This is a genomic window from Billgrantia sp. C5P2, assembly GCF_051062895.2.
In genome coordinates, this window is the sequence record NZ_CM128542.1 from 3,068,973 (window position 1) to 3,183,459 (window position 114,487).

99 protein-coding genes and 2 tRNA genes (1 of these 101 running past the window's edge) are annotated in these 114,487 nt (G+C 64.6%); 38 read left to right on the plus strand and 63 right to left on the minus strand.

The features are described 5' to 3' along the window. Nucleotides 1-76 precede the first annotated feature (76 nt). Nucleotides 77-295, plus strand: a complete 219-nt coding sequence (gene infA / locus ACRWQA_RS14155; RefSeq protein ID WP_010627817.1) for a translation initiation factor IF-1 — start codon at nt 77-79, stop codon at nt 293-295. Between the two features lie 100 nt (nt 296-395). Here infA and clpA read toward each other — a convergent pair whose 3' ends face one another. The 3 genes from clpA to icd form a co-directional block, all read right to left on the minus strand. Then, nucleotides 396-2,672 carry an ATP-dependent Clp protease ATP-binding subunit ClpA gene (gene clpA, locus ACRWQA_RS14160; protein ID WP_263583278.1) on the minus strand — a complete coding sequence of 759 codons (2,277 nt, stop codon included), beginning with the start codon at nt 2,670-2,672 and terminating at the stop codon, nt 396-398. A gap of 139 nt (nt 2,673-2,811) precedes the next feature. Then, nucleotides 2,812-3,195, minus strand: coding sequence for an ATP-dependent Clp protease adapter ClpS (gene clpS / locus ACRWQA_RS14165; protein ID WP_434229505.1), 384 nt, complete (start codon nt 3,193-3,195; stop codon nt 2,812-2,814). Nucleotides 3,196-3,334: 139 nt separating this feature from the next. Continuing rightward, the gene (icd, locus tag ACRWQA_RS14170; protein ID WP_263583277.1) at nt 3,335-4,591 is read right to left on the minus strand and encodes an NADP-dependent isocitrate dehydrogenase; all 1,257 of its coding nucleotides are present in this window, start codon (nt 4,589-4,591) and stop codon (nt 3,335-3,337) included. A 118-nt stretch (nt 4,592-4,709) separates the two neighbouring features. Here icd and ACRWQA_RS14175 point away from each other — a divergent pair, with 118 nt between their 5' ends. Both ACRWQA_RS14175 and ACRWQA_RS14180 read left to right on the plus strand, forming a co-directional pair. Continuing rightward, entirely contained in the window at nt 4,710-5,318 is a 609-nt protein-coding gene (locus ACRWQA_RS14175; protein ID WP_434229503.1) for a pseudouridine synthase, read from the plus strand. Then, nucleotides 5,315-5,767: an NUDIX domain-containing protein gene (locus ACRWQA_RS14180; protein ID WP_263583275.1), complete on the plus strand. Its 453-nt coding sequence runs from the start codon at nt 5,315-5,317 to the stop codon at nt 5,765-5,767. The genes ACRWQA_RS14175 and ACRWQA_RS14180 overlap by 4 nt, the downstream gene beginning before the upstream one ends. Nucleotides 5,768-5,796: 29 nt before the next feature. Here the strand turns inward: ACRWQA_RS14180 and ACRWQA_RS14185 are convergent, their stop codons facing one another. Genes ACRWQA_RS14185 through ACRWQA_RS14195 form a run of 3 tightly spaced genes read right to left on the minus strand, consistent with a single transcriptional unit; the run spans nt 5,797 to nt 10,531 of the window. Further along, nucleotides 5,797-8,799 (minus strand): efflux RND transporter permease subunit, encoded by a 3,003-nt coding sequence (locus tag ACRWQA_RS14185; protein ID WP_434229501.1) that lies wholly within the window; start codon nt 8,797-8,799, stop codon nt 5,797-5,799. Then, nucleotides 8,796-9,869 (minus strand): efflux RND transporter periplasmic adaptor subunit, encoded by a 1,074-nt coding sequence (locus tag ACRWQA_RS14190; RefSeq protein ID WP_434229499.1) that lies wholly within the window; start codon nt 9,867-9,869, stop codon nt 8,796-8,798. The genes ACRWQA_RS14185 and ACRWQA_RS14190 overlap by 4 nt, the downstream gene beginning before the upstream one ends. A 56-nt stretch (nt 9,870-9,925) precedes the next feature. Continuing rightward, a complete protein-coding gene (locus ACRWQA_RS14195) occupies nt 9,926-10,531 on the minus strand; it encodes a TetR/AcrR family transcriptional regulator (protein ID WP_434229497.1) in 606 nt (201 codons plus the stop codon). A 150-nt stretch (nt 10,532-10,681) separates the two neighbouring features. Between ACRWQA_RS14195 and mnmA the strand changes: the two genes are divergently transcribed. The 8 genes from mnmA (at nt 10,682) to ACRWQA_RS14235 (ending at nt 18,830) form a co-directional block, all read left to right on the plus strand. Next, complete coding sequence (gene mnmA / locus ACRWQA_RS14200; RefSeq protein WP_263583270.1) at nt 10,682-11,794, plus strand: tRNA 2-thiouridine(34) synthase MnmA; 1,113 nt, start codon at nt 10,682-10,684, stop codon at nt 11,792-11,794. Then, nucleotides 11,791-12,429, plus strand: coding sequence for a high frequency lysogenization protein HflD (gene hflD / locus ACRWQA_RS14205; protein ID WP_263583269.1), 639 nt, complete (start codon nt 11,791-11,793; stop codon nt 12,427-12,429). The genes mnmA and hflD overlap by 4 nt, the downstream gene beginning before the upstream one ends. Nucleotides 12,430-12,507: 78 nt before the next feature. After that, on the plus strand, nt 12,508-13,872 hold the full coding sequence (gene purB, locus ACRWQA_RS14210; protein WP_434229530.1) for an adenylosuccinate lyase: 1,365 nt from the start codon (nt 12,508-12,510) through the stop codon (nt 13,870-13,872). A 34-nt stretch (nt 13,873-13,906) separates the two neighbouring features. Then, the gene (locus tag ACRWQA_RS14215; protein ID WP_434229496.1) at nt 13,907-14,470 is read left to right on the plus strand and encodes a cob(I)yrinic acid a,c-diamide adenosyltransferase; all 564 of its coding nucleotides are present in this window, start codon (nt 13,907-13,909) and stop codon (nt 14,468-14,470) included. 20 nt (nt 14,471-14,490) lie between these two features. Beyond that, nucleotides 14,491-15,663, plus strand: coding sequence for a JmjC domain-containing protein (locus ACRWQA_RS14220; protein WP_434229493.1), 1,173 nt, complete (start codon nt 14,491-14,493; stop codon nt 15,661-15,663). Nucleotides 15,664-15,667: 4 nt separating this feature from the next. Next, complete coding sequence (locus ACRWQA_RS14225; protein ID WP_434229491.1) at nt 15,668-16,099, plus strand: GNAT family N-acetyltransferase; 432 nt, start codon at nt 15,668-15,670, stop codon at nt 16,097-16,099. A gap of 394 nt (nt 16,100-16,493) precedes the next feature. After that, nucleotides 16,494-18,089 carry an isocitrate lyase gene (locus ACRWQA_RS14230; RefSeq protein WP_434229489.1) on the plus strand — a complete coding sequence of 532 codons (1,596 nt, stop codon included), beginning with the start codon at nt 16,494-16,496 and terminating at the stop codon, nt 18,087-18,089. Nucleotides 18,090-18,362: 273 nt separating this feature from the next. After that, nucleotides 18,363-18,830: an outer membrane lipoprotein gene (locus ACRWQA_RS14235; RefSeq protein WP_263583264.1), complete on the plus strand. Its 468-nt coding sequence runs from the start codon at nt 18,363-18,365 to the stop codon at nt 18,828-18,830. A gap of 107 nt (nt 18,831-18,937) precedes the next feature. On the opposite strand, the gene ACRWQA_RS14240 is transcribed toward ACRWQA_RS14235, so the two are convergent. After that, a complete protein-coding gene (locus ACRWQA_RS14240; RefSeq protein WP_263583263.1) occupies nt 18,938-19,222 on the minus strand; it encodes a hypothetical protein in 285 nt (94 codons plus the stop codon). Nucleotides 19,223-19,435: 213 nt separating this feature from the next. On the opposite strand from ACRWQA_RS14240, the gene ACRWQA_RS14245 reads away from it, so the two are divergent. Beyond that, entirely contained in the window at nt 19,436-19,918 is a 483-nt protein-coding gene (locus ACRWQA_RS14245; RefSeq protein WP_111412531.1) for an FKBP-type peptidyl-prolyl cis-trans isomerase, read from the plus strand. A 63-nt stretch (nt 19,919-19,981) separates the two neighbouring features. Here ACRWQA_RS14245 and ACRWQA_RS14250 read toward each other — a convergent pair whose 3' ends face one another. Next, nucleotides 19,982-20,632 (minus strand): CDP-alcohol phosphatidyltransferase family protein, encoded by a 651-nt coding sequence (locus ACRWQA_RS14250; protein WP_263583262.1) that lies wholly within the window; start codon nt 20,630-20,632, stop codon nt 19,982-19,984. Continuing rightward, complete coding sequence (locus ACRWQA_RS14255) at nt 20,625-22,859, minus strand: dihydrolipoyl dehydrogenase family protein (RefSeq protein WP_434229485.1); 2,235 nt, start codon at nt 22,857-22,859, stop codon at nt 20,625-20,627. The genes ACRWQA_RS14250 and ACRWQA_RS14255 overlap by 8 nt, the downstream gene beginning before the upstream one ends. Nucleotides 22,860-22,969: 110 nt before the next feature. On the opposite strand from ACRWQA_RS14255, the gene msrA reads away from it, so the two are divergent. Next, the gene (gene msrA, locus ACRWQA_RS14260; protein WP_434229484.1) at nt 22,970-23,587 is read left to right on the plus strand and encodes a peptide-methionine (S)-S-oxide reductase MsrA; all 618 of its coding nucleotides are present in this window, start codon (nt 22,970-22,972) and stop codon (nt 23,585-23,587) included. Here msrA and ACRWQA_RS14265 read toward each other — a convergent pair. Further along, nucleotides 23,573-24,775, minus strand: coding sequence for an MFS transporter (locus ACRWQA_RS14265; protein WP_434229482.1), 1,203 nt, complete (start codon nt 24,773-24,775; stop codon nt 23,573-23,575). The genes msrA and ACRWQA_RS14265 overlap by 15 nt on opposite strands. Before the next feature lie 110 nt (nt 24,776-24,885). Here ACRWQA_RS14265 and ACRWQA_RS14270 point away from each other — a divergent pair, with 110 nt between their 5' ends. Then, on the plus strand, nt 24,886-25,773 hold the full coding sequence (locus tag ACRWQA_RS14270; protein WP_434229480.1) for a LysR family transcriptional regulator: 888 nt from the start codon (nt 24,886-24,888) through the stop codon (nt 25,771-25,773). A gap of 37 nt (nt 25,774-25,810) precedes the next feature. Here the strand turns inward: ACRWQA_RS14270 and ACRWQA_RS14275 are convergent, their stop codons facing one another. Beyond that, a complete protein-coding gene (locus ACRWQA_RS14275) occupies nt 25,811-26,305 on the minus strand; it encodes a C40 family peptidase (RefSeq protein WP_434229478.1) in 495 nt (164 codons plus the stop codon). 358 nt (nt 26,306-26,663) lie between these two features. Beyond that, nucleotides 26,664-29,129, minus strand: a complete 2,466-nt coding sequence (locus ACRWQA_RS14280) for a DUF1266 domain-containing protein (RefSeq protein WP_434229476.1) — start codon at nt 29,127-29,129, stop codon at nt 26,664-26,666. A gap of 205 nt (nt 29,130-29,334) precedes the next feature. On the opposite strand from ACRWQA_RS14280, the gene ACRWQA_RS14285 reads away from it, so the two are divergent. The 3 genes from ACRWQA_RS14285 (at nt 29,335) to ACRWQA_RS14295 (ending at nt 33,529) form a co-directional block, all read left to right on the plus strand. Further along, nucleotides 29,335-30,780: an NAD-dependent succinate-semialdehyde dehydrogenase gene (locus ACRWQA_RS14285; protein ID WP_434229474.1), complete on the plus strand. Its 1,446-nt coding sequence runs from the start codon at nt 29,335-29,337 to the stop codon at nt 30,778-30,780. 34 nt (nt 30,781-30,814) lie between these two features. Then, on the plus strand, nt 30,815-32,107 hold the full coding sequence (gene gabT / locus ACRWQA_RS14290) for a 4-aminobutyrate--2-oxoglutarate transaminase (protein WP_263583255.1): 1,293 nt from the start codon (nt 30,815-30,817) through the stop codon (nt 32,105-32,107). A 156-nt stretch (nt 32,108-32,263) separates the two neighbouring features. Then, nucleotides 32,264-33,529 (plus strand): methyl-accepting chemotaxis protein, encoded by a 1,266-nt coding sequence (locus tag ACRWQA_RS14295; RefSeq protein ID WP_434229472.1) that lies wholly within the window; start codon nt 32,264-32,266, stop codon nt 33,527-33,529. Between the two features lie 48 nt (nt 33,530-33,577). Here ACRWQA_RS14295 and katE read toward each other — a convergent pair whose 3' ends face one another. Continuing rightward, nucleotides 33,578-35,857, minus strand: a complete 2,280-nt coding sequence (gene katE / locus ACRWQA_RS14300; RefSeq protein WP_434229470.1) for a catalase HPII — start codon at nt 35,855-35,857, stop codon at nt 33,578-33,580. A gap of 123 nt (nt 35,858-35,980) precedes the next feature. Here katE and ACRWQA_RS14305 point away from each other — a divergent pair, with 123 nt between their 5' ends. Continuing rightward, a complete protein-coding gene (locus ACRWQA_RS14305) occupies nt 35,981-36,664 on the plus strand; it encodes a hypothetical protein (protein ID WP_434229468.1) in 684 nt (227 codons plus the stop codon). A 66-nt stretch (nt 36,665-36,730) separates the two neighbouring features. On the opposite strand, the gene ACRWQA_RS14310 is transcribed toward ACRWQA_RS14305, so the two are convergent. Further along, on the minus strand, nt 36,731-36,973 hold the full coding sequence (locus tag ACRWQA_RS14310) for a GlsB/YeaQ/YmgE family stress response membrane protein (protein WP_197450292.1): 243 nt from the start codon (nt 36,971-36,973) through the stop codon (nt 36,731-36,733). 83 nt (nt 36,974-37,056) lie between these two features. Then, nucleotides 37,057-37,611, minus strand: coding sequence for a DUF924 family protein (locus tag ACRWQA_RS14315; protein WP_434229466.1), 555 nt, complete (start codon nt 37,609-37,611; stop codon nt 37,057-37,059). Nucleotides 37,612-37,693: 82 nt separating this feature from the next. On the opposite strand from ACRWQA_RS14315, the gene ACRWQA_RS14320 reads away from it, so the two are divergent. The 6 genes from ACRWQA_RS14320 to ACRWQA_RS14345 all read left to right on the plus strand — a co-directional run bounded on the left by ACRWQA_RS14320 (nt 37,694) and on the right by ACRWQA_RS14345 (nt 43,213). Continuing rightward, nucleotides 37,694-37,885, plus strand: a complete 192-nt coding sequence (locus ACRWQA_RS14320; RefSeq protein WP_434229464.1) for a hypothetical protein — start codon at nt 37,694-37,696, stop codon at nt 37,883-37,885. 100 nt (nt 37,886-37,985) lie between these two features. Then, complete coding sequence (locus ACRWQA_RS14325) at nt 37,986-38,981, plus strand: GlxA family transcriptional regulator (RefSeq protein ID WP_434229462.1); 996 nt, start codon at nt 37,986-37,988, stop codon at nt 38,979-38,981. Between the two features lie 28 nt (nt 38,982-39,009). After that, a complete protein-coding gene (locus ACRWQA_RS14330) occupies nt 39,010-40,188 on the plus strand; it encodes an MFS transporter (protein ID WP_434229460.1) in 1,179 nt (392 codons plus the stop codon). 26 nt (nt 40,189-40,214) lie between these two features. Beyond that, on the plus strand, nt 40,215-41,606 hold the full coding sequence (locus tag ACRWQA_RS14335; RefSeq protein WP_434229458.1) for a YcjX family GTP-binding protein: 1,392 nt from the start codon (nt 40,215-40,217) through the stop codon (nt 41,604-41,606). After that, complete coding sequence (locus ACRWQA_RS14340; RefSeq protein WP_434229457.1) at nt 41,603-42,676, plus strand: YcjF family protein; 1,074 nt, start codon at nt 41,603-41,605, stop codon at nt 42,674-42,676. The genes ACRWQA_RS14335 and ACRWQA_RS14340 overlap by 4 nt, the downstream gene beginning before the upstream one ends. Before the next feature lie 78 nt (nt 42,677-42,754). Continuing rightward, the gene (locus ACRWQA_RS14345; RefSeq protein WP_263583246.1) at nt 42,755-43,213 is read left to right on the plus strand and encodes a universal stress protein; all 459 of its coding nucleotides are present in this window, start codon (nt 42,755-42,757) and stop codon (nt 43,211-43,213) included. Nucleotides 43,214-43,264: 51 nt separating this feature from the next. Here the strand turns inward: ACRWQA_RS14345 and ACRWQA_RS14350 are convergent, their stop codons facing one another. The 13 genes from ACRWQA_RS14350 to ACRWQA_RS14410 all read right to left on the minus strand — a co-directional run bounded on the left by ACRWQA_RS14350 (nt 43,265) and on the right by ACRWQA_RS14410 (nt 59,378). Continuing rightward, nucleotides 43,265-44,386 (minus strand): ABC transporter ATP-binding protein, encoded by a 1,122-nt coding sequence (locus tag ACRWQA_RS14350; RefSeq protein ID WP_263583245.1) that lies wholly within the window; start codon nt 44,384-44,386, stop codon nt 43,265-43,267. A gap of 28 nt (nt 44,387-44,414) precedes the next feature. Further along, entirely contained in the window at nt 44,415-45,293 is an 879-nt protein-coding gene (locus tag ACRWQA_RS14355; RefSeq protein WP_263583244.1) for a carbohydrate ABC transporter permease, read from the minus strand. Continuing rightward, entirely contained in the window at nt 45,286-46,218 is a 933-nt protein-coding gene (locus ACRWQA_RS14360) for a carbohydrate ABC transporter permease (protein WP_263583243.1), read from the minus strand. The genes ACRWQA_RS14355 and ACRWQA_RS14360 overlap by 8 nt, the downstream gene beginning before the upstream one ends. An 81-nt stretch (nt 46,219-46,299) precedes the next feature. Next, entirely contained in the window at nt 46,300-47,571 is a 1,272-nt protein-coding gene (locus ACRWQA_RS14365; protein ID WP_446326188.1) for an ABC transporter substrate-binding protein, read from the minus strand. A 118-nt stretch (nt 47,572-47,689) separates the two neighbouring features. Further along, nucleotides 47,690-48,901 carry an AGE family epimerase/isomerase gene (locus ACRWQA_RS14370; RefSeq protein ID WP_434231442.1) on the minus strand — a complete coding sequence of 404 codons (1,212 nt, stop codon included), beginning with the start codon at nt 48,899-48,901 and terminating at the stop codon, nt 47,690-47,692. Between the two features lie 64 nt (nt 48,902-48,965). Next, nucleotides 48,966-50,459: an ATP-binding protein gene (locus ACRWQA_RS14375; protein WP_434231439.1), complete on the minus strand. Its 1,494-nt coding sequence runs from the start codon at nt 50,457-50,459 to the stop codon at nt 48,966-48,968. Further along, entirely contained in the window at nt 50,456-51,187 is a 732-nt protein-coding gene (locus tag ACRWQA_RS14380) for a response regulator (protein WP_263583239.1), read from the minus strand. Before ACRWQA_RS14380 ends, ACRWQA_RS14375 begins: the two co-directional genes overlap by 4 nt. 122 nt (nt 51,188-51,309) lie before the next feature. Next, the gene (locus ACRWQA_RS14385) at nt 51,310-52,107 is read right to left on the minus strand and encodes a Cof-type HAD-IIB family hydrolase (protein WP_434231436.1); all 798 of its coding nucleotides are present in this window, start codon (nt 52,105-52,107) and stop codon (nt 51,310-51,312) included. A gap of 83 nt (nt 52,108-52,190) precedes the next feature. Then, complete coding sequence (gene nagE, locus ACRWQA_RS14390; protein WP_434231434.1) at nt 52,191-53,906, minus strand: N-acetylglucosamine-specific PTS transporter subunit IIBC; 1,716 nt, start codon at nt 53,904-53,906, stop codon at nt 52,191-52,193. Further along, nucleotides 53,903-56,458 carry a phosphoenolpyruvate--protein phosphotransferase gene (ptsP, locus tag ACRWQA_RS14395; RefSeq protein WP_434231431.1) on the minus strand — a complete coding sequence of 852 codons (2,556 nt, stop codon included), beginning with the start codon at nt 56,456-56,458 and terminating at the stop codon, nt 53,903-53,905. The genes nagE and ptsP overlap by 4 nt, the downstream gene beginning before the upstream one ends. A 51-nt stretch (nt 56,459-56,509) precedes the next feature. Continuing rightward, entirely contained in the window at nt 56,510-57,529 is a 1,020-nt protein-coding gene (locus tag ACRWQA_RS14400) for an SIS domain-containing protein (protein ID WP_434231429.1), read from the minus strand. Then, nucleotides 57,529-58,632, minus strand: a complete 1,104-nt coding sequence (gene nagA / locus ACRWQA_RS14405; RefSeq protein ID WP_434231427.1) for an N-acetylglucosamine-6-phosphate deacetylase — start codon at nt 58,630-58,632, stop codon at nt 57,529-57,531. Before nagA ends, ACRWQA_RS14400 begins: the two co-directional genes overlap by 1 nt. 11 nt (nt 58,633-58,643) lie before the next feature. Beyond that, nucleotides 58,644-59,378 (minus strand): GntR family transcriptional regulator, encoded by a 735-nt coding sequence (locus ACRWQA_RS14410; protein WP_263583234.1) that lies wholly within the window; start codon nt 59,376-59,378, stop codon nt 58,644-58,646. Nucleotides 59,379-59,603: 225 nt separating this feature from the next. On the opposite strand from ACRWQA_RS14410, the gene ACRWQA_RS14415 reads away from it, so the two are divergent. The 5 genes from ACRWQA_RS14415 to siaD all read left to right on the plus strand — a co-directional run bounded on the left by ACRWQA_RS14415 (nt 59,604) and on the right by siaD (nt 65,521). Then, nucleotides 59,604-61,544, plus strand: a complete 1,941-nt coding sequence (locus tag ACRWQA_RS14415; RefSeq protein WP_434231451.1) for an exoribonuclease II — start codon at nt 59,604-59,606, stop codon at nt 61,542-61,544. Between the two features lie 191 nt (nt 61,545-61,735). Further along, nucleotides 61,736-63,811, plus strand: coding sequence for a biofilm regulation protein phosphatase SiaA (gene siaA / locus ACRWQA_RS14420; RefSeq protein ID WP_434231426.1), 2,076 nt, complete (start codon nt 61,736-61,738; stop codon nt 63,809-63,811). Next, on the plus strand, nt 63,811-64,341 hold the full coding sequence (gene siaB / locus ACRWQA_RS14425; protein WP_263583232.1) for a biofilm regulation protein kinase SiaB: 531 nt from the start codon (nt 63,811-63,813) through the stop codon (nt 64,339-64,341). Before siaA ends, siaB begins: the two co-directional genes overlap by 1 nt. A gap of 17 nt (nt 64,342-64,358) precedes the next feature. Then, a complete protein-coding gene (siaC, locus tag ACRWQA_RS14430) occupies nt 64,359-64,748 on the plus strand; it encodes a biofilm regulation phosphoprotein SiaC (RefSeq protein ID WP_263583231.1) in 390 nt (129 codons plus the stop codon). Then, nucleotides 64,745-65,521, plus strand: coding sequence for a biofilm regulation diguanylate cyclase SiaD (gene siaD, locus ACRWQA_RS14435; RefSeq protein WP_263583230.1), 777 nt, complete (start codon nt 64,745-64,747; stop codon nt 65,519-65,521). Before siaC ends, siaD begins: the two co-directional genes overlap by 4 nt. 31 nt (nt 65,522-65,552) lie before the next feature. Here siaD and ACRWQA_RS14440 read toward each other — a convergent pair whose 3' ends face one another. From ACRWQA_RS14440 to ACRWQA_RS14460, 5 genes are all read right to left on the minus strand, one after another. Further along, entirely contained in the window at nt 65,553-66,872 is a 1,320-nt protein-coding gene (locus ACRWQA_RS14440; RefSeq protein ID WP_434231421.1) for an extracellular catalytic domain type 1 short-chain-length polyhydroxyalkanoate depolymerase, read from the minus strand. A gap of 23 nt (nt 66,873-66,895) precedes the next feature. Continuing rightward, nucleotides 66,896-67,312, minus strand: a complete 417-nt coding sequence (locus ACRWQA_RS14445; RefSeq protein ID WP_434231418.1) for a CopG family transcriptional regulator — start codon at nt 67,310-67,312, stop codon at nt 66,896-66,898. Nucleotides 67,313-67,476: 164 nt separating this feature from the next. Next, entirely contained in the window at nt 67,477-68,358 is an 882-nt protein-coding gene (locus tag ACRWQA_RS14450; protein WP_434231415.1) for an urea carboxylase-associated family protein, read from the minus strand. A gap of 87 nt (nt 68,359-68,445) precedes the next feature. Beyond that, complete coding sequence (locus ACRWQA_RS14455) at nt 68,446-69,768, minus strand: HlyD family type I secretion periplasmic adaptor subunit (RefSeq protein WP_434231413.1); 1,323 nt, start codon at nt 69,766-69,768, stop codon at nt 68,446-68,448. Further along, nucleotides 69,765-71,486 carry a type I secretion system permease/ATPase gene (locus tag ACRWQA_RS14460; protein WP_434231411.1) on the minus strand — a complete coding sequence of 574 codons (1,722 nt, stop codon included), beginning with the start codon at nt 71,484-71,486 and terminating at the stop codon, nt 69,765-69,767. The genes ACRWQA_RS14455 and ACRWQA_RS14460 overlap by 4 nt, the downstream gene beginning before the upstream one ends. 433 nt (nt 71,487-71,919) lie before the next feature. Between ACRWQA_RS14460 and ACRWQA_RS14465 the strand changes: the two genes are divergently transcribed. Further along, the gene (locus tag ACRWQA_RS14465; protein ID WP_434231409.1) at nt 71,920-73,779 is read left to right on the plus strand and encodes a cellulose binding domain-containing protein; all 1,860 of its coding nucleotides are present in this window, start codon (nt 71,920-71,922) and stop codon (nt 73,777-73,779) included. A gap of 65 nt (nt 73,780-73,844) precedes the next feature. Here ACRWQA_RS14465 and sucD read toward each other — a convergent pair whose 3' ends face one another. The 9 genes from sucD to sdhC all read right to left on the minus strand — a co-directional run bounded on the left by sucD (nt 73,845) and on the right by sdhC (nt 85,423). Beyond that, nucleotides 73,845-74,717, minus strand: coding sequence for a succinate--CoA ligase subunit alpha (sucD, locus tag ACRWQA_RS14470; RefSeq protein WP_263583223.1), 873 nt, complete (start codon nt 74,715-74,717; stop codon nt 73,845-73,847). After that, nucleotides 74,717-75,883 (minus strand): ADP-forming succinate--CoA ligase subunit beta, encoded by a 1,167-nt coding sequence (gene sucC / locus ACRWQA_RS14475; RefSeq protein ID WP_149328970.1) that lies wholly within the window; start codon nt 75,881-75,883, stop codon nt 74,717-74,719. Before sucC ends, sucD begins: the two co-directional genes overlap by 1 nt. A gap of 155 nt (nt 75,884-76,038) precedes the next feature. Beyond that, complete coding sequence (gene lpdA, locus ACRWQA_RS14480; protein ID WP_263583222.1) at nt 76,039-77,478, minus strand: dihydrolipoyl dehydrogenase; 1,440 nt, start codon at nt 77,476-77,478, stop codon at nt 76,039-76,041. Between the two features lie 50 nt (nt 77,479-77,528). After that, nucleotides 77,529-79,085, minus strand: a complete 1,557-nt coding sequence (odhB, locus tag ACRWQA_RS14485) for a 2-oxoglutarate dehydrogenase complex dihydrolipoyllysine-residue succinyltransferase (RefSeq protein WP_263583221.1) — start codon at nt 79,083-79,085, stop codon at nt 77,529-77,531. A 42-nt stretch (nt 79,086-79,127) separates the two neighbouring features. Next, complete coding sequence (locus tag ACRWQA_RS14490; RefSeq protein WP_263583220.1) at nt 79,128-81,956, minus strand: 2-oxoglutarate dehydrogenase E1 component; 2,829 nt, start codon at nt 81,954-81,956, stop codon at nt 79,128-79,130. 252 nt (nt 81,957-82,208) lie between these two features. Beyond that, nucleotides 82,209-82,913, minus strand: a complete 705-nt coding sequence (locus tag ACRWQA_RS14495; RefSeq protein WP_167120260.1) for a succinate dehydrogenase iron-sulfur subunit — start codon at nt 82,911-82,913, stop codon at nt 82,209-82,211. A gap of 15 nt (nt 82,914-82,928) precedes the next feature. Continuing rightward, nucleotides 82,929-84,701 carry a succinate dehydrogenase flavoprotein subunit gene (sdhA, locus tag ACRWQA_RS14500; protein WP_263583219.1) on the minus strand — a complete coding sequence of 591 codons (1,773 nt, stop codon included), beginning with the start codon at nt 84,699-84,701 and terminating at the stop codon, nt 82,929-82,931. 3 nt (nt 84,702-84,704) lie between these two features. After that, nucleotides 84,705-85,052 (minus strand): succinate dehydrogenase, hydrophobic membrane anchor protein, encoded by a 348-nt coding sequence (gene sdhD, locus ACRWQA_RS14505; RefSeq protein WP_263583218.1) that lies wholly within the window; start codon nt 85,050-85,052, stop codon nt 84,705-84,707. Further along, nucleotides 85,046-85,423 (minus strand): succinate dehydrogenase, cytochrome b556 subunit, encoded by a 378-nt coding sequence (gene sdhC, locus ACRWQA_RS14510; RefSeq protein WP_263583217.1) that lies wholly within the window; start codon nt 85,421-85,423, stop codon nt 85,046-85,048. The genes sdhD and sdhC overlap by 7 nt, the downstream gene beginning before the upstream one ends. A 462-nt stretch (nt 85,424-85,885) precedes the next feature. Between sdhC and gltA the strand changes: the two genes are divergently transcribed. Together gltA and ACRWQA_RS14520 are read left to right on the plus strand one after the other, a co-directional pair. Continuing rightward, complete coding sequence (gene gltA / locus ACRWQA_RS14515) at nt 85,886-87,169, plus strand: citrate synthase (protein WP_263583216.1); 1,284 nt, start codon at nt 85,886-85,888, stop codon at nt 87,167-87,169. 125 nt (nt 87,170-87,294) lie between these two features. Next, nucleotides 87,295-88,185 (plus strand): NAD(P)-dependent oxidoreductase, encoded by an 891-nt coding sequence (locus ACRWQA_RS14520; protein WP_434231700.1) that lies wholly within the window; start codon nt 87,295-87,297, stop codon nt 88,183-88,185. A 503-nt stretch (nt 88,186-88,688) separates the two neighbouring features. Here the strand turns inward: ACRWQA_RS14520 and ACRWQA_RS14525 are convergent. From ACRWQA_RS14525 to gltX, 3 genes are all read right to left on the minus strand, one after another. Continuing rightward, a tRNA-Glu gene (locus ACRWQA_RS14525) sits at nt 88,689-88,764 on the minus strand. Between the two features lie 32 nt (nt 88,765-88,796). Beyond that, nucleotides 88,797-88,872: transfer RNA gene (locus tag ACRWQA_RS14530), tRNA-Ala, on the minus strand. Nucleotides 88,873-89,107: 235 nt separating this feature from the next. Further along, a complete protein-coding gene (gene gltX, locus ACRWQA_RS14535) occupies nt 89,108-90,586 on the minus strand; it encodes a glutamate--tRNA ligase (RefSeq protein ID WP_263583214.1) in 1,479 nt (492 codons plus the stop codon). 249 nt (nt 90,587-90,835) lie between these two features. Here gltX and ACRWQA_RS14540 point away from each other — a divergent pair, with 249 nt between their 5' ends. Continuing rightward, nucleotides 90,836-91,432 (plus strand): helix-turn-helix domain-containing protein, encoded by a 597-nt coding sequence (locus ACRWQA_RS14540; protein WP_263583213.1) that lies wholly within the window; start codon nt 90,836-90,838, stop codon nt 91,430-91,432. A gap of 14 nt (nt 91,433-91,446) precedes the next feature. Here the strand turns inward: ACRWQA_RS14540 and ACRWQA_RS14545 are convergent, their stop codons facing one another. The 3 genes from ACRWQA_RS14545 to ACRWQA_RS14555 all read right to left on the minus strand — a co-directional run bounded on the left by ACRWQA_RS14545 (nt 91,447) and on the right by ACRWQA_RS14555 (nt 94,666). Beyond that, a complete protein-coding gene (locus ACRWQA_RS14545) occupies nt 91,447-92,028 on the minus strand; it encodes a hypothetical protein (protein WP_263583212.1) in 582 nt (193 codons plus the stop codon). Nucleotides 92,029-92,099: 71 nt separating this feature from the next. Next, nucleotides 92,100-92,435: a TraR/DksA family transcriptional regulator gene (locus tag ACRWQA_RS14550; protein WP_263583211.1), complete on the minus strand. Its 336-nt coding sequence runs from the start codon at nt 92,433-92,435 to the stop codon at nt 92,100-92,102. Between the two features lie 1,916 nt (nt 92,436-94,351). Beyond that, the gene (locus ACRWQA_RS14555) at nt 94,352-94,666 is read right to left on the minus strand and encodes a DMT family transporter (protein ID WP_263583210.1); all 315 of its coding nucleotides are present in this window, start codon (nt 94,664-94,666) and stop codon (nt 94,352-94,354) included. A 359-nt stretch (nt 94,667-95,025) separates the two neighbouring features. Here ACRWQA_RS14555 and ACRWQA_RS14560 point away from each other — a divergent pair, with 359 nt between their 5' ends. The 3 genes from ACRWQA_RS14560 to dusA all read left to right on the plus strand — a co-directional run bounded on the left by ACRWQA_RS14560 (nt 95,026) and on the right by dusA (nt 96,847). Continuing rightward, nucleotides 95,026-95,199 carry a YqaE/Pmp3 family membrane protein gene (locus ACRWQA_RS14560; RefSeq protein WP_263583209.1) on the plus strand — a complete coding sequence of 58 codons (174 nt, stop codon included), beginning with the start codon at nt 95,026-95,028 and terminating at the stop codon, nt 95,197-95,199. A 114-nt stretch (nt 95,200-95,313) separates the two neighbouring features. Further along, nucleotides 95,314-95,511, plus strand: coding sequence for a hypothetical protein (locus ACRWQA_RS14565; RefSeq protein ID WP_263583208.1), 198 nt, complete (start codon nt 95,314-95,316; stop codon nt 95,509-95,511). Between the two features lie 298 nt (nt 95,512-95,809). Continuing rightward, nucleotides 95,810-96,847, plus strand: a complete 1,038-nt coding sequence (gene dusA, locus ACRWQA_RS14570; RefSeq protein WP_263583207.1) for a tRNA dihydrouridine(20/20a) synthase DusA — start codon at nt 95,810-95,812, stop codon at nt 96,845-96,847. Here dusA and ACRWQA_RS14575 read toward each other — a convergent pair whose 3' ends face one another. Further along, the gene (locus ACRWQA_RS14575; protein WP_263583206.1) at nt 96,848-97,879 is read right to left on the minus strand and encodes a succinylglutamate desuccinylase/aspartoacylase family protein; all 1,032 of its coding nucleotides are present in this window, start codon (nt 97,877-97,879) and stop codon (nt 96,848-96,850) included. Between the two features lie 183 nt (nt 97,880-98,062). Here ACRWQA_RS14575 and ACRWQA_RS14580 point away from each other — a divergent pair, with 183 nt between their 5' ends. Next, entirely contained in the window at nt 98,063-98,680 is a 618-nt protein-coding gene (locus ACRWQA_RS14580; RefSeq protein ID WP_263583933.1) for a TetR family transcriptional regulator, read from the plus strand. Between the two features lie 3 nt (nt 98,681-98,683). On the opposite strand, the gene ACRWQA_RS14585 is transcribed toward ACRWQA_RS14580, so the two are convergent. The 7 genes from ACRWQA_RS14585 to ACRWQA_RS14615 form a co-directional block, all read right to left on the minus strand. Further along, complete coding sequence (locus tag ACRWQA_RS14585) at nt 98,684-99,376, minus strand: hypothetical protein (RefSeq protein ID WP_434231707.1); 693 nt, start codon at nt 99,374-99,376, stop codon at nt 98,684-98,686. A 137-nt stretch (nt 99,377-99,513) separates the two neighbouring features. After that, a complete protein-coding gene (locus ACRWQA_RS14590; RefSeq protein WP_434231710.1) occupies nt 99,514-102,684 on the minus strand; it encodes an efflux RND transporter permease subunit in 3,171 nt (1,056 codons plus the stop codon). After that, nucleotides 102,681-103,964 carry an efflux RND transporter periplasmic adaptor subunit gene (locus ACRWQA_RS14595; RefSeq protein WP_263583203.1) on the minus strand — a complete coding sequence of 428 codons (1,284 nt, stop codon included), beginning with the start codon at nt 103,962-103,964 and terminating at the stop codon, nt 102,681-102,683. The genes ACRWQA_RS14590 and ACRWQA_RS14595 overlap by 4 nt, the downstream gene beginning before the upstream one ends. 86 nt (nt 103,965-104,050) lie before the next feature. Continuing rightward, nucleotides 104,051-104,458 carry a hypothetical protein gene (locus tag ACRWQA_RS14600; protein ID WP_263583202.1) on the minus strand — a complete coding sequence of 136 codons (408 nt, stop codon included), beginning with the start codon at nt 104,456-104,458 and terminating at the stop codon, nt 104,051-104,053. Nucleotides 104,459-104,583: 125 nt separating this feature from the next. Then, nucleotides 104,584-105,576 (minus strand): lipid A deacylase LpxR family protein, encoded by a 993-nt coding sequence (locus tag ACRWQA_RS14605; protein ID WP_263583201.1) that lies wholly within the window; start codon nt 105,574-105,576, stop codon nt 104,584-104,586. Between the two features lie 102 nt (nt 105,577-105,678). After that, nucleotides 105,679-106,518, minus strand: coding sequence for a fructosamine kinase family protein (locus ACRWQA_RS14610; RefSeq protein ID WP_434231715.1), 840 nt, complete (start codon nt 106,516-106,518; stop codon nt 105,679-105,681). A gap of 132 nt (nt 106,519-106,650) precedes the next feature. Beyond that, nucleotides 106,651-107,157, minus strand: coding sequence for a fasciclin domain-containing protein (locus ACRWQA_RS14615; RefSeq protein ID WP_263583199.1), 507 nt, complete (start codon nt 107,155-107,157; stop codon nt 106,651-106,653). Nucleotides 107,158-107,334: 177 nt separating this feature from the next. Here ACRWQA_RS14615 and ACRWQA_RS14620 point away from each other — a divergent pair, with 177 nt between their 5' ends. Beyond that, entirely contained in the window at nt 107,335-107,646 is a 312-nt protein-coding gene (locus ACRWQA_RS14620; protein WP_263583198.1) for a YqfO family protein, read from the plus strand. 9 nt (nt 107,647-107,655) lie between these two features. Here the strand turns inward: ACRWQA_RS14620 and tal are convergent, their stop codons facing one another. From tal to ACRWQA_RS14655, 7 genes are all read right to left on the minus strand, one after another. Continuing rightward, nucleotides 107,656-108,606 (minus strand): transaldolase, encoded by a 951-nt coding sequence (gene tal / locus ACRWQA_RS14625; protein WP_434229233.1) that lies wholly within the window; start codon nt 108,604-108,606, stop codon nt 107,656-107,658. Between the two features lie 39 nt (nt 108,607-108,645). Further along, complete coding sequence (xylB, locus tag ACRWQA_RS14630; protein ID WP_263583196.1) at nt 108,646-110,130, minus strand: xylulokinase; 1,485 nt, start codon at nt 110,128-110,130, stop codon at nt 108,646-108,648. Further along, nucleotides 110,130-111,623 carry a mannitol dehydrogenase family protein gene (locus ACRWQA_RS14635; RefSeq protein ID WP_434229234.1) on the minus strand — a complete coding sequence of 498 codons (1,494 nt, stop codon included), beginning with the start codon at nt 111,621-111,623 and terminating at the stop codon, nt 110,130-110,132. The genes xylB and ACRWQA_RS14635 overlap by 1 nt, the downstream gene beginning before the upstream one ends. A gap of 67 nt (nt 111,624-111,690) precedes the next feature. Next, the gene (locus ACRWQA_RS14640) at nt 111,691-112,314 is read right to left on the minus strand and encodes a nucleoside triphosphate hydrolase (RefSeq protein ID WP_263583194.1); all 624 of its coding nucleotides are present in this window, start codon (nt 112,312-112,314) and stop codon (nt 111,691-111,693) included. Nucleotides 112,315-112,318: 4 nt separating this feature from the next. Beyond that, a complete protein-coding gene (locus ACRWQA_RS14645) occupies nt 112,319-113,101 on the minus strand; it encodes an L-iditol 2-dehydrogenase (protein ID WP_434229235.1) in 783 nt (260 codons plus the stop codon). Beyond that, on the minus strand, nt 113,098-113,817 hold the full coding sequence (locus ACRWQA_RS14650; protein WP_263583192.1) for an HAD family hydrolase: 720 nt from the start codon (nt 113,815-113,817) through the stop codon (nt 113,098-113,100). Before ACRWQA_RS14650 ends, ACRWQA_RS14645 begins: the two co-directional genes overlap by 4 nt. Before the next feature lie 11 nt (nt 113,818-113,828). Further along, nucleotides 113,829-114,487, minus strand: partial view of an ABC transporter ATP-binding protein gene (locus ACRWQA_RS14655; protein ID WP_263583191.1) — the 3' portion only. 484 nt of this gene lie beyond the right edge of the window; 659 of the gene's 1,143 nt are visible here — the last part of the coding sequence; the start codon falls outside the window, past its right edge; it ends in the stop codon at nt 113,829-113,831.

The following is a 114,487-nucleotide window of genomic DNA, read 5'->3' on the forward strand; positions in this document are numbered from 1 at the left end:
GCGTCCGATGCCGTGCTGTACCCAAGCCGATGCAACAGGCACGGCACACCAACGTCATCAGCGAGGAACCGCCTATATGGCACGTGAAGACCATATCGAAATGGAAGGCGTCGTCGTCGATACCCTTCCCAACACCACTTTCCGCGTCGAGCTGGAGAACGGCCACGTCGTGACAGCCCACATCTCGGGCAAGATGCGCAAGAACTACATCCGCATCCTCACCGGCGACAAGGTCAAGGTCGAACTGACACCCTACGACCTGACGAAGGGCCGCATCGTCTACCGCTCGCGCTGATTGCCTGGCCAGGTTCGCGGCGACGCTACTCGCCCCGATACGACAACGCCCCGTCCGAAGACAGGGCGCTGTGGAAGGGTCGAGGCAAGATCCGGCGACGTCAGGGGGCGTCGGCCATCTCCGATTCAGTGGACAGGTGCAACTCGCCATCCTCCACCGTGACGTGCACCACCCCACCGTGTTCGGATAGCTCTCCGAACAGGATCAGCTCTGCCAAGGGCTTCTTGAGCTTCTCCTGGATCAACCTCGCCATGGGCCTTGCGCCCATGCTGGGGTCGTAGCCCTTCTCGGCCAGCCAGTCGCGTGCGGGCATGTCCACATCCAGCTGTACCCGCTTCTCGTCGAGCTGCGCCTGTAGCTCCACCAGGAACTTGTCCACCACGCTGCGCACCACCGAGGTAGGCAGGGAGTGGAACTGGATGATGCCATCCAGGCGGTTGCGGAACTCCGGCGAGAAGGTCTTGCGGATCACTTCCATGGCATCGGTCGAATGATCCTGGGTCTGGAAGCCGATGGAGCGCCGCGCTTGCTGCTCGGCCCCGGCATTCGACGTCATGACCAGGATCACGTGACGGAAGTCCGCCTCACGACCGTTGTTGTCGGTCAGGCGACCATGGTCCATCACCTGCAGCAGCAGGTTGAAGACCTCTGGATGCGCCTTCTCGATCTCGTCGAGCAACAGCACGCAGTGCGGCTGCTTGGTGATCGCTTCGGTGAGCAAACCGCCCTGGTCGTAGCCGACGTAGCCCGGGGGGGCACCGATCAGCCGCGACACAGTGTGGCGCTCCATGTACTCCGACATGTCGAAGCGCACCAGCTCGATACCCATGATCCGCGACAGCTGGCGAGCCACCTCGGTCTTGCCCACCCCGGTGGGGCCGGCGAAGAGGAAACTGCCCACCGGCTTGTCCGGTGACTTGAGACCTGCCCGCGACAGCTTGATGGCGGCGGAAAGGCTGTCGATGGCCTCGTCCTGGCCGAACACCAGCATCTTGAGATCGCGATCGAGATTCTCGAGCAGCTTGCGGTCCGAACTGGAGACGCTCTTCGGCGGAATCCGCGCGATGGAGGCGACCACCGCCTCGACCTGATCGACATCGATGGTTTCGACCCGCACCTCCGGTGGCAGCAGCCGCTGGTGCGCACCCGCCTCGTCGATCACGTCGATGGCCTTGTCGGGCAGGTGGCGATCATTGATATAACGATCCGCCAGGCGTGCCGCACTCTCGAGTGCCGCGTCGGTGTACTTGAGGCGGTGATGCTCCTCGAAGCGTGAACGCAGCCCCTTGAGAATGCGGATGGTATCGTCCACCGAGGGCGCCATGACATCGACCTTCTGGAAGCGGCGCGCCAGCGCACGATCCTTCTCGAAGATACCGCGGAACTCCTGGAAGGTGGTGGATCCGATGCAGCGCAGATCTCCCGAGGAGAGCAAGGGCTTGAGCAGGTTGGAGGCATCCATCACACCGCCGGATGCCGCTCCGGCACCGATCACGGTGTGGATTTCGTCGATGAACAGGATGGCGTTGGGCTGCTTCTTGAGTTCCGCCAGCAGGCTCTTCAGGCGCTTCTCGAAATCGCCGCGATACTTGGTGCCGGCCAACAGCGCACCCATGTCGAGGGAGTAGACCACGGCGTCACCGATGACCTCGGGAACGTCCTCCTCGACGATACGCTTGGCCAGGCCCTCGGCAATGGCAGTCTTGCCCACGCCGGCTTCGCCCACCAGCAACGGGTTGTTCTTGCGCCGCCGGGCCAGAATCTGGATCACCCGCTCCAACTCGTGCTCGCGGCCGATCAACGGATCGATCTTGCCCATCCGCGCCTGCTCGTTGAGATTGGTGGCATAACCGGTCAGCGGATTGGCGCTGGTCTCGCCGCCACCCTCCTCGGCCTCCTCGGCATCGCTGGGCGCCGACGAGGGGTTCTGGCCGTGGCCGGCCACCTTGGAGATACCGTGAGCGATGTAGTTCACCGCATCGACCCGGGCCACGTTCTGCTGCTTGAGGAAGTAGACCGCCTGGCTCTCCTGCTCGGAGAAGATGGCAACCAGCACATTGGCCCCAGTGACCTCGCTCTTGCCCGAGGACTGCACGTGGAAGACGGCACGTTGCAACACGCGCTGGAAGCCCAGCGTCGGCTGGGTCTCGCGGTCGCTCTGGTCCTCTGGAATCAGAGGGGTGGTGGAATTGATGAAATCCTGCAGGTCGGACCGCAACTTGTCGAGGTTGGCCCCACAGGCTCTCAGCACGTCTGCCGCTGATGCGTTATCGAGCAGTGCCAGCAGCAGGTGCTCCACGGTCATGAACTCGTGGCGCTTGGAGCGGGCCACGGTAAACGCCGTGTTCAGGGTCAGTTCAAGTTCTTTGCTCAGCATGGCAGTCCCCTTCTCGCCGCTTAGGGCTTGCATCGGATCTTTCGTGGTCCGGCACCTTCAACATCGGGCACAAACGCTGCCGTTGCAAGTCTCATCCTCAACGACTGCCATTCCTACCCCGTCTCTAGCAGACCGGGAATCAGTCCGCCGCCTCGATATCACTGAGCAGCGGGTGCTGACACTCTCTTGCATATTGATTGACCTGATGGCTTTTGGTTTCCGCAATGTCGCGGGTAAAGATACCGCAGGTGGCCTTACCCTGGGTATGCACCGTGAGCATGACCTGCACGGCGGTCTCACTGTCCATGTGGAAGAAGCTCTGCAGCACTTCCACCACGAACTCCATGGGGGTGTAGTCGTCGTTGTGCAACACCACCTTGTACAACGGCGGGCGGGCCACCTCGGGATCGGCCGGCTGGACCGCCAGGTCGCCATCGTCCTCCTGCTCGGGACGCGCAGGCCGCGTCATGCCTGCCGCGACACCGACCGACTCCCACACGTTCGGGTCTTCTGTCTTGAACATAAAAGCCACACACCATCTCGGCAAGCCGGCCATCTCGAGTCTCAGGTTAGACGACAACGGACCGACAGGGTTCAGGTTGATACGCAAAAGGCCCCCGTCCGCCAGGCGAACGGGGGCCCCGAGGGGTTCGGCGGGTCGCTTACATGTTGTCCGCGACGGCCTGACCGAACTCGGAGCACTTGAGAAGCTTGGCATCGTCCATCAGGCGATGGAAGTCGTAGGTGACCTCGCCCTTGGAAATGGCCTTCTCCATGCCCTTGAGCACCAGATCGGCAGCCTCGACCCAACCCATGTGGCGCAGCATCATCTCGGCGGAGAGAATCAACGAGCCGGGGTTGACCTTGTCCTGGCCGGCATACTTCGGCGCGGTGCCGTGGGTCGCCTCGAACATGGCCACGTTGTCGGAGAGGTTGGCGCCCGGCGCGATGCCGATGCCGCCCACTTCGGCCGCCAGGGCGTCGGAGAGGTAGTCACCGTTCAGGTTCAAGGTAGCAATAACGTCGTACTCTGCCGGACGCAGCAGGATCTGCTGCAGCATGGCGTCGGCGATGACGTCCTTGACCACGATGTTCTTGCCGGTCTTGGGATTCTTGAACTGCATCCACGGGCCGCCGTCGAGCAGCTCGGCACCGAACTCCTCCTTGGCGATCTCGTAACCCCAATCCTTGAAGGCACCTTCGGTGAACTTCATGATGTTGCCCTTATGCACCAGGGTCAGCGACTCGCGGTCGTTGTCCACGGTGTACTGCAGGGCCTGGCGCACCAGTCGCTTGGTACCCTCGACGGAAACCGGCTTGACGCCGATACCGCAGTTCTCGGGGAAGCGGATGTTGGTGACACCCATCTCCTCACGCAGGAACTTGATCACCTTGTCGGCTTCGGCGGAGCCGGCCTTCCATTCGATACCGGCGTAGATGTCTTCGGAGTTCTCGCGGAAGATCACCATGTCGACGTCGGCAGGCTTCTTGACCGGGCTCGGCACACCCTCGAACCAACGCACCGGGCGCAGGCAGGTGTAGAGGTCGAGCTTCTGGCGCAGGGCCACGTTCAGGGAGCGAATGCCACCGCCCACGGGCGTGGTCAGCGGGCCCTTGATGGAGACGACGTAGTCCTTGACGGCTTCGAGAGTCTCTTCGGGCAGCCAGGTATCGGCGTCGTAGACCTGAGTGGCCTTCTCGCCGGCATAGACTTCCATCCATGCGATCTTGCGCTCGCCGTTGTAGGCCTTCTGCACGGCGGCATCGATGGCGATCTTCATCGCCGGCGTCACGTCGACGCCGATACCATCACCCTCGATGTACGGGATGATGGGGTTGTTCGGCACGTTCAGGGTGTTATCGGCGTTGACGGTAATCTTCTCGCCGCCTTCAGGGACGACAATTTTCTGGAACCCCATTGAGAACTCCCCTGTCTGGTCTATTCAGTGGAGCGCGGAGTATAGCATTCACCTCGACTCTCGGAGTAGGCTTGCCCCATAATTTGTCGACAATCTATGGTAGCAAGACCTTCGTCGAATGAGCGCCATCTATCTTCTGCACAAGCCCTACCAGATGCTTTCCCAGTTCACCGACCGTCGCCACGCGGGTGAGGCGCCGCGGGACACGCTGGCGAGCGTCATCGGCGTGCCGGGCGTCTACGCCGCCGGACGGCTGGACTATGATTCAGAAGGATTGCTGTTGCTGACCGACGATGGCGCGCTGATCCAGCGCATCAGCGACCCGCGTCACAAGCAGCCCAAAACCTATCGCGTGCAGGTGGAGGGCGATCCCGACGAGGCGGCGCTGACCGCCCTGCGCCAAGGCGTCGAGCTCAAGGATGGCCGGACCCGACCAGCCAAGGTCCGGCGCCTGGCGGCAAGCGGCCTGCCGGAGCGTGAGCCGCCGGTGGACCCGAAGCGACACCCTGTTACTACCTGGCTGGAACTGACCATCAGTGAGGGTCGCAACCGCCAGGTCCGGCGCATGACGGCCCATGTCGGCCACCCCACCCTGCGCCTGGTTCGCGTGGCCATCGGACCTTGGCGCCTGGACGGGCTGGCCCCGGGAGAGTGGCGACGAGAAGTCCTGCACGCTCCGCGCAACACGCCAAGGCGCTCGCCGCGCCACCAAGGAGGTCACCGATGAGTCGCTGGCACCCGCACGTTACCGTGGCCACCGTGGTGGAACGCGCCGGCCGCTTCCTGCTGGTGGAGGAGTCACCGAGAGGCAGCCAGATCCCCTTGTTCAACCAGCCCGCCGGCCACCTGGAACCAGGCGAGCGGATCCAGGAAGCGGCACTACGCGAGCTGCGTGAAGAGACTGCCTGGCAGGTGGGCATCACCGACTACCTGGGGCTCTACGTCTACCAGACGCCCAGCGGCGAAACCTATCACAGCCATGGCTTCTTCGGCATGGCCCTGGCCCACCTGGGCAATGCCCTCGATCCCGCCATCATCGCCGTGCATTGGCTGACCCTGGAGGAGGTCGAGGAGCTGGAGCGTCAGGGTCAACTGAGAAGCCCGCTGGTGCTCAAGCGCATTCGCGACGCCCTGGCCGGACGCTTCTATCCCATGGATGTCGTCCACGAGCGCTGAGGAAACCCGGTACAAGTGCCTGCGTTTCCTTAACTTCTGATCAGCAGGCGGTACAACGCCGGAATCACCAGCAGCGTCAACAGTGTGGAGGCGATCAGCCCGGAGATGATTGCCCAGGCCATCGGCGGCCACAGCGTCGACTGGGTGAGCGTCAGCGGTACGAGTCCGGCTACGGTGGTAGCGGTAGTGAGCAGCACCGGCCGCGTGCGGCGGGCTACGGCGGTGACCACGGCCTCGCCCACGTCGAACCCCTGGCGGCGGTTGGCATTCATCAGGTCGATCAGCACGATGGCATTGTTGACCACGATACCGACCAGCGCCACCACGCCGAGAATGGCAGTGAAGCCGAACGGCTGCCCGGTCAGCCACAGCCCCGGCACCACGCCGATTATCGACAACGGCACGGTGGTCAACACGATCGCCAGCTGGCGGAAAGAGTTGAACTGCGCCAGCAGGAAGATCACCAGCAGCAGGCCACCGAACGGCAGGGTCTGGAACAGCGCGGTGTTGGCATCGCCGGCCGATTCCGCCGCTCCGCCCACGGCATAGGTGACGCCGGCGGGCAATTCGAGCGCTTCCAGGCGCGGCAGGATCTCACCGAGCACACCATCATAGGTTCGACCGTCAGCCACTTCGGCCAATACCACCGTCATGCGACGCAGTCCACGATGCTGAATCACCGCCGGGCGCCAGGCCAGGTCCAGCGCGGCGATCTCGCCGAGCGGCACCGCATGCCCGTCGGTTGCGGCAAGGCGCAGCCCCTCGAGCCCATCAATGGAGAAGCGCTCGCCCTCCGGCGAGCGCACCAGTAGCGGCGCAGGGTCGCGGCCGGCACGCCAAGTGCTCACCTCGACCCCACGGCTGGCACCGGCAAGTGCCGTGGCCACGTCGCGTCGCGAGAGCCCGTACTCGGCGGCACGAGCGTCATCGGTCTCGACCCGCAGCGTGGCCAGCCCCTCTCCCAACCGATGGCGTGCATCACGGGCCCCCTCGGCCCCGCGCACCACGCTGAGAATACGGCCGGCGGCATCCGCCAGCGCGGCGCGATCCTCGGCATAGACACGAATCTCCACCGGCGCTTCCACTGGCGGCCCCTGCCCCAGGCGCCGAGCCACCACTTCGGCCTCGGGCAGGCGCTCCGGGGCCACATCCCTGACCCACGCCATCAGGCCCGCCAGGTCACCGGCATCGTCGGCTTCTACCACCAGCCGCGCCAGGTGCGATTGGCGCGGCTGCTCGACCAGGTTGTAGTAGAAGCGCGGGCCGCTGAAACCGACGAAGCGGTGTACTGCCCGCACTGCCGGGCGCTCAGCCAGCGCGGTAGCCAGCACCTCGGCCTGATGTGAAGTGGTGTCGAGATGGGTGCCCTCGGGAAAGTTGAGATCGACGACCAACTGGTTGCGATCGGTGTCGGGAAAGAAGTTCTGGTCGAGCAGCGGCATCATCGCTACGGCACCCACCAGCAGCACGACGGCACCTCCAAGCACCCAGACCGGCCAGCGCACGGCGAGCCGGCCAATGCGCTGCCCCATTGCCTGGAGCCGCTCGCGGCGCTCTTTGCGTCGAGGTTTGAGGATACTCGCGGCGAACACCGGCGTGACGAACACGGCGTAGAGGTAGCTCATCGCCAGGGTGAGCATCACCATGATCGGAATGGCGCGAGTGAAGTCGGCCGTATTGCCGCTGGAGAGCAACAGCGGAACGAACGCTGCCAAGGTAGTGCCCGTGGCGGCCAACAGCGGCGTGGCGAGCTCGCGCACGGAGCGGGTCACGGCCTGTGCCGCCGATCGCCCTTGGTCGCGATGCCACTGGATGTTCTCCACCATGACGATGGCATTGTCTACCAGCATGCCCAGTGCGATCACCATGCCGGCCACGGCGATCTGATGCAGCACGCCGCCCCCCATGGCGTAGAGGGCGAGAGAGGAGAAAGTCACCAGCGGCACGACCACCATCACGGCCAACCCCAGCCGCCATCCCATGGCCAGGAACAGCAGCACGCCGAGAATGCCGATCCCCAGCAGCAGCGAGAAGCCAAGCTCCGCCAGGCGTCGCTCGACCCAGCGCGGCTGGTAGAAGGTCTCCTCTATCGCCAGCGGGGCATAGGCCGGGCGCAGCTCGTCCACCAAGCGGCGCAGCCGCTCACCGAAGTCCACGGCATCGACCCGGTCGTTGGAGAGCACCAACCCCAGCGCCACCGCCGGCCTGCCATCGTGCCACAGCCGCTCGGTAGCGGGCTCACGAGGGGCGAGATGCACGTCGGCCAGTTCGCCGAGCGGCACTTGGTCGCCGCGCAGGGTGCGTATCGGGGTATTGGCCAGTTCCTCCAGCGAGTCGAACTCGGTGCGCGGGTCGAGCACCAGCGAGCGCCCACCGACCGACAGACTTCCTCCGGGCGAGGTCAGGTTGCGTGCGGCGAGTTGGTCACCCAATGCGCGGGCATCGAGTCCGGTCAGCTCGGCCAGGGTATCGTCCCAGCCGATCACCACCTGCTGTCCCGGGTCGGCCAACAGGTCGATACGGGCGATCTCCTTGAGCCGGAACAGATCCCGGCGCAGCCGCTTGGCCGCCTCGCGCAGCTCCAGGAGGTCGTCGGAGCCGGTCACCGCCAGTACGATGCCATGGGCATCCGAGTCCCGGTCGCTGATCTCGGCCTCGCCTACGCCATCGGGAAATTCACGGCTGGCCCGGTCGACGGCAATGCGTATTCGCTCCCAGGCGGCAGCGGTATCGTAGACGTGCTCATGCATCTCGACCGTGATGTGCGCCACGCCGAGGCGGGCGGTACCGATGATGTCGTTGACTTCCTCGATCTGGGCCAGTTCCTCCTCCAGCGGGTTGAGCACCAGCCGCTCGACCTGCTCCGGCTCCGCCCCGGGGTAGGGCACCAGCACCTGGCCGAAGCGATAGGGGAAGAAAGGATCCTCCTGGCGATCCATGGCCAGCCAGGCCGCCAGGCCGAGCAACGCCAGCAGCAGCGTGACGGTCAGGACCAGTCGCTTGTAGCGCAGCGAGGAGAGCAGCCAGCTCATGGCAGAACCCTCACCCTGTCACCTTCGTCCAGGCGCCCCTGCCCCGCCGTTACCACCCGTTCACCCGCGGCAAGCGATGCGGCCGATACCGTGACCCAGCCGTCGGCCAGGCGCCCCGGGGTCACGGCCATGCGCTGGATTGCATCGTCGTCGGTCAGTACCAGCACATGCGGAGCCTGACCACCGGGGTCGACCACCGCCGCCAGCGGCACTTGCACGACTGGCCGCGCGGACAGGGGAAGCTGCACGCGTAACGACTCTCCCAAGGCCGGGGCAGGCTCGCTCGCGATGGCAACGATGACAGGCGCCATGGCATCATCCGCACGGCCGACATGAGCGACCCGACCCGCAAGGCGCTGCGCCCCGGATATCGACATCAGGGTGGCTTCCTGCCCCACCTCGAGCCGAGCGGCAAGGCGCCCCGGCACCCGAATCTCCACCTCGCGCCCCGTGAGTCCAGCCAAACCCATCACAGGCTGGCCGGCGGCGACGAAATCGCCGGGCTCGACCAGCAGGTCGGTCACTTCGGCAGCGAATGGCGCACGCAGGGTCAGCTCGTCGAGCTGCGCCCGGGCCTCGTCGCGCTGCGCCAGCGCCTGCTCGCGGGCCTGGGAGAGGGCCTCGCGCTCCGAACGCAGACGATCCAGCTCCTCCTCGGCGCTGAGGTTGCGCTCACGCAACATGCGCGAACGCTCAACGTCGCGCCCCAGGCGGCTCAAGCTGGCATCCAGCTCACGCACCCGGGCTTCGGCGGCCGCCAGCGTCGGCGCCATGGCCGGATTGTGCAGCGTCGCCAGCGGCTCGCCCCTCTCGACCCGCTGCCCGCGCTCCACGTGCCGTTCCTGCAATACGCCGCCATGCAGGAAGGCAGGTGCCGCGCGTTCGCTGGCCCGCACCGTGCCGGGAAAGCGGTACCTCACTTCATCCTGGGACAGGCGCACCGCTTCGACGCGCACGCTGGGCAACGGCTCCTCGCCCCGCTCTACCTGAGCAGGCGCCGCATCGCAGCCCGCCAAGAGTGATGCGGTCAGCATCAGCGAAGCCGCAAGGCCCCCTCTCACCCTCCGCATTGTCAATTCTCCTCCGTAAACTGGCCGACCGGTCAGTTATATAGGTAAAAAAACACTTATTTCCGGGGCGTTACCCCTTCCATGAATATCTTCAGGAAATCCTCCAGGAACCCTTCATCGGTTCCCATGCCCGGCCAGTGTTCGTGATGGCATTTGGCCTCGAACCACTGGGTGCAGGTCATTACGAAGATGGCGATGACGTGGGTGGGGTTGATGTCCTGGCGCAGCAGGCCACGCCTCTGAGCCTGGCGAACCCACTCGGCCCCCGCGCCTACGAGCTGGTTGTCGAGTTCGCCACAGTGGCTGTCCCCCTCAAGGTGGGTCCAGGCGAACAGCCGCACCACGCCGGGGTTGTCGCGCAGGAAATGGAAATAGGCTTCTACCGAGCTGCGCAGCAGGGCGGCATCTGGCTCGCCGGCGTCCTCGAGCATGGCCATCTGGGCGGTGAAGTAGCGTTCGAAGGCACGGTTCTTGACCGCCTCCCACAGCTGCTCCTTGCTGCCGAAATGGTGGTGGATCAGGCTCTTGGTCACCTCGGCCGAACGCGCCAGCGCGCTGAGCTTGACGGCAGAGAAGCCCTGCTCGACGAACAGGGCTTCCGCCGCATCGAGAATACGGGCGCGGGTCAGTTCGGGGTCGCGGGTCTGGATTCTTTGGTTCATGTCGCGACGATAGCGCTAACTGGCCGGCCGGTCAATAAGCTTCCATACCGCTGCCGTGTGAAGACGTCATCCGCCGCGACAGGATGAAGACCCTCCAATTTGTAGGGTATAATCCCCGCCCATTTGCGACCTACTCAACCCGAGAGCGCCATGACCGCCACCTCAGGCAAGGTGATCGTCGGCATGTCCGGCGGCGTCGACTCCTCCGTTTCCGCCCTGCTGCTGCTGGAGCAGGGGTATCAGGTCGAAGGCCTGTTCATGAAGAACTGGGACGAGGACGACGGCACCGAGTACTGTACCGCCAAGGCCGACCTGGCGGACGCCCAGGCCGTGTGCGAGAAGCTCGGCATCAAGCTGCACAGCGCCAATTTCGCCGCCGAGTACTGGGACAACGTATTCGAGCACTTCCTGGCCGAGTACAAGGCCGGGCGGACGCCGAACCCCGACATCCTGTGCAACCGCGAAATCAAGTTCAAGGTCTTCCTCGAGTACGCCGAGATGCTCGGCGCCGACAAGATCGCCACCGGCCACTATGTCCGCGGCGGCGAACGCGGCGGGCGCCCGCGGCTGCTCAAGGGGCTCGATGCCAACAAGGACCAGAGCTACTTCCTGCACGCCGTGCCGGAGGCGGCCATTGCCCGCACGCTGTTTCCCGTCGGCGAACTGGAAAAGCCAGAGGTTCGCGCCATTGCGGAGCGCCATGGGCTGGCCACCGCACGCAAGAAGGATTCCACCGGCATCTGCTTCATCGGCGAGCGGCGCTTCCGCGACTTCCTGCAGCAATACCTGCCAGCTCAGCCGGGAGTGATCGAAACACCCGAAGGCGAAGTCATCGGCGAACACATGGGGCTGATGTACTACACCCTGGGCCAGCGCCAGGGGCTCGGCATCGGCGGGCTGGCCAACCACCCCGAGGAGCCGTGGTACGTGGCAGGCAAGGACCTCGAGCGCAACGTGCTGATCGCCGTCCAGGGCAAGCACCACCCGCTGCTATACACCGACTCGTTGGCCACCGAGGCGATGGACTGGGTCGCCGGCGAGCCGCCTGCTGCCGAGGGGCGCTACACCGCCAAGACCCGCTATCGGCAGGCCGACGTGCCCTGCCGGATGCAGACCCTCGCCGACGGCGGAGTGGAAGTGCACTTCGACGACCCGCAGCGCGCCGTCACCCCGGGACAGTCGCTGGTGCTCTACGACGGCGATATCTGCCTGGGCGGCGGTGTGATCCGCGACATCTGGAATGCCGAGGAGACCGGCGCATGAACACCACCCCTATTCATCGCGCTCCCGACACCGCCACGGCGCGCCAGGCCCTGGCACTGGCCGGCGTCTTCCAGGCCGCCAGCCTGGTCGACGAACTGGCTCGCACCGGCCAGGTCGACAGCCGGCCCTGGGAAACGCTGATCCGCGCCACCCTGGACACCAATCCGGAAAGCTTCGAGGCGATCTACGGTGGCCACCCCAACAACCTGCGCCGCGGCCTCGAGGTGCTCGAGGCGGTGGTCGGGCGCAAGCAGGCCAACCCGGTGGTGCTGCGCTACGGCTTCTCGCTGCTGCTGCTGATGAACAAGCTGCGCACCGACAATGCCATGATGGCCTCCCTCGGCCAGCACCTGAACCGCATCCAGGGCCAGGCCGAGCACTTCGGTGCCACCCACGAGAATGTCATCGCGAGCCTCGGCGAGGCGTACCAGGAGACACTCTCGACTTTCAAGACACGCATCGTGGTCCAGGGCGACCCTTCCATGCTGCAGAGCCGCATGATGCCCGAGCGGGTGCGCGCCATCCTGCTCGGCGGCATTCGCTTCGCCCTGCTCTGGCACCAGCAGGGCGGCCGACGCTGGAAGCTGGTCTTCCAGCGCGGTGCGCTGAAGAACGCCCTGGACCAGTTGGGCTGAGCCCTGTTGCCTGATACGCCTTTCCTACACGCCTTCCCCTTCCACGTATTTGGATAAACGACCATGCAAGCCGACTCCCTGCCCCTCTCCGCTCTCACCGCCCTCTCTCCCGTCGATGGCCGCTACGGCAGCAAAGCAGCGGCCCTGCGCGAGCACTTCAGCGAGTTCGGCCTGATTCGCGCCCGGGTGATCGTCGAGATCCGCTGGCTGCAGCGCCTCGCCGAACAGGGCGGCATCGTCGAAGTACCGCCGCTCTCCGCCGAGGCCACCGCCTTTCTCGAGGCGATGATCCGCGACTTCTCGCTGGCCGACGCCGAGCGCATCAAGGAGATCGAGCGCACCACCAATCACGACGTCAAGGCCGTTGAGTACTTCATCAAGGAGCAGATCGCCGCACAGCCGGAGCTGCATGCGGTCACCGAGTTCGTGCACTTCGCCTGTACCAGCGAAGACATCAACAACCTCTCCTATGGCGTCATGCTCGCCGACGGCCTCAAGGCCCTGCTGCCGGTGATGCACCAGGTGGCCGATGAGATCGCCGGATTGGCCCATGAACATGCCGCCCTGCCGATGCTCTCGCGCACCCACGGCCAGACCGCCAGCCCGACGACGCTGGGCAAGGAGATGGCCAACGTCGCCTATCGCCTGCGCCGCCAACTCGCGCAGATCGAAGGGGTCGAAATCCTCGGCAAGATCAACGGTGCGGTGGGCAACTACAACGCTCACCTGGCCACCTATCCGGAAGTCGACTGGGAAGCCAATGCGCGCACCTTCGTCGAAGGCCTCGGACTGACCTTCAACCCCTACACCACCCAGATCGAACCCCACGACTACATCGCCGAGCTGTTCGACGCCGTATGCCGCTTCAACACCGTACTGATCGACTTCGACCGCGACGTGTGGGGCTACATCTCGCTGGGCTACTTCAAGCAGCGGACCGTCGAGGGCGAAATCGGCTCCTCGACCATGCCGCACAAGGTCAACCCCATCGACTTCGAGAACTCCGAGGGCAACCTGGGCCTGGCCAACGCCGTGCTCGGCCACTTGTCGCAGAAGCTGCCCATTTCGCGCTGGCAGCGTGACCTCACCGACTCCACGGTGCTGCGCAACCTCGGCGTGGGCCTGGCCTACGGTCTGATCGCCTACCAGGCGGCACTCAAGGGCATCGGCAAGCTCGAGGCCAACCCGGCGCGCCTGGCAGAGGACCTCGACAGCAGTTGGGAGGTACTCGCCGAGCCGATCCAGACCGTGATGCGCCGCTATGGCATCGAGAAGCCCTACGAGAAACTCAAGGAGCTGACCCGCGGCAAGCGCATCGACCAGGCCGGCTTTGCCGCCTTCATCGACTCTCTCGAACTGCCGGCCGAGGTGAAGGGCGAACTCAAGGCGCTGACACCGGCCACCTATATCGGCAATGCCGAGGCCCAGGCCCGCCGGCTCTGAGTGCAACACGCGCAAAACGTCGCAGGAGGCAACGATGGTCAAGCTGACCAAGATCTACACCCGCACCGGGGACAAGGGCGATACCGGCCTGGGCGACGGCAGCCGGGTGGCCAAGCACGACCTGCGCGTGGAAGCCTTCGGCACGGTGGACGAGTCCAACGCTGTCATCGGCATGGCCCAGTTGCATGCCGAAGGCGACCTGCATGACGTTCTGGCCCGCGTGCAGAACGACCTGTTCGACGTGGGCGCCGACCTGTGCACACCCGAGCAGGAGTCACCCGAGTACCCGCCGCTGCGGGTCACGGCAGCACAGGTGGAATATCTTGAGGGCAGAATCGACGCCTACAACGCCGAGCTGGCCACCCTGCGCTCCTTCATTTTGCCGGGAGGTTCGCCACTGGCCGCCCACCTGCACCTGGCCCGCACCGTCACCCGCCGCGCCGAGCGCCTGGTCACTGCGCTGATGATCGAGCAGACGGTCAATCCCGACGTGCTACGCTACCTCAATCGCCTGTCCGATCTGCTGTTCGTCCTCGCCCGCCGGGCCAACGGCAACGGCGAGAACGATGTGCTGTGGGTGCCCGGCGCCAATCGATGAGCCTTCTCCAGGAGAACACCATGGCGAGCGATACCCCCCTGCCCCTGCTCGGCGGCCTCACGCCTGCCGAGTTCTTGCGCGACTACTGGCAGCGCCAGCCCTTGCTGATTCGCGGTGCCTTTGCCGACTTCGAGAGCCCGCTCGACCCCGACGAGCTGGCCGGGCTCGCCTGCGAGGAGGGCGTCGAAGCTCGACTGGTGGAAGAGGATGGCCCCGACGGCCCCTGGCAAGTCAGTCACGGCCCCTTCGACGAGGCCGTGTTCGGCGAGCTCCCCGAGCGCGACTGGACCCTGCTGGTACAGGCCGTGGACCACTACGTGCCGGAAGTGGCCGAGCTGCTCGACCGCTTCGACTTTCTGCCGCGCTGGCGGCTCGACGACGTCATGATCAGCTACGCCCCGCCGGGCGGCAGCGTCGGGCCCCATGTCGACCAGTACGACGTGTTCCTGCTGCAGGGCAGCGGCCAGCGCCGCTGGCAGCTCGGCGGCAAGGTGGCCGACGACGCCCCCATCATTCCTGGCATCGACCTGCGCATTCTCGAGCGTTTCGACGTCGAGCCGGGCGACGACTGGGTGCTGGAGCCGGGCGACATGCTCTACCTGCCGCCGGGCTGGGCGCACCACGGTGTCAGCCAGTCCGACGACTGCATGACCTACTCGGTGGGCTTCCGCGCGCCTTCGGCAGACGAGGCAATCACCTCCTATGCCGACTACCTCGGCGAGCAGCTTCCTGCCTCGCTACGCTTCGGCGACGCCGGCATGGCACCCCCCGCCGACCCGGCGGAGCTCGACGACGCCTCGCTCGAACGCATGCGCCGCCTGATCCTCGACACCCTCGACGATCCGGCCCAGCTCGCCCAGTGGTTCGGCCGCGTAATGACGCAGCCCAAGTATGTCGACCAGCTCGTCCCCAGCGAGACCCCTACCGACGTCGATGAGCTTGTCGCACGACTACAGGAGGGCGAGGAGCTTGCGCGCAGCCCCGGTTCTCGCTTCGCCTGGCGCGCCCTGGGCGAGCATCGTGCCACCCTGTTCGTCGACGGTGACGGCATCGAATGTCTCTTGCCGCTGGCAACGGCGCTGACCTCCGATACGCCGCTCGATGCCGAACTGCTGGCGTTCGATGGCGCCGCCGAACTGCTTGCCACCCTGCTCGATAGCGGCAGTCTCACCTGGTACGAAGAGGAGGAGTGAAGCCATGGCGGGGAGTGTCGTGATCCGTGAAGGGAGCTGGGCCGAGCTCGGTGAAGCCGCCAGCGAGATTCGCCGCGTGGTATTCATCGAGGAGCAGCAGGTGCCGCTGGAGGAGGAGTGGGATGGGCGCGACAACGCATGCCGCCACTTCCTCGCCGTGCGCGGCGACACGGCTCTCGGTACTGCCCGGCTGCTGCCCGACGGCCATATCGGCCGCGTTGCCGTGCTGCGCGAAGCGCGTGGCCTGGGCATCGGTGTGGCGCTGATGCAGGCCGCCATCGCATCGGCACGGCGCCTGGGTCATGCTCAGGTCGAACTCGCCGCCCAGACGCATGCACTCGCCTTCTATGAGAATCTGGGCTTCGTCTCTTTTGGTGACATCTTCATGGATGCCGGCATTCCGCATCGCAACATGCGGCTTGCGTTGCATAGCTAAAGCTTCCAGGCTCGACCTGTCCGATCGAAATACGACTACAGGAATGGCCTCCTATTTCCGTTCTTGTAGTCGAGCTACAACTCTCCCTGCCCCCAAGTGATGATTGTCCAGGCTAGAAGGCATGGGGCATAGTGGTGTCATGGCTACGTTAAAACGATTGTTCGATAACGGCCCGAAAGCCACTCGACCAAGTTTGTTTTAGCGTCCACTCAGGTTCGACCAAGGCCGTAGAGACATATTTCCCCTTGTGGTTGAACCTGACATGACTTCGCAGTTGCAGCATGCAGTCCGCAAGCGCACGGCAGAATTGCAGCAAGCGACCCGACGAGGCAACGAGCGCCGCCGCATGGCAATCGAGGCCGACGACATCACCTCAGATCGGAAGGATGGCACCATGTCATACAAAGACGACATCAAGGCACTGGCTCAACTGCGCGAGGCCCAGCAGGGCAAGTGGGCGAGCATCAGCCCCGAGAATGCCGCCCGCATGCGCGCCCAGAACCGCTTCAAGACCGGTCTGGACATCGCTCGCTATACCGCCAAGATCATGCGCGACGACATGGCCGCCTATGATGCCGACAGCTCCCAGTACACCCAGTCACTGGGCTGCTGGCACGGTTTCATCGGCCAGCAGAAGCTGATTTCCATCAAGAAGCACTTCGGCACCACCAAGCGCCGTTATCTCTACCTCTCCGGCTGGATGGTCGCCGCCCTGCGCTCCGAGTTCGGCCCCCTGCCCGACCAGTCCATGCACGAGAAGACCACCGTGGCGGGCCTGATCGAAGAGCTCTACACCTTCCTGCGCCAGGCCGACGCCTGGGAACTGAACCACCTGTTCCGTGATCTGGAAGCGGCCCAGAAAGCCGGCGACACGGCCAAGGCCGACGAACTGATCGCCAAGATCGACAACCACGAGACCCACGTGGTGCCGATCATCGCCGACATCGACGCCGGTTTCGGCAACGCCGAGGCCACCTACCTGCTGGCCAAGAAGATGATCGAAGCGGGCGCCTGCTGCATCCAGCTCGAGAATCAGGTCTCCGACGAGAAGCAGTGTGGCCACCAGGACGGCAAGGTCACCGTGCCCCACGAGGACTTCCTGGCCAAGATCAACGCGGTGCGCTATGCCTTCCTCGAGCTCGGCGTGGACGACGGCGTGATCGTCGCCCGCACCGACTCGCTCGGTGCCGGCCTGACCCAGAAGATCGCCGTGACCAAGGAGCCGGGTGACCTGGGCGACCAGTACAACAGCTTCCTCGACGGCGAAGAGATCACCTCCGCTTCCGATATCGACAACGGCGACGTGGTCATCAAGCAGAACGGCAAGCTGGTCAAGGTCAAGCGCCTGGCCTCCGGCCTCTACCAGTTCAAGCCGGGTACCGGCGAGGATCGCGTCGTGCTGGACTGCATCACCAGCCTGCAGAACGGCGCCGACCTGCTGTGGATCGAGACCGAGAAGCCCCACGTCGGCCAGATCGCCAGCATGGTCAACCGCATCCGCAAAGCGGTGCCGGACGCCAAGCTGGTCTACAACAACTCGCCCTCCTTCAACTGGACCCTGAATTTCCGCCAGCAGGTGTTCGACGCCTGGGAGAAGGAAGGCAAGGACGTTTCCGCCTACGACCGCGCCGGCCTGATGAGCGCCGAGTACGACGACACCGAGCTCGGCAAGCTGGCCGACGAGTGGACCCGCAACTTCCAGCGCGACGCCGCGCGTGAAGCGGGTATCTTCCACCACCTGATCACCCTGCCGACCTACCACACCGCTGCCCTGTCCACCGACAACCTGGCCAAGGGCTACTTCGGCGACGAAGGCATGCTGGCCTACGTGGCGGGCGTGCAGCGTCGCGAGATCCGCGAGGGCATCGCCACCGTCAAGCACCAGGACATGGCCGGCTCCAACATCGGCGACGACCACAAGGAGTTCTTCCACGGCGAAGCGGCGCTCAAGGCCGGTGGCAAGGACAACACCATGAACCAGTTCGGCTGAGCATGGCGACACGGTAGAATGACTGGAACCCTTGGGAGGCCTTGCGCCTCCCTTTTTTCGTTGATACATAGTCAGCGCGGCTCCTCATTGACGGCAAAACCCGCCCCGGCCGGACATTTCCACATTCTTTACCGCTTTGCCTTCACACCGAGTGGCACTAGCGCGCCAATACGCTGGTCAAATGAAGCATGAGTGGTTAAGCTGATTAGCAAACAGTGTTTCCCTAAACTGGCAACGGCGATCATCGGCATCGGCTTGCCTCAGGAGGTGTACATGAAGCGTCTTCTCCCCGTACTGGCTATCGGCATGCTGACCCTGGCCGGCTGCGCCAATACCTCGACCATGGGCGGTGACGTCTACCGCGGCAACCAGGCCCAGACCTCCCAGACCGTGACCTTCGGCACCATAACCGCACTGCGCCAGGTACAGATCCAGGCCGACAGCCGCATGGGCGGTATCATCGGTACCGGCGGCGGCGCCGTGATCGGCGGGCTGCTCGGCAACCAGGTGGGTGGCGGCTCCGGCCGGCAGCTGGCAACCGCGGCTGGCGTCATCGGCGGTGCCGTGGCAGGTAGCGCCGTCGAGGACTCGGCCAACCGCGTGCGGGCCTGGGAAATGGAGATTCGCCGTGACGACGGCCAGAACGTCGTCATCGTGCAGAAGGCCGACCGTCCCTACCAGGTCGGCCAGCGCGTACGCATGATCGGCAGCGGTGCCAACGTCAGCGTGGCACCTTACTGAGACAGCACGTTGCCGATGGCCACGGCCATCCACATGCAAAGGGCCCGCGGCAACTGCCGCGGGCCCTTTTGGTATCGAGTACCGCTGGTCAGGCGGTCCAGATCATATCAGTGGAAATTGGCCCTGCCCGTGGCCCAGCCGGCCACTTTCTTGACGATCAGCACCAGAATGGCAACAACGATTGCCGTCAGCAGCATGTCGATGGGACGCACCAGTGTCGTGGCCCCCAGCACGGCGAGCGCCACGCTCCAGACCCAGCGGTTGTCGTCATCGCTCTTGATGACGCGCGGTACCACCTTGTTCAATCCGGCACTGACGGAGGTTTCCCACTTCTTCAGGCTGAAATAGAGAATGAGGGCAAAGGCAATCAGCCAGATCACGATTTCGGTCATGGGCTCGCTCCAGGCAAGAGGTTGGCTCGAATGGGATGGAAAATGGATCACGCTAGGGTAGCCGCGGGGTTCCAGGGGCGCAACCACGCCAAAAGGCGTGAACGGAACTCAGGACCGACTTCAACAAGCTGAAAAAACCGCATCCCCCCTGACAGCTCCGGCCTCGCGCGTTACCATGGTTTGTACATGCACTCACCGAAAGGTTCATCATCAATGCAGATTGCGCAAAACTCCGTTGTCGCGTTCCACTACACCCTGACCAACGATGCAGGTGAAGTGCTGGACAGCTCGGAAGGCCGTCAGCCGCTGACCTATCTCCACGGCGCCGGCAACATCATTCCGGGGCTGGAGAAGCAGCTCGAAGGCCGCGAAGCCGGCGAAAAGCTCAACGTGACCGTTTCCCCGGAAGAGGGCTACGGTGAGGTGCAGCCCCAGTTGGTTCAGGAAGTGCCGCGCGACGCCTTCCAGGGCGTCGAGGCCGTCGAGCCGGGCATGCAGTTCCAGGCCCAGACCCAGGGCGGCCCGCTGATGGTCACCGTGACCAAGGTGGAAGGCGATACCGTGACGGTCGACGGCAACCACCCGCTGGCCGGCCAGAAGCTCAACTTCGACGTCGAGATCTCCGAAGTGCGCGAAGCCAGCCAGGAAGAGATCGAGCATGGCCACGTGCATGGCGAAGGCGGCCATCAGCACTGAACGCGACAGCATCCGCGAACACAAAGGGGCAGCCGTATGGCTGCCCCTTTTCTGTCGCTCTCTTCAACGCGATCCAGTGCGCCGTTCGCCCCGCGCGTCTTCCAGCTCCCGAAGCGTACGATAGCCTCCCCATAACCGCGTGGTGGTGGTAATCAGGCAAGCCACGGCAAAGAGCGTGGCCAGCAGGGCGAAATTCCCCGGCAGCAGGCAGAAGAGCACAAAGGCAAGAATGGTCTCCGTGCCCTCGGTCAGACCATGCAGATAGTAGAAGGCCTTCTGCTGGAACCGTGGCCGTTCGAGCCCATGGCGGGTCGCCATGATGGCAAAGGCCAAAAACGAGGTTCCGGTGCCGATGAAGGCGAACAGCAGGAAAGCCGCCGCCAGCGCGTTGCTCGCCGGGTCGGCCAGGGCGAAACCCAGCACCACGGCAGCGTAGAACACGAAGTCGAGGCCGATATCGAGAAAGCCGCCCGCATCGCTCGCCCTGCCCGTGAGCCGGGCCAAGGCACCATCCACGCCATCGCCCAGACGATTGAGCAGGATCGCCACCAGGGCTGCGACATACCACTCCATGGCCAGCAGCGGCAGGCTGAGCATGCCAATGACGAAGGCCGCCACGGTGACTCGATCGGGCCGGACTCCCCAGCCCATGAGCCGCCTCGCGATGAACGCCAACGGCGCCTGTGTCAGGGGCATGGTCCAGCGATCAAGCATCCCTTCTCCTCGTCTCTCTCATCTTCCTTTGCGTTTCGGCCATCGCGGCCCCGGACGCGCCTCGGCGCCAGGCAAAATAGCGGGCCAGCCAGCCCAGCAGGCGCTCGGGCTTGTGGGCATTCTTCCATGCGCCTGCGGTGGCCTTGGCCGCCTCCGACCAGGTGGGGTAGGGGTGCACCGTGCCCAGCAGCTTGTTCAGACCGATGCCGTGGGTCATCGCCAGTGTGAACTCGGCCAGCAGCTCACCGGCGCCCTGCCCCACCACGCTCGCCCCGAGAATGCGGTCCTTTCCCGGCACCGTCAGCACCTTGACGAAGCCTTCGGTCTGGCCCTCGGCAATGGCCCGGTCCAGCTCGGCAAGCTCGTAGCGCGTCACTTCGAAGTCGATGCCGCGGGCACGCGCTTCGCGCTCACTGAGCCCCACCCTTGCCACCTCCGGCTCGGTGTAGGTCACGGCGGGCAGTGCCCGATAGCTGACCCGGAAGCGCTTGAGCTCACCGAACAGCGCATTGACCGTGGCATGCCAGGCCTGGTGGGCGCTGGCATGGGTCAACTGGAAGGGGCCGGCCACGTCGCCACAGGCCCAGACGTTGGGCAGTACGCTCTGCAGGCTCTCGTCCACTGCCAGGGTGCCGTCCGGACGCGTCTCCACCCCCAGCGCCTCGAGCCCCATGCCGGCTACGTTGGCCTGGCGCCCCACCGCCACCAGCAGTTGGTCGAAGGGCAGCCGGTGCGTCTCGATCTCGCCCGATGCCAGGCGACGCTCCACCTCCAGCACATGGCCAGCGTCGAGCGCCTCGCCCGGTACGACGCGCACGGCACGGGTATCGAGCCAAAGCGCCACGCCTTCCCTCTCGAGGCGCTGGCGCAGCGCGTCGGCAGCGTCGACGTCCTCGCGCGGCAATAGCTGTGCCCCCATCTCCACCAGGCTGACACGGCTGCCCAGACGGGCAAAGCTCTGGCCCAGCTCGCAACCGATGGGGCCGCCGCCCAGCACCACCAGTCGCTCGGGCCGGGCCGTGAGCTGCCACAGGTTGTCCGAGGTCAGCGGCTCGATGGCCTCGAGACCGGGTAGCGGCGGCACCTTCGGCCGCGCCCCGCTGGCAATGATCACATGCCGTGTGGTGAGCACGCGTTCGCCGGTGTCACCCGTCACGCGAACCCGCCATGGATCCTGAAGGAAGGCCTCGCCGGCAAGCACCTCGACGCCGAGACCCTCGTAGCGCTCACGGCTGTCGTGGGGCTCCACTTCGCGAACGGCGCGCTGAACATGCGTCATGACCTCGCCGAAGTCGACACGCGGCTCGCCAGCATGAATGCCATAGCGGCCGGCGCCACGAACCTCCTCCGCCACTCGTGCTGCGCGAATCAGCGCCTTCGACGGCACGCAGCCGGTATTCAGGCAGTCGCCACCCAGTTTGTCACGCTCGACAAGCGCCACTTTGGCCTTTACCGCCGCGGCGATATAGCTTGCCACCAGGCCCGCCGAACCGGCTCCGATCACCACGATATCGTAGTCGAAGCGTGTCGGACGATGAAAGCGCTGCGCCAACCGGCGGCGCTTGGCAATGGCCACCAGACCGCGGGCCAGCCAGGGAAACAGGCCGATCAGCACGAACGAGCCGATCAACCCGGGTGAAAGAATACCCGACAGCGACTGCAGGTTGCCGAGTTCGCGCCCGGCATTCACGTACAGCGCCGTGCCGGGCAGCATGCCAAGCTGGCTGACCCAGTAGAAGGTCCACAGGCGCATGCGGGTCAGCCCCATCACCAGGTTGATGACGAAGAAGGGAAACAGCGGGATCAACCGCAGGGTGAAGAGATAGAAGGCGCCTTCGCGTCGGATACCGGCGTTGATGCGCTCGAGCTGCGGCGCGAAGCGCTTTTCCAACGGACCTCTCAGCAAAGTGCGGGCGATCAGCGCAGCCAGGGTGGCCCCCAGCGTACTGGCGAAAGAGATGATCAAAAGCCCCCAGCCGAGACCGAACAGGGCGCCGCCGAGCACCGTCAGCAGCGCGGCACCGGGCAGCGACAGCGCCGCCATGAGCACATAGATGACGAAGAAGCCGCCAATGACCGTCACCGGATCGCGCGCCAGCCAGGCCTGGAAGCGCGACTGTTCCACCTGCAGATTGGTCAGTGTCAGCACCTCATCGGCGCCGCTGAGGAAGTAGGCCGCAACGATGACGACAAGCAGTAAAAGCAAAATCAGGCGATGACGGGACAAGGGCGGCTCCTGGATTGACCATGCACTTTAACAGAGGCTATACGGAACCTGTGTCGCCTGACAGCTTCCAACCTTACAGTCTGCAAAAAAACGAAACGAGGAACCCCGTCATGACCAGGATACGAAGCGTCTTGCTGTATGGGCCGATGCTGCTGGCACTACCCTTCGGCACGGCCATGGCGAACGAGGAAACCGCCAGTGCCGTCTTTGGCGGCGGCTGTTTCTGGTGCGTGGAGGAAGCCTTCGACAAGGTAGATGGCGTCGTTTCGACCACCTCCGGCTTCAGCGGTGGCCATGTCGAGAACCCCAGCTACGAGCAGGTGGTAGACGGCAATACCGGCCACGTCGAAGTGGTCCAGGTGGAGTACGATCCCGCTGAAGTGGACTATGCCGAGCTGCTGGATGTGTTCTGGCGCAATATCGATCCCTTCGCCGTCGACCGCCAGTTCTGCGACGCGGGCGAGGCCTACCGCAGCGTGATCTACTACGGCAGCGACGAGGAGCAGGCTCTGGCCGAGGCCACCCGAGACGAACTCGCCGAGCGCTTCGACCGCGAGATCGCCACCGAGATCACCCCCTTCGAGGCCTTCTATCCGGCCGAGGAGTATCATCAGGACTACTATCGCAAGAACCCGGTGCGCTACAACTACTACAAGTCGGCCTGCGGCCGCGAGCGTCGCCTCAAGGAGGTGTGGGGCAACGAGGCGGGTAGCCTAGCGGGCCAGTGATGGCTGGCCGAGGTCACGTTCGCTGCGCCACAGCCATAGCGCAATGCCCAGCGTCACCGTCAATAGCAGCCAGGAGCCGATGACCACGCCGAGCCAGCCGCCCTGCTGCCAGAACGGCTCCAGCCAGAGGCTGCCGAGGCTCGCCCCGAGGTAATAGAAGACCAGATAGAGTGCCGAGGCGCTGCCCCTCGCCCGCTGTGCCTGGCGACTGACCCAGCTCGAGGCCATGGAGTGAGCCAGGAAGAAGCCCACCGCATTCACCGTCAGTCCCACGGTGACCCAGGCCAGCGAATTCACCAGGGTGATGCATGTGCCTGCCATCAGGATGAGAATGCCCAGCGTCATGCAGGCAGGCTGGCTGAGGTGATACGTCAACCGGCCGGAGAATACCGAACTCAGGGTCCCGCCCAGGTAGGTAAGAAAGATCATTCCCAGCCAGCGGGCGCTCAGGCCGAACGGCTCCTCGGCCAGACGGAAGGTGATGTAGCTGTACTGGTTGATGAAGATGAGAAAGTTGATTCCGCCCAGCAGATAGGCGGCCAACAGCGGTGGATGGCGCAGGTGGCCCAGGAGATCCATCAAGGCTCCGCGCAGCTCGAAACGCCGCGGCGTGAACTGTCGAGGCGCAGGCAGCAGCCTCCAGAACAGCGCCACGCCGGCCAGGGTCACCAGGCCTACCGTCAGGAAGCTGGCGCTGGCCCCGCCGATCTCGCCGATGCCCCCACCGATCAGCCGCCCACCGATACCACCCAGGGTATTGGCACCGATATAGAGCCCGACGGCCGCCATCAGCGCCGGACGCTCGAACTCGTCGCCCATCCAGGCAATGGCGACTGCCGGCAGCCCACCCAGCACGAAGCCCTGGACCAGGCGCAGCCCCAGCAGGACCTCGAAGCTGGGCGCCAGGGCCAGCCCCAGTGAACAGAGCCCGGTCACCAGCAGCGTCACGCGCATGATGCCACCGCGTCCGATGGCGTCCGACAGCGGACCGAAGACCAGCAGCGCGGCGGCTAGCGCTAGCGTGGCCACCGACATGACAAGGCTAACACCCAGCGTCGAGACGCCATAGGTCTGGCGCAGGTCGGGCAGCAGCGGCTGCGGCGCATAGAGATTGACGAACACCAGAATGGAGCCGAGGCAGAGCGCCAAGGTAGCGCGCCACCAGGCGCGGGAACGAGTGACGATCATGCGCGGGCACCTGAGCGGAAAGCTTGCCACCCATGTTCAGCCATGCAGAATGATAAGCCAAACAGAATAAAATGATTGCCACTATCTGTTTAACTTATCAAGGAGCCGCCATGGCCCTGCCCTTCGACCTGCGTGCCCTGCGCGTCTTCGTCACGGTAGCCGATCGGGCCGGCTTCAGTGCCGCTGCTCGAGAACTCCACGTGGCCCAGTCCGCCGTCAGCCAAACCATCGCCAACCTCGAGCGCCAGTTGGAGCTGACCCTGCTCCACCGCCATGAGCGGCGTATCGCCCTGACACCGGAGGGCGAAGCCCTCTACACCCACGCCAGCGAGCTGCTGGAACGTGCCCAGGCCGCCCACCTGGCCATGCAGGAGCTCCACGGGTTGGTCAAGGGAGAGGTGCGCATCGGCATCCCCTCGATGCTCGGCTCGTACTATTTTCCGCCGCTGCTGATGGGTTTCAAGGCGCAACATCCCGGTATCCGCCTGACCGTGGTGGAAGCCGGCGCACGCCGCTTGCAAAGCATGATTGCCGGCGGTGAGCTGGATCTCGGCGTTGTGATCGACGACGAGCAGAGTGGCCACCTGGAACGGCGGAGGCTGATCCGTGAGGAGATGGTGATCTGCGTGCCGTGTTCGCACTCCTTCGCGGGCAGGCGCAGCGTAAGCGCGTCGGAATTCTTCCAGGAACCGTTGGTTCTGTTCCAGGATGGTTACTTCCATCGCGAATTCGTCGACGCCTTGTCGCGGCAGACCGGCCTGGTTGCCAACATTGCCTTCCAGTCGAACCTGATCCCGTTGACCAAGGCCATCGTGCGTCAAGGCTTCGGTATCACCACCTTCCTGCGCCGGGTGGTGGACGAACCGGAGCTGGCCGCCGTCTCCTTCGACAGCCCGGCCTGGCTCGATCTATCGCTGGCCTGGGCCCGAGGAGCCTACCTGTCGCGCGCCGAGCAGGCCTTCGTCGACTTCGTACTCTCCCGCCGGGAAGCCTTGTAGAGTACCCAGCGCCTGATCTTACGAGATAAGTCGGGCTTCAGCCTTCACCTGGCGTGGTGACGCGCTGCGCCAGGGTGGTCGGCTCCAGGGTCCTGCGCGCCTGCCAGTAGTAGCGCTGCCAGTAGTTGCTGCCGAGTTCGGAGAGCATCACGCCCTGCGACGTCGAGGCGTGCAGGAAGTAGCCGTCGCCCACGTAGATACCCACGTGGTCGTAACGCCCCGGTGGTCGGAAGAAGACCAGATCGCCGACCTGCAGTTCGTCGCGGGAGACCTGCGTACCCTCCTGGACCTGCTCGCCGGTGGAGCGAGGAAGCTGCAAACGGAAGGTTTCGTTGAAAATGGCCTGTACTAGAGCCGAACAGTCGATACCGTTGCGGCCGGTGCCGCCAATTCGGTAGGGCGTACCGGCCCAGCGTTCATGCTGAGCCAGCAGCGCTTCACGCACCAGCTCGGGTGGCGGATTGTGCAGGCTGTTCACCCGCAGGATGGGATTGTCCACCGGGGACATCAGCGGGCTGGAGGAAGACGACATGCCAGGCAGCTGTCGAGCAAAGTAGTCGTCTGGGGCTTCCAGCGACGATGTCGACGATCCAGCACACCCGGACAGCAACGCCAGCGACACAACGAGCACAGCGATACGACTCGATCTGGCCACCATACTTGCGAAGTCCTCATTCCCTGAGCCACACGCACCCCCGGGTCGAGCGACAAGCCCTACCTGACAGACCCGAGAGGATCGCTGTGGTAGTGGTGCCTGGCAATTCATTGCCCGTACCACTGCCAGAGCGGCCTTGCGACGGCTCGCGACTATTTCTTCGTGAGACTCCCCTCAGGGAGCCGAATCATTAAACCCGCTGACTATAAACCACATTTCGTGACTTGGGCGAGCCCTAATGTAGCGTTTTGACGTCGCCCGGTAGCGTGTCGATATGCATGGGAGCCCAGTGACGCGGCCGGGCCCCGGGGAAATCCAGGCTTGCCCAGGGGCCGGCCAACGGTGGCGCCCCGGAGAGCCACGCGACCAAGGCCTGGCGGAAACCGACGAGGAAGCTCTCGCGCTCGGCCGTTTCGCCCATGAAGAAGGAGAAACCGGCATAGAGTCCCCGGGAATAGGCCTCCCAACTGCCGTAATGTTCAGCGGCCAGTGCATGGGCTCGTTCCAGCACTGCGCTGAAAGCAGCGCCATCCAGCCAACCGAGCTGACGTCCGGCAATAGCCAGGTCCACCGCCTGGGCCACGTCCCATGCGGTCATGTCCAGCTCGTTGCAACCATCGGTGTTGTCGCGAACCCGCTGCAAGCGCAACAGGTGGGTGCGATCCTCCTCACTGCACTCACCGGTTTCGAGCATGGCGATCTCCGAGGCCAACCGCTGGGCATTCAGCGTATAAGGCGCGTAGTTGATCTGGTACTCCTGCCGGTCGCCTGCCTCGAGCAGGAAGTCGAGGAATTCATCGAGCTCGGCTTGGCCATGCAAGCCGTAGTGCCCGTCGATCCACTCACGAATCGAGGCCGCTTCCCGCTCGCTCTCCACATGCGGCTCGCTCCAGGCGGCATTGTTGAGCGGACCTACCAGTGCCATGGCGGTGAAGCGCGACAGGGTCGGGCGTGGGCCTGGCTCGTGCCACTGGGATGAGTGCCAATCGAGCCAATGGAAGGGGCTTCCCGGATCGTCCAGGTGCCAACGGATCTCGTTGGTCAGCGGCGGATGCTCGCCCTCCGGCAGCAGACGCTCCCACTGAGCCCAGGCCTCGAGCAGGCGGCGGGCGTCGGGGTAGAAGCGGCACAGGGTGCTGCGTAGCGCCTCGGCCAAGGCATTCAGCGCCTCGCCATCGAACGCCTCGCAGTCCATCGCCATCTGCAAATAGAAGGCATACTTCTCGGCCATGTGAATGGTCGCCGCATGGCGGCTGCCTTGCTTCAATGCCACGAGGCTGGCCAGATCCTCGGCTTCGGGCCGCCCGAACGGGGTGTCGGCTGCGGGCAAGGCACCATGGGCGGCATCGGCCGCCAGCTGGTTGAGGTGGTGCGCCTGGGCCGGCAGCCAGTAGCGGGTCAACGCTTCCTCACCCTCGTCGGGATGCAGTCCGAGGGTTTCGTCGAGGTAGCGCAGGGCCTCGGCACGCCGCTCGGTGGCCACCGGTACGATTGCCCCTTGCCGCATGCCGAACTCGGGTTCACGCACCGAGGCCAGCGCCAGCACCCAATGGCGGGGCGAACGACGCCAGGCCATGATGGCGCCTCGTGATGCCTCGCGTTCCTCTTCGCTCAACAACTGCTGCAGCGGTGCCCGCCAGGGGCTCACGGGAGAGTTGAGCAGCAGCCCCCAGTCACGCTGCATGTCAGCCAGTCGATCGCGCCCCTCGAACAGACTGCAACCTCGCTGATAGGCGCGTGCCAGCGCCGACCAGTCGCTGTAGCGACGCAGTGCCAGGTCGGCGCCGTGCGTGGCGAAGCCCTCGGCTTCCGATACATCGAGCCAGCCGGCACAGGCACCGGCCCAGGCCAGGTCGACCAGCCGCAGCCAGTCCCAGGCGGCCCACTCCAGCGGCTCACCACGCTCGATGAAGGCGAGCAGCACCCGCCCGTAGTCGTGCTCGGCGCTTGAGAGCCCCTCGTGCCACGCCTGCCGCTCCCCGGCGGTCGCCGCCAGCAGACGCGCGGCATCGAGATCCCACCCTTGCCGATGTCCGTAGCCCGCCAGCCACAGAAGGCTCTGGATCAATCCCGTGCGGTCGTCGATCTGCCAGTGGCGCCACAGCCACTCCTTCGCGTCGGGCCAATCCATCTCACCCGGCGGAACCTCCACCACCGGAGCAAAGGCCGCTCTCAGACGCCAGCCCTGGGCATGAGAAGCGGTGGGCCAGAGCGAGAGGGGCCTGTCCTGGCGCTGCGCGGCAGTCCACTCGGTCAGGGTGTCCCAGGTAATTCCCTCGCCGTCACGCTCGAGGGCCGCCAAGGCCTCGCAGGCCTCCCAGAAGCCGTCGTCACCGCGCACCCAGCCCTCCGAACTCTTGGCATGTCGCAGTGCCTCGAGCCAGCTCTCGAGGTCGTGGTAGTGGCGGGTTATCTCGTCGATCGTGCGTACCAGCCAGCTACGCAAGCGCGGCTCGCTGAGCCAGCCGGTCGATCCGGCCAGGGCGAGCAGCTCGAGTACCGCCAGCAGGCGTGCCGGATCGGCGGTGCCGGTGCCAAAGGCCTCGACCAGACGCCAGCCCAGCTCACCGCGATCGTTGACGCCCAGCACCTGCAACCTGGCGCTAGCCGCCTCGGCCTCGATCGTGTTGGGCTCAGGCTGGAAGGCCCAATCGCACAGGACCAGTTGCTGAGCCCACCAGGCGTAAAGGGGATCGACCAAGTCTCACCTCGACGTTCAACCAGCAGAGATAGAAGTGCAGCACTGCCACACCAAGGAAATCGGCGCCTAGTGTAGCGGAAAGCGCGGCGCACGCCGATGGCTATGGGCTGCTAAAAAAGCTTGGAGGCCTGTTTAAAGGAGTCTTGGCGAAACGTTTTAAATAATGCACACTCGGCAAACAAGATAATCAACACACGGAGCTTCCATGTCACTCCCTGCCGACATCTTCACCGACAAGGCCTTCATCGATGGCCAATGGCGCGATGCCGAACGCCGCTTCAGCGTGACCAACCCCGCCAGCGGCGAGACGCTGGCAACAGTGCCGGACCTCACCGCCGATGATGCCCGCGACGCCGTGGCTGCGGCGGAAGCGGCCTGGCCGGCATGGCGCCGTCAGCCCGCCAAGCAGCGCGCCGCCCTGTTGCGCGCCTGGTTCGACGCCATCATGGCCCACCAGGAGTCGCTGGCGCGCCTGATGACACTGGAGCAAGGCAAGCCGCTGGCCGAATCCCGCGGCGAAGTGGTCTATGGGGCGTCATTCGTGGAGTTCTATGCCGAAGAGGCCAAGCGCATGGCCGGTGAGACTCTGCCCAGCCATGGCGTCGACAAGCGCATCCTGGTCTTCCGCGAGCCGATCGGCGTGGTGGCGGCCATCACGCCGTGGAACTTCCCGCTGGCGATGATCACGCGCAAGTGCGCCCCGGCCCTGGCTGCCGGCTGTCCGGTGGTGATCAAGCCCGCCGAGGCCACGCCGCTGACCGCCCTGGCCCTGGCCAAGCTGGCCGAGCAAGCAGGTTTCCCCAGCGGTGTGCTCAATGTCATCACCGCAAGCCGCCCCGCCGAGATCGGTGAGGTGCTGACCACCGACCCGCGAGTGCGCAAGGTCTCCTTCACCGGCTCCACCGCGGTGGGCAAGCGCCTGCTCGCGCAGTGCGCCGGCACGGTCAAGAAGGCCTCCATGGAGCTCGGCGGCAACGCACCCTTCATCGTCTTCGACGATGCCGACCTGGACGCCGCCGTCGAGGGTGCGGTGGCCTCGAAGTTCCGCAACTCGGGCCAGACCTGCGTGTGTACCAACCGCCTGCTGGTGCAATCCGGCGTCTACGACGCCTTCGTTGAGAAACTGGCCGCCCGTGTCGGCGAGCTCCAGGTGGGCAATGGCCTCGACGAGGGCGTGGTGCAGGGGCCGTTGATCAATACGGCTGCGGTGGACAAGGTGCAATCCCACATTGCCGACGCCCTGGCCAAGGGCGGCAAGCTGGTGTGCGGGGGCGAACCCCATGCGCTGGGCGGCACCTTCTTCCAGCCCACGGTGATCGCCGACGTCACCGATGAGATGCACGTGGCGCGCGAGGAAACCTTCGGCCCGCTGGCGCCGGTATTCCGCTTCGATAGCGATGAACAGGCCATCGCCATGGCCAACGCCACGGAATTCGGCCTGGCGGCGTACTTCTACGCTCGCGACTACCGCCGCATCTGGCATGTGATGGAGGGCCTGGAGTATGGCATGGTGGCCGTCAACGAAGGGATTCTCTCCACTGAACTTGCGCCCTTCGGCGGCGTCAAGGAGTCGGGGCTGGGTCGCGAAGGTTCACACCACGGCCTGGATGAATTCACTGAACTAAAATACGTCTGTGTCGGCGGCCTTTGATCGCCCGCAACGTTCACGTATGAAGGGAGGCTAGATGAATAACGCACAGCTCAACGAACTCAAGCAGCGCTACGTCGCCAACGGCGCCGCCAGCCCCGCCACCCAGTTCGCCGATCGCGCCGAGAACGCGCTGATCTGGGACGCCGACGGCAACCGTATCATCGACTTCGCCGGTGGCATCGGCGTGCTCAACATCGGCCATCGACACCCCAAGGTGGTCGAGGCGGTCAAGGCTCAGCTCGACCGGGTCATGCACACCTGTCAGACCGTGATGCCCTACGAGGGCTACGTGAAGGTCGCCGAGCGCCTGAGCCAGGTCACCCCGGTGCGTGGCCACGCCAAGGTGATGCTGGCCAACTCCGGCGCTGAGGCACTCGAGAACGCGGTGAAGATCGCCCGCGCCGCCACCGGCAAGAACAATGTGATCTGCTTCGACGGCGGCTACCACGGCCGCACCTTCATGACCATGGCCATGAACGGCAAGGTCGCGCCCTACGCCACCGATTTCGGCACCATGCCGGGCAATGTCTTCCGCGCCCCCTACCCCGTGCCCTACCACGGCGTCAGCGAGGACGAGGCCCTGCGCGGCCTGAAGATGGCGATCAAGACCGACGCCAACCCCCGCGATACCGCCGCCATCGTGCTCGAGCCGGTGCTCGGCGAGGGCGGTTTCTACCCCGCTCCGGCCAGCTTCCTCAAGGCGATCCGAGAGATCTGCGACGAGCACGGCATGTTGATGATCGTCGATGAGGTGCAGTCGGGCTTCGGACGCACCGGCAAGCTGTTCGCCATCGAGCACAGCGGCGTCGAGCCGGACATCATCACCATGGCCAAGAGCATGGCCGACGGCATGCCGATCTCCGCCGTGGTGGGGACCGACCGGGTGATGGATGCTTCGGGTGCCAACTCGCTGGGCGGTACCTATACCGGCAACCCGCTCTCCTGCGCCGCGACTCTGGCCGTGCTCGACGTCTTCGAAGAGGAGAACATCCTCGAGAAGAGCCAGGCACTCGGCGACAAGCTGGCCAAGCGCTTCGGTCAGTGGCAGAGCGATTTCGACTGCGTCGACAACGCTCGCAACATGGGCTCCATGGCGGCGATCGACCTAGTGTCGGACAAGGCCAAGCACACGCCGGACGCCGATCTGGCCGCCGCACTGTGCAAGAAGGCCCGCGAGAAGGGATTGATCCTGCTCTCCTGCGGCCTCTACGGCAACACCATCCGCTTCCTGATGCCGGTCACCATCGAGGACGAGATCCTCGAGGAAGGCCTGGACATCGTCGAGGCCGCGCTCAAGGAACTGGTCGGCAGCAAGGCCACCGCCTGATCCTGTCCACTAGCAGCACGAACCTGGCCCGCGACTCGCGGGCCAGGTTCATTTTCCTTAGCTTCAAACAACAGTTTAAGTCAAGTAAAAAAAAGTAAAGTTCTGCTTCAGCAGGTCGATAACAAAGTATGCCCACACCGCGCTGAGGTAATTTTCATGAATTGGCTCCCCCCAACTTCCCGCTCTGCCAAGATGACAGCCATCAAACAAAGCATGGCATATGTCGAGTTTACGCCTGAAGGGGAAGTAGTAGATGCCAATAATCTTTTTCTCTCCTGCATGGGTTACACCCTTGAGGAGATAAAAAAACAGTCTCATCGCATATTCTGTTCGGAAACTTATCTAAAGAGCGGAGATTATTCGCGCTTCTGGGATAAGCTTGCCCAAGGCATCCAGCAAGCGGGGACTTTTCAGCGTATCGCCAAGTCCGGTGAGACGGTATGGCTAGAGGCCACTTATTTTCCGGTGTGTGATCGCAGCGGCAAGGTCATGGGCGTAATCAAAATCGCCTTGAATGTTACCGCCAAACAGCAGGAAGCACTTTCCAAAGAAGCCGTGCTCAGTGCGCTCGACGCCTCCATGGCGGTCATAGAGTTCACACCGCAGGGCGAAATTCTGCGTGCCAATAGTAACTTTCTCAAGGCGTTGGGCTATACAGCCACCCAAGTCGTGGGGCAGCATCACCGAATTTTCTGTAACGATAGCTTTTACCGACAGAACCCTGACTTCTGGGCCAAGCTAGGTGCCGGTGAATTCAGAGCCGGGCAATTCGAACGCTTTACCTCCTCAGGCGAATCGATCTGGATCGAAGCAACGTATAACCCCGTTTTCGATATGGATGGCAAGGTTTCCAAGGTGGTGAAATTCGCCACCGACATCACGCCGCGCATTCGCCAGGCGGAAGCTGCACGCGAGGCCGTCGAATCGGCCAGTAGCGTGGCGACGCAAACCGAGCAAATCGCCATCAGCGGGTTGGAGCGCCTGAGCGAAGCGGTCGGCGACTCCGAACGAGCCAATCAGGAGATCGTCAGCCTCGAGGAAATACTCAACCAGCTCAATGCGCAAGCCAACGACATCAACCGAATCAGCGCGGCGATTTCACGAGTCGCCGAGCAGACCAACCTGCTTTCGCTCAACGCTGCCATCGAAGCTGCGCGCGCGGGCGAACACGGTAAGGGTTTCGCCGTGGTCGCCAGCGAAGTGCGTAAACTGGCTCAGCAGGCCGGAGGGGCCGCCGCCGATATCACCAAGGTGCTGAGTGAAAATGCCGAGCTGACCCTGGCCGCCACGAACAAGATTTCGCTGGCCTCATCGCAAAGCAATTCAACACAGCAGAAACTGTCCGAGGTCACCCGTGTGGTCAATGAAATGCTGGAGGGCGCCAAGCGGGTATCGAGTGCCGTAGAGCGTCTGAACGCCTGACTCCAGCCGGAAGCATCCCGCCAGGCCCACGGCGGGATGCTCGTCTCGTCACGCCGGCATATCGTTGGCCTTCGGGTCGCGCGCCCACACCCGATGCTGCCCCATGGCCTCGCGCAGCGGGGTGAAGACGTCATCCACCGTGGCCCCGGTCAGCACGCCCTCCTCGCCTGTGGGGACGCCTGCCGTATCCAGCAGCAGCTTGCCCTCGCCCACGGCGGCGATCGCCTTGAGGTGTTTGTAGGCCTCCTGCACGTAGTAACGTCCCAGCCCCGACTGGGCCAGAGCATCCACGCTGTCACTGCCGCCAGGCACCACCACCGCGTCCACCGCCACCGAGGGCATGCCGTTGAGCATGGCATCAGGTGTTACGCTCTTGCCGTTCGTCGCCTTCACCGGCGCCATGCTCGGTGCGATCACTTTGCCTTCGGCCCCTTCGGCCTCGAGCTTCTTCTTGATCGCCTCGACCTGAGCGGCATCGACACCGTCGGCCACCAGGATCGCCACCTTCCGATACAGGATGTTGCCCGGTAGGCGCGCCATCAGGCTCAAGGCCGGCGACTCCAGCTGCGAACTCGTGCCCAGCTCTTCGGCAGGGGCCGGCTTTTGGGTCGGCGCCTCGATACCATGGTTTTCGCCTACGCGGCGCGCCAGCTCCAGATCGATGTTGGGCAGGATCTCCTTGATCACCCGCTCGCGGATCCAGGGCCGCTGGACCTTGGAGAGTTCGAAGGTGTAGGCGGCGATGATGTGCTCCTTCTCCACGTCGGTCTGGCTGTTCCAGAACAGCGTGGCCTGGGAGTAGTGATCACCGAACGAGGGGCTGCGGGCGCGGATCTTGTGCGCATCGATGCGCTCGTAGTGGCTCTCGAAACCGCCGTTCTCCGGCGCCGCGGGGGTCTCGCTGGGCCAGCCGCCGTCGATGGAGTTGGGCTCGTAGGAGGCCTGTCCCTTGTTGATGGTCTGCCGGTGCATGGAGTCACGCTGGTTGTTGTGCATCGGGCACACCGGCTGGTTGATGGGTATCTCGTTGAAGTTGGGCCCGCCCAGGCGCAGCATCTGGGTATCGAGATAGGAGAACAGCCGCCCCTGTAGCAGCGGGTCGTTGGTGAAGTCGATGCCCGGCACGATGTGGGCCGGATTGAAGGCCACCTGCTCGGTTTCGGCGAAATAGTTGTCCGGGTTGCGGTTGAGCACCATCTTGCCGATGGGCGTGACCGGGACCAGTTCCTCGGGAATGAGCTTGGTGGGGTCGAGCAGGTCGAAGTCGAACCTGTGCTCGTCCTCTTCCTCGACCACTTGGATGCCGAATTCGTACTCGAGGAAGTCACCGTTCTCGATGTCCTCCCACATCATGCGGCGATTGAAGTCGGGGTCGCGCGCCCATAGCTTCTGCGCCTCGTCCCAGATCAGCGAGCAGGTACCCGCCAGCGGCTTCCAGTGGAACTTCACGAAGCGCGACTTGCCCTGTTTATCGATGAGGCGAAAGGTGTGCACGCCGAAGCCTTCCATGTTGCGGTAGTGGCGCGGGAAGGCACGGTCGGACATGGTCCACAGCACCATGTGGGTCGACTCGGGCATCAGCGAGACGAAGTCCCAGAAGGTGTCGTGGGCCGACTGGCCCTGGGGAATCTCGTTGTGCGGCTCGGGCTTCACCGCGTGGACGAAATCGGGAAACTTGATCGCATCCTGGATGAAGAACACCGGCATGTCGTTGCCGACCAGGTCCCAGTTGCCCTCGTCGGTATAGAACTTGGTGGCGAAACCGCGCACGTCGCGCACGGTGTCGTTGGAGCCGCGTGCACCCTGCACGGTAGAGAAGCGCACGAAGACCGGCGTCTTCTTGCCGGGGTCCTGGAACAAACCCGCCTTGGAGTACTGGGCAGCGTTGTCATAGGGCTGGAAGTAGCCGTGGGCCGCGGCTCCACGAGCGTGAACGATGCGCTCGGGAATGCGCTCGTTGTCGAAGTGGTTGAGCTTCTCGCGGAAGACAAAATCCTCGAGCAGCGTGGGGCCCCGGTCGCCTGCCTTCAGCGAGTTGTGGTTGTCGGCGATGCGCGCGCCGTGATTCGTACGCAGGTCGTGGCCGGTGGCATCACTGCGGTACTTCTCGAGATTCTCCGACTTGCTGTGCTCGTCGGTCTTGAAATCGGTGTCGTTGGGCGCGCCGCTGTTGGGCGTGGTGTGGGGATTGTTCGCCATGCTCGAACTCCTGTAGTCGCGTGGATCCATCCTCTCCTTGCATACGTGGCGCTCCGCCTTGGCCCGGCGGTTATCTTTCTTGTGCCCTCGTCTGACAAGGTAGTCTCGCCCCCCATGGCCGCCAATCACTCCCGGCTATGGAAACAAAAGAAAACATTAATCGGGTTAAGCTGCCGTCGACCGCGGCCGATACTGGGTAACTGAACGAGGCGGCGCACCACCGCGAACGATGGCAAACCGAGGAGTGAATCGATGAAATGGATGACGGCCACCGGCGTGATCGCCACCCTATGCCTGCTGGGCACGACCCAGGTGTACGCGCAAGACAACCGAATGACGCTGGGTGCCGTGGCCGGTACCACCGGCGTAGGTGCCGACATGGCGTGGCGTTTCAGCGAGCGCCTGGGCGTTTCCGCCCGCTACACCGGCGGTGTGGACTGGAACACCGACTACAGCACCGATGACGTCAACTACGATGGCGACGTGAACCTGGCGGCCGGCAAGCTGACACTGGATTATTACCCCACCACCGGCGGCTTCTTTCTCAGCGCCGGCCTCATGCTGCCGGATATCGAGGCCGACGTAGTGGGCCGGCCGCGCAATGGTTCCTATGATTTCAATGGTCGCACCTACGATGCCGAACTCCTGGGCACCCTGCATGGCAAGGCGACTCTTGTCGACGGCGTGCAGCCCTACGCCGGCCTGGGCTGGCGCCAGACGCATCGCAGCGGCTTCGGCGTCTTTGCCGAGGTCGGGGTGATTCCTACCGATCCGGATGTTTCGCTGAGGACTTCGTCCGGGTATGAGGACTCGAACCTGCCAGGATCGGACCAGTTGCGGGAAGAGATTCGCCAGGAGGAGCGGCGGCTCGAGGACGAGGCCGAGAAGTGGCCGGTCTACCCGGTGGCGGTGGTGGGCGTCAGCTACACCTTCTGATGACACTCATCACGAACGAATCGGCCCGGGCAGTTGCCCGGGCCGATTCGTCTCATGCCACCGAAACTAGGATTGTCGGATCTTGGAAATGATCCATAGCAGCACCACCGCGCCGACAGTAGCCGTGACCAGCGAGCCGATGAAGCCACCCGCCTGCAGCCCCAGCAGGCGGAACAGAAAGCCGCCGATCACGGCCCCCACGATACCCACGCCGATGTTGGGCAAAATGCCGAAGCCGCCGCCGCGCATGATGTTGCCGGCAATCCAGCCCGCCAGGCCACCAATGATCAGCCAGGCAATCAGTCCCATATCGTCTCTCCTCTCCTTTTGATCGATGCGGCCCCCATGAGGCCCCGATGGTGCCTAAGCGTGGCTTCCCCGCACAGGGTAGCTCAGAACGAAGAGCCGGGCTGCTCCAGGAAAGCCAGTTCCTCCTCGCTCGACTCTCGCCCCAGGATGGCATTGCGGTGCGGGTAGCGGCCGAAGCGCAGCAGGATGTCACGGTGGAGATGTTCGAAACGCAGGTTGTCCTCGAGCCCCGGCTGGTCGAACAGACGCAGCGCCTCGTCGTGGATAGCGAGCGACTCGCTGTGCATGTAGGGCATGTAGAGGAAGCTGCGCCAGAGCACGTCCAGCTCCCGATCATGGCCTTGGGCCACGGCCTCCTGGGCCAGCACCAGCGCCATGGGGTCCTGGGCGAAGGCGCGCGGATCGTCACGGTAGAGATTGCGCGAGAACTGGTCGAGCACCAGGATCTCGGCCAGCCGTCCCTGCGGCGTATCGCGCCACGGCCATAGCTCACCGGCCGCTGCCGCGGCATGCAGCGCGCCGAAGCGTTCACGGATCATCCCGTCCAGTTCGATATCCTTGCGAAACCACTGGGCCGGCTCGAGCTCCTCGAACCAGAAAGCGATGACCGCGTCGCGGCCGGAAAGCCTCGCATCCATGTCATGTCCTCGGCGTATGGGCTACTGATATCATGCACTTGGGATTTGTTTTTTTCACCCTCCGTTCGTCACGGGAGACTCCATGACGCCCATGCTCGGCATGTTTGCCTTCATCTTCAACCTTGTCGGGCTGGTGATCTGCCTCGCCGGGCTGACGCTTGCCCAGCGCCGGGAGCAACGTAAGCAAGAACGCTGGCCGGGCCATGCCTTGGCCGGACTGGGCTTCCTCATCGCCACGACACCGATCTGGGGACAATGGCTATTGGCGGGATGAAAAAGGCGGCTCGGCGTGTCCGTATCGGTGGGATATTCGTCATTGCAGACATTCCCCGATCGGCGGAGACTGAGCTGGCATCGCTTCGCAGGGAACCGCCATGTCGCGCACCGTCGCCCTTCTTGCCTACTCCGGCTGCCAGTTGCTGGACGTCAGCGGCCCGTGGCAGGTCTTCGCCTCGGCCAATGACCTGAGCGGATGTGAACTCTACCGCCTGCATCTGGCTGCCGATACGCCGGGTAGCGTGGCAACCAACGGTGGTCTGGCATTGCAAGCCGACATCGCCTGGCGTGACCTCGCCACGCTCGGCCCCGTGGATACGCTGCTCATCGCCGGCGGTCGCGGCGTGACCGAGCAGTGCCAAAGGCCCGAGCTGCTCGACGGCCTGTGCGAACGGTCCCGCCAGGTTAGCCGGCTGGGGTCGATCTGCACCGGCGCCTTCCTGCTCGCCGCGGCCGGCTTGCTCGATGGGCGTCAGGCCACCACCCATTGGCGGCACTGCGCCCGACTGGCCTGCGATTATCCCGCGATCCAGGTGATCCCCGATGCACTCTACGTCGAGTCGACCGGACGCTTCACCAGTGCCGGGGTCACCGCCGGTATCGACCTGGCCCTGTCGCTGCTCGAAGCGGACCACGGCAGCGATCTGGCCGGCCAGGTCGCCCGCGAACTCGTGTTGTTCCTGCGGCGTCCCGGTGGGCAGTCGCAGTTCAGCGAAGTGCTGGCCAGCCAGCACCGTGCCAACGGCGCCCTGCGGCTTCTGCTCGACCGGATCCACGCCGACCCCGCCGCGCCGCACCGCCTGGAAACGCTGGCCGACTCGATCGGGGTCACGCCGCGTCACCTTTCACGCCTGTTCCGCCAGCAGCTTGATACCACGCCCGGCACCTACCTGACCCGTCTGCGCCTGGAGCAAGCACGCCTGGCGCTGCTGGCCAGCGAGCGACCGCCGCCGCTGGAACGCCTGGCCAGAGACTGGCAACTGGGCGGCGCGGAGCAACTGAGACGGCTGTTCCAGCGCCATTACGGCATTTCGCCTACCGTGTATTACCAGCGCTTCGGCTCAGGTGGCCGAGTTTCGTCCCCTTCCCCTTGAACATTGCAAGCATGCCCAGGAGGCCGCCATGCCCTTCAATGTAATGCTGCTGTCGCTGTGCCAGGCACTGCTGGTGAGCGGCAATATCCTGCTGATTGCAGTCTCGCCGCTGATCGGTGCCCGCCTCGCCCCCGATCCGGCCTGGTCCACGGCACCGGTCGCCACCCAGTGGCTGGGGTTGATGTGCGCGACCATTCCCGCCTCGCTGATCATGGCGCGGCTGGGGCGCAAGCGCGGCTTCATGCTAGGCAACCTGCTGGGGCTCGTCGGCGTGGCCGTCGCTGCCCAGGCCCTGGTGGCCGAGGCCTTCTTCCTCTTCATGCTGGGTACTTGGCTGATCGGCATCGGTATCGGCTTCGGTCAGCTCTACCGATTCGCCGCGGTGGAAGCCGCTCCGATGGCGCTGCGCGATCGGGCCATCGGCCTGGTCATGGGTGGCGGCGTACTGGCCGCCTTCTTCGGCCCGTGGCTGGCCCGTATCAGCCGCGAAGCGGCCACCACCCCCTTCCTCGGCAGCTTCCTCGGTCTGGGTGCGCTCTATCTGGTGGCCCTGCTGGTGCTGCTGGCTACGCACCTCCCGCCCCCCGCGAGAACCCACGGCGGCGGCCAGCCACGGCCGCTCGGCGAGATCGTGCGCCAGCCGGTGTTCCTGGTGGCGGTACTCTCAGCGCTGATCGGCTACGGCGTGATGAACCTGGCGATGACCGCCACTCCGCTGGCCATGGCCGGCGCCGGCCACCACTTCGATCATGTCGCCACCACGATCCAGTGGCACGTGCTGGCGATGTTCCTGCCCTCGTTCGCCACCGGCCACCTGACGGCACGCTTCGGCGCCCCCCGCATGATCGCGGCGGGCTGCTTACTGCTGGCGGCGAGCGGCCTGGCCGCCCAGGTCGAGGCCGGCGTGGCGGGGTTTCACTTCGCCCTGATCCTGCTCGGGCTGGGCTGGAACTTCACCTTCCTGCCCGCAACAGGTCTGCTCACCGAGGCGTATCGGCCGGAGGAGAAGGCCCGCACCCAGGCCGCCAACGAATTCCTGGTCTTCTCCACCGTGGCCGTCACCGCACTGCTGGCGGGGCCGCTGGTCAATCTGCTCGGCTGGACGCTGCTCAATGCCATGCTGGTGCCGCTGGCATTGGTACCGATCGCGCTGCTGGCCTGGCAGCGCCTTGCCAGACGCCGCCAAGACCCTCACATTAGCGGCTGACACTGCTGTGAAGGGATTCCACGCCAATGCGCCAGTCGCTCACTCGGGAGCTGACCAACCTGATCGAACGCGGTCGCGACCGCCAGCTGCGCCTGGCGGTCACCGGGCTCTCGCGCTCGGGCAAGACCGCCTTTCTCACTTCGCTGGTCAACCAGTTGCGCCACGCCGGGCTCGAAGCGCGGCTGGACCTGATGCCGGCGGCCCGCGAAGGGCGCCTGCTGGGCGCCCGCCGGGTCAGCCAGCCCGACCTCGGAGTGCCGCGTTTCCCCTATGACCAGGCCATGGCGGCGCTCGACGACGAGCCGCCGCGCTGGCCCGAACCGACCCGCGGCATCAGCGAGCTGCGCCTGTCGATTCGCTATCGCCCGGCGCGGCGTGGGTTGCTGCGCAGCGAGACCGCCGAGCTCAGCCTCGACCTGTTCGACTACCCCGGGGAGTGGCTGCTCGACCTGCCGCTGCTGGGCCACGACTACCCGGGCTGGAGCCGTGCCATGCTGGCCGGCGCCGGTGAGCAGCGCCGCGCCCTGCTCGCCGAATGGGAGCATGCAGCGGCCAGGCTCGACCCCGCTGCCGAGGCCAACGAGGCCGAGCTTGCCGAGATCGCCGCGCTCTATGCGCGGAGCCTGCAGGCCGCTCGCGAGGCGGGCTTCGCCAACCTGCAGCCGGGCCGCTTCCTGCTACCGGGCGACCTGGAGGGTGCCCCTGTGCTGCAGTTCTTCCCACTGCCGGCCCTTGCCGATGCCGACGACGCGGCGCTGGCCAAGCTGCCGTCGGAGAGCGTCTACGCCACTCTCGCCGCACGCTTTCGTCACTACCAGCAGCACATCGTGCGGCCCTTCTACCGCGATCACTTCCGCCGTTTCGACCGCCAGATCGTGCTGGTCGACGTGCTCGGCGCCCTCAACGCCGGCCCGGAGCGCTTCGAAGACCTCTCCCAGGCGCTGGCAACGCTGATGCAGAGCTTCGACTACGGCAAGCGCAGCCTGCTTTCACGGCTGTTCGCACCGCGTATCGACCGGCTGACGATTGCCGCGACCAAGGCCGACCACGTCACGCCTGAACAGCACACCAACCTGAGCGCCCTGCTCGAGGCGCTCCTCGCCGAGCCGCTGCAGGACCTGCGCTACGCCAACGTGCCGGTGAAGGCGCTGTCGCTGGCGGCCATACGCGCCACCGAGGCCCACTTGGTGGATCGCAAGGGTGAGCGCACCCCGGCCCTGCGCGGCACCACGCTCGAGGGCGAAGAAGTGCTGGTCTTCCCCGGCGAGGTACCGGCGAGGCTGCCCGAAGCCGAGTTCTGGGCCCGCCAAGGGTTCGACTTTCGCGCCTTTCGCCCCGCCCCGCGAGAGGGCGGCGCCCTGCCCCACATCCGGCTCGACGCCGCACTGGACTGGCTGATCGGAGACAAGCTGAAATGAGCGACCGCCATCACGAGCCGCGGGGCGATGACCCGCGGCCAGCCCGCCGCTTCACCCTCGACGAACCGGTCGAGCCGGGCCAGGCGTCGCCCCGGCCACGCCTGGATTTCGACAGCCAACTGCCGACGCAGCCGGTGGAAGAGGCCCCTGTCAGCAGCGCCGAACGCGACCTTGACGTGAGCCTCGGCCGCCCGCGCAAGCGCCGCTGGGGGCTTCTCGCGCTGCTCGGTGGCGGCATCGCGCTGGGCACGGCCGAACTGGCCATGAACCTGCCCGATGCGCTGCTCGGCGGTGACTGGCTCAGCGGCGGCTGGTACCTGCTGGGGCTTGGTGCCATTGCCCTGGGTGCCGGGGCACTACTGCGCGAGGCCTGGCGACTGCGCCGCCTGAAGCGCCACGATGCCCTGCGTAGCCGACTGGCCGGGCTGCCCGAGGCCGATGCCGAGCAGGCGTTCCATCTGGCCAGGGTACTCAAGCAGCAGTTGGGGCTCGACGACGATCATCCCCACTGGCAAGCCTTCCTCGACGCCCGTGAACCGCACCACGCCGGCGCGGAGGTCCAGCAGTTGCTGGCCCACCACCTGCTGGCCCCGCGCGACCGCCAGGCTCGCCGCCTGATTTCGCGCATGGCCGGTGAGACGGCCGTCATGGTGGCCGTCAGCCCGCTGACGCTGGTCGACATGTTCCTGGTGGCGTGGCGCAGCCTGACGATGATCGACCGCATCTGCCGCCTCTACGGGCTCGAACTGGGCTATGCCAGCCGCCTGCGGCTGCTGCGTAACGTGCTCTACAACATGGCCTTTGCCGGCGCCACCGAGATGGCCAGCGATGCGGGGATGGAACTGCTTTCGCTGAACCTGGCCGGTCGCCTCTCGGCACGCGCCGGCCAGGGTATGGGCGTGGGCCTGCTGAGTGCCCGTCTCGGCCTGCGCACCCTGCGGCTTACCCGTCCGCTGGTATTCGCTGAGGGCGAGGCGCCGCGCATGGCCGACCTGCGCAGCGAACTCTGGCAGCAACTGCGACGACTGGAGGAAACCCGGCGACCGGGCGGCGATCCGCCGAGATCTTGATCCGGGTCATGACGCCTCGGGTACAAGGGTCTAGGCTCGTGGGAACCGATCGCCCAACCGCGAAACAAGGAAAGCGCCATGTATACCTCCATCCTGGTACCCGTCGACGGTTCCGAAGGAGCCAAGAAAGCCCTCGAGGTCGCCTGTCAACTGGCCAGTCAGGACAATGCCACCCTGCATATCCTGCACATCCCCGAGGAATTCACTCACGAGACGACATTGGTATGGGGTATCGGCGCCATTGCCATCGAGGCGTCCCGCCAGGAGCGCCAGGAGCCTCGGATGCGCCAGGACATCGGCAAGCAGATCGTCGACAGGGCAGAGAAAGCGGCCCGCGCCAAGGGGGTGACCCGGGTCGAGACGATCATCGGCCAGGGCGACCCCGCTCGCACCATCGTCAGCGAAGCCAAGCGTCGTGGCGTCGAGGCCATCGTCATGGGTAGCCGCGGCCTGAGCGACCTGCGTGGGCTGGTGGTGGGCAGCGTGTCGCACAAGGTCAGCCACGTGGCCGAGTGCACGGTAATCACCGTACGCTGAAGGAAAGACCCGATAGGCCGCCAACCCTCGGCAGGCGGCCTATCCGTGGGTTCAGGCCAGACGCTTCTCCGTCGCGCTGTCGAACAGCACTGCACGGGCCATGTCGATGCGCAGCGCCAGGCGTTCGCCTGCCGCCACCCGGCACTTGGGCCCGACCCGGGCCGTGGCCTCGCCCTCGCCGAGCTTCAGTTGCAGCAGGATATCGGCCCCGGTGGGCTCGACCACGGTGATCTGCGGCGTGAGCAATACGCCCTCGTCGTAGCCGCTCAGTCGCGCGTCGTCCTCGGCGAAATGCTCGGGCCGCAGCCCCAGGATCACCGGTTTCCCCACTCGCTCGGCCATGGCCGCGGTGGCTCTTTCACGTGGCCAGGGCAACCGCAGGGACGGTTCGTCCGGCGTGTCGACACACACGTGGTACTCGCCGCCCTCCTCCTCCAGTGTGGCGGCGATGAAGTTCATCGACGGCGAGCCCATGAAACCGGCCACGAAGATGTCCACGGGGTTGTTGTAGACCTCGTCGGGCGAGCCAAGCTGGAGAATGCGGCCGTCGCGCATCACCGCGATGCAGTCGGCCAGCGTCATGGCTTCGATCTGGTCGTGGGTGACATAGACGATAGTGGTGCCCAGGCGCTGATGCAGCTTCTTGATCTCGGTACGCATGTCGACGCGCAGCTTGGCGTCGAGGTTGGAAAGCGGCTCGTCGAACAGGTAGACCTTGGGTTCACGCGCCAGCGCCCTGCCCATGGCAACCCGCTGGCGCTGGCCGCCGGAGAGCTGCGACGGCTTGCGCTCGAGCAGATGGGAAATCTGCAGCAGGTCGGCGACCCGTTCGACGGCGGCCTCGCGCTCGACCTTGGGCACCTTGCGCATCTCCAGGCCGAAGCTGATGTTCTCGCGCACCGTCATGCTCGGATAGAGCGCATAGGACTGGAACACCATGGCGATATCGCGCTCCGCCGGGGTCTGCCAGGTGACGTCCTCGCCGGCGATGCGGATCTCGCCGGAGGTGACCGGCTCGAGCCCGGCAATGGCGTTCATCAGCGTCGACTTGCCGCAACCCGAAGGCCCCACCAGGATCAGGAACTCACCCGAGTCGATTGCCAGGCTCACGTCCTTGAGCACCTGCTCGCTGCCGAAGTCCTTGCAGACATTGTTGATTTCAAGTGCTGCCATGTCGAAAACCTCGTGATTGTTATTTAGCTCAGCCCTTGACCGAGCCTGCCGTGAGCCCACGGACGAAATACTTGCCGGCCAGTACGTAAACGATCAGCGTGGGCAGCGCGGCGATCATGGCCGCCGCCATGTCGACGTTGTATTCCCGTGCACCGGTAGACGTATTGACCAGGTTGTTGAGCGCCACCGTGACCGGCTGGGTGTTGTGGGCCGAGAAGGCCACGCCGAACAGGAAGTCGTTCCAGATCTGGGTGAACTGCCAGATCACCGAGACCACGATGATCGGTGCCGACACCGGCAGCAGGATGCGCCAGAAGATGCGGAAGAAGCCGGCACCGTCGAGCTTGGCCGCCGATATCAGCTCGGTGGGCACCGCCACGTAGAAGTTGCGGAAGAACAGCGTGGTAAAAGCGATGCCGAAGATCACGTGGACCAGGATCAAGCCCGCCCGCGAACTCGACAGCCCCAGCCAGCCCAGCGTCTGCGCCATCGGCAGCAGCACCACCTGAAAGGGAATGAAACAGCCGAACAGCATCAGCGCGAAGACGAGCTCCGAGCCCCTGAAGCGCCACTTGGTCAGTGCATAGCCGTTGAGCGCGCCAATGGTGGTGGAGATCAGCACGGCGGGCACCACGATGGCGATGGAGTTGAAGAAGTAGACGCCGACACCTTCGCAGCGCATACCGGTACAGGCTTCGCCCCATGCCTTGGCCCAGGGCGCCAGCGTGGGGTCCTGCGGCAGCGAGAGCAGCGTGCCGGGAGTGATCTCGGCCAGCGGTTTCACCGAGGTGATCAGCATTACCGCGAGCGGCATCAGGTAGAACAGGGCCGCCACAATCAGCACGGCATAGAGCGAGAAGCGGGCAATACGAGCACCGGGCGTGCGGCGACGGATCACATTATCCATGGCGACGGCTCCTCAGCTCGGAATAGAGATAGGGAATCAGGATCGCCAGTACACCGCCCAGCATCAGCATGGCGCTGGCCGAGCCCAGGCCGATCTGCGCCCGGGTGAAGGCGTGTGCGTACATGAAGGTCGCGGGGAGATCGGAAGCATAGCCGGGCCCGCCACCGGTGAGCGCCACCACCAGGTCGAAGCTCTTGATGGCGATGTGCGAGAGGATCATCACCGCACTGAACACCACCGGGCGCAGGCAGGGAATCACCACTCGCCAGTAGATGCGCGGCAGGCTGGCACCGTCGAGCTGGGCCGCCTTGAGGATGCTGTCGTCAATGCCGCGCAGCCCGGCCAGGAACAGCGCCATGACGAAGCCGGAAGCCTGCCACACCGCGGCGATTACCAGGGTGTAGACGGCCATGTCGGGGTCCACCAGCCAGTCGAAGCGGAAATCCTCGAAGCCCCAGTTGCGCACCATCGCCTGGATGCCGAGGCCGGGGTTGAGCAGCCATTTCCACACCACGCCGGTGACGATGAACGAGAGCGCCATGGGGTAGAGATAGACGGTGCGCAGCGCGCCCTCCTGGCGGATACGCTGGTCGAGCAGGATGGCGAGTAGCAGCCCCAGCGCCAGGCAGATGACGACGAACAGGCCACCGAACACCACCAGGTTGGTGGAAGCCACCCACCAACGGTCGTTGGCCATCAGCCGCGCATACTGGGCAAAGCCGACGAACTCGTAGCTGGGCAGCATGCGCGAGTTGGTCAGCGACAGAATGAAGGTCCACAGCATGAAGCCGTAGACGAAGAACAGCGAGATGGCGATGGACGGCGCCAATACCAGCTTGGGCAGCCAGGTCTGGAGCAGGCCGGGACGGCTGCGCCGTGAACCGGGACCTGCGGCCGGTTGCACCACGGAACTTGAGAGGGACATAGCGGGAAACCTCGGGCGTGAACGGCATGCTACTGGGAGCGGGCCTGCACGGGCAGGCCCGCCCCGCCTTCCGACTGCGGGTTACAACGCAGCCTGGGCGGCATTCACCATCCGCCGGGCAGCCTCATCGGCGGCCATGTCACGTGAGTTGAAGTAGTTGGTCACCACATCGAAGATGGCACCCTGCACGTCTGCGCGCACGGCCATGCCATGCGCCATGCTGGGTACCAGGCCGCCCTCATCCGCGGTGCGCTGGAAGTCCTCGAGGGACTGTTGGGCACACTGGTCGAACTCGCTCATGTCGAGATCGGGACGAGCGGGAATCGAGCCCTTGGCCAGGTTGAAAGCCTCCTGGAACGTCGGTTCCAGTACCAGGCGTGCCAAGGCATGCTGGGCCTCCTGTTCCTCGCCTTCGACGCGGAACATGGCCAGGCTGTCGATGTTGAAGGTGAAGGCATCCTGGGTGCCCGGGGCAGCAGCGCAGAGATAGTCCTCCCCGGCGGTGAGGCCGGCGGCGGTGAACTCACCCTTGGCCCAGTCGCCCATCAACTGCATGCCGGCATCGCCATTGATGACCATGGAGGTGGCAATGTTCCAGTCGCGGCCCGACATGTCATCGTCCATCAGTTCGCGCAGACGCTTGAAGGTCTCCAGCGCCTCGATCATCTGCTCGCTGCCCAGCGCCTCTTCGTCGAGATCGACCAGAGCCTGCCGGTAGAATTCGTTGCCCCCGGTAGCCAGCAGCACACTCTCGAATACGGTGGCGTCCTGCCAGGCTTGGCCACCGTGGGCCAGGGGGATGTAGCCCGCCTCGCGAATCGCCTCGCCGGCGGCGAACAGCTCGTCCAGCGTGGTCGGCATCTCGACGCCGGCGGCATCGAGCACCTCCGGGTTGGCCCACAGCCAGTTGACCCGGTGCACGTTGACCGGTACCGCCACGTATTCGCCGTCATGCTTCATCACGTCGGACACCACCGCGGGCAACAAATCGTCCCAGCCCTCCGACATGGCAACCTCTTCGAGACTGCCGAGCAGGCCGAGTTCACCCCACTCCTGGATCTCGGGCCCCTTGATCTGGGCCGCCGAAGGCGGGTTACCGGACATGGCGCGGGACTTGAGCACGGTCATGGCGGTCTCGCCACCGCCACCGGCCACGGCGAAATCCTCCCAGCCGTAGCCTTCGGCTTCCATCAACTCCTTGAGCACATTGGCGGCCCGGGCCTCGCCACCGGAGGTCCACCAGTGCAGCACCTCCACCTCGGCGGCCTGGGCATGCGCCGCGGTCACGGTCGCGGCGATGGTCAGGCCGAGAAGGGATTTGCGAAACAGGGAAGTCGGCATTTGTGCGCGCATTAGGCGTGTCTCCGATATTGTTAGAAGTATGATTGACCGCGAGAGACGGACAGCAACAACGTTAGCCCATTCGGGTCCAGGCCAGGGTTACCTAGTAATGGATAGTGTTACGCCAATATTACGAGCCTGAAACATTCCGCAGGGTTTCGATGACGTCGTAGCACGCCCCCATGGTGTGGTAATCGACTTTTCCCGCCGGGCTCTTCTCATCGGAGTAGCGTCGGTTGTCGGGCGTCAGGATGCGATACCAGGCACCGTGGCGATGGTCGATCATGTGCTGCCAGCTGAATTCCCACAGCCGCTCGTACCACTGCCAGAACTCAGGCGCCCCGGTACGCTGGCCGAGCATTGCTGCACAGGCCAGGGACTCGGCCTGTACCCAGAAGTACTTGTCCCCATCGAAGAGGTTGCCTTCCAGGTCGAGGCCGTACACCAGGCCACCGTGCTCGGGGTGCCATCCGGCTTGCACGCTGCTCAGGAACAGTTGGCTCGCCGTGGGCAGCAGCCACGCTTCGGGGGCACGCCGCTCCAGCTGCAACAGCAGCTTGGCCCATTCGGTCTGATGGCCCACCTGATAACCCCAGGGCCGGAACAAATGGCATGGATCGTCGCGGTGAAACTCGAGGTCGGGCTGCCATTGGCGGTCGTAGTGCTCCCAGACCCAGCCCCACTGCTCGGGTTTGCTTTCGCCGGCAGCGCTCTGTCCCGCCGCCTTCAGGCAGAACGCGCGGGCAAGCTGCAGCGCACGCTCGAGGAAGGCTCGGTCGCCGGTGGCATCGTAAGCGGCGATCAACGCCTCGCAGCTGTGCATGTTGGCGTTCTGGCCGCGATAGTCCGCTACCCGCCAGTGCCGGTCCGCCTCATCGGCATAGCGCTGCCACTGTGTTTCCCAGAAACGGCTCGTCTGGAGTTCGTGCACGCGATACAGGCCCTGACGCGCCTCTTCCATGCCGGCCTTGAGCGCCGTCGCATAGGCCAGCAGCACGAAGGCCAGGCCATAACAGTGGTTGGTATCGTCCTCGACCCGTCCATCGACGAGCGTCCAGGCATAACCCTGGACGTCAGGCTGGAAGTGGCAGCGCTCTAGAAACTCCAGGCCGTGTCGCGCCCCATCCAGATATTCGGGTTGCTGGAAATGTTCGGCGTAGCGAGCGTAGGTAAAGACGTAACGCGCACTGGAAACCAGATGTCGATGGTGTCGATCGTAGATCTCGCCATCGTCCCGCAGGTAGTGGAAGAACCCGCCGTGGGGGTCGATGGCACGTGGGTGGTAGAACGCCATGGTCTTGCGGACATGAGCTTCGAGAGAGGCGATATCGTAGAAGTCCATGATCGAGTCCTTGAAAGCGTCGAAACGCCTAACCTAACCGATCGCTACGGCCACGCCATGTTTCCTAGTGCTGCAAAGTATTGCCTTCGTGCCATCGGGGAATGGACAGCGTGGCGACCAATCCTCCCTGGGGATGGTTGGCGAGACCGATATCGCCACCCATGGCCCGGGCGATATGCCGGGCGATCCCCAGCCCCAGGCCGCTGCCTCCGGTGTTACGGCTGCGCGAGGGCTCGAGGCGCACGAAGGGGGAGAAGACCCGCCCGAGCTGAGCCTCGGGAATGCCCGGCCCGTGGTCATGGATGACGATCGACAACCGCTCGGGGGAATCGTCCAGCGTCACCTCGGCACGCTTGCCGTAGAACACCGCGTTTTCCACCAGATTCGCCAGGCAGCGCTTGAACGCCAGCGGCTTCACCGGCAGCGGCTCGGTGTGCCCGATGATGGTCACCTCGCCACCCTGCAGGGCCAGTTCGCCGGCCAGCTCGTCCAGCACCGCCCGGGGGTCGACCGGTTCCACCGCTTCGTGCAGGTCGAATCCCTTGACCGAGGCCAAGGCTCCCTTGACCAAGAGATCGAGCTCGTCGAGGGAAGCGCAGAAGCGCTCGCGCTGCAGCGGGTCGTCGAGCATCTCGGCGCGCAGGCGCATCCGCGTGATGGGTGTCTTGAGGTCGTGAGAGATCGCCGAGAAGAGCCGCTCGCGCTCGTCGACCTGGTCGCGAATGCGCTCCTGCATGCGGTTGAACGCCACCGCAGTGGCCGCCACCTCGCGTGGCCCGCTCTCGCGCAGCGGCGGCGCGTCGAGATCGTCGCCGAGCTGGCGCGCTGCCCGCGACAGCCGCGCCAGCGGCCGGGTCACGCTGCGGATACCGAGCAGCGACAGGCCGATCACCGTGAGCAGTACCATCAAGCTCGCCAGCAACCGCTCGCCGGAGAGCCAGCGGTACTCGTTGAACAGGTCGGGCACCGGCAAAAGCGTCGCCACGTAGAGCCAGGTCTCGGGACCGAGCTCCATCTGCACCACCAGGATGGGCGGCGAGAGCGGCTCCATCAGCAGGCTGTGCTGCCCCCAGCGAGGCGGCAGATCGTGCAGCAGCACCTCGTTGTTGTAGACGCGCAGGGTCTCGGGGCGGGAGAACTCCACCAGCACGTCATCGATGTTCAGCTCAGCCGTGAGAATATTGCGGAAGTTGTCGACCACCAGCGTCTTTTCCGACCCCGAGCCGATGTCCTCGACCGGTATGCGCCGCTCGTTGACGCTGACGAAGAAACGCGTACCGCCCATGTTGCGCAGCTGGTCGAGCACGATATGGCGATACTCGTAGGGCAACGAGCGGAAGAAGCGCATGGTCGAGGCCACGCTGTAGGCGACGTTGCGTGACAGCTCGTCGAGCTGTTCGAGCTGGCTCGAGCGCACCTGGGACGTCCAGACGACATAGCTGGCCAGTTGGGCGGTGAGCACGCCAACCAGCATGATGAGCACGAAGCGTCCACGCAGCGTATGCGGCAGGAAGCGTACCAGGCGGCGTTGCCAACGCTTGAAAATCCCCTCGCTCACGTCAGCGCTTCGACCCGGGCGGTGAAGACGTAGCCGGCCCCGCGCACGGTGCGGATCAACTGATGGTAATGCGTGTCTTCGCCCAGGCGCTGGCGCAGTCGGCACACGTGCACGTCGATGGAGCGATCCAGCGGCGGCGCCGGGCGCCCACGAGTCAATTCGTAGAGGGCCTCGCGCGTGAGCACACGCTCGGGGTGTTCGAGAAAGACCTGCAGTAGCTGAAAATCGGCACCGGAGAGCGGATGACGTTCACCCTGCTCATCGATCAGTTCGCGGGTCATTCGATCGAGGCGCCAGACACCGAAGGCCACCAGCCGGGCACGGGCAGGATCGGCGGCTGCCGAGCCCACCCCGCCCTTCACCCGTCGCAGCACTGCCTTGATGCGGGCCAGCAGTTCGCGGGGATTGAACGGCTTGCCCAGGTAGTCGTCGGCGCCCAGCTCCAGCCCCAGGATGCGGTCGGTCTCGTCGGCGCTCGCGGTGAGCATGATGATCGGCACCTCGCTTGAGCGGCGAATGTCGCGACAGATGGTGAAGCCATCATCCCCCGGCAGCATGATGTCGACGATGAGCAGGTCTGGGGTTTCGCTTTCCAGCAGCCGATGCAGCGCCTCGGCATCCTCGGCGGCCAGGGCGCGATAGCCATGGCGCCCCAGGTAATCGACCAGCAGTTCGCGAATCTCGGGGTCGTCGTCGACCACGATCAGGGTGGCGGGCGTAATCGTCATCGTCGTCCGATGGTCAAGGGCGTCACCTGGGCGGTGGCGCCGTGAGTCGTTGTCGTTATGGGTTCGATGATGGGCAAGCAAGGCCCAGGCGGCAAGAGGCTGTAGACCAACGTCGCAGCACGCTACAAGGAGAACCACTCCCGCAGGTGCCTGGCCACGGCGGTCTCGGCATGGTGGCCGATGCGCCGGGCAGCCGGCACGCGACCCGCCAGCTCGGGGTGGGCGTTGGCCATGACGTGCGCCTCGCCGGCAAGAGCGAGCATCTCGGTGTCGTTGAGATTGTCGCCGAAGGCCAGGCAGTGCTCGCGGGCGATCCCGAGCGCGGCAAGCAGCGCCTCCAGCGCTGTGCCCTTGTTGACGCCACCGGCCATGATCTCCAGCGAGTTGACCGTTGAATAGGTGACGTGCAGACGCTCTCCATGGCTGACGCGGATCGTGGCCTCGAGGCCCGCCAGCCGCTCCGGCTCGCCGATGTAGAGCACCTTGCCGACGCCCTCCCCGTCGAGGCTCGCCGGCTCGACCACGCGGTAGCCGAAGCCGGTATGGGCGTGGTAGGCGAGCAGCCGCGGTGCCGGAGCATCGATCAGCCACTCGTCCTCGAGATAGAGCTTGAGGCGCACGCTGTCGTGACGCTCCAGTGCGATCAGTTCACGTGCCAGTTCGGCCTCGAGATGACGCGACGCCAACAGCTCGTCGCCGGGGCCGTGCAGGTAGGCACCGTTGGTGCTGATCACGTGGATCGGCACACCCAGCCGCTCGCGGAAGGCCAGCATGTCGCGGAAGTGGCGACCCGAGGCGAAGGCCAGGTGATGCCCCCGTTCGGCCAGCAGGCGCAGGGTCTCGATGGTCTCGGGGTGCAGATCGTGATTGGCGTCCAGCAGGGTACCGTCGAGGTCGGAAACGATCAGGTGCGGTGTCATGGGCGTCCATTGCATCAAGTAACCGATAGAGGCTAACGCAGCCTGTGGCGGTTTGCACAGGATCGTTCGCGACCCGACGAAAGCTAGCGACGACTCCCGAGCGCGTTCGCCACGGCGGCGGCCTGGGTGCCAACCACCAGATGCCAGACATTGTCATCCAGGGCCTGGGTGCCCCGGCAGCCGAGTCGCTCGAGCAACGCTTCGTCGAGGCGATTGCCGTCGGCGAGCTCGACACGCAGGCGGGTCCGTGCCTGAGCTTCGAACCCGAGCAGGTTGGCCTCCCCGCCCAAGGCGGCCAGCCAGCGCGCTGCCTGCTCGGCCGACAGCCGTGCGCCCGTCGGCTCGGCCGGCTCCGAGGAAGCCTCGGTCATGCCTGCCTCCGACACCTCACCGCCCGACCGGGATGCGGCCGCGCGGATCTCGTCGGCCACACCATCGGCGATGGGTCCCAGGATGACCTGAACGCCACCGCCACGAAGCCGCATCACGCCGCGGGCGCCCAGGCGCTTGAGCGCCTCCTCGTCGATGGCCTCGGGGTCGTCGAGCACCAGGCGCAAACGGGTGGTACAGGCGCCGACACTGCTCAGGTTTCCCGCCCCGCCCAGGGCGGTGACGAACGCGGGACCACGCTCGCCGGCCGCGGAGGGGCCGCTGGCGGAGGGCGTTGCCGTCTCGGGTTCACGACCCGGCGTGACCAGACCGAAGCGGGCAATGGCCCAGCGGAAGACGCCGTAGTAGATGGCGAAGTAGGCCAACCCTACCGGCAGCAGCATCCAGCCGTTATTGGAGAGGCCGTAGGAGAGCGCGAAATCGAAGGCACCTGCCGAGAAGGTGAAGCCCAGCTTGACGTCGAGCCAGTGCATCAGCGCCATCGAGATCCCCGTCAGCAGCGCATGCAGGAGATAGAGCAGTGGCGCCAGGAACATGAAGGTGAACTCGATGGGCTCGGTAACGCCGGTCAGGAAGGCCGTCAGCGCCAGCGACAGCAACAGGCCGCCCACCTGGGCGCGGCGCCCCTTGGGCGCGGCATGGTACATGGCCAGGGCCGCCGCCGGCAGGCCGAACATCATCACCGGGAAGAAACCGGTCATGAAGCTTCCGGCCGTCGGGTCGCCGGCAAAGAAGCGGTTGAGATCGCCGCTGGCCAGCGTGCCGGAGGCTGCCTCGAAGCTGCCGAAGACGAACCACACCAGGCTGTTGAGCACATGATGCAACCCGGTCACGATCAGCAGCCGGTTGAGCGTGCCATAGACGAACAGGCCCAGCTCGCCGGCATCGATCAACCACTGTCCGAGCGTATCGATACCCTGCTGTACGGGAGGCCAGATCAAGCCGAAGACGACCCCCAGCAGGACGGCGACCAGTCCCGTGGCGATGGGCACGAAACGCCGACCACCGAAGAACGCCAGGTATTCGGGCAGGCGTATCGCCTTGTAGCGGTTATAGAGCAGCCCCGCCACGCTGCCGATGATGATGCCGGACAGTACCCCCATGTCGATATCCGGATTGAGCGACATCAGGACGGCATCGAGCACCAGGTAGCCGACCACGCCGGCCAGTCCCGCGGCGCCATTGCTGTCGTCGGCGAAGCCGATCGCCAGCCCGATGGCGAAGATCAGCGCCAGGTTGGCGAAGATGGCTTCGCCGGCGCTGGCGACGAAGGCAATGTCCAGCAGGTCCGGCTGACCCAGGCGCAGCAGCAAGCCGGCGATGGGCAGCACCGCGATGGGCAGCATGAGGGAGCGTCCGAGCTTCTGCAGCCCGGCCATGGTCCAGGAACCCAGGTCGGTCGTCTTCATGACGGTAACCTCTCGATTGTGGTTGTCGTGGGGTCTCGTTCTGCCGCCTGCCAGGCCGACAGGCGCTCACGCACGGCTGCGGCATCCGCCAGGCCCAGCAGCACCGGCATTTCCGCCGCCAGGCGCCCGGCATCGAGTCGCCTGATGGCTGCCTTGACGGCGGGCACCCGGGCGGGCTCGACGGAGAGCTCGTCGACGCCCAGGGCCACCAGCACCAGCGAGGCCAAAGGATCGCCGGCGGCAGCGCCGCAGACGCCGACCGGGCAGCGTCCGGCGGCCCCCTCCACGGTGGCCTTGATCAAGCGAAGCACTGCGGGATGCAGCACGTCGGCCCGCGCCGCCAGGTCCGGGTCCTCGCGATCCATGGCCAGGGTGTATTGGGTCAGGTCGTTGGTGCCGATGGAGAGAAAATCGGCCTCCCCGGCCAGGCTGGCCGCGCACAGGGCGGCACTCGGCACCTCCACCATCACACCCAGCTGGGGCCGGGTAGCCAGGCCGAGCGCCCGCGCCACGCTGTCGAGGCGCCGGCGCACGTCCACCAGTTCGGCAACCTCGCTCACCATCGGCAGCATGATGCGCAGCGATTCGAGCGGCTCGACCCGCAGCAGTGCCCTGAGCTGGGTATCCAGCAGCTCCGGCAGGCGCTGCCAGAGGCGCACGCCGCGCACCCCCAGCGCCGGGTTGGCGACAGCGGGCAGCGGCAGGTACGGCAGCTGCTTGTCGGCGCCGATATCGAGGGTACGCACGATGACCGGCTTGCCGCCCAGGGCACGCACGCTGGCCTGGTACTCGCGGTGCTGGTCCTCCTCGCCGGGAGCGGAGGCGCGTTCGAGGTAAAGAAATTCGCTGCGCAGCAGGCCAATGCCGTCGGCACCGGCCTGCGCCGCCAGCCCGGCCTCGGCCGACGAGCCGACGTTGGCACACACCTCGACACGGCGACCGTCGAGGGTAAAAGCGGGCTGATGGGCAGCGCGACGCTCCTCCTCCGCCTGATGCACCTGCGTCTTGATAGCGGCTTCCACCTGGGCCAGTCGAGCCTCAGATGGCGACACCTCGAGGCGACCGCGCTCGCCATCGAGCACCGCGCGCTCGCTGCGTGCCCGTTCCAGCTCGGCGCCCATCGAGACCAGGCAGGGAATTCCCCGTGCGCGAGCGAGAATCGCCACGTGCGCCGTGGTGCCGCTGCGCGCCAGGCAGAGGCCGGCGGGGCGACGTTCGGCCAGCGCCACGAACTGCGAGGGCGTCAGCTCGTCGGCCACGACGATGGCCCCCTCCGGCACTGCCGCGTCTTCGCGCGCCCCGGGCTCGGCCAGCAGCGCCATGACGCGCTGCTGCAGGTCGCGCAAGTCGGCGATGCGGCCCGCCAGCAGCGAGTTGCCACTCTCGGCAAGCCTCCCGGCCTCGGCATCGAGCGCCTCGTGCCAGGCCTGACCGGCGCTGCGCCCGTCGCGTATCGACGCAAGCGCGGCATCACCCAGGGCAGGGTCTTCGAGCCAGGCCCGGTGGGCGCCGAATATCTCCGCCTCGCCGTGCCGGCCTTGCTGTGCGGCCAGAGCCTCGGCCTGTGCCAGGGCCTCTCCCGCCTGATTCAGGGCCTGCTGCAAGCGAGGCCACTCCACCGCCTCGCCCTCGCCGTCGCGCGGCACCCGAGGCAGCGGCGGGCGATACGCCACCAGCGGACCCACGGCCAACCCGCCACTGGCCACCAGGCCGGCCAGCTCTCCTTCACCCAAAGGTCCAGTGGTCGCCGAGGCCTGGCGCGGCGCCGCGTGGTCGTCGGCCTCGACCGTGGTCAGCAGTGCCTCGGCCGCCTCCAGGGCAGCCTCGGCCCGCTCGCCGCTGGCCGTGAGGCTCAGCTCGTCTCCCTCGGCGAGCCCCAGGTTGAGCAGTGCGCTGATGCTGTCGGCCTCGGCCGCGGCTTCGCCGTGCACCACCGCCATGCTGACGGCGTGGCGCCGGGCAATCTCGCGCAGCCTTGCCGCCGGCCGTGCATGCAGGCCTGCACGCAGAGCCAAGGTGATGCGACGGGTCGCGGAGGGACGTGCGGCATCACGATCCGCCGATGCCGCCATGTCTCTCGTCTCTTCCACCAACTCGAGCAGGGGTTCGCCGCGGGCGACACGAGTACCACCGGCACGGCCCATCGCCGACACTCGCCAGCCGTTGGTGGCCGTCACGATCAGCGGCGTGATCAAGGAGCTGGCATGGCGCGCGACACGGTCGGCGTCGAAGCGGCACAGCGGGTCGCCGCTCGATACCCGGTCGCCCACGGCAACCAGCAGTTCGATGCCCTCGCCATCCAGCTCCACGGTATCGAGCCCCAGGTGAATCAAGAGTTCGACACCCGCGTCCGTCTTGAGGGTCACCGCGTGGCGGGTCCGGGCGCACTGAACCACTTCACCGTCGCACGGGGCGTAGAGACACTCGGCGAGTGGATCGAGGGCGATGCCCTCGCCCAGGATACCGTCGGCAAACACCGGGTCCGGCACTTCGCCGAGGGGAACCACGACGCCGTCGACGGGCGCATGCAGGATCAAGGGAGATGCGGTCATGTAGACCTCCGCTATTGTTATGTGGGCATGGGCCAAGACCCGCTGCCTTGGTCAAAGGGTGCAGGTCACCTTGTTGAGGTGTCTGGGTCGATCGGGATCGCTGCCCCGCGCCGCAGCCAGGTTGGCCACCATCACGTAAAAGCTCTGGATCACCGAGAGTGGCTGCAGCGCGTCGTGACCGGCATCGGCCAGCGTCAGCTGCCGCCTGGCCACGCGCTCGTCCGCCGCCAGCAGCACCCGCGCGCCGATGCTCTCGAGCCACTCGGCCAGCTCCAGCAGCCCCGCCTGTTCGGCGCCCGGCGGGGCGAATACCAGTACCGGGTAATCCGGGCCAATCAGCGCCATGGGGCCATGGCGAACCTCTGCCCCGCTGAAGGCCTCGGCCTGGATGGCGCAGGTTTCCTTGAACTTGAGCGCCGCCTCCTGGGCCACGGCCAGGCCGGCGCCACGGCCGATCACCATCAGCCGGCCGCAGCCTGCCAGCGCCTCCACCGCCACTGACCAGTCCTGCGCCAGCGCCCGGCTCAGGCGCTCCGGAAGGGCCTCCAGGGCCGCCAGCATGGCGCGATCCCGATTCCAGTGGCCCAGCAGTTGGGCCATGGCGGCGAGTGTCGCCAGGTAGCTCTTGGTCGCGGCGACGCTCTTCTCGTCCCCCGCATAAAGCGGCACTTCGAGATCGCTGACCGCCCCCAGCGGCGACTCGGGCGTATTGACCAGCGCCAGCGTGTACGCCCCGGCCTCGCCAAGGGCCTGCTGGGTGGCGACCAGGTCGGGGCTCTGCCCCGATTGCGAGACCGCCAGCGCCAGTTGCCCCTCGAGCCGCCATGGCGTCCTGGCCAGCGTGGTCAGCGACAGCGGCAGCGAAGCCACCGGGATGCCGCGGCTCTTCATGCAGAGATAGGCGAAGTAGCCGGCCGCGTGATCGGAGCTGCCACGCGCCACCGTCACTGCCGCCGAGGGAGGGTCGCGGCGCAGCCGCTCGCCGAGTTCGGCCAGGATCGCGTCATTGCGCGGCAGCTGGCCGCGGATGCGCTCGGGCGCATTGCGGGCTTCGTCGAGCATCAGGGACATCAGCGCTCTCCTTCGATGATGCGGCCCTCGACCACGACCGCCTGCAGCTCGAGACGAGCGTCGAGCATGACCAGGTCCGCCACGGCGCCTTCCGTCAGCCGGCCGTGATCGGTCAGGCCGAGGAAATCGGCTGGGAAGCGCGACAGGCGGGAAGACGCATCGGCCAATGAGAGGCCGAGCTTGACCAGGTTGCGTAGCGCCTGGTCCATGGTCAGGGTGCTGCCGGCCAGGGTACCGTCGGCCAGGCGCACGCCGCCCAGGCACTTGGTCACGGTCTGCTCGCCGAGGCGGTAGTCGCCATCCGGCATGCCGGCGGCGGCCGTGGAATCGGTGACCGCATAGAGGTGGGGAATGCAGCGCAAGGCGGCGCGAATGGCGCCCGGGTGGACGTGCTGCAGGTCGGGAATCAGTTCGGCATAGTCGGCATGGGCCAGAGCGGCCCCCACCATGCCCGGTTTGCGGTGATGCAGGCCGGTCATGGCATTGAACAGGTGGGTAAAGCCACAGGCGCCATGACCGAGGGCGGCGACCCCCTCTTCGTAGCTGCCCAGGGTATGCCCCAGTTGCACGCGTATGCCACGGGCCGTCAGGTGACGAATCAGCTCGCCGTGACCGCAAAGTTCCGGCGCCAGGGTCACCAGCCGGATCGGCGCCAGCTCGCACAGTGCGTCCACTTCGGCGATTTCTCCCGGGCGGGCATAGGCGGGCTGGGCACCGAGCTTGCCGGGGTTGATGTACGGGCCTTCCAGATGCACGCCCAGAACACGGGAGGCATCGGTCACGGGCGCCTGCATGTAGGTAGCGACAGCCGCCAATGCCCGGCGAATTTCCGCCTCCGGGGCGGTCATGGTGGTGGCCAGCAGGCTGGTGGTACCGAAGCGGACATGGGTGCGGGCCAGGGTGGCCAGCGCCTCGCCCCCCTCCATGGTATCGGCACCGCCGCCGCCGTGGACGTGCAGGTCGATGAAGCCCGGCAGGATGCGAGGATGCGTATTTTCCAGCGGGTCGGCCGGCTCGCCCGAGAGGCGGCTGATGCGGCCCGCCTCCCACTCGATCTCGCCCAGGCGCCAGCCGTCGGGGGTCAGGATATTGCCATGGAACATGCCGGCGCCTCCTAGCGGGTCAGCTCGACCATGAAGTCGTAGTAGTCGGTGCGGCAGTAGGTGATGGTGAGCTCCGCCGCCGTGCCGTCGCCCAGATATCCCAGGCGGGTAATCTTCAGCAGCGCCTGGCCGCTGGGGACCTCGGCCAACGCTGCCAGCTCGGCGTCGGCGTTGATCGCCGTGACGTGCTGCAGGGCCCGCATCACCGGCTTACCGGCCGCTTCCATGACGGCGTAGAGCGAGGTCTCAACCGCCATGGGATCGGGCAGCACCGAGGCCGGCAGGCAGCTCTCCTCCACCGCCATCACCACGTCGTCAGCCAGGCGTAGCCGCCGGAGCCGCGCCACGCGCGCGTCGGCGCCCAGCCCCAGCCGCATGCTCTCTTCGGCACTGGGGGTCGCCAGGCTGCGTGACAGCCAGTGGGAGCTGGGCGTGAAGCCGCGCTGGGTGAGCATCTCGGTAAAGCTCACCAGCCGCGTGAGGGACTGGTTGAGGCGTGGCGCGATGAAGGTGCCCGAGCCGCGACTGCGCCGGATGAGCCCCAGCTCGGCCAGCCGATCCAGGGCCTTGCGCGCGGTGATGCGCGACACGGCAAGCGTTTCGGCCAGGCTGCGCTCGGAAGGAAGCGCCTCCCCCGCCTGCCAGGCGCCCGTTTCGATGGCCTGTTCCAACTGACGGGCAAGCTGCTGGTAGAGCGGCGTGGCCCCAGCGGGGTTGAGACGTAACTGCTGAAAACGATGATCCATGGGATGCTCTCGGCCATACCAATTCAAGACCACTATAGATCCACATGAATACCAATCAAATACCAATTATCCGAGACTTTAGTCGCAACATGAAGCGGAGGCTGCCTGTACCGGCAGCATGGTATTCAATAACCTTTTGTTTTCTTGTCGGGATAACGGCAGCGTTTGGCGCCGGCCGCGGGAATCCGTATAGTGGCCCTCCTACCCCGCCACACGTTCGTGATCATGCTGCAGAACAATCCGCTGCTCGCCCAGCTCAAGCAACAGATTCGTCAAACCACGCCTCGTGCCGAAGGCGTGATCAAGGCCACCGACAAGGGCTTCGGCTTCCTCGAGACCGACGACGGTCAGTCCTATTTCGTGCCGCCCCCCGCCATGAAGCAGGTGCTGCACGGCGACCGCGTCCAGGCCGTGATCCACGAGAATGGCGACAAGACCTCCGTCGAACCGGATGTCCTCGTCGAAGCGGGTCTCAGCCGCTTCATTGCCCGGGTGCAGAAGCGCGATGGACGTCTGGCAGTCGTGCCCGACCACCCTTCGATCAAGATCGCGCTCAAGGCGAGGATCAAGAACAGTCTCGACGAGGCCAGCATCGGCGATGCCGACTGGGTCGTGGCGCGACTGGTTCGCCATCCGCTCAAGCCCGAGGACCGCGCCTTCTTCACCCAGATCGACGAACTGGTGGCCAAGGCCAGCGATCCCGCCGTGCCATGGCGCGTGACTCTGGCGCGCCACGCCCTGGAGCAGGAGTGCCCCGATGCCGGCGACGACTGGCCGCTGCGCGACGAGGGGCTCGAGCGTGAAGATCTCACCGCTGAGCCTTTCTTCACCATCGACGGCGAGAAGACCCGAGACATGGACGATGCGCTGCGCATCGAGCCACGCGAGGAAGGCGGCTGGCGTCTGACGGTGGCCATCGCCGACCCCACCGCCTACGTCGAGGAGGGGCATGCCGCCGATCTGGAGGCGCGCACCCGCGCCTTCACCGTTTACCTGCCGGGCCAGAACGTCACCATGCTGCCCGAGCAGTTGGCCGATGACCTTTGCTCGCTGCGTGAAGGCGAAGAGCGTCCGGCCCTGGCCTGTACGCTCGAGGTGGAAGCCGACGGCAGCCTGGGTGAGTACCGCTTCTTTGCCGCGACGGTGCGCTCCCAGGCCAAGCTGGTCTACGACCGTATCTCCGACTGGCTCGAAGGCCAGGGCGAGTGGACGCCGGCCGAGGAGATCGCCGGCCAGCTCCGGGCGCTGCGCGACATGACCGAGGCTCGTGCCGCCTGGCGCGCCGAGCATGCGCTGGTGTTCAAGGACCGTCCCGATTACGTCTTCGACCTCGATCCGGCGGGCAATGTGCTGGATATCCGCATCGAGCAGCGGCGCATCGCCAACCGCATGATCGAGGAGTCGATGATCGCGGCCAACGCCTGCTGTGCCCACCTGCTCGCCGAGCACGTCGGTCACGGCATCTTCAACGTGCACCGCGCCTTCGACCCGGAAAAGGCCGAGGCCGCCCACGAGTTTCTCACCGCCCAGCAGATCGAGGTCGAGCTGGAAGCGCTCTCCGAACTGCCGCGCTACAAGGAGCTCAAGCGGGCGCTGGAGAGCCGTGACGACGCCTGGCTCGATGCCCGCCTGCGCCGCTTCCAGGGCTTCACCAGCATGTCCGCTCGCCCCGGCCCGCATTTCGGCCTGGGCCTGGCCGCCTACGCCACCTGGACCTCGCCGATCCGCAAGTACGGCGACATGGTCAATCACCGCCTGATCAAGCGTGTGCTCAAGGGCGAGCAGGCCCCGGCGGAAGCCACCCAGGCGCTGACCGAGCAGCTCACCGAACGGCGCCGGCTCAACCGCATGGCCGAACGCGACGTCAAGGATTGGCTCTACGTGCGTTACCTGACGCCTGCGGCCAAGGCTCAGGAAGCCTTCGAGGCGGAGATCTTCGGCATCACTCGCGGCGGCATGCGTGTGCGCCTCATCGCCAATGGGGCCACTGCCTTCGTCCCGGCGCCGATGTTGCACAGCGATCGCGACAAGGTGGTGATCGACGACAAGGAAGGCCGCATCCAGGTGGAGGGCGAGGAGCGCTACAAGCTGGGCGATGTGATTCGCGTCGAACTGATCGAGGCGCGCGAGGAGACCCGCTCGCTGGTGGCACGCCCCTCCGCGTAAGCGGTAAGACGTGCCGACTTCCTGCTTGTCGCCATCGAACGAAAACCACCCGATACCTTGATATCGGGTGGTTTTCTGCTTCTTTTCGCCACTCGCATTACCCCCTGCCTTGTGGCATGTTGTGACTGACAAAAAACATACTTCAAGCATGACCTTTCTCGGTCTTGCCGCAGCGGGGAAACAGCACACACATGGCCGTACCATGGGGGTTGCGTGGCAAGTCGGTCGCGACGCTGCTACTCGCCTGTCTTCTCTCGTTGATCCCCGCCGTCCTGCTGGGCTGGAAGGCGATCGACGACATTCGGCGTCACTTCGCCAATGCCTATGCGGAAAACTATACCTTGCTGCACATGCAGCGGATCCTCGCACCGGTGTCGCGTGAACTGGCCCTGGCGCAGCGCTTTGCCAACAGCTTGGTGCTGAAGCAATGGCTGGCCGACGAGGAGTCGCCCGACAGCCAGGCGCGTCTCTTCGCCGAGGCCGAAGGATTCCGCCAGGATTTCGCCGACGACTCCTACTTCATGATCGCCGATGCCAGCGGCAACTACTACTACATCGACGACGATAGTGCCGATAGCCGTACGCCGAGCTACCGCCTGGACGTCACCCAGCCGAACGACGCCTGGTACTTCCAGGTCCGCCGCACCAACGAGCCCTACAACCTCAACGTCAACTTCGACCACGAGCTCGACGTGACCAAGGTGTGGCTCAACGTACTGGTACGCGATGGCGATACTCTGCTGGGTCTTGCCGGTACCGGCTTCGAGCTGGACGACTTTCTCGATGCCTTCCTCCGCGACGAGGCCGAAGGCCTGACGCCGATGATCGTCGACCAGCGGGGTGCCCTGCAGGCTCACCCCTCGCTGGAGCGCATTGCACTGGGCTCCGGCATCGGGGCGGGCGAGGTCGACGGCGAGCACACCATCCACGCCCTGCTCGGCAGTGACGAGCAGCGCAGCGAGCTGACCCGTGCCATGCAGGCGGCCCGCCAGGCGCCGGAGACGATCCAGTCCCTGTGGGGCACCCTCGAGGGACGCGAAGGACTGATCTCGGTCGGCTACATCGCCGAGCTGGACTGGTACCTGGTCACCGCGCTGGACATCGGCGTCGCCCAGATTCTCGACCGCCGCTGGCTGTGGCCGTTATTGATCGCCGCCACATTGATCCTCGGCATTCTGCTCACCATCATCGCCGTGGCCACCGAACGCCTGATCCTCGCTCCGCTGAACCGGTTCAAGCAATCGGCCCAGGCCATCGCCGCCGGTAACTACGACTCGCCGCTGCCCACCTCGCGCCACGACGAGATCGGCGAGCTCTCCCAGGCCTTCTCGCACATGGCCGAGCAGGTGCAGCGCCACACCCGCGAGCTCGAGGCCAAGGTGCGCGAGCGGACCTTGGCCCTGGAACAGGCCAATGCCGAGATGGCCGCCACCCAGAAGCAACTTGGCGACTCGATCGATTACGCCAGCTTCATTCAGCGCGCCATTCTGCCTGACCGTCAGCTCGACCTTCACCTCGAACATCATCACGGTGTGCTGTGGAAGCCGCGCGACACGGTAGGCGGCGATTTCTATCTCTTCCGCCCCGATGCCGGCGGCTACCTGTTCGGCGTAGTGGATTGCGCCGGCCACGGCGTGCCCGGCTCGCTGATGACCATGCTGGCCCGGGCCATTCTCGACCACGCGATCCTCAAGGCGGGCTGTCAGGATCCGGCAGCGATTCTCGCCGAGACCGATAGTCAGAGTCGTGAGCTGCTGGGTGCCGAACAGCTGCCCGCCTCGATCGCCACGCATATGGACGCTGGCCTGGCCTGGGTCGATCTCGCGACCCGCCAGATTACCTTCGCCGGCGCCAAGATCGGTCTCTACGCCAGCGATGGCGAGACGCTGACCCATCTTGCCGGCGACAAACGACCGCTTGGCCATAAGCGTCGTATCGAGTATCGCAACCAGAGCGTCGACCTGCGCCCTGGCTGGACCTACTCGCTGTGCACCGATGGCTTGCTCGACCAGGCGGGCGGCAGCGACGGCTTCGGCTTCGGCAACACCCGCTTCGAGGCGCTGTTCATGGCCCAGGCGCAGCGCCCCTTGCAAGCGCAGATGGAAGCCTTCGAGCAGGCACTTCGCGATTATCAGGGCGACTTGCCGCAGCGCGACGACATCACCCTGTTGAATTTCCGCTTCACCGAGCAGGACCACCCGCCCGGCAGCGAATCGACGCCCCCGCTTCCTGCCCCGGCAGGTGCCGCATCACAGGAGAAATCGTGATGAACCTGTTGAGTATGCGCCAGAGCTATCTCGAGCAGCGCATCATGCTGTGCTTCAATGGCCCCATCTCGCGTAGCCTGATCGAGGAGATCGGCAACGCGCTGCGCAACTATCTGAACTCACAGCAGGCCACGCCATCCGACGCCATGGATGTCTTCGCCGCCTACATCGAAATGACCCAGAACATACGCCACTATGCCATTCGCCATGGTTACGACGAGGAGTCCGCTTCGGCCACGGTGGCGGTGGCCAAGGACGCCCAAGGCCGCTACACGGTCTCGGCGGGCAATCTGGTGGAGTATGATGATGGTGTGCAACTGGTTGAAGCCATCGAGGCCCTCGCTGCCCTCGACAAGCAGCAACTGAAGCAAGCCTACAAGCAGCAGCTGCGCATGCCTCGCGGAAACGCCAGCTCCGGCGCCGGCCTGGGGCTGCTGGATATCGCACGCAAGTCGAGCGAGCCGATGCGGGCCTCTCTCGAGCCACTGCCCGACGGCCGAGGCTTTTTCAGCCTTACTGCCGTGATCTGATCAGCCGAGTGTTAGTGATGACCAACGATCTCGATATTATCGGCAGCCAGTCCACGCCAACCATCGTCAGCGATTGGCAGGCCGGGCTGCTCACCATGCAGGGTGATTCCTACCCGGAGAACTCCTTCGAACTCTTCGATCGAGTGATCGACTGGGTCGAGCGCTTCCTCAGCGAGGCAGCGCGCCCGTTGACGCTGGAGCTGAAGCTTGTCTACCTCAATACCAGTTCGGTCAAGGCCATGATGGACATCTTCGACCTGCTTGAAGAGGCCCATCAGGGCGGACGCGGGATACAGGTCACCTGGCACTACGACCCTCGTAACGAGCGCATCGCCGAACTGGCCGAGGAGTTTCGCGAGGACTGCACCTTTCCGTTCGCGATCACCCCGGCACGAGTTCCGACATGACACGCGAGGAAGCCGAACTGCTGGCCCAGGTCGAAGCGCTGCTGGGCGATCCCGCCCATGCGGACAATCCCCTGCTGGCGCCGCTGGCCCGGCTGCATGCCTTCCACCGGGCCGAGAAGCAGCGCCTGGAGCGCCTGGTGACGATTTCCGACAGCTACCAGCGCTACGTCCGCGAAGACGAGCTCAACGCCCAGCGGCGCTACCAGAAATCGCTGCGTCGGCAAGAGAAGCTGTCACGCATCTCCGATGGCTACCAGCAGATCATGCACGAGCACAACAATGCGCTGAAGGAGGCTTCGACCCATGACGCCCTCACCGGCCTGCCCAACCGCCGGCTGATCGACGAACGCCTGCCCAAGCTCATCGAGCGCAAGCAGTACACCCTGGTAATGCTCGACATCGACCACTTCAAGCAGGTCAACGACCTGCACGGCCATGAAGCCGGCGACAAGGTACTGGTGGCCATCGCCCAGGAGATCCGCCAGGAGCTGCGCGACTACGACCTGTGCGCACGCTGGGGAGGCGAGGAATTCTTGCTGCTGCTGGCCGATACCGGCCTCAGAGAGGCCAATGCCATCGTCGACCGCCTGCGTCAACGGCTGGCCGAGCTGTCGGTCGTGGTGGGCGACAGCCGGCTCTCCATCACCGCCAGCGCCGGGCTGAGCGAGTACCGCGACGGCGAGGACCTGCTCGATCACACCCTGCAGCGTGCCGACCAGGCGCTGCTGCTGGCCAAGCGCAGCGGCCGCGACCGCAGTTGCGTGGTCGTCTGAACACCACCGCCGAGCATGGTCGAGGACGGCATCAAGGACTGGCCTTGGCATGTGCATTGAAGAATCGCAGCATCTCCTTGGCCGCATCGGGACCCTTGGGATCCGTGTAGGAGCCGCGCGCATCGCCACCCGACCAGGCATGGCCGGCACCGTGGATCACCCACTGCTCAAGGCATGACCGCCCATCCGCATCCTGATGGCGGGTTTGCGTATAGGCGTAGCCATGGGGGACCTGCCCCCGCTCCACCGTCTTCCCGGCACTGCCCTTACGGCCGTTTTCCACCTCTCCAGCCGCACGCGAGGCGGCGTACTGAGCGGCGACGCGATCCGCGTTGCTGGGATGCACCGTGGTGTCGCGATCACCGTGGAAGACGATGGCGGGCACCCGCGACAACGATGCAGACACTCGTGCCGATGAGGCGTTGGCCATGGGGCCTGTGCCGCCCTGCATCGCCCCCAATGCATCGGGGAGACTTCGCGCCACGCCGTGAGGCAGCCCGGAATGCACGCCCACCGCCGCATAGAGGTCCGGATAGGTCATCGCCAGTGTTGTTGCCATGGCGCCACCGGCCGATAGTCCTGCGACATAGACCCGGCTCGCATCGAGCCCGTACGTGTCGATGACCTGGCGGGTCATGCCGGCAAGGATCGCCGGCTCACCTCCATCGCGCTGCTGGTCTTCGGCCTTGAACCAGTTCCAGCACTTGTTACTGTTGGCGGTCACCGGTTGGGCCGGATAGAGCACGCAAACCCCTTGCTCTTCGGCCAGCCGATTCATGGTGGTCCCGGCGGCGAAGTCATCGGGGTTCTGCGTGCAGCCATGCAGCATCACCACCAGCGGTAGTGCCTGGCCGTGATAGCCGCTGGGCAGATACAGCTTGTACTCGCGCGAGCCGGCACGGTTGGTAAAGCAACCCGCGGTGAAAGCGCCGGCCAGCGCTGTCTCGCTGGAGCCCCGAGCCTGCTCGGGCTGGGCCATGGAATCACGCCACTGGTGCCACTTGTCGCGCCAGGCAGAAGGCAGCCCGATCTCACCGCCCGGCATGGTCCCGGAGGCCGCCTGTCGGGTATGGCCAAACGCCGAGGGAGGCGGGCCCCACGCTGACGATGCACCTGTCCGCTGCGAGCCCGACTCGGCAGACGCCGGCTTCGACACCGATACCTCCTCGTCAATGACCCGGCAGGTTCCCTCGAAGGTGTTACGCCCAGAGTCGGAGGCATGCCACGCTTCCTCGCCCCCCGTTCCGCCCGCCCCTCCGGACATCGTGCCCTGGAGTATGGCCATGGCCTCATGCAGCTTCCCGGCGCGAGTGAGCCGCGTCGCTTCTTCCATTCGTCGCGTGTCGATCATCGTCAATGTCCCTATTCAGTGATTCAGTGGATTCGATCCGCCAGGGCCGCCTTGACCGCCTTGCTGGCATGCAGGGCGCCCAGGACCACCACCGACTCGATGGTGGCGCAGGCCAGCTCCGGCGATACGTCGTCGGCAATGCTGGCCATGCCCAGGACCTGAATCTGCAATGTCTCTCCCGCCGACTGCAGCGCTTCCAGGTCCGTGCGGCTGTAATGCTCGAGCCCCAGCACGAAGGCCTTGCGCGTCACGGTTTCCCTGACCACCTCGGCATGGGTCGACAGCTGGTTACGGATGGCCGTGCGGATCAGATCGGTGCGATTGGAATAGAACCCTTCCTGGACCAGCAGATCGATCTGCCCCAGGTCGACGACTCCCAGGTTGATGGTGATCTTCTCACTGGAATCACCGGTCTTGCGGCGCAGCTCATGCACGCTCATACGATTTTTCCTCGGTGGCCTAAGGTTTGGCATCATGTCGTGGCATCCAGAAGGATTCCATATACCATCCACGCGGATGGTATATGGAATCCTTCATGGTGAATAGAAAAAAATTGACCCGCCTAATGGCGGGCCATCAACCACTGTGCGGGAGCCGGGAAGGCTCAGAGGCCGCGTCGCCGCTTCTCGGCATCCCAATCGATGGCAGGCCCCTGCAGACCGTGACCGCCGGCATAGGGTGACGGCTCGGGTGACCGCCAGCCTTCCAGCAACGCCTCATCCAGGCGAAACACCTCCACGCCGATGGGATGGCAGGTCAGCAGCGGATCGCTGGCGTTGGGGCCCCACAGGTCTACTGAAAGATCCCCTCCCGGGCAGCACGACAGCGCGCACAGCAGGTCGATCTCGGCGAACAGCTCGAGGTAGTCGCCCTCCCGTGCCGGACAGGCCTTCATGAAGTACTGATCGTCGTCGTTGAGCCCCGTGCACTGGAAGACGTTGAGAACGTCGTGCACGTCGAACTCGGTGAGGCCATGCGGCAGTACCGCACGCACCAGGTTGGAGTGGCAGTGATGATCGAAGTCCTCCCCGGTCAGCAGACGGTTGACGTAGGGGTCGCAACGGGTGCCCAACAGATCGTGCACGCGGCCGCCCTGCTCGTCCATGCCGCTACCATCGACCCCATAGTTCGCCAAGGTATCGTCGATGATCGTCGCCATGGGGCGCAGGTAGGGCAGCGTCGACCACAGGCGGTCGAAGGTGGAGACATGGGCGCGCTGCAGCTGGCGGGTGCGCGAGGCCCAGAAGCGCTCGCGAGGATTGTGCAGGCTCCACAGATTGAAGTCGCCGACCTGGGGTCCCTCCAGGGTGGAGAGCCGCATCACGTGGCCCGCGGGCACTTTCCACGCTCGGCCATCGCGGATCGGCACGACCAGCGAATCGACCCGCTCGCGGGCATCCGGGTCGGTCAAGCGCGCGTAGAAATCCCGGTCGACGTCGAGGACCGAGCCTCGGGTCGCCTGATAGGCGGCGGGAACCTGGGTCATGGGAACCTCCTTCGAGAACGTTCCCTCCAGCGTAACCCATGGCGCCCTGCCCGCTCATCACTACCCTCAACGCTCGATGCGTCGCATCTAGTCGCGCATGGCCCTGGCCAACACATCGCCAATCGGCTTGATCAGGTAGCTGGCGAAGGTGCGCTCGCCGGTATGAATCATGACCTCGGCCGGCATGCCTGCGAGCAATCGCATGTCGGAGGTCATCTCCTCGCGTCCCTCGTCGGTAACCCGCACCCGGGCCCGATAGTAGTCACGCCCGGTGCCCTCGTCCTCGAAGCTGTCGGCCGAGACATGGGTCACCTCGCCGGCGACGACGTGGGTGAGCCCCTGGTTGAAGGCGCTGAAGCGAATTTCCGCCGACTGCCCGACATACAGGCTGTCGACATCACCGACAGGCACCCGCGCCTCGACCACGAAGCCCTCGTCGCTGGGCACGATATCCAGGATCGGATCGCCCGCACCGATCACCGCCCCGAGCGTATGCAGTTGCAAGCCGACCACGGTTCCCGCCACCGGCGCGGTCACCGTGGTGCGGCGCACCTCGTCGGACAGCGCCGTGATTCGCTCCTCGGCATCGCTGATACGCTCCTGGACGTCGCGCAGCTGCTCGCCGGCCTGCGCCTGGAATTCCTGCCGGTGAACCTGCTTTTGCAGCTCGTTCTCGCTGATCTGCGCCGCGATGCGGGCGATATCGGACTGCTGCTGGGCGGCTTCCCCTTCGAGTTCGAGGATGTCGCGCTCCAGCTCACGCAGGCGTTGTCGATCGCCGTGGCCACGCTCGAACAAACTGCGCAGATCGTCCGCCTCCTCGCGCAGCGAGGCGATCTGTTGCCGGTTGTACTCCAGCAGTGCCTTCAGGCCCTCACGCTGCTCCTCGTATTGGTGCGCTTGCTGGTCGAGCGTCTCGAGAGTGCCGTGCAGTGACTGCCGCCGCGAGAAGAACAGGCCTTGCTGCACCGCCAGCACCTCGCTGACACGCTGGGAGTCGCTCTCCCGCAGTTCCTCGGGAAATGTCAGGGTCGCCTCCTCGGCGAGCTCGGCGGTCAGGCGCACTTCGCTGGCCCGGTTGATCCGGTATTGCGTTCTCGCCACCTGAAGCTGCGACGCGGCACGGGTGTTGTCGAGCACCACCAGCACATCGCCGGCTTCGACATGATCGCCGTCGGTCACGCGAATCTCCCTGACGATGCCGCCCTCATAGTGCTGTACCGTCTTCTTGAACGAGGCGACCGAGACCTTGCCGGGAGCCACGACGGCAATCGCCAGATTGGCGGCCAGTGCCCAGCCACCGAACCCGCCGAAGGCGACCAGCAGGATGAACAGGCCCAAGCGACGATAGCGACGCCCATCGATGGGCAACGGCGCCTCGCTCAGGGGCCCGGTGTCTTCGCCATTCATGTAACAGCAACTCCTGCCGCCAACCCGTCATGGGACCTTCCGGGTCGCGATGCCTTGCTCGGCATCGCCTGACTGGGCCTCGGCGCAGCGATACGCGCCAGCACCTCGTCACGAGGCCCCAGCAAGCGGAGCTGCCCGTCACCGAGTACCATCAGCTTGTCGACGTCGGCCAGCACGCTGCGCCGATGGCTGATCACGAACAGCGTCGTCCCTTCCGCCTTGAGCTGGCGCAGCGCCTCGGCCAGCGCCCGCTCGCCGGCATCGTCTAGATTGGCGTTGGGTTCGTCGAGCACGACGAGCACGGGCCTTCCGTAAAGCGCTCGCGCCAGGCCGATGCGCTGACGCTGCCCGCGCGAGAGCGAGCCGCCGGCGGTCCCGATACGCGTCTCGTAGCCCTCGGGCAGTCGCAGGATCATCTCATGCACCCCCGCCTTCTTCGCCGCCGCTACCACTTGCGTGTCGTCGGCCTCGCCGAAGCGGGCAATGTTCTCGCTGATCGTGCCATCGAACAGTTCTATGTCCTGGGGCAGATAGCCGATGTGCGGACCCAGCTCGTCTCGGTTCCAGTGTCGCAGGTCGGCGCCGTCGAGCCGGACCGCCCCCGATTCGGGCGGCCATACGCCCAGCAGGGCGCGCGCCAGCGTGGTCTTGCCCGCCGCACTCGGCCCGATGATGCCGACGTGCTCACCGCGCGCGACCTGAAAGTCGAGTTCGCGCAGGACTGGTTTCACGGCGCCCGGCGGCACCAGCGTCAGTGCCTCGACCGCGATCTCTCCCTTGGGTGCGGGCAGCGACAAGCGACGCGTCTCAGCCGGCACGTCACGGAACAGCACATCGAGCCGATGATAGGCGTCCCGGCAACCGACGAAGCCCTTCCAACTGCCGATCATCTGGTCGATGGGCGCCAGCGCCCGCCCCATGATGATCGAGGCGGCGATCATCATGCCCGGTGTAATGCTAGCCTCCAGCACCAATAGCGCACCCAGCCCCAGGATCATCGATTGCGCCAGGATGCGCAGCCCCTTGGACAGATTGCTCAACCCACTGCTGCGATCGCTGGCCTGGGACTGCTTGACCAGTGCCGTCACGTGGCGTGCTTCCCAGCGCTGCATGATCGCCGGCAGCATGCCCATGGCATGCAGGACCTCGGCGTTGCGCAGGTTGCTGCCAACCTGCGCCTGCGCCCGTATGTGCTCGTGCCCGGCTTCGGCCAGCAAGCGCTTGGAGGCCTTCTCGTTGATGATCGCCAGCCCCAGCAGCAGCAACCCGGCGCCGGTCGCGAAGACCCCGAACCAGACGTCGAATATGAACAGAATGGCCAGGTAGATAGGCACCCAGGGCGCGTCGAAGAAGGCGAACAGGCCACTGCCCGAAATGAACTGACGCACCGTCCTGAGATCGTCGAGCGGCTGGCCGCCCCCCTCATCCGGTGACGCCAGGCCACGGCGGAACATGGCGCGATACAGACGGCGGCTCACCAGCGTGTCGAGATGGTTGCCCGCCCTTACCAGCAACCGTGAGCGCACCAGATCCATCCCCACCATGACCGCCAGCAGGAAAATCGCCACCAGGGTCAGCATGAGCAGGGTTTCCTTGCTGCCACTGGCAATGACCCGATCGTAGACCTGCAACATGTACAGCGCCGGCGTCAGCATCAGCAGATTGATGAACAGGCTGAAGCCTGCCACCCATAGCAGAGCGGACCGACAAAGGCTCATTGCGTGCTGAAAGTCACTTTGGGCTCTTGGAGGCATGGTGCTCACTGAATCGACATGGAAGAACAATGCAGGGACATACCGCAGCTTGCGGAACGGCACACTAACAAACCGTTCCCGGGCACTCGGCTAACTTATTAATATTTTTGTGTATTAATGAGATAAACAGTAAGCCGTAGAAAAACCGAACTTCACCTAGGAATAAAAATATCTATTGTTTCAATTAAATACCTGAATCGACAACTTCAAACTCCCGGTTAAATGTAAACATCCTTCCATGTGAGATTGACTCGTCGCCCAAGCGCTCTTGTTACTCGCCGCAGGCTCGATAGCATGCGCAACGAAGCGCGCGGATGACGGATACCGCGGTATGGATCGTATGGCCCCATGGCAACCTCGGCACGGGGCCCAACATGAGTCACCAGGAGGAATCAGCATGCCGACCATCGATGTCGCCCGCGGCACATCGGCCCGAGAACTTCAGGAGCTGATCGACACCGCCCCGAGCGGATCGACCCTGCTTCTGGCGTCGGGAGACTACCGATTCGACCAGGCCCTGCGCATCCACCGCTCCGATATCACCCTCGAAGGGGCGGGCGCCGATGCCACCACGCTGACCTTCACCGATGCCGCCCTCGACGACAACGATCGCTTCGGTATAGCGGTCGAAGGCGACATGCGGGGCGAGACGCTCGGCACGCTCGCCGCCGACCTCGGCGAAGGCGAGCGAAACGTAAGGCTCGGCGCCGAGCATGGACTGAAGCAAGGCGACACGGTGCGAATCTGGCAGGACAACGACACGGCGTTTCTCGACGAGATCGGTGACACCTCCTGGCGCAAGCAGGAACATGCCGAGCTGCGTACCAGCATGGCCAAGGTCGCTGCCGTGAGCGACGATACCATCACGCTTGATCGCGGCGCGCATTTCGCTTTCGCCGGTGGCCAGGCCGAGCTGGAGCGACTCGTTCCCGTCGATGATGTGTCCCTCCAAGGATTCACCGTCGACTATGAGCTGGGGACCCCCGACGCTTCCGCGTTCTCTAATACCCGGGGCAACCTGACCGGCTACCAGGCCATACGCCTGGATGGCACCACAGATGCACGGCTACAGGACGTCGCGGTCGAGAACGGCCCCTCGACGGCTTTCCATGTCGCTCGCTCGCTGGATATCGAGGCCGATTCGCTACGCGCCGAGGGAGCCTTCAACAAGGGCAGCGGCGGTAACGGCTACGGCTTCGAACTGAAGGAGAGCTATGACGGCAGTTTCAGCCATCTCGAGGACAGCGGCATGCGCCATGGCGTGCTGTTCGCCTCCTGGCGCTCCTCCGTCGGCAACGAGATCGAGGTCGACTTCACCGACCGCGACATCAACTTCCACGGCGGACGTGACCATGGCAATGAGGTCAGAGTGGCACAGGCCATCCGCAACCCCGATGCCGACGAACTCTCCCCCACCTTATGGGTCAATGCCGGCGGCGAAAGCTTCGGCGCCATCACCGACCCCGACGCCAACGAGGTGCGCTTCGACTACGTGCAGGGCTCGCGGCGCAGCGATGTGCTGCAGGGGAGCGACGACGGCGTCTACCTCAATGGCGGGCTGGGCCACGACACGCTGCTCGGAGGCACCGGCCATGACGTGCTGGAGGGCGGACCCGGCGACGACTGGTACGATGGCGACGATCTGTTGAACGGAGGAGCCGGCATCGACACGGTGCGCTATACCGGCCCGATCGATGCCTACCAGATCGACTTCGATGGCGACCGCATCGCAGTGCATAGCGACAAGGGAGCGACCGATACGCTCGAGGACGTGGAATTCGTCAGCTTCGATGACGGCACCGTACTGCATACGGCATCACGCGGCACCTTCCAGGCGGCCGCGCTCGACGCCCCCGAACCCGATGAGGTCCTCGGAAGCAATGCCATCCCCACCGGACTGGTGGACGATGGCGCCGAGCTGTTGGCATCGGGGAGTACGACGCAGCGCTGGGACGACGGCTATGTCGCCGAGATCTTCGTCGAGAACCTGACCGATGAACCCCTCGCGGCGCCCGAGCTGCGCCTGAAAACCGACGACACCATCGACACCCTGTGGAACGGGGCACTCAGCCGCGACGGCGATGCCTACCTGGTCCGCGACGACAATGCCGGCGAGCTCGCTCCCGGCGAAGCATGGCGCTTCGCCTACCGCGCCTATGGCGATGAGCCCACCCCCGAAGCCGTTACCGCCACGGATGGCCAGGACGTCGCGCTGCTCGGCATGCACGACGGCAGCGACCTCGGACTGCTCGGCTGAAGACGAAAGCCACGAAAAAGGGCGCCCTGAAGGGGCGCCCTCTTGCCTGACGGATCGTCGACGGCTTACCAGCCGGTGACATCCTTCAGCGCATCGCCGATCTCGGCCAGGGAGCGAACGGTACGCACACCGGCGTCTTCCAGCGCGGCGAACTTCTCGTCAGCGGTACCCTTGCCACCGGAGATGATGGCGCCGGCGTGGCCCATGCGCTTGCCCGGAGGTGCGGTGACACCAGCAATGTAGGACACCACCGGCTTGGTCACGTTGGCCTTGATGTAGGCCGCGGCCTCTTCCTCGGCGGTACCGCCGATCTCGCCGATCATGACGATCGCCTCGGTCTTCGGGTCCTTCTCGAACATCTCGAGGATGTCGATGAAGTTGGAGCCCGGGATCGGGTCGCCGCCGATGCCCACGCAGGTGGACTGGCCGAAGCCGTGGTCGGTGGTCTGCTTGACGGCTTCGTAGGTCAGGGTGCCGGAGCGCGACACGATACCGACACGACCCGGCTTGTGGATGTGACCCGGCATGATACCGATCTTGGACTCGCCCGGGGTGATGACGCCGGGGCAGTTCGGGCCAATCAGGCGCACGCCCAGCTCGTCGCACTTCACCTTGACGTCGAGCATGTCCAGGGTCGGGATGCCCTCGGTGATGCACACGATCAGCTTGATGCCGGCGTTGGCGGCTTCGAGGATCGAGTCCTTGCAGAAGGCAGCCGGGACGTAGATCACGCTGGCCTCGGCACCGGTCTTCTCGACCGCTTCCTTGACGGTGTTGAACACCGGCAGGCCCAGGTGCTCCTGGCCGCCCTTGCCCGGGGTCACGCCGCCGACCATCTGGGTGCCGTAGGCGATCGCCTGCTCGGAGTGGAAGGTCCCCTGCCCGCCGGTGAAGCCCTGGCAGATGACCTTGGTGTTCTTGTCGATCAGGATGCTCATTACTTGCCCTCCGCTGCCTTGACGACCTGCTGAGCCGCATCGGTCAGGCTGGTAGCAGCGATGATGTTCAGACCGCTGGAAGCCAGCTTCTCGGCACCCAGCTCGGCGTTGTTACCCTCGAGACGCACCACGACCGGTACGTTGACGCCGACCTGCTCGACGGCACCGATGATGCCCTCGGCAATCATGTCGCAGCGCACGATGCCACCGAAGATGTTCACCAGCACGGCCTTGACGGAATCGTCGGAGAGAATCAGCTTGAAGGCTTCCGCCACGCGCTCCTTGGTCGCACCGCCGCCCACGTCGAGGAAGTTGGCCGGCTGACCGCCATTGAGCTTGATGATGTCCATGGTGCCCATGGCCAGGCCAGCGCCGTTGACCATGCAGCCGATGTTGCCTTCCAGCGCCACGTAGTTCAGTTCCCACGCCGCCGCTTCAGCTTCGCGCTCGTCCTCCTGGGAGGGATCGCGCATCGCCTGCAGGTCCGGGTGACGGTACAGGGCATTGCTGTCCAGGTTGAGCTTGGCGTCGAGGCAGTGCAGGTTGCCTTCGTCGGTGATCACCAGCGGGTTGATCTCGAGCAGCGCCAGATCCTTCTCGTGGAACAGGCGCGACAGGCCCAGGAAGATCTTGGTGAACTGCTTGACCTGGTCGCCCTTCAGGCCCAGGGCGAAGGCGAGCTCGCGTGCCTGGTACGGCTGCGCGCCGACCAGCGGATCGATCTCGGCCTTGAGGATCTTCTCGGGAGTTTCCTCGGCGACCTTCTCGATCTCGACGCCGCCTTCGGTGGAAGCCATGAACACCACGCGACGAGTGGCGCGATCGACCACCGCGCCCAGGTAGAGCTCGTTGGCGATGTCGGTGCAGTTCTCGACCAGGATCTTGGCAACCGGCTGACCGTTCTCGTCGGTCTGGTAGGTCACCAGGTTCTTGCCCAGCCACTGCTCGGCGAAGGCCTTGGCCTCTTCCGGGCTCTTGATCAGCTTGACGCCGCCGGCCTTGCCGCGGCCACCGGCGTGGACCTGGGCCTTGACCACCCACATGTCACCGCCGATCTTCTTGCAGGCTTCCGCCGCTTCCTCGGGGGTATCGACTGCGAAGCCCTTGGATACCGGCAGACCATAATCGGCAAACAGCTGCTTGCCTTGATACTCGTGAAGGTTCATCGATTCATGCCATTGGTTGCATGTGACTCGAATGGCAACCGCGAGACCCCGCGTAGGGCGGTGAGTATCGGGTTACCCCCGTTCGCGCCCGGTACATGGCCGGGCACGACGCGCCATCCGCGGATGGCGCTTGTTGTCCCTCTTGGCGAACTCGCTTACTTGCGCTTCTTGCGGTTGGCCATGTGAATCGCGTGTCCATCCACCGCCAGAGCCGCTTCGTGGATGGCTTCGGAGGTGCTCGGGTGCGCGTAGCAGGTCAGCGCCAGGTCTTCGGCGCTGGAGCCGAATTCCATGGCGATGACGCCCTGGGCGATCAGTTCGCCGGCATGCTGGCTGACGATATGCACGCCGAGGATGCGGTCGGTCTCGGCGTCGGCGATGACCTTGGCCATGCCCTCCGGGGCGTTGTTGGCCAGCGCACGGCCGTTGGCCGAGAACGGGAAGCTGCCGGTCTTGACCTCGATGCCCTTGGCCTTGGCTTCCTGCTCGTTCATGCCGACCCAGGCCACCTCCGGCGAGGTGTAGATCACGCTGGGGATGGCGTCGTAGTTCATCTCGGCCTTGTGGCCGGCGATGATGTCAGCCACCATCACGCCCTCTTCGGAGGCCTTGTGCGCCAGCATCGGCCCGCGCACGCAGTCGCCAATGGCGTAGATGCCCGGCACGCTGGTACGGCACTGGTCGTCGACGTGGATGAAGCCACGCTCGTCGAGGCCCACGCCGACGCTCTCGTCGACCACGCCCTTGGTGTACGGACGGCGACCGACGCAGACGATCAGCTTGTCGAAGGTCAGCTCCTGCTCGCCGTCCTTGTCGCTGTACTTGACCACCACCTCGCTGCCCTTGATCTCGGAGCCGGTAACGCGTGCACCGAGCTTGATGTCCAGGCCCTGCTTCTTGAGCAGCTTCTGGGTCTCCTTGGCGATGGCGGTGTCGACCATCGGCAGGAAGGTGTCCATGGCCTCGAGCACGACGGTCTCGGCGCCCAGACGACTCCACACGCTGCCCAGCTCCAGCCCGATGACGCCGGCGCCGATCACGCCCAGGCGCTTCGGCACTTCGGTGAACTCAAGCGCGCCGGTGGAGGTGACGACGATGTCCTCGTGCAGCGGGGTCGGCGGGATCTCCACCGGCACCGAGCCTGCGGCGATGACGATGTTGTCAGCCTCGTAGGTGCTCTTCTCGCCATCATGACCGGTGACCTCGACCTGCTTGGCGCCGGTCACCTTGCCGGTACCGTCGATGGCCGTCACGCCGTTGGCCTTGAACAGCGCGCTGATGCCGCCGACGTTCTTGGCGATGACGGAGTTCTTGAACTCCAGCATCTTGGCCACGTTGGCCTTGGGTGCCTCGAGATCGATACCGATCTCGGCGAAGTGATCGCGTGCCTCGACGAACTTGTGAGACGTCTCGAGCAGCGCCTTGGAGGGAATACAGCCCACGTTCAGGCAGGTGCCGCCGTGAACGGTCTTGCCTTCCTTGTTGACCCACTTCTCGACGCAGGCGGTCTTCAGCCCCAACTGGGCGGCACGGATGGCGGCCACGTAGCCCCCGGGGCCCGCACCGATGACGATCACATCAAATTTGTCGGCCATGTGGTTTTCCTGTTGATCGGTTCGCGTTTAGGTCCGTTGATTCGGGCGCCTCAGATATCCAGCAGCAGGCGCGCCGGATCCTCGAGCAGCTCCTTGAGGGTGACCAGGAACTGCACCGCATCCTTGCCGTCGATCATACGGTGGTCGTATGACAGGGCCAGGTACATCATCGGACGGATCTCGACCTTGCCGTTGACGGCCATGGGACGCTCCTGGATCTTGTGCATGCCCAGGATGGCGGTCTGCGGCGGATTGAGGATCGGCGTCGACATCAGCGAGCCGAAGATGCCGCCGTTGGTGATGGTGAAGGTGCCGCCCTGCATCTCGTCGATGCCAAGCTTGCCGTCACGCGCGCGCTTGCCGAAATCGACGATACCCTTCTCGACGTCGGCGATCTTCATGCTATCGGTATCGCGCAGCACCGGTACTACCAGGCCGCGGTCGGTGGAGACCGCCACGCCGATGTCCTGATAGCCGTGGTAGACGATGTCGGTACCGTCGATGGAGGCATTGACGTCGGGGAAGCGCTTGAGCCCCTCGGAGGCCGCCTTGACGAAGAAGCCCATGAAGCCGAGCTTGACGTCGTGCGCCTTGAGGAAGGTGTCCTTGTACTGCGCGCGCAGCTCCATCACCGCGCCCATGTCCACCTCGTTGTAAGTGGTGAGCATGGCAGCGGTCTGCTGGGCCTGGACCAGACGCTTGGCGATGGTCTGGCGCAGACGGCTCATCGGCACGCGCTTCTCGGGGCGCTCGCCCTCGAAGGCAGGCGCGGCAGCGGCGGCCTGCTTGGGCGCAGCGGCTGCAGCGGCGCTCTTCTTGGCCGTGCCGGCCTGTACGGCGCGCTGAACGTCCTCCTTGAGGATACGGCCACCCTTGCCGGTGCCGTCGATCTTGCTGACGTCGAGGTCATGCTCGGCGACCAGCTTGCGTGCCGCCGGAGCCAGGATCTTGTCGCCGACCTTCTCGTCGCCGGCGCCGTCATCGGCAGAAGCCGCCGGCGTCTTGTCGGCTGCCGTATCGGCACCGCCGGCCCCCTCGGTGAAGATCGCCAGCACCGCTTCTGATTCGACCTGGCTGCCCTCTTCCGCCTTGATCTCGGCAATGGCGCCATCGGCTGGCGCCACGACCTCGAGTACCACCTTGTCGGTCTCGATGTCGGCCAACACCTCGTCGCGCTTGACCGCCTCGCCGACCTTCTTGTGCCAGGTGGCCACTGTGCCTTCCTGGATCGACTCGGGAAAGGTCGGTGCCTTCACTTCATGCGACTTGCCACCAGCAGCCGGCGCGCTCTTGGGCTCCGCCTTGGCTTCGTCTTTCGGCTCGGCCTTGGCGTCGGCCTTCTCGCTCTTCTTCTCGCCGCCCTTGGCTGCGCCTTCACCGATCCTGCCCAGCACCTGCTCGGACTGCACGGTGTCGCCCTCCTCCACCAGCACCTCGGAAAGGGTGCCGGCTTCCGGCGCCACCACCTCGAGCACCACCTTGTCCGTTTCGATCTCGACGATCAGCTCATCGCGCTCGACGCTATCCCCCGCCTTCTTGTGCCAGGCAGCCACACTGCCTTCGGCAACGGATTCCGGAAAGGTGGGCGCTTTGATCTCGGTAGCCATTTCGTTTCCCTTGTATGTTCTCTCTCGTCCCGGTGGGTCGCCTCAAAGATTGAAGGCGTCTTCCACCAGCTGGCGCTGCTGTTCGGTATGCACGGACATGTAGCCCGCCGCGGGTGCCGCCGATGCCGGGCGACCGGCGAACTTGAGATCGCCGCCCAATCCGTTCTTGAGCATCTCGGCCACGGCGCGCAGGTGGTGCTGGCTCGAATACCAGGCGCCCTGGTTGAGCGGCTCCTCCTGACACCACACCACGGTCTCGAGGTTGGCGTAGTCCTTCAGCGCCTCGAAGAGCTCCTCCTTGGGGAAGGGGTAGAGCTGCTCGATGCGCACGATGGCCGTATCGTCACGCTCGTTCTCGGCGCGCCAGGCCGCCAGGTCGTAGTAGACCTTGCCGGCGCACATGACCACGCGCTTGACGCGCTGAGCCTCGAGGTTGCCCTGGTCCGGCAGCACCATGTGGAAATGGCCATTGGCCAGGTCCTCGAGACTGGAGGTCGCTTCCTTGTGGCGCAGCAGGCTCTTGGGCGACATCACCACCAGCGGTTTCCTCAACGGGCGAATGACCTGGCGACGCAGCAAGTGGAAGATCTGCGCCGGCGTGGTCGGCACGCAGACCTGCATGTTGTGCTCGGCGCACATCTGCAGGAAGCGCTCGAGGCGCGCGGAGGAGTGCTCGGGCCCCTGACCTTCATAGCCATGGGGCAGCAGCATGGTCAGGCCACACAGGCGACCCCACTTGGTCTCGCCCGAGGAGATGAACTGATCGACCACCACCTGGGCGCCATTGAAGAAGTCGCCGAACTGCGCCTCCCAGATCACCAGATCGTTGGGAGCCGTGGTGGAATAGCCGTACTCGAACGCCAGCACGGCCTCTTCCGAGAGGAAGGAGTCGTGGATGGTGAAGCGCGGCTGGCCGTCGGACATGTGCTGCAGCGGCACGTAGGTGGAGCCGTCCTTCTGGTTGTGCACCACCGCGTGGCGGTGGGAGAAGGTACCGCGACCCACGTCCTGGCCGGTGATACGCACCGGATGGCCCTCGTCGAGCAGCGTGGCGTAGGCCAGGGTCTCGGCGAAGCCCCAGTTCAACCCCAGGCCGCCGGCCTGCATCTTGCGCCGATCCTCGTAGATCTTGGCCACCTGGCGCTGCACCTCGACGCCGTCGGGAATCTCACACATGCGCGCTGCCAGGCGCTGCAGCCGTTTCATCTCGACGCTGGTATCGGCATAGCCGCTCCACTCGTGGCCGAGATAGGGCTTCCAATCGACGAACAACGAGGTATTGGGCTGCTGCACCAGGGCGTTGGCCACGTGGTTGCCGGCCATCAGGTCCTCGCGGTAGGTCTCGATCATCGCCTGGGCCTCGTCCTCGGTGACCACGCCCTGCTCGACCAGGCGCTGGACATAGAGGGTCCGCGAGGAAGGATGCTCCTTGATCTTGCGGTACATCAGCGGCTGGGTACCGGAGGGCTCGTCGGCCTCGTTGTGGCCGCGGCGACGGTAGCAGACCAGATCGATGACCACGTCCTTGCGGAACTGCTGACGGTAGTCGAGCGCCACCTGGGTGGCGTGCAGCACGGCATCTGGATCGTCGCCATTGACGTGGAAGATGGGCGCCTGGACCATCTTGGCGATATCCGTGCAGTACTCGGTGGAACGCGTGTCCTGCGGATGCGAGGTGGTGAAGCCGACCTGGTTGTTGATGACGATATGCACCGTGCCGCCGGTCTTGTAGGCGCGGGTCTGGGACATCTGGAACGTCTCCATGACCACGCCCTGCCCGGCGAAGGCGGCATCGCCGTGCACGTTGATCGGCAGGACCCTGGTGCCTTCGAGATCGTCGCGACGATCCTGGCGGGCCCGCACCGAGCCCTCGACCACCGGGGAGACGATCTCCAGGTGGGAGGGGTTGAAGGCCAAGGCCAGGTGAACCTCACCGCCCGGTGTCATGACGTTGGAACTGAAGCCCTGGTGGTACTTCACGTCACCGGAGCCGCGCTCGATCAGCTTCTTGCCGTCGAATTCATCGATCAGCTCGGAGGGGTTCTTGCCGAGGATGTTGACCAGCAGGTTGAGACGGCCGCGGTGGGCCATACCGATGACCATCTCCTTGATGCCGTAGCCACCACCACGCTGGATCAGCTCGTCCATCATGGGGATGAACGACTCGCCGCCCTCGAGGCCGAAGCGCTTGGTGCCGGGGTACTTGGAGGCCAGGTAGCTTTCCAGGCCTTCCGCGGCGGTCAGACGCTCCAGCAGATGCTTGCGCACGTCGTCGCTGTATTTGGGTGCCGAGCGAACCGACTCGAAGCGCTGCTGCAGCCAGCGCTTCTCCTCGGTATCGACGATGTGCATGATCTCGCAGCCGATCGAGCGGCAGTAGGTCTGCTCCAGGGCCTCGACGATCTCGCGCAACGGCGCCTTGTCCATCCCCAGAAAGAAAGAGCCGGTCTGGAATTCGGTATCCAGATCGGCCGGTGAAAGCTGGTGGAAGGAGAGGTCGAGGTCGGGAACCGGGGCCTGGCTGCGCAGCTTGAGCGGATCGATATCGGCCTTCTGGTGTCCCCGGAAGCGGTAGGCGTTGATCAACTGCAACACCTTGACCTGCTTCTTGCCCTCGCCACTGTCGGCGGCGGCCGTGGTGACCCGGCGAGCACGTGCCAATTGCTGGAACTGATCGCGCACGGGACTGAGGGGAACATCATGAGTAGCACTGCCTTCGACACTCGGCAGCTGATCGAAGTAGGTCCGCCATTCGTCGGGTACGGAACCTGGGTCGGCGAGGTATTGCTCGTAGAGCGCTTCCACATAGTGAACGTTGCTGCCGCTCACGTGGGAGCTGTTCCACATCAACTCCATTATGCCTTGTTGCATCTCTCGGTCACCCTACACTGATGGGGTGTTGTCGGCGCCGTTGCGGGCCAGCCGCGACGGCTTGGCTGGTGCCCTGCCGGTGGGGGCATCTTCTCTTCCCGGCGGCTCCGGCCGCGAGGCCGGAATCCTTGCAATCCATGGTCGAGAGCCGGTACCAGGGGTACCGGCTCTCTTGCTGTCTCTGCGAGCCGACCGCGACATGACGTCGCGGTCGAACTGCGGCCAGTATGATAGCAAGCTACGCGCCACGTTTTAAGTGGCATTCGCAAGCAGCATGTCGCGGATCTTGCCGATCGCCCGCGTGGGGTTGAGCCCTTTGGGGCATACCGCGACGCAATTCATGATGCCGCGGCAACGGAACACGCTGAACGGATCCTCAAGCTCGGCCAGGCGCTCTCGCGTCGCGGTATCCCGCGAGTCCGCCAGGAAGCGGTAGGACTGCAGCAGGCCGGCCGGGCCGACGAACTTGTCCGGATTCCACCAGAACGACGGGCAAGAGGTCGAGCAGCAGGCGCACAGGATGCACTCGTAGAGACCGTCGAGCTTGTCGCGATCCTCCGGCGACTGCAGGCGCTCGATGGCCGGTGCCGGCTCGTCGTTCTGCAGGTACGGCTGAATGCGCTCGTACTGCTTGTAGAACAGACCCATGTCGACCACCAGGTCGCGCACCACCGGCAGGCCCGGCAGCGGGCGCAGCACCAGCTTGTTGTCCTTGACCACATCGGATATCGAAGTGATGCAGGCCAGGCCGTTCTTGCCGTTCATGTTCATGCCGTCGGAGCCGCACACGCCTTCGCGGCAACTGCGACGGAAGGCCAGGGTGGTGTCTTCGGCCTTGAGCATTTCCAGCACGTTCAGGACCATCAGGTCACGGCCCTGGGTGTCGAGCTGATACTCCTGCATGTAGGGTGCGGAGTCGGTTTCCGGGTTGTAGCGGTAAATGGATACCTGAAGCATCTCGTGACTCCCCCTTTAATAAGTACGGATTTTCGGCTCGAAGGTGTCGACGGTCTTCGGCTTGAAGTTGACGTCGCGCTTGCCGACCCGCTTCTCGGCCGGGAAGTACATGGAGTGCTTCAGCCAGTTGGTGTCGTCGCGATCCGGGTAGTCGTAGCGTGAATGCGCGCCACGACTCTCCTTGCGCTCCAGCGCCGCGATGGCGGTGGCTTCGGCCACTTCCATCAGGTTGTCGAGTTCGAGAGCCTCGACGCGGGCAGTATTGAAGGCGCCTGACTTGTCGACCAGATGCGCCTCGGCGATGCGGCCACGCAGGTCGGCCAGCTTCTTGACGCCCTCCTGCATGTGATCCTCCTGACGGAACACACCGAAGGCGTTCTGCATGATGCTCTGCAGCTCGGTCTTGAGGTCGGCCACGGACTCGCCACCGGAGGACTCGTTCCAGCGCGTGATGCGCTTCATGGCCGCGTCGATATCCGAATCGGTGGCACCAAGGTAGTCGATACCCTCGTTGAGCGCGCCCTCGATGAACATACCGGCCGCACGGCCGAACACCACCAGGTCGAGCAGCGAGTTGCCGCCCAGGCGGTTGGCGCCGTGCACCGAAACGCAGGCCGCCTCACCGCAGGCGAACAGACCGTTGACGATGTGATCGTTGCCGTCGGCATCCTGCATGATCGCCTGACCGTGCACGTTGGTCGGAATACCGCCCATCATGTAGTGGCAGGTCGGCACCACGGGAATCGGCGCATTGGTCGGATCGACGTGAGCGAAGATCTTCGACAACTCGCTGATGCCCGGCAGGCGCTTGTTGAGCACCTCTTCACCCAGATGATCGAGCTTGAGGAAGACGTGGTCGCCCTTCTCGCCGCAGCCGCGGCCCTCGAGGATCTCCATGACCATGGAGCGCGCCACCACGTCACGGCCGGCGAGGTCCTTGGCATTGGGCGCATAACGCTCCATGAAGCGCTCGCCGTCCTTGTTGACCAGGTAGCCACCCTCGCCGCGACAACCTTCGGTGACCAGCACCCCGGCACCGTAGATGCCGGTGGGGTGGAACTGCCACATCTCCATGTCCTGCATGGGGAAGCCGGCGCGCAGCGCCATGCCGATGCCATCGCCGGTATTGATCAGGGCGTTGGTAGTGGAGGCGTAGATACGCCCGGCGCCGCCGGTGGCCATGACGGTGGCCTTGGACTGGACGTGCACGACCTCGCCGGTCTCGATGCACATGGCGATGCAGCCCACCACGTCACCGTTGGCGTTCTTGACCAGATCGACAGCGAACCACTCGTTGAGGAACGTCGTGTTGTTCTTCAGGTTGTTCTGGTAAAGGGTGTGCAGCAGGGCGTGGCCGGTACGGTCGGCCGCGGCGCAGGTGCGCGCCGCCTGGCCGCCTTCGCCGAAGTTCTTCGACTGGCCGCCGAACGGACGCTGGTAGATGCGGCCGTTGTCGAAGCGTGAGAACGGCAGGCCCATGTGCTCGAGCTCGAAGACCGCCTTGGGGCCCTCGGAGCACATGTACTCGGCGGCATCCTGGTCGGTGATGTAGTCGCCACCCTTGACGGTGTCGTACATGTGCCAGCGCCAGTCATCGTTGGGATCGGCGGACGCGATGGCACAGGTGATGCCGCCCTGGGCGGAAACGGTGTGCGAACGAGTCGGGAAGACCTTGGACAGCACGGCGGTCTTCTTGCCGGACTTGGCCAGCTCGAGCGCGGCCCGCAGGCCGGAACCGCCACCGCCGATGATGATGGCGTCGTAGGTCAAGGTACGCATGTTAGACATGAATCAGGCTCCCCACAGAACTTGGATGCCCCAGACCAGGAACACGAAAATGGCCAGGATGATGACGATCTGGGCGCCGATGCGCAGGCTGGTCGCCTTGAGGTAGTCGGTAGTCACGGTCCACAGACCGACCCAGGCGTGCGCGGCAAGAGAGATGAAAGCCAGCAGGGAGAAGATCCGCATCCAGGTCTGGGCAAAGAGGTTGCTCCAGGTGGCGTAGTCGAGCCCGGGGTTGAACAGCAGGTACGCGACGATGAAAACCGTATAGAGTGCCAGGATGACAGCCGAGACACGCTGGATCAGCCAGTCGGAAAGGCCGCTGCGACCCAGATTGGTGATGTTGGTTACCATACCCAGACTCCCGCCAGAATGATCAGGACGGCACTGAGGACCACGGTGGCCTGTGCCTTCTTGACGCCCCCTTCCAGGGTGACGCCGTAACCGGCATCCATCAGCAAGTGCTTGATGCCGGCCACGAAGTGGAATGCCAGTGCCGACAATAGTCCCCAGGCGATCAGCTTCGCCAGGATGTTATTGGCCAGGGCATCCTTGACGGCCGCAAACCCCGCAGGGGAAGACAGCGACTTGTCGAGGGCCCAGAAGGCGAAGATAAGACCAACGAACAGGATTACGCCGGTGATGCGGTGGGCGATCGACGTCAAGGCGGGAAGCGGGAAATGTATCGTGGTGAGATCTAGGTTGACGGGTCGTTTGCTATTCACGGCTCTATACACACTCTCTTGGCTCGCTCTACAGCTGATGGGACCAGGCTCGAGCGGGCGGTGGTTTTAGGTAGGGGGCTCGCCGCTGCCGGGACGGGCATGACAACGAGTACCTGCCAGTCGCGCGGTGTGGATTATAGGGACATGCACCCCCAGTGACAAATGCACGACCCCCTCACTCGACCATGGTACAAGCCCACCGCCGCCGTTCACGGCGGCCTGTGCACGGGGGTCATCACCGGCAAGCCGGCTGACGGCAGGCTTTCCGTGATGCAAAGCACCATTTCCTATTCAGTTTTCATACAACTATATGGTGAATGTACAACGATACGGCCTCTTTGGCCCAATTGACAATCCCGGGAACGCTTCTATAGTGGGCGAACCTTTTTCGCGGGCCAGCGGTTCAACAGGGTTTGCGAAAGAATGAGTTAACGTTCTATTCGACTTCGAGAGGAGGCCAGTATGGCTGACAGGAAAGCGACACTGACTGTAGACGGCTTGGAAAAGACGATCGAGCTGCCGGTCTACTCAGGCACCCTGGGCCCTGACGTGGTCGATGTTCGCGGCCTCGGCGCCGATGGCCTGTTCACCTACGATCCCGGCTTCATGGCAACCTCCTCGTGCCAGTCGGCCATCACTTATATCGATGGCGCCCAGGGCATACTGCTGCACCGCGGCTACCCGATCGATCAGCTGGCCAAAGAATCCAACTTCGTCGAGCTGTGCTATACGCTGCTGTTCGGCGAACTGCCGACCGACGAGCAGTACACCGACTTCGAGTCGCGGGTCCGCAACCACACCATGGTTCACGACCAGATCAACAACTTCTTCAAGGGCTTCCGTCGCGACGCCCACCCGATGTCGATCCTGTGCGGCGTGGTCGGCGGCCTGGCGGCCTTCTACCATGACCACATGGACATCACCCAGGAACATGATCGCGAGATCAGCGCCATCCGCCTGATCGCCAAGATGCCGACCCTTGCGGCCATGTCCTATAAGTACAACGTCGGCCAGCCGTTCAACTATCCGCGCAACGACCTGAACTATGCAGAGAACTTTCTCTACATGATGTTCAGCAACCCGTGCGAGGAGTACAAGGTCAATCCGGTCTACGCCAAGGCCATGGACCGCATCTTCATGCTCCACGCCGACCACGAGCAGAACGCATCCACCTCCACGGTGCGTCTGGCCGGCTCCACCGGCGCCAACCCGTTCGCCTGCATCAGCGCCGGCATCGCCGCGCTATGGGGCCCGGCTCACGGCGGCGCCAACGAAGCCGTGCTGAAGATGCTCGACGAGATCGGCGACGACTCCGAAGAGAACATTCAGCGCTTCGTCGACCGCGCCAAAGACAAGGACGACCCGTTCAAGCTGATGGGCTTCGGCCACCGCGTGTATCGCAACTTCGACCCGCGCGCCAAGGTGATGAAGGAGACTTGCGACGAGGTGCTGGCCGAGCTGGGCATCGACGATCCGCAGCTCAAGATTGCCAAGCGCCTGGAGCAGATCGCCCTGGAAGACGAATACTTCGTGGAGCGCAAGCTCTACCCCAACGTCGACTTCTACTCCGGCATCATCCTCAAGGCCATGGGCATCCCGACCAACATGTTCACGGTGATCTTCGCCGTGTCGCGCACCATCGGCTGGATTTCGCACTGGCACGAGATGCTCTCCAACGACTACAAGATCGGTCGTCCGCGCCAGCTCTATATCGGGCACACGCAGCGCGACTATCCTGCCAAGTAAGCCGGCAGGAGGCGGCCCTGGCCGCAAACGCAGTGGAAAGCCGCCTTCGGGCGGCTTTCTGCATCCTGGACCACCGCTCACGAGTTCGCTTGCCAGCAATCACCAAGAAGAGAGAGGGAAACACAATGCAACAGCAGATCTCTACCGTCGCCTTCATCGGCCTTGGGGTGATGGGCTACCCCATGGCCGGCCACCTGGCCCGCGCCGGGCTCTCCGTGCGCACCTACAACCGCACCGCGGCCAAAGCCGAAGCGTGGGCCGAAGAGTACGGCGGCAGCCACCACACCACGCCGGCGGAGGCCGCCCGCGGGGCCGATCTGGTACTGGTCTGCGTGGGCAATGACGATGACGTCAGGCAGGTCACCGTTGGCGAGCAAGGGGCACTGTCCGGCATGGAGGCTGGCAGCCTGCTGGTCGACCATACCACCGCCTCGGCCGATCTCGCCGAGCAGCTCGACGCTGCTTGCCGCGAGAAAGGCATCGGCTTCATCGACGCCCCGGTCTCCGGCGGCCAGCAAGGCGCCGAGAACGGCGCCCTGACGATCATGTGCGGCGGCGAGCAGACCGACTTTGCTCGCGCCGAGCCCGTGCTCGTCCGTTATGCACGAGCCGTCAGCCTGATGGGCCCGGCCGGAAGCGGCCAACTGACCAAGATGGTCAACCAGATCTGCATCGCCGGCCTGGTCCAGGGTCTGGCCGAGGGACTGCACTTCGCTGAACAGGCAGGGCTCGATCAGCAACGCGTGATTGATGTGATTTCCAAGGGCGCCGCCGGCTCCTGGCAGATGGAGAATCGTCACCAGACCATGATCGCCGACCAATACGAACATGGCTTCGCGGTCAACTGGATGCGCAAGGATCTGGGGATATGTCTCGAGCAGGCACGTCGCCTCCAGGCTCGCCTGCCCGTCACCGCGCTGGTCGACCAGTTCTACGGCGATGTTCAGGCCATGGGCGGGGGACGCTGGGACACCTCCTCCCTCCTGCGCCGCCTTCGTACCTCCGGGCACGACTGAGCGACTTTCCCGCCCTCCCTCCGTCTCCTTTGGGAGACACGAGGGGCGTCGCTTACCCGCGACGCCCCTCAGCGAAAAGTACTAGAAAGAGAGTAAGCCCCGCTTGACAGCGACCGCATTACACGGAGCGAATCGCGCCATTCGGCTGGCTCTGACGTTGTCCACACAATCTGTGGATAACCCTGTTCACAACCACAAGAAAACATCATCGAATCGGCATGAGAAGGGGCCTGCCCTTAGATTGGCTATTTTTTGATCAATTTTAACATATTGATTTTTATCACTTTTTGCAGCTGCACACTCATCTGACGCCTTTCTGGCCAATTACACACAGGAGACAGGCCGAGACATTGAGCAAGTGGACAAGTCAAGCCTAAAAGGCTGCAAAAACGGCAGCTTCAATGGACTTTTCACGCAAGGAAACATGTCGTAACGCACTCATACACAGAGTGCCTGAAGCATCTGAGACAGGATGAATCGACAGGTGTAACCGCAGGAGGAAGTGGCGTCCCATAGGGGGTTCGAACCCCTGTTCCCGCCGTGAAAGGGCGGTGTCCTGGACCACTAGACGAATGGGACGCAATGTCGCTCACGCATTGGCACGAAAGAGTTGGTGGAGCCTAGCGGGATCGAACCGCTGACCTCGACACTGCCAGTGTCGCGCTCTCCCAGCTGAGCTAAGGCCCCTCAAACATGCCGTGAAGACGGGGCGTATAATACTGATTCCCCTCGCCTTCGTCAAGCGGGAAAACACCCATTCCTGCTGCGCTCGGGCCCCTTGAAAAAAACAGCTGACCGCCGGCGGTGCCGGTGCGCCGGCCCGGTCGTCTCCTCATGTAGCAGGCTACACTCCGAGAGCTGCGCTCCGGCGGCGACCAACCTATCTTCGCTCGCGACGGAAATAGGCACTTTCCCATCTTTATTACAGGTCGCGGTACTCCTTCTCGAAGCGCTTGGCCTGTTTCTTGGAAACGCCACCGAGCACGTCGATGGCATGGCGCAGCCGAGCCCGGGTCACGTCGGAGCCCAGGATCGCCATGGCGTCCATGACCGAGGTGCTTGCCGTGGAGCCGGTGACAGCGATAAAGACAGGCGCCAGCAAATCCTTCATCTTGAGGTCGAAATGGCCAGCCAGCGTCTTGACCTCGGCGAGCAGCGCCTCCTTGTGCCAGGCCGGCACCGCCTCGAAGCGCCATACCAGATACTGGAGCAGCTTGACCAATTCCTCGCGCTCCAGCTTGACGGTCTCGAAATCGGCTTCGCGAATCGCCGGCACTCCGCTGAAGAAGTGGCCAGCGAGCGGCGCCACCTGGGACAAGGTTTCCACCCGGGTTCGCACCTGCGGCAGGATCTGCGAGACATACTCCTCGTTGAACGCCCACTCCCTCAGCGCCTCGAGAAACGCCCGATCATCCAGATCCTCACGAATATAGAGCCCGTTGAGCCAGGTCAGCTTCTCCAAATCGAAGACCGGCCCGCCCAACGACACTCGCTGAACGTCGAAATGCGCCATCATCTCGTCGAGGCTGAACTTCTCGCGCTCGTCGGGCATTGACCAACCCATGCGCCCCAGATAGTTGGTCACCGCCTGCGGCAGGAACCCCATCCGCCGGTAGTAATTGATCGAAGTAGGGTTCTTGCGCTTGGAAAGCTTCGACTTGTCGGGGTTGCGCAACAGCGGCATGTGGCATAGCACCGGCATCTTCCAGCCGAAGTACTCGTAGAGCAGCTGATGCTTGGGCGCCGAATTGATCCACTCCTCGCCTCGCAGCACGTGGGTGATGCCCATCAGATGATCATCCACCACGTTTGCCAAATGGTAAGTGGGCATGCCATCCGACTTGAGCAGAATCTGCGCATCCACCTGTGCCCAATCGACCTCGATGGAGCCGCGCAGCATGTCGTCGATCACACAGGTGCCGCTGGCAGGGACTTTCATGCGCACCACGTACGGCCAGCCTTCCCGCTCGCGACGGGCGGCCTCCCCCTCCGGCAATGCCAGATCGGCAGGCTTCAGTGCCAGGTGCATGCCGGCTTCCTTGCGCGCTTCCCGCAACTCGTCCAGTTCCTCGCTGGTGCGGTAGCACTTGAAGGCATGACCGGCCTCGATCAATTGGCGGGCATGCTCGGAGTAGATCTCACCACGCTCGCTCTGACGGTAGGGACCATGCGGACCGCCAACGTCAGGCCCTTCGTCCCACTCCAGCCCCAGCCAGCGCAGCGAGTCGAGAATCATCTGCTCGGACTCCTGAGTGGAACGCACCCGGTCCGTGTCTTCGATTCGCAGAATGAACTCCCCTCCGTGCTGCCTCGCAAAGCAAAGGTTGAACAACGCGATGTAAGCGGTTCCAACGTGCGGGTCGCCGGTGGGTGACGGAGCAATGCGAGTACGTACAGTCATGTCGTCCTATTCCAGTCGGGTATGCGTATGGCGGCATTATACGCACCTGGACCGACGCAGACAGCCGCGCCATTGCCTACTTCGCGATAGTCGACACTCCCCTCTGGGGCTAGAATGATTCTTATTGGCACACGAAAAGTATCTGCAGTGTAAAAGTCAATTTATCGTTGACGCGCTAAATTTGCACAGTTAACACAGATCATTGACTATCGACGTAACTTTTGAACTAACAGTCGCCGGGTTGATGAAATGGATTCATTGGGTGAAAGAATCAAGCACTTACGGTTGGAAGCGAGCCTGAACAAGGCCGCACTGGCAAGGAAGGTCGGGGTTTCGGACGTTACGATCTCGTATTGGGAATCGGGGGCCATCAAGCAGATCGGTCATGAGCGACTGGTAGCGCTGGCGGATGCCCTTGGCTGTTCGCTGGCTCGTCTTCTCGAAAGTGATGCTCGGTTGACGCCCACGCCTCTCTATCTTCGTGGTCAACCGCCCGTACCTTGGCTGGAGCCCAATGCCAACCGTTTCACGTTATCCAATGAATTATTGGCAGGTGTCGATTGGCAGGGAGAGTGTTACCTCGTCACGCCCGCGCCAGGTGAACGGTTCAATTACCTCGACAGCGGTGATCTTGCCGCCTTCGGCCCAACGGAGAGCTGTGACCAGCCTGGCCGCTATTTGATCGAGGGGGCCGGAGGGTTGTATATCGGCCAGCTCGAACACGGCGAGAGCGGTGAGCTGTTATTCAGTAGCGATAAGGATGACACGGCGGTACCGACCCCACTGGAGGCGACCGAGAGGGTCGTGGGAAGGCTGTTGGCTCGCTGGCGCAAGGATATAGCCTGAAGACTCGCTTCCCCTCATTCGACTTCCAGTACTTCTACCTGGTCGGTAGCCCGGCGAGGCTCAGTGCCGATCAGGTAACGTCGTGAGTAGCTTGCCACTTGCCCCAGGCCATGCCGCGAGCTCCGTACCAGCTCGCCTTCGAGGTGCTCACCCTGCTTGCCGATTCGCTCCTGCACGGATGCCGGCTGAATGGTGGCTTCCACCAGATTGACGGTGATGGTGTACCCCCCATCCGGCAGTCCACTGCCCGATCCGAATGGTCCTGCTACGAATCGTTCATCGGCAACCGTAGTGCGCGACTGCCAGCGTACACCGCTCAGCTCACGCTCCACGACGATCAAGAGGTGCGTCTCGTCAGGCAGGTTGGTTTCACCCTCGACCATGAGCCGGCGGTCGCCGCGCAGGGTAGCCGAAGCATTAATCTCGACCGTTAACGGGTCCACTTCGACCGGCGCCTCGGCTGGCTCACTGGCAACGTCGATCGGCTGTTCCTGCTGCGGCTCCTCCTCCGTTTCCGAGTCGTTGTTATCGCCACCACAACCCGTCAGCCACAGCACTGCCAACAGCCCTGCGCAGGATCGACGCCATGCCTTCATGCCTTACTCCTGACCGTAAATGGCTTACATAGACTACCACTCCAACGGTCAGCAAGTCCTGCCCATGGCGATCAAGGCTCTCCTTCCTGCTCGGCACAGCCGAGACACAGCGTGGCGTAGGGAATGGCCTCGAGCCTTCGGGGGTCGATCGTCTCGCCGCAACGCTCACATAACTCACCCTCGCCCTCTTCGATGCGTTCGAGGGCATGCATGACCTGACCCAGCTCCTCCTCGGCCTCTTCCTCGAGCGCATCGATCACGTCTTCGTTCTCGAGCTCGATGGCCTGCTCTTCCATGTCCCGATCCAAGGGGTTTTCCAGACGCATCTTGTGAATCTTGTAGCGGTCTACCCGTTCGACAAGCTCATCACGCAACGCTTCTAGCAGCTCCTGACGCGGTTCCATCATCGCACCTCCAGAATGTGCCTCTCTATCCTCTACATAGCACATGACGACAGGGGCACGCCCCTATGAAGCGTCTAGCTGCGCAGGCATCGCCTGGCTCGGGCTCATCAAATACGCTTCCCTAGAATTGACGACGACAGTCAGATCACTGAAGTCTCGCTCCTCCAACTGGGCGGCGAACGGCAACAGCAGCGAACGGCAACCGCAACTCAGAAAAAAGAAAGGCCCGGCGCAAAGGGCCGGGCCTCAATCCTTGGTTCCATTCCAACTCGCCATGACGTCCTGTCATGCATCCTTGGCGTCATCGAGCCTCCTCTGCTCGGTCTTCCCTATTCCCGCCTCCTTGCGAGATATTCACCAGCCTAGTGGCAGGTTACGAGACGGGCTAATGAGCAAACTTCATCGTGAAGCCGCAGGGGAAAGCTTTTGCCAATGTCGGACTTCGCTACAGTCTTGGAGCAGGTGCATGGACCGTCTCATATCAGCATATGACATACCCATGCAGGTTGGCACGACCTTGCCTGAAATGAAGGCAAGCCCGGCATATGGCCGGGCTCTTTCGATTCCTTCCACACTCACACGGCATCCTTTCCAAAGTCCCTGATAACCTACCATCCTGGTGCTTTCTTCCTTGAGGAGCCTCCTGGCTCAACGATGGGCAGTGTGACAGACCAAAACGGAAAAAGATGCTTCCTTTGACTCTTCGTTGTGTAAGACATTGCCGACAAAAAATGTAATACACTTGCGCCAAGGAGACGATGCCTAGCGGACAGAATCTCTTGCCTGGTGATCTGTCATGTTGCCATACACTTCCACCTTGGTAGCGTACCACCAAGATTTTTAAGTATTTTTTGATAAAGCATCCAACATAGAGCGGGAAATGATGAAAGAAAAAGAATAAGCCCTCTCACCAAGGTGCGAGGGCTTATAAGCTCTACTCACGGAACTCCTTGACCATAATGACATCCTGTCTCTATCGGTCTTCCCTGTTCCACCCGCCTGCTTCCTGATCCATCAAGGCTTCCTGCCTTGTTAGGCTTCCTTGCCGCTTCGTTTACATCCTCAGAATAGTTTGCCATCAGTTCTACTCAAGGCCATTAAGGAAATTAAACGTTTTCTTTATGAAACATTTGGCAACGAAAGGTTAATTGCGTCACACAACTTCATCACTACGCCATATTGAACGTTATTGCATAAAAAAGGCCCGGCCATGAGGCCGGGCTATGTCTCTGCTTCCTTGCATCTTCCTCAAGCATCCTGCCCGAGCATCCATGGTACATGAGCCTTCCATGACTCGGTCTTCCTTGCTGGGCTCTCCTTGCCCGATGTGGATACTGTGACAGCTAGCCAGGGGCTTCATCCTTAACTTGGGATAAGTCAGCGTGAAAGAGATCACCGCCAATTTCTCTTCGATAGGCAAGGCCCCGACCATCCCTGGCCGGGGCCTTGCAGGTGCACTTCCTTTCTTCCCTGGCGACCGGAGCGAACCGTCCGCTTGGCGAAGCGCTCCGTTCACCCTACCAACCGCTCGGTAGTGGCGATAGAGTCAATCGCTTACGCTCTTGTAGGAAATCTGCCATTCGTAGCGCATGGCAGTGTGACGCCCTTCTCTGCCAAACGCTCGCCGAGCCGGCTTGCCGAGAGACATCGCCCGCGACGCAAGGCCCATAAACGCGAAAAGCCCGGCCGTGAGGCCGGGCTGCATCTTCGCTTCCTTTCCACTTCCTCAGGCATCCTGCCCGAGCCTCCTTGGTACGTGAGCCTTCCATGACTCGGTCTTCCTTGTCTCGGGCTCTCCCTGCCCGATAGTCACACTATGCCAGCTCGCCATGGGCAAAACGTTAACTTGGGCTAAGTCCGCTTGTAAGAGATTGCCGACACGGCTTGTGAGCGATCACGACGACCCGCAGCATCCCCGGTCAGGTCGCCAGCTTCATGGTCGCGATGCCGGCAACGATCAACAGGGCAGCGAAAATGCGCAGAGGCGATACGGCTTCACCCAGGAACCACACGCCGACGGCAAAGGCCCCCACGGCACCGATACCGGTCCAGATCATGTAGGCCGTCCCCAGCGGCAGGCTTCGCATCGCGATCGCCAACAAGGCGAACGAGCCCACCATCGTCACCAGCATCACGGTCGTCGGCAGCAGGCGCGTGAAACCGTGCGACTGCTTCATGGCGAATGCCCACACAACCTCCAGCAGCCCGGCCAGGCCGAGAAGCACCCAAGACATAGAAAGCCCCCTTTCTCTCTCGGGTCGTCCCGAAACGCATGCCCAGTATGGGGGGAGGCCGTCCTCCCGGGCGGGATTATAGGCCAGCGCGACTCGACTTGCAGGGAGTTTCCCACCCCGGCCATCGGCCCCCGCTCCACACCGATGATAAGCGGCATAGTGAAGCTCGGAGCGGTCAACCAGTTCACGCCGCGCTGCTCGACTCGCCGGGAGTGATGATGACGCTCATCGCTTCTCCTCCCTTGCCATGCTGGATCAAGGCCCGATTTACCGGTCAGTGGTCATTCCGCGCAGGCAGCACCTGAAAATACGCTAGGCTTGAAGCAGGATCAGGAGATTGACCTAAAAGGAGTTGGAAAATGGCCTTTACCGCGACAGACCCCATCAAGATGATCTTCGCCCTCTTGTTACCGCCAGTCGGTGTGTTCCTGGAGGTCGGCCTGAAAGGCCACTTTTGGCTGAACATACTGCTGACGCTCTTCGGTTTCATCCCGGGCATCATCCACGCTTTCTACGTGATCCTGAAACACTAGCCGTTCATGGACGTCGCCTATGGCTATCGTCACGCCGCCCGTGAAGCGCTACGAACTGCGCGGTGGCTTGGCGATCTGCCCAGGCCCGACAGCATGACTTCGAAGGAGGGTCATATGGACAAGGCCGTCATCGACGCAATCCGGAAGAATGAGCAGCTACCCGACAGCATGACCGATCGCGAAATCGCACGTGAGTACAAAGGGACCTATACCGCCGCGCGAGCCGCTATCAGCCTGGACCACAAACCGCTCGACCAGGTGCTCGCGGATGCCATGGGCAAGGTGTTTCCATTCATGCGAAAGAGGAAGTAGCGCTGTCGGGCGAGGTTGATCAGCCCACCTCCTCATCGTTGTCGGCTCGGCTCGCGGCTCATCTCACCGCCCACTGCCCTGGCCTTGGTGCTGCACCTCTTACTCTGGGCGCGCCGCTCCTTCTTGCGTACAATGGCCGGCCATCTCATTCCCTGCTCCCTGCCGCTCGACGATGCGCGATCACGGCGTCGCGTTTGGCGAGCTGTAACCGCTTCGTTACGTTGATGGTGCCGCAGGAGTTCGAACGGCGATATGAGGCGGAGCAACGGTAATGTCGGTGACACCCTGGAGGCCATAGATGAGCAATACGACTGGAAACGACCCGCTGGCACGGGCGCGCCGGTTTTCTGTGGCACCGATGATGGACTGGACTACCAGGGATCAAAGAGCGTTCGCCCGCACCCTGACCCGCCAGGCGCTGCTGTATACCGAGATGGTGACGACCGGCGCGATCCTGCACGGCAGCCCACGCGAGCGTTTCCTCGGCTACGACGAGGTCGAGCATCCACTGGCGCTGCAGCTAGGCGGCAGCGACCCCAGCGAGCTGGCGGAGTGCGCGGCGATCGCCGAGGCGTGGGGTTATGACGAGGTGAACCTCAACGTTGGCTGCCCCAGCGACCGGGTGCAGAACAATATGATCGGCGCCTGCCTGATGGGCCACCCCGAGAAGGTCGCAGCGGCGGTGCGCGCCATGCGCGAGGCGGTGAGCATTCCGGTGACAGTTAAGTGTCGCATCGGCATCGACGATCAGGACGAGGACGCCGACCTGGAGCGCTTCATCGCTCAGGTGGCGGATGCCGGCTGCGAGACGTTCATCGTGCATGCACGCAAGGCGTGGCTGCAGGGGCTTTCGCCCAAGGAGAACCGCGACATCCCGCCGCTCAACTACCCGCGGGTGCATCGCCTCAAGGCCAGCCGGCCGGAACTGCACATCGGCATCAATGGCGGTATCAAGACGCTGGACGAATGCCGCGAGCAGCTAAGCCGCGTGGACAGCGTGATGGTCGGCCGCGAGGCCTATCAGAACCCTTGGCTGCTGGCCGCAGTCGATCAGGCGCTCTACGGCGAACCCGGGCCGGCCGTGAGCCGCCATGCGGCCGCTCGCGCCTTCCGCCCCTACATCGCCCGGCGGCTCGAGGAAGGTGCCAAGCTCAACCATGTCACCCGTCACCTGCTGGGTCTGTTCCAGGGCCAGCCGGGCGGGCGCCGCTTCCGTCGCCATCTGTCGGAGAACGGCCACCTCGACGGCGCCTGCCTGCGAGTGTTCGACGATGCCCTGAGCCTGGTGCCGGAAAAGAACGAATACGAAACCGAGCCTCGCCTCGCCGAGGCGTGATCAATAGAGCGGGTCGGGCGGCGGCTCAAGGCTTGAGTGGAAGTCCTCGATGGCGCTCTCGGCCTCTTCGATGGCATCGAAGCGGGCGATATGGAACAGCGCCTCACCCTCGTTGGCCAGCGGCAACCGGCTCATGCCGATCACGATGCCATCGGCCATGGCCTTGACGCAGGCCTCGGCATTGCCGAAGGGGTCGGCCACCTTGCCCAGCACATCGCCCTTGGTCACTCGCGCACCGAGGCGCACCTTGGGCCGCAGGATGCCGTCGATGGGCGCCCGCGCCCAGCTCGAACCGTTGGCCAGCTCCGCCGCCGGCGGCGGCCGGCGGCGATGCTCACCCGCCAGCATGCCCAACCGTCGCATGACTCGCAGCACACCGCGCACCCCCGGCGTGATTGCCCACTCGTCGAAGCGCAGTGCCTCACCAGCCTCATAGGTCAATACCGGAATACCCCGCGTCTGCGCGTAGTGGCGCAGGCTACCCTCGCGCAGTTCGGCGTTGAGGATCACCGGCGCGCCGAAAGCGTTGGCCATGCGCTCGGTCTCGCTGTCGGGGCTGAGCTGGGCGCGGATCTGCGGCAGGTTGGTGCGGTGGATGGCGCCGGTATGCAGGTCGATGATGTGCGTGGCGTGATCGACGATCTGCTCGCGAAAAAGCGCTGCCACCCGGGCTCCCAGCGAGCCCGACTCGCTACCGGGAAAGCAGCGGTTGAGGTCGCGCCGGTCCGGCAGGTAGCGGCTGTGCTGCATGAAACCGAAGACGTTGACGATGGGTACGGCGATCAGGGTGCCATTCAGCCCCTGGATCTGCTTCGAGCGCATCAGCCGACGCACGATCTCCACGCTGTTGATCTCATCGCCATGAATGCCGCCACATACCAGCATGACCGGCCCCTGGCGGCGGCCGTGCACCACTTCGACGGGAATATGCAGCGGTGCATGGGTGTAGAGTCGCGCCACCGGCACGTCGACCTGAAGGCGGCTACCGGGCTTGATCTTGGCGCCGTTGAGCTCAAAAGATGCGCGGGGCATGACCTTTTCCGAAGCAGAACAGTGTTCGATCCGTTATACAGGGCCACTGCGTGGAATACGAGAGATAGGCTTAGGTGGCGTCATACCGAGAAGCATGACATACATATACGAATGTAAGCGTGTCATCCTTGGGTTAGAATGACAAAAACATTGCAGTACCGTACCGAGGAGAAGCGCCCCACCATGGCCCGACGTACCAAGGCAGAAGCCGCCGCCACACGCGAAGCCCTGCTCGATGCCGCCGAGGCTGTCTTCCTCGAACGTGGCGTGGCGCGTACCTCGCTGGAGCAGATCGCTCGCGAGGCCGGCATGACACGCGGTGCCGTCTATTGGCACTTCAAGGACAAGGCCGATCTGTTCCGAGCCATGCTGCAACGGGTGCGCATGCCGTTCGAGGAGTTGGTCGAGGAGATCGGCGACCCGGAACTCGCCAACAAGCCACTGGAGGCCATCCGCCGAGCCTGCCAGAGCGGCTTCGCCCGCCTCGAGCAGCCGCGCTACCGACGCGTGCATGCCATCCTGATCCACCATTGCGAGACCTTTGCCGAGATCGACCCCTTGGCGATGCAAAACGAGATGGCCGAGGAGGCCTGTGGCGCCCTGCTCGGCTATTTCTCCAGTGCCGCCCGAATGGGCCACCTACGCGAGGACGTTACCCCGGAAGTGGCCGCCAGGTTGCTGCAGGCCATTCTCGGCGGCCTGTTTCATGATTGGCTGCGCAACCATGACCAGTTCTCGTTGTGCGAACGCGGTACGCAGCTCGTCGAGGCCCAGTTGGAACTGCTACGGGCCAAGGGCTGAACGTTAAAGTGGCGCCTCGGCGCCTCCATGGTTCGCCCCGCCACGGCCATGGGCGAGACGCAGCCGCCTCAGGTGCACACGTGATTCGCAGTACCGGCTTTCAGCCACGCTGCGGTAGGCGCCCTCCTCCTCCACGAACTTGACCAGTACCCGACGCTCCCTTGGGCAGGGCAGGTCACCGGCCTTGCCGTGCAGGCGCACTTCGCACGCGGGGTCGTCGACCAGCGTGGCCGTGGTCCAGCCTTGCGAGTCGGGTGCGGCTTGCACCTGGACGACCTCCCCCAGCAGGCAGCGCGGCTGCGACCGTGCCAACCGATGGAAGCGGCGCTGCAGCGCATGACACAGGCTAGCCGCCAGGGGCGAGGCGAGCACGAAGGCCACCCACAGCACCGCCACGCCCACGGGAATGCGGAACAGCCCCAACGGCAACCAGCGCAGCACGGCCAGCTCGATCGCCACGGTGATGCCACCAGCCAGCCCCAGCAGCACGCTGAGGGCAAAGGAAACCGGTACGCCGACGAAGCCCAGCGCTACCATGGTGCTGGCCAGATGATCTCCCTTGAGGCTGTCGCGCGCGAACAGCTCCAGTGGCGCCAGGCGCAGCCACACCAACAGCCAGTAGAGCAACACCAAAGGCAACAGGGCAGTGAAGACTACGACGGGAAAACTCAGGGCAATCTGACGCAGCGCTTCCATGGCGGCCTCCTCGCGGTTATCGCTCGACTCACTTTCAGCCTAGTCCAAACCGCTCTGGGCAGGGCACGCTCCGGATCACGAAAAAAGGCGCCACCTTCCGGTGGCGCCTGTGATCGCGCAGTGCGATTGACTGTCGCTCAGGTGTGCTCGTTCGCGGCCTCGTGCCGACCTCGCAGTTGGTAGCGAAGCCAGTCGGAGGTGCGGGCGATCACGGCATAGAAGCTCGGCACGAAGAGGCTGCCGAGCACCGCCACCGAGGCCATGCCCACCGCCACGGTGGTACCGATGTGGTGGCTGCTGACGTCGCTCGCCCCGCTGGCGAGTGCCAGCGGCAGCGTACCGAAGATGAACGCCAGCGAGGTCATCACGATCGGCCGGAAGCGCAGCTCCGCCGCCGTGATGGCCGCCTCGTGAATCGACTTGCCCTGCTCCTTGCGCTGTAGCTCGGCGAACTCGACGATCAGGATCGCGTTCTTCGCCGCCAGCCCCACCACCACAAGCATGCCGATCTCCACGTAGACGCTGGTGTCGAGCCCGCGCAGCACGATGCCGCCGATACCGCCGAGGAAGGCAAAGGGTGTCGCCGTGAGCACTGCGAGCGGCAGCGACCAGCTCTCGTACTGCGCCGCCAGGATCAGGAACACCATCAGGATGCCGAAGACGATGGCCAGCGTGGCGGTATTGCCGAGCTGGCTCTCCTGATAGGCAGTGCCGGTCCAACCCATGCCCCAGCCACCGCCGAGGGTCTCCTCGACGATCTCCTCCATGGCGGCAATGGCCTGGCCGGAGCTGTAGCCCGGTGCGGGGCTGCCCTGGAACTGCGCCCCCAGGTAGACACCGAAGCGCGATACCACCGCCGGCTTGGCCTGGCGTTCCAGCGTGACGAACTCCGAAAGTGGAATCCTCTCGCCATCGCCACCACGTACGTAGACGCTGCTGACATCGTCAGGGAGCCTGCGAAACTCATCCTCGTTCTGCAGATAGACCTGGAAGTTGCGGTTCTGATAGCTGAAGAAATTGACGAAGCCGTTGCCGAAGGTATTCGACAGGGTCGCGTTCAAGTCCTCCAGCGCCACACCGTAGCTCAGCGCCTTCTGCTGGTCGATCTCGGCACGATAGCCCGGCACGTTGACGTTGAAGGTGGTGAATACCCGCTGCAGGGCCGGGTGCTGATTGGCCGCCTGCATCACCTGTACCGAGGCCTGGAACAGCTCCTGCGGAGAGGCGCCTTCGAAGGACTGGAGGTAGCCTTCGAAGCCCCCCGTGGTGGAGAGTCCCATGATCGGCGGCACGTTGAAGGCCATGGCCGAGCCGCCGGGAATCTGGGCCCCCAGTTGCATCACCCGCCCCACCAACTCGGAAGCGGTCAGCTCGCGTTCGTCCCAGGGTTCCATGTTGATGAACATGATCCCCCGCGCAGTGTTGACCGAGCTCGAGAGGATGTCGTAGCCGGCCACGGCGGTGGAGTACCGCACCCCGGGTATCTCCTCGATGCGCGAACTGAGCTCATCCATGTAACTCTGGGTGCGTGCCAGAGAGGCGGAGTCGGGCAGCTGGACGCTGGCCAGCACGATGCCCTGGTCGGTCTCGGGCACCAGGGTCGAGGGGGCGATCTGGTAGAGCCACCAGGAGGCGCCGATGATCAGCCCCGTCAGCAGCAATGCCAGCCCCCAGAAGCGCACCAGCACCTTGACCGTCCACATGTAGGCGGCGGTAACGCCGGCAAACAGGCGGTCGAACAGCCGCAGTGGTGTGTTGAGCGCCCGCATCAGCTTCGACTGCCCCACGCCCTTGGGCTTGTGCTTGATGAAGATCGCCGAGAGCGCCGGGGTGAAGGTCAACGCCATCAGCGCCGAGAAAGCCACCGAGACGGCGACCGTAATGGCGAACTGCTGATAGATCTGTCCGGTGAAGCCCCCCAGGAAAGCCACCGGCACAAACACCGCCGCCATGATCAACGAGGTGGCGATGACCGGACCGCCCACCTCGCGCATGGCGCGGATGGTGGCCTGGGTCACCGTGATCTCGTCGTCCTCGCTGAGCACGCGCTCGACGTTTTCCACCACCAGGATGGCATCGTCGACCACGATGCCGATGGAGAGAACCAGGGCGAACAGCGTCAACAGGTTGATCGAGAAGCCGAACACGAAGAAGCCGGCGAAGGTGGCCAGTACCGAGACCGGCACCACCGACATGGCAATCACCGTGAAGCGCCAGTTCTGCAGGAAGATGAACAGGATCACGCCGACGATCAGGAACGCCTCGATGAAGACGTGGGTCACGGTATCCACCGAAGCGCCGATGAACAGCGTGGTGTCGTAGGGCACCACGTATTCGAGCCCGGGAGGGAAACGCGCTTCCAGATCGGCCATGGTCGCCTGCACTGCCCGCGCCGTCTCCAGTGCATTGGCGCCCGGCTGCTGGTTGATGATGATCGGCGACATGGTGGCGCCGTTCAGCCGCGCCTGCACGCCATAGTAGGAGGCCCCCAGCTCGATGCGCGCCACGTCGTCCAGGCGCAGGGCCGAGCCGTCGGGGTTGGTGCGCAGGAAGATGTTGCGAAAATCCTCGACATCGTTGAGCCGCCCGCCGGCGGTGATGGTATAGGTGAAGGCACGGGGGTCGCGCTGCGGCGTGGCCGCCAGGTTGCCTGCCGGCACCTCGGTATTCTGGGCGCGAATGGCCCGTGCCACCTCGGTGGGAGTCAGGTCGTATTGCGCCAGCTTGTCGGGGTCCATCCATACGCGCATGGCGAACTCGCCGCCGCCCAGCACTTCGGCGTTGCCCACACCCGGTACTTGGCGCAGCTCGTCGAGGATGTTCAGCGTGGCATAGTTCTGCATGAACACGTTGTTGTAGTCGCCCTGCGGCGAAATCAGCGCCACCAGCATCAGGATCGAGCTGGAGCGCAGCTCCACCGTCACGCCCTGGGCCTGCACCGCCTCGGGCAGGCGCGACAGCGCCCCCTGCACCCGGTTGTTGACGTTGATGGTGTTGATGTCACCATCGGTGCCGATGTCGAACGCCACGTTCAGGCTCATGGAGCCGTTGTCGGCGCTGGTCGAGGTCATGTAGAGCATGTCCTCGACGCCGTTGATCGCCTCGGCCAGCGGCGCCGCCACCGTCTGCGCCACGGTTTCAGCATCGGCACCCGGGAACTGCGCCTGCACCGACACCGTGGGCGGCACCACGCTGGGGTACTGTTCGATGGGCAGCACCCGCATGCTGACCACCCCCATCACGGTGAGGATGATCGCCAGCACCGTGGCGAAGATCGGCCGCTTGATGAAGAAATTGGAAAAATTCATGCGTCGTCCTCGCCGCCTTCAGCGGCTTCCCCCTCCGGCATGGCCTCGGCGGCTTCCCCTTCCTGCATCGCCTCGGCAGCCTCGGCCTCTGCCTCGGCTTCGGCCTGCTCGACTTCCTCGACCAGCGCTCGCGCATTGCCTTCGAAGGGCTGTGGGTCGATGGGTGTGCCGGGCTCGATGCCGGCCGGGTCGCCCACCACCACCCGCTCGCCGGGTTCCAGGCCGCCACGGATGATCTGCCAAGGCCCAGCCACTTCGCCCAGCTCGACGGTACGGGCGCGCGCCGTGTCGTCTTCATCGAGCACGAACACCTGTGGCCCCATCAGGCCCTGAGACACGGCGATCTCGGGTACCGCCAGCACATCGAAACGCTTGAGCCCTTCGAGGCTGATGCGTGCGAACTGGCCGGGCAGCACCCGTGTGTCGGGGTTGGGGAAGGTGGCGCTGGCCTGGACCGTACTGGTGCGTTCGTCCACCCGCGAGCCCAGGAAATCGAGCTGCCCTTCCAGGCTTCGAGCGGCCGCGCCAGCGCCACCGGGAACGTTCAGCGAGGCACGAATCGATTCACCTTCCTGGCTCCTCAGTTGCTGACGCAGTTCGAGGGCGTCACGCTGAGGCAACTGGAAGCGCACCTCCAGCGGGTCCAGCGGCGTGATGGTCGCCAGTACCGAGCCGGGGCTGACCAGGTTGCCGACGTTGATCTGCGCGAGGCCGATCACGCCCGATACCGGCGCGGTGACCTCGGCGTACTCGAGGTCGATGCGTGAACTCGCCAGCGCCGCCTCGGCCTGCGCCACGGCGGCACGTGCCACGCCCAGGTCCGCGCGGGCCTGGTCGACCTGTTGCTGGCTCACCGAGTTCTGGCTCAGCAGGCGTTCGAAGCGCTGGGCATCGCGCTGGGCGCGGGACAGTTCGGCCTGGGCGCTCTGCAGATTGGCCTCGTTCTGATTCACTGCCGCCTGATAGACGTCGGGCTCGATGGAGAAGAGACGCTGGCCTTTCTCGACCTGCTCGCCGGGCTCGAAGTGACGCTCCTCCAAGGTACCCGTGATACGGGCCACGAGAGTGACCTCGTCGTCGCTACGCAGCAGCGAGGGGTAGGATTTCTCCAGCGCGATATCCTGGCGCTCGATCGCCACGACCTCGACGGGATGCGGTTGACGCCCCGGGGCGGCCTGCTGCTGTGCCTGGGGATTCTCCTCCTGGCCACAGGCGGCCAGCAACAGACCGGCGGCCAGCGCCATCAGGGCGGCCCGACCGAGTCGAGATATTCTTTTCATGATGTGCGTCGTTTCCATTGATACGTCAAAGGTCGACGAATTTTACATTCATGCATGTATGGATGTAAATCGAATGGGCGGAAAGCTCACTCGCCACGTGGCCGGCTGCGCAGGATTCGCCCCTCTGGGTGCACTTCGATGCGGCTACCTCTGCCGGAGCCCACCACGTCATCGCGCCACATCTCGCCGCGCTCCCGAGGGGCCAGATATGGCGGCCTTGGCGGCTCTGGCGACGGCGGTGCGTGCTCCCAGCCGTGATACGGGTCAAACAGCACCCCGGGCAGTTCGATGATGAACGAGGGATCGTGCCGCCTGCGCTGCCGCCAGCGCTCGCGATGCCAGGCCAAGGGTTCGAACACCGGCTGCCAGGCGGGAGACGCTGGCGCATGGCGCGGCTCCCCCGACGCGGCGCCGGCAGGAGCGTTCACGGCAAGCCATCCCGCCAGCAAGAGCGTTCCCCAGCCGGCTCGTCGAAGCTGAAACAGGTCGTTCATCGCCTTGACCTCCCCACCGATCGTCACGACACCAGACACGTCTGGGGCCAAGTTTCCCAGTATAGATCGGCCATCGACTGGAACTAGCGACGAAGTCGCGGGCAGCTCGCATTCGCCAGTCCTGCTCAGAACCGATAGCTCATCGACAGCGCGCCATGCACGGTGCTGCTCTCCTGTTCCTCGAACTCCTTGCTGCGCCAGACATGTGCCAGACTCACTTCCCATTGCTTCCAGGTCAGCGCCACTCCCAGCACGGCGTCACCGACCCATTCCCTGCGATCAACCGATTGGCTGTTGCGCACGGTATTGCCGTCCAGCAGCAGGTTATGCGCCACGTAACGCCCCTGTAGAGCGGCAAAGACATGCCAGCCACTGCCCGGCGACGTCGAGACATGGCGGTAGCCCCCCTGCTCCGCCCCCAGGGAGGGCCAGCCCATGGCGGTGTCCAACCCTTGACCGAGGCGCAAGCCGTAGCCTGTCCCGGCCTGGACGACGAGGTTGCCGAGGGATGCCGAGACCCCCGGACCATGCTGCATTTCCAGCCGTCCCAGCGATTGGCGATGCCACCAGTGGCGGCGGTAGGAGGCGTTGAGGATAGGCTCGTTGCCCAACTGGTGGGACCAGCCGCGGGGCCGCTGAGCGTTGACGAACCGATGCACTTCGCGCTGGACGCTGTCGGCCGCCGTGATCGGCCCCACCACACCGATGTCGAGCTGAAGCGCTTCTTCACGCTGCCAGGCGCCTTGCAGCGGCTGCCGGTCATACAGGGTCAGGCCACCCAGCACCAGGCCGGCATAGGGGCGGTCGTCTTCGATGAGGTCGCGCCGCGCCACCTCCACCGGCGTATACATCCGGTAGCTGAGGTGGTAGCTCAGCGCGTCGACCTGGTCCAGCCAGCCTTGCGGCAGTGCTCCGGCGATTCGCTGGCTCCAGTGATCCGGCGCCACCGCGCGAGTCCAGATGAGCTCCATTCCGGCCGTGTAGTTGTCGTCGTCCCGACTGACCATGCCGTCGTTGTCTAACTGTAGCGTCACGCTGCCCGGGTCCGCCCATGCCGGCGCAGTCCATATCCAGCCAACCATCCCTGCAGCGACGATACCGCCCAAGACTCTGCGCATGATGTTTCTCTTCCATGAGTGAACAAACATACTTGAGTGTATGTAGCTGATCTGGGGCGGGCAAGGGTATTCAAACGAACTTTTGAATGAATGATTGCCCCCTCAGAGCTGTTCGATAGCGGCTACCACTCGCTCGACGCCACTTCGATAACCGCTACCGAAAAGCAGCAGATGATTGAGCAGCGGATAGAGCTGGAACAGCGCCTCGCGCCGCGGCCAGTCGTACGGAGCATTGCCATCCCAGTAGGCTTCGAAGAAGGCGTCGCCGGGCGAGCCGAACAGCGTCAGCATGGCCAGGTCGACCTCGGGGTAGTGCCGATACACTGCCGGGTCGATGATCGCCGGGCCTTGTGGGGTATACAGCACGTTGCCCGACCACAGATCGCCGTGCAGCAGGCTTGCCGGTAGGTCGGGCAGCCACTCTTCCAGGGCCTCCGCCAGCGCCTCGATGCGGCCACGCAGCCGGTTATCCAGCAGTCCGCGCTCGTGACTGGCCCGGGCCAGCGGCAGCAGGCGCCGCTCACGCTGGAAGACTCGCCCGTCGGCAAGTGGCGCATTGGGCTGGGGCGTGCGTCCGCAGGCGTTGTCCCGCGGCCAGCCGTGCTCGGCTGCGGTATGTGAATGCAACTGGCGAAGCCCCTCGCCCAGGGCCGTGGCAGAGCGTGGCGAGCGCGAACCCGCCTCGAGCGCCTCCATGACCAACCAGCCGTCGCCCAATGCCAGGACGTTGGGCACCCGTAGCGAGCTCTCGGCCTGGCGCAAGGCCTGCAGTCCATCCGCTTCGCCCGTCAATCGCTCGGCCTCGTCATGCTTGACCACGACCGGCCCCTGGGACGTCTCCAACCGGTAGACGGCTGCAATATCTCCGCCTCCGAGCGGCTGCATTCTCCCGACGGGTGAGAGTCCCTGCGCTTCCAGCAGTGCGGAGAGTGCTCGATCCATGGTTTCCTCCTTGGCCGCTCATGCTCTATGACGCTGTCATGAAAACCATGCCACGCTCCCGCTCGATGCCAAAGCCGATATGAAAAAGCCACCCCGAAGAGGTGGCTATGGAGACGGTAATGTCTATCGGTGTTACTCCGGCAGCAGAACGCTATCGATCACGTGAATCACCCCGTTGCTGGCCTCGATATCGGCCTGGATCACGCTGGCGTCGTCGATCATCACGCTGCCGTCCATGGTGGTGATGGTGAGGTCCTGCCCCTGGACGGTCGTGGCGCTGTCCAGCCCCATGGCGTCTTCGGCCATCACCTTGCCCGCCACCACGTGGTAGGTCAGCACTGCCTGGAGCTGCTCACGGTTTTCGGGCTCGAGCAGGCTCTCCACGGTACCTTCGGGCAGCTTGGCAAAGGCGTCATCGGTGGGGGCAAACACCGTGAAGGGCCCTTCGCCCTTGAGGGTTTCCACCAGACCTGCCGCCTCCAGCGCAGCCGCCAAGGTCTCGAACTGGCCGGCCGCCACGGCGGTATCGACGATATCCTTTGCGCCACCATGGTCATCGGCCTGTACGGCGCCCGTCAAGGCAACACCCAGCATGCCAGCTCCCACCCAACCGATGGCCACTCGTTGCAACGTTTTCATCTGTATGTACCTCATGGGGTGAACGATGAGGGTTCGCGTCGAATTGACCAAACCCTGTACAGAATCTATATCCTGTACAAATCCTGGACAAGTATTTTCTGCGCCCATCGACAGGTATTTTTCTATGCATGGCGACGTATCATGGGGAGAAGCCATGCACTGCAAGGAGAGGAAACGATGTACAAGCTTGCCTTCTACGTTCCGCTCGAGGATGCCGAAACGGTCAAGGAAGCCGTGTTCGCCAGCGGGGCCGGGCGCATCGGCGACTACGAAGCATGCTGCTTCGAAACCCGGGGCACCGGTCAGTTTCGTCCTCTGGACGGCGCCAACCCGCATATCGGCCAGGTTGGCGATCTGGAAAAGGTGGAGGAAGTGAAGGTGGAGCTGGTCTGCGAGGACCGGCTCATCCGCGATGCCGTCGCCGCGCTGCGGGCGGCCCACCCCTACGAGGAGCCGGCCTTCGACGTGTGGAAGCTGGAAACCTTCTAAGCCAGTGCGTCAGCCCAGCCGCTCTGCGATACGCCGTTCGAGCCGGTCCTGGTCCTCAGCGAAGCGACGGATACCCTCGGCCAGCTTGTCGTTGGCCATGGCGTCCTGATTGTGCTGCCAGCGGAATGCGGGTTCGGTAAGCGGTGCGGGGCGCTCACCGGGAGACGGGAACACGACCCGCTTTTCGACCTCGCCCTTCTCGCCCGCCAGTTCCTCGAGCAGCGCCGGCGATATCGTCAGCCGATGGCAGCCGGCCAGCGCCAGCACCTGCCCCGTCGTGCGAAAGCTCGCCCCCATCACCACGGTATCGAAGCCGCCACGACCGGCGCGCTCGCATACGCTGCGCACGAACAGCACACCCGGGTCCTCGTCAGGGGCGTACTCCTTGCCGGTCTCTTTCTTGTACCAGTCGGTAACCCGTCCCACGAATGGAGAGATCAGGAACACGCCGGCATCGAAGCAGGCCTGGGCCTGGGCATCGCTGAACAGCAGCGTGAGGTTGCAGTTGATGCCCTCCCGCTCGAGCCGCTCGGCGGCACGAATGCCCTCCCAGGTGGAAGCCAGCTTGACCAGCACCCGCTCACGGCCGACGCCGCGGCGCTCGTACAGTTCGATCAGCTCGAAGGCCTTGCGCACGCTCGCCTCGGTATCGAAGGAGAGCTTGGCGGCCACCTCGGTGGATACGCGTCCCGGCACCAGCTTGGCAATTTCCGCGCCCTTGGCCACGGCCAGGCGATCCACGGCGCGTTCGACGCGTGTCGGCAAGTCGCCACCTTCGGCCTTGACCACGCCAAGCACGTCATCGATCAGCGCCTGGTAGCCGGGTAGATCGAAGGCCTTGAGCAACAGCGAGGGATTGGTGGTGGCATCCTGCGGCCGGTAGCGGCGGATGGCGTCGAGATCGCCGGTGTCGGCGACGACCAGCGAATGGCGCCGAAGGTTGTCGAGTCGAGTCGTCATGGGGCTTCTCCGTGGGCTGCAGTTGAAGATGGAGTGGGTTCAGGCCGGAATGTCATGCTGCGCGGCCAGCGCCTCGCGATACCTCGTGTAGACCGCTTCGTAGGCCTTCACGTTGGTGGCTTCGGGCTCGGCCAGCGAAGCCTCGTCGAGATGCACCAGGCGTTCGCAAAGTGCGGCCAGCGAGAGTTCCCGGCGCTCACACCAGGCCGCCTGCAGCGCAGCCCCCAGCGCCGCGGCATCGGTCACCTGCGGACAGATCACCTGGGTGCCAGTGATATCGGCCACCATCTGGCGCCAGACCGGGCTTCTCGCGCCGCCGCCGACCAGGCGGATCTGGCTCGCCCCGGCGGCCAGCGGCCCGAGCAGCTCGAGGCCATAGCGCATGCCGAAGGTGGCACTCTCCACCACCGCCCGGCACAGGTTGGCCTGGGTCAGGTTGCGGCTGTCGAGCCCCAGGAAGCTCGCAGTGGCGTGAGGCAGTGCCGGCACCCGCTCGCCATTGAAGAACGGCAGTACCGTCACGCCCTCGGCGCCGATCGGGGCCGCGGCCAGGCGCTCACCGAAGGCCGCCAGGTCGAGGTCGAACAGCTCGCGCACCAGGGTGCTGGCCGAGGTCACGTTCATGGTACAGATCAGCGGTAGCCAGCCGCCGTGGCTGGCGCAGAAGTTGGCGACCATGTCGCTCTCGGCGCGCACCGGCTCGGGCGAATAGGCACAGACGGTACCCGAGGTGCCGAGGCTCAGGGTGACGATGCCGGGAACGATGTTGCCGGTACCGATGGCGCCGAGCATGTTGTCGCCACCCCCACTCGCGACCAGGATGCCCTCACCCAGCCCCAGCTCACGGGCCACTTCCGGCTGCAGCGTTCCGGCAGGTTCACGGGAGTCGATCAACCGCGGCAGCACGTGCTCGGGGTCGAGCTCCGGGGCGATCTCGGCGAAGACGTCGTGACGCCACTGCCGGCTGCGAGTATCGAAGTAGCCGGTACCCGACGCATCGCCCGCCTCCGCCACCTTCTCGCCGGTGAGCCAGAAGTTGAGATAGTCATGGGGCAGCAGGATGGCATCGATGCGCCGATAGACGTCGGGATGAACCTCACGCAGCCAGGCGACCTTCGACGCGGTGTAGCCGGTCTGAAGCACCAGCCCGAGCTGCTCAAGACAACCCGCCGGGCCGCCGAGGCGCTCGACCAGCGCATCGTTGTGCGCCGCCGTCTCGGTATCGCACCACAGCTTGGCCGGATGCACCGGCTGGCCCTTGGCATCCAGCGCCACCATGCCGTGCTGCTGGCCGGACACGCCAATGGCGCGGATCGCGCAACGCTCGATGCCGGCCCGACTCACGGCCTCCTCGAACGCTCCACGAAAGGCCTCGAGCCACTCCTCGGGCTGCTGCTCGCGACGCCCGTTCTCACCTTCCACCAGGCGATGCGGACGGCTAGCCTCGCCGAGGATCGCCCCGCCGTCGATGTCGACCACCACCACCTTGGTGCTCTGGGTGCCACAGTCCACCCCGATATACATTACTCCGCTCCTTGTGCTTGCTCCCCGACCAGGGTTTCAAGGGTAGCGCGCGCGCCGCGTTCGTGCAGGCTCTCCAAGGCGGCCAGATAGGCCTCGCGGAAACGCTCGTGCTCGGCCAGGTCACCGAACAGCTCACAGTTCTCGATGAAGGCAGTGGGCTGCGTACGGTTGGCAGCGGCCAGCGCCATCAGTTCGTCCTTGAGGCGGTCGACCACCGCGATGGGCTGGCCCTGTTCGTCGATGCCCTCCGCGTAGCGCGCCCAGCTCGCCACCACCGCCGCGCTACGGTGGATCTCACCGCCTGTCGCGAGCTGCTCGCGAATCACGGGCACCAGCCACTTGGGAATGCGATCGGAGCTCTCGGCGCACAGCCGTGCCAGGGTGTCCTTGATCTCGGGATTGGCGAAGCGCTCGATCAGGGTCAGGCGGTACTGCTCGAGATCCACCCCCGGCACCGGCGCCAGGGTCGGGCTGCCTTCGTGGCGCATGTAGCCAAGCAGGAAGTCGACTAACAGCGGGTCCCGACACGCCTCGTGGGCGTAGCGATAACCCGTCAGGTAACCGAAGTAGCACAGCGCCTGGTGGCTGGCGTTGAGCAGGCGCAGCTTCATCAGCTCGTAGGGTCCGACATCCTCGACCACCTGCACGCCAACCTGCTCGAAGGACGGCCTGCCGCTGACGAAATGATCCTCCAGTACCCATTGCGTAAAGGGCTCGCACACCACCGGCCAGGCATCCTCGACGCCGAACTCACGCGCCAGCTCCTCGATATCCGCCGACTGGGACACCGGCGTGATGCGGTCGACCATGGCATTGGGAAAGGCCACCTCGGTTTCGAGCCACTGCCCCAGGGCAGGGTCGCGTGCCCGGGCGAAGGCCGTGAACATGCGCCTGGCCACCTCGCCGTTGCCCTGGATGTTGTCGCAGGACATGATCGTGAACGGTGCCAGGCCGCCCTCACGCCGCCGGGCCAACGCCTCGACCACCAGGCCGAAGGTAGAGCGCGGCACCTGCGGGTGGTCGAGATCATGGCGCACATCGGGGTTGCCGAGGTCGAACTCGCCGCTCACCGGATGGAAGTTGTACCCTCCTTCGGTGACGGTCAGCGAGACGATGCGAATGGCGGGGTCGGCCATGCGCTCGATGGCGGCCTCGGGGTCATCGGGGGCGAACAGGTAGTCGAGCATGGCGCCGATCACGCGCGGCTCGCGCTCGCCATTCGGATGCTTCACCACCAGCGTATAGAGATGGTCCTGCGCCGCCAGCGCTTCCTGCATGCGCCGGTCGCCAGGCATCACGCCGACGCCAACGATGCCCCAATCGAGCGCCTCACCGCGGTTCATCAGTTCGTCGAGGTACATGGCCTGGTGGGCGCGATGAAAACCACCGACGCCGATGTGCACGATGCCCGGCGTCAGCGCCTGGCGGTCGTAGCGCGGCACGGCGATACGTGGATCGAGGCGGGTGAGCGTGGCGTTGCTGAGAGCAGGCATGAGGGCACTCCTTGCCGCGGGCGGCAATGAACGAAAATGATGGATGGCAACGGCAGCGTGACGCGGCCTAACGCCAGTAGAGGTCCGGCGCGACGGATTCGCGCTTGATCAGCCGGGCATTGAGCATGTCCTTGTGGCGCGCCTTGTCGATGGCGCCCTGCTGCTCCTGGCCCATCCCCAGCCAGCGCTGGATCAGGCGCGCCTCGAGCACCTCGTCGGCCACCTCGAGGAACAGCGTCATGTCGAACAGGGCGTGCAGTTCGCGCCACGGGTCGCGATCGAGCAGCAGGTAGTTTCCCTCGACGATGACCAGGCGATGCTCGAGGGTAATCAGGCGCCCGCCGGCCCGGGCCAGGTCCAGCGGGCGATCGAACACCGGCACCGCTACGGTTCTGTCGGCACGGCGAATGCGCTCCAGGTCGTGCTTCAAGCCATCGGGGTCGAAGGTCTCCGGCGCCCCCTTGATCGGCAGTTGGCCCAGCGGCTCGAGGATGGCGTTGTCGAGGTGGTAGCCATCCATCGGCACCACCGCGGCGATGCCGGGCTGCCGCTCGTTGAGCTCGCGGCACAGCCACTCGGAGAGGAACGACTTGCCCGCCCCCGGCGGCCCGGCCAGGGCGACGATGAAGCGTTGCCGGTTCTCGGCGGCCTCCAATAAACGCACCGCCATGTCATGAATATTGGGGTTCATTTTTTCAACTCATCCAGTTGCCACCGTCGACATTTAGAGTTTGGGCTACGACATATTCGCTATCATCCGAGGCAAGAAACACCGCCGCCCCGGCATGATCCTCCGGCCTGCCCATGCGCCCGTAGGGCACTGCCTCACCCACCAGGCGCTTCTTTTCGCCCAGCGGACGGTTCTCGTAGCGGGCGAACAGCGCATCGACCTCGTCCCACATCGGCGTGTCGACCACGCCCGGGGCGATGCCGTTGACGCGAATGCCGTAGCGGATCAGGTCGAGCGCACACGATTGGGTGAGGCTGATCACCGCCGCCTTGGTGGCGCAGTAGGTGCTCACCAGCGCTTCGCCGCGACGTCCCGCCTGGGAGGCCATGTTGATGATCGCCCCACCTTCGCCACGGGTGACCATGTGCCGAGCTACCGCCTGCAGGGTAAAGAACAGCCCCTTGGTGTTGACGGCGAACTGCCGATCGAAGCTGCCTTCGCTGACCTCGAGCACCGGTGCCATGTCGAAAACCGCCGCGTTGTTGACCAGGATGTCGATGGCGCCGAGGTGTTCCGTCACGGCCTGGATCATCGCCGCGATCGAGTCGCGATCGCAGACGTCGAGGCGCACCCCCATGACGCGGTCGGCCCCCAGGTGACGCAAACCCGCTACCGCCTCCTCCACCGCGGCCACGTCGATATCGGCAACGGCGACCCGCGCCCCCTCGGCGAGATAGCGCTCGGCGATGGCCAGGCCGATGCCGCGTGCGCCACCGGTGATGACAGCCACCTTGTCTTGCAGTTTCATCTCGGACTTTCCTCGTTGGTTTCGCTCGCGGCCGCACTCGCGCTAACAACGCGACCTTCGTGCCATTGTTGAATCAATGCCTCCAGGCCATGCATGGCCGGCAGCACCCGCCACGCCCCCGCTTGGCGCAGCCGCTCGGCGTGACCGTCCTCGATATGGCTGGCACCGGTGAAGCCGATCACCGTCATGCCCGCGGCATGCGCCGCCGTCACCCCGGAAACGCTGTCCTCGACCACCAGGCAGTCTCCCGGCGCCCGGCCCATCCTGCGCGCCGCCAGCAGGTAGAGGTCGGGCGCCGGCTTGGGTCGTTCGACCTCATCGGCCGTGAACAGCGGCACCTCGCCCAGCCGGGCGTCGAGCCCGGTGACGGCGAGCGACGCCAGCACCCGACGGCGGCGGCTGTTGGAGACGATGGCCAGCGGCAACTCGATCCGGCCCAGCGTTTCTGCCACGCCTTCGACGGCGCGCAGCTCCTCGGCCAGCCGCGCCTCGATCGCGCTGTCGATGCGCTCCAGCGCATCTGCCGGCAGCCGATGCGCACTCTGCCGCTCAAGCCGGTCGAGGATTGCCGCCGTGGTCATGCCCAGTGCCTGGCGCAAGGCGACATCCTCGGAGATGTCCGGCAACAGCAGGCCGAGCTGCTCCAGCAGCGTCGCCTCGGCGACGACCTCGCTGTCCACCAGCACGCCATCGCAGTCGAAAATCAATGTTTCCATGCCTACCCCGCTCATTGGCCGCTGGCCACGCTTGGCGTGCGGTTGTCCTGACGGTTGAGCCCGGCCAGGGGATGACGCGACAGGCTCGGCAGGGCCAGGTCCGCGGCATCGAAGAGATGGGCACAGGCGCGATCGAAGCCGAAGCGCAGGGTATCGCCGACCCGGCTATCCACGTTGCCGTCGGCGCTCACGGTGACCAGGGTGTCCTGCATGCGCACGTAGAGCGAGGTCACCCCACCCAGGCGCTCGATCACCTCGATGCGCCCCGAGAGCGGCCCTTCGGGCTCGATCTGCAGGTGCTCGGGACGTATGCCCAGCGTCAGTGACTCATCGTTCAGGTCAGTGCCGTCCACCTGCACTTCGCAGGTCGCCCCGTCCGGCAGGCGAACCTCGACGCCCGTGGGGCTGGCTTCCACAAGCTTCACCTTCAGGAAATTCATCTTCGGCGAGCCGATGAAGCCGGCCACGAAACGGTTGCGAGGGTGGTGGTAGAGCTCCATCGGCGAGCCCACCTGCTCGACCACGCCGCCCTGCAGCACGACGATCTTGTCGGCCATGGTCATGGCCTCGATCTGGTCGTGGGTGACGTAGATCATGGTGGCGTCGAGCTCCTCGTGCAGGCGCGCCAGCTCGATGCGCATCTGCACCCGCAGCGCCGCGTCGAGATTGG

Excerpts from the sequence above, each read along its gene's own strand:
- infA (WP_010627817.1), top strand. The coding sequence starts at position 77 with ATGGCACGTGAAGACCATATCGAAATGGAAGGCGTCGTCGTCGATACC.
- clpA (WP_263583278.1), bottom strand. The coding sequence starts at position 2,672 with ATGCTGAGCAAAGAACTTGAACTGACCCTGAACACGGCGTTTACCGTG.
- clpS (WP_434229505.1), bottom strand. The coding sequence starts at position 3,195 with ATGTTCAAGACAGAAGACCCGAACGTGTGGGAGTCGGTCGGTGTCGCG.
- icd (WP_263583277.1), bottom strand. The coding sequence starts at position 4,591 with ATGGGGTTCCAGAAAATTGTCGTCCCTGAAGGCGGCGAGAAGATTACC.
- ACRWQA_RS14175 (WP_434229503.1), top strand. The coding sequence starts at position 4,710 with ATGAGCGCCATCTATCTTCTGCACAAGCCCTACCAGATGCTTTCCCAG.
- ACRWQA_RS14180 (WP_263583275.1), top strand. The coding sequence starts at position 5,315 with ATGAGTCGCTGGCACCCGCACGTTACCGTGGCCACCGTGGTGGAACGC.
- ACRWQA_RS14185 (WP_434229501.1), bottom strand. The coding sequence starts at position 8,799 with ATGAGCTGGCTGCTCTCCTCGCTGCGCTACAAGCGACTGGTCCTGACC.
- ACRWQA_RS14190 (WP_434229499.1), bottom strand. The coding sequence starts at position 9,869 with ATGCGGAGGGTGAGAGGGGGCCTTGCGGCTTCGCTGATGCTGACCGCA.
- ACRWQA_RS14195 (WP_434229497.1), bottom strand. The coding sequence starts at position 10,531 with ATGAACCAAAGAATCCAGACCCGCGACCCCGAACTGACCCGCGCCCGT.
- mnmA (WP_263583270.1), top strand. The coding sequence starts at position 10,682 with ATGACCGCCACCTCAGGCAAGGTGATCGTCGGCATGTCCGGCGGCGTC.
- hflD (WP_263583269.1), top strand. The coding sequence starts at position 11,791 with ATGAACACCACCCCTATTCATCGCGCTCCCGACACCGCCACGGCGCGC.
- ACRWQA_RS14215 (WP_434229496.1), top strand. The coding sequence starts at position 13,907 with ATGGTCAAGCTGACCAAGATCTACACCCGCACCGGGGACAAGGGCGAT.
- ACRWQA_RS14220 (WP_434229493.1), top strand. The coding sequence starts at position 14,491 with ATGGCGAGCGATACCCCCCTGCCCCTGCTCGGCGGCCTCACGCCTGCC.
- ACRWQA_RS14225 (WP_434229491.1), top strand. The coding sequence starts at position 15,668 with ATGGCGGGGAGTGTCGTGATCCGTGAAGGGAGCTGGGCCGAGCTCGGT.
- ACRWQA_RS14230 (WP_434229489.1), top strand. The coding sequence starts at position 16,494 with ATGTCATACAAAGACGACATCAAGGCACTGGCTCAACTGCGCGAGGCC.
- ACRWQA_RS14235 (WP_263583264.1), top strand. The coding sequence starts at position 18,363 with ATGAAGCGTCTTCTCCCCGTACTGGCTATCGGCATGCTGACCCTGGCC.
- ACRWQA_RS14240 (WP_263583263.1), bottom strand. The coding sequence starts at position 19,222 with ATGACCGAAATCGTGATCTGGCTGATTGCCTTTGCCCTCATTCTCTAT.
- ACRWQA_RS14245 (WP_111412531.1), top strand. The coding sequence starts at position 19,436 with ATGCAGATTGCGCAAAACTCCGTTGTCGCGTTCCACTACACCCTGACC.
- ACRWQA_RS14250 (WP_263583262.1), bottom strand. The coding sequence starts at position 20,632 with ATGCTTGATCGCTGGACCATGCCCCTGACACAGGCGCCGTTGGCGTTC.
- msrA (WP_434229484.1), top strand. The coding sequence starts at position 22,970 with ATGACCAGGATACGAAGCGTCTTGCTGTATGGGCCGATGCTGCTGGCA.
- ACRWQA_RS14265 (WP_434229482.1), bottom strand. The coding sequence starts at position 24,775 with ATGATCGTCACTCGTTCCCGCGCCTGGTGGCGCGCTACCTTGGCGCTC.
- ACRWQA_RS14270 (WP_434229480.1), top strand. The coding sequence starts at position 24,886 with ATGGCCCTGCCCTTCGACCTGCGTGCCCTGCGCGTCTTCGTCACGGTA.
- ACRWQA_RS14275 (WP_434229478.1), bottom strand. The coding sequence starts at position 26,305 with ATGTCGTCTTCCTCCAGCCCGCTGATGTCCCCGGTGGACAATCCCATC.
- ACRWQA_RS14285 (WP_434229474.1), top strand. The coding sequence starts at position 29,335 with ATGTCACTCCCTGCCGACATCTTCACCGACAAGGCCTTCATCGATGGC.
- gabT (WP_263583255.1), top strand. The coding sequence starts at position 30,815 with ATGAATAACGCACAGCTCAACGAACTCAAGCAGCGCTACGTCGCCAAC.
- ACRWQA_RS14295 (WP_434229472.1), top strand. The coding sequence starts at position 32,264 with ATGAATTGGCTCCCCCCAACTTCCCGCTCTGCCAAGATGACAGCCATC.
- ACRWQA_RS14305 (WP_434229468.1), top strand. The coding sequence starts at position 35,981 with ATGAAATGGATGACGGCCACCGGCGTGATCGCCACCCTATGCCTGCTG.
- ACRWQA_RS14310 (WP_197450292.1), bottom strand. The coding sequence starts at position 36,973 with ATGGGACTGATTGCCTGGCTGATCATTGGTGGCCTGGCGGGCTGGATT.
- ACRWQA_RS14315 (WP_434229466.1), bottom strand. The coding sequence starts at position 37,611 with ATGGATGCGAGGCTTTCCGGCCGCGACGCGGTCATCGCTTTCTGGTTC.
- ACRWQA_RS14320 (WP_434229464.1), top strand. The coding sequence starts at position 37,694 with ATGACGCCCATGCTCGGCATGTTTGCCTTCATCTTCAACCTTGTCGGG.
- ACRWQA_RS14325 (WP_434229462.1), top strand. The coding sequence starts at position 37,986 with ATGTCGCGCACCGTCGCCCTTCTTGCCTACTCCGGCTGCCAGTTGCTG.
- ACRWQA_RS14330 (WP_434229460.1), top strand. The coding sequence starts at position 39,010 with ATGCCCTTCAATGTAATGCTGCTGTCGCTGTGCCAGGCACTGCTGGTG.
- ACRWQA_RS14335 (WP_434229458.1), top strand. The coding sequence starts at position 40,215 with ATGCGCCAGTCGCTCACTCGGGAGCTGACCAACCTGATCGAACGCGGT.
- ACRWQA_RS14340 (WP_434229457.1), top strand. The coding sequence starts at position 41,603 with ATGAGCGACCGCCATCACGAGCCGCGGGGCGATGACCCGCGGCCAGCC.
- ACRWQA_RS14345 (WP_263583246.1), top strand. The coding sequence starts at position 42,755 with ATGTATACCTCCATCCTGGTACCCGTCGACGGTTCCGAAGGAGCCAAG.
- ACRWQA_RS14350 (WP_263583245.1), bottom strand. The coding sequence starts at position 44,386 with ATGGCAGCACTTGAAATCAACAATGTCTGCAAGGACTTCGGCAGCGAG.
- ACRWQA_RS14355 (WP_263583244.1), bottom strand. The coding sequence starts at position 45,293 with ATGGATAATGTGATCCGTCGCCGCACGCCCGGTGCTCGTATTGCCCGC.
- ACRWQA_RS14360 (WP_263583243.1), bottom strand. The coding sequence starts at position 46,218 with ATGTCCCTCTCAAGTTCCGTGGTGCAACCGGCCGCAGGTCCCGGTTCA.
- ACRWQA_RS14365 (WP_446326188.1), bottom strand. The coding sequence starts at position 47,571 with ATGCGCGCACAAATGCCGACTTCCCTGTTTCGCAAATCCCTTCTCGGC.
- ACRWQA_RS14370 (WP_434231442.1), bottom strand. The coding sequence starts at position 48,901 with ATGGACTTCTACGATATCGCCTCTCTCGAAGCTCATGTCCGCAAGACC.
- ACRWQA_RS14380 (WP_263583239.1), bottom strand. The coding sequence starts at position 51,187 with ATGACGATTACGCCCGCCACCCTGATCGTGGTCGACGACGACCCCGAG.
- ACRWQA_RS14385 (WP_434231436.1), bottom strand. The coding sequence starts at position 52,107 with ATGACACCGCACCTGATCGTTTCCGACCTCGACGGTACCCTGCTGGAC.
- nagE (WP_434231434.1), bottom strand. The coding sequence starts at position 53,906 with ATGAAGACGACCGACCTGGGTTCCTGGACCATGGCCGGGCTGCAGAAG.
- ptsP (WP_434231431.1), bottom strand. The coding sequence starts at position 56,458 with ATGACCGCATCTCCCTTGATCCTGCATGCGCCCGTCGACGGCGTCGTG.
- ACRWQA_RS14400 (WP_434231429.1), bottom strand. The coding sequence starts at position 57,529 with ATGTCCCTGATGCTCGACGAAGCCCGCAATGCGCCCGAGCGCATCCGC.
- nagA (WP_434231427.1), bottom strand. The coding sequence starts at position 58,632 with ATGTTCCATGGCAATATCCTGACCCCCGACGGCTGGCGCCTGGGCGAG.
- ACRWQA_RS14410 (WP_263583234.1), bottom strand. The coding sequence starts at position 59,378 with ATGGATCATCGTTTTCAGCAGTTACGTCTCAACCCCGCTGGGGCCACG.
- ACRWQA_RS14415 (WP_434231451.1), top strand. The coding sequence starts at position 59,604 with ATGCTGCAGAACAATCCGCTGCTCGCCCAGCTCAAGCAACAGATTCGT.
- siaA (WP_434231426.1), top strand. The coding sequence starts at position 61,736 with ATGGCCGTACCATGGGGGTTGCGTGGCAAGTCGGTCGCGACGCTGCTA.
- siaB (WP_263583232.1), top strand. The coding sequence starts at position 63,811 with ATGAACCTGTTGAGTATGCGCCAGAGCTATCTCGAGCAGCGCATCATG.
- siaC (WP_263583231.1), top strand. The coding sequence starts at position 64,359 with ATGACCAACGATCTCGATATTATCGGCAGCCAGTCCACGCCAACCATC.
- siaD (WP_263583230.1), top strand. The coding sequence starts at position 64,745 with ATGACACGCGAGGAAGCCGAACTGCTGGCCCAGGTCGAAGCGCTGCTG.
- ACRWQA_RS14440 (WP_434231421.1), bottom strand. The coding sequence starts at position 66,872 with ATGATCGACACGCGACGAATGGAAGAAGCGACGCGGCTCACTCGCGCC.
- ACRWQA_RS14445 (WP_434231418.1), bottom strand. The coding sequence starts at position 67,312 with ATGAGCGTGCATGAGCTGCGCCGCAAGACCGGTGATTCCAGTGAGAAG.
- ACRWQA_RS14450 (WP_434231415.1), bottom strand. The coding sequence starts at position 68,358 with ATGACCCAGGTTCCCGCCGCCTATCAGGCGACCCGAGGCTCGGTCCTC.
- ACRWQA_RS14455 (WP_434231413.1), bottom strand. The coding sequence starts at position 69,768 with ATGAATGGCGAAGACACCGGGCCCCTGAGCGAGGCGCCGTTGCCCATC.
- ACRWQA_RS14460 (WP_434231411.1), bottom strand. The coding sequence starts at position 71,486 with ATGAGCCTTTGTCGGTCCGCTCTGCTATGGGTGGCAGGCTTCAGCCTG.
- ACRWQA_RS14465 (WP_434231409.1), top strand. The coding sequence starts at position 71,920 with ATGCCGACCATCGATGTCGCCCGCGGCACATCGGCCCGAGAACTTCAG.
- sucD (WP_263583223.1), bottom strand. The coding sequence starts at position 74,717 with ATGAGCATCCTGATCGACAAGAACACCAAGGTCATCTGCCAGGGCTTC.
- sucC (WP_149328970.1), bottom strand. The coding sequence starts at position 75,883 with ATGAACCTTCACGAGTATCAAGGCAAGCAGCTGTTTGCCGATTATGGT.
- lpdA (WP_263583222.1), bottom strand. The coding sequence starts at position 77,478 with ATGGCCGACAAATTTGATGTGATCGTCATCGGTGCGGGCCCCGGGGGC.
- odhB (WP_263583221.1), bottom strand. The coding sequence starts at position 79,085 with ATGGCTACCGAGATCAAAGCGCCCACCTTTCCGGAATCCGTTGCCGAA.
- ACRWQA_RS14490 (WP_263583220.1), bottom strand. The coding sequence starts at position 81,956 with ATGCAACAAGGCATAATGGAGTTGATGTGGAACAGCTCCCACGTGAGC.
- ACRWQA_RS14495 (WP_167120260.1), bottom strand. The coding sequence starts at position 82,913 with ATGCTTCAGGTATCCATTTACCGCTACAACCCGGAAACCGACTCCGCA.
- sdhA (WP_263583219.1), bottom strand. The coding sequence starts at position 84,701 with ATGTCTAACATGCGTACCTTGACCTACGACGCCATCATCATCGGCGGT.
- sdhD (WP_263583218.1), bottom strand. The coding sequence starts at position 85,052 with ATGGTAACCAACATCACCAATCTGGGTCGCAGCGGCCTTTCCGACTGG.
- gltA (WP_263583216.1), top strand. The coding sequence starts at position 85,886 with ATGGCTGACAGGAAAGCGACACTGACTGTAGACGGCTTGGAAAAGACG.
- ACRWQA_RS14520 (WP_434231700.1), top strand. The coding sequence starts at position 87,295 with ATGCAACAGCAGATCTCTACCGTCGCCTTCATCGGCCTTGGGGTGATG.
- gltX (WP_263583214.1), bottom strand. The coding sequence starts at position 90,586 with ATGACTGTACGTACTCGCATTGCTCCGTCACCCACCGGCGACCCGCAC.
- ACRWQA_RS14540 (WP_263583213.1), top strand. The coding sequence starts at position 90,836 with ATGGATTCATTGGGTGAAAGAATCAAGCACTTACGGTTGGAAGCGAGC.
- ACRWQA_RS14545 (WP_263583212.1), bottom strand. The coding sequence starts at position 92,028 with ATGAAGGCATGGCGTCGATCCTGCGCAGGGCTGTTGGCAGTGCTGTGG.
- ACRWQA_RS14550 (WP_263583211.1), bottom strand. The coding sequence starts at position 92,435 with ATGATGGAACCGCGTCAGGAGCTGCTAGAAGCGTTGCGTGATGAGCTT.
- ACRWQA_RS14555 (WP_263583210.1), bottom strand. The coding sequence starts at position 94,666 with ATGTCTTGGGTGCTTCTCGGCCTGGCCGGGCTGCTGGAGGTTGTGTGG.
- ACRWQA_RS14560 (WP_263583209.1), top strand. The coding sequence starts at position 95,026 with ATGGCCTTTACCGCGACAGACCCCATCAAGATGATCTTCGCCCTCTTG.
- ACRWQA_RS14565 (WP_263583208.1), top strand. The coding sequence starts at position 95,314 with ATGGACAAGGCCGTCATCGACGCAATCCGGAAGAATGAGCAGCTACCC.
- dusA (WP_263583207.1), top strand. The coding sequence starts at position 95,810 with ATGAGCAATACGACTGGAAACGACCCGCTGGCACGGGCGCGCCGGTTT.
- ACRWQA_RS14575 (WP_263583206.1), bottom strand. The coding sequence starts at position 97,879 with ATGCCCCGCGCATCTTTTGAGCTCAACGGCGCCAAGATCAAGCCCGGT.
- ACRWQA_RS14580 (WP_263583933.1), top strand. The coding sequence starts at position 98,063 with ATGGCCCGACGTACCAAGGCAGAAGCCGCCGCCACACGCGAAGCCCTG.
- ACRWQA_RS14585 (WP_434231707.1), bottom strand. The coding sequence starts at position 99,376 with ATGGAAGCGCTGCGTCAGATTGCCCTGAGTTTTCCCGTCGTAGTCTTC.
- ACRWQA_RS14590 (WP_434231710.1), bottom strand. The coding sequence starts at position 102,684 with ATGAATTTTTCCAATTTCTTCATCAAGCGGCCGATCTTCGCCACGGTG.
- ACRWQA_RS14595 (WP_263583203.1), bottom strand. The coding sequence starts at position 103,964 with ATGAAAAGAATATCTCGACTCGGTCGGGCCGCCCTGATGGCGCTGGCC.
- ACRWQA_RS14600 (WP_263583202.1), bottom strand. The coding sequence starts at position 104,458 with ATGAACGACCTGTTTCAGCTTCGACGAGCCGGCTGGGGAACGCTCTTG.
- ACRWQA_RS14605 (WP_263583201.1), bottom strand. The coding sequence starts at position 105,576 with ATGCGCAGAGTCTTGGGCGGTATCGTCGCTGCAGGGATGGTTGGCTGG.
- ACRWQA_RS14610 (WP_434231715.1), bottom strand. The coding sequence starts at position 106,518 with ATGGATCGAGCACTCTCCGCACTGCTGGAAGCGCAGGGACTCTCACCC.
- ACRWQA_RS14615 (WP_263583199.1), bottom strand. The coding sequence starts at position 107,157 with ATGAAAACGTTGCAACGAGTGGCCATCGGTTGGGTGGGAGCTGGCATG.
- ACRWQA_RS14620 (WP_263583198.1), top strand. The coding sequence starts at position 107,335 with ATGTACAAGCTTGCCTTCTACGTTCCGCTCGAGGATGCCGAAACGGTC.
- tal (WP_434229233.1), bottom strand. The coding sequence starts at position 108,606 with ATGACGACTCGACTCGACAACCTTCGGCGCCATTCGCTGGTCGTCGCC.
- xylB (WP_263583196.1), bottom strand. The coding sequence starts at position 110,130 with ATGTATATCGGGGTGGACTGTGGCACCCAGAGCACCAAGGTGGTGGTG.
- ACRWQA_RS14635 (WP_434229234.1), bottom strand. The coding sequence starts at position 111,623 with ATGCCTGCTCTCAGCAACGCCACGCTCACCCGCCTCGATCCACGTATC.
- ACRWQA_RS14640 (WP_263583194.1), bottom strand. The coding sequence starts at position 112,314 with ATGAACCCCAATATTCATGACATGGCGGTGCGTTTATTGGAGGCCGCC.
- ACRWQA_RS14645 (WP_434229235.1), bottom strand. The coding sequence starts at position 113,101 with ATGAAACTGCAAGACAAGGTGGCTGTCATCACCGGTGGCGCACGCGGC.
- ACRWQA_RS14650 (WP_263583192.1), bottom strand. The coding sequence starts at position 113,817 with ATGGAAACATTGATTTTCGACTGCGATGGCGTGCTGGTGGACAGCGAG.